This is a genomic window from Duganella vulcania (assembly GCF_009857655.1).
GTDB lineage: Bacteria > Pseudomonadota > Gammaproteobacteria > Burkholderiales > Burkholderiaceae_D > Rugamonas > Rugamonas vulcania.
Genome location: NZ_WWCX01000022.1, coordinates 1 through 80938, shown reverse-complemented (window position 1 = coordinate 80938; position 80938 = coordinate 1). Strand labels below are relative to the sequence as shown.

Here is an 80938-nt window from a genome sequence, read left to right as displayed (position 1 = left end):
AGCTGGCGACCGCGAGCGCCATGCCGATGCGCCAGCACGGCAGCACGCCGATGCGGCGCGCCAGCGCGGTCCACAGCGGCAGGCCGCAGGCGGCGCCGGCGAAATAGCAGCCGAGGAAGGCGCCGGCCAGCGGCGCCGCCTGCAACTGGTCGCGGATGAAGAACAGCGCCAGCGTGGCCGGCAGCGACACCGAGCACGCGTTCAGGAAGTACGGACCGAGCAGGCGCAGGAAGGCGCGGTTCGATGCCATGCGGCGCAACGCGCTGCGCCAGCCGTTGGGCTGCGGTGTGGCATGCGGCCACGCCGGCGCCAGTTTCAGCAGCGCCAGCAGGGCGGCCAGCAGCAGCGCGGCAAACGCCAGGCTGTACAGCGCCATGCCGGCCGGGATGCGGTCGGCGTCGCCGCTGAGGATGGTGGCCGGGATCACGCTGGCGATGAGCATGCCCGCCAGCCCCGCGCCTTCGCGCCAGGCCGAGGCCGACAGCAGGGCGCCCCCGCCGCCGTCCAGGCTCGCGCCCCACGTCAGGTAGGCGATGTTGAGCATGCTGTGGGCGCTGTAGGCCAGCACCAGCATGGCGCCCAGCCACAGGGCCGCCGGGATGGCCGAGGCGGGCGGCTGCCACAGTCCGGCGAAGGCCAGCGCCAGCACCACGCCGCCCAGCAGCATCCAGCGCGCGATGCCGTGGCGCAGGCGGTCGATGAGGTGGCCCTGCAGCGGATCCTGCACGGTGTCGAGCAGGCGCGCGGCGAACAGCACCCAGCCCAGCGTTGCCAGCGCCACGCCGCGCTGCATGGAATAGTACGCGGCCACTTGCACGTAGACGGGCAGCGCGGCCATCGCCAGCGGCAGGCCGAGCAGGCCGTAGGCGGCCAGGCGCCAGCGTGGCGGCGGGGCCGGCGTCATGGCGGGTTTCCCATCAGCTTGCGGCGCAAGCCCTGGTCGCGGGTCTGCTCGTCGAGCCAGATGCCAAAGAAGGCGCGCGCCAGACGCAGGTCGTCGATGTCCGCCAGCAGGCGCTGTTGGTTGTAGAAGCGCATGCCGCGTCCCGGCGCATACACGCCGATCAACTCGTCGCCGGGCGCCACATCGGTGAACGCGCGGTTCAGCACCTTGTCCCATTGCGCCAGCGTGGCGGCGTCGATGGCGGCGCCGTTCAGGCGCTGGATTTCGTCCAGGCTGGTTTGCACCAGCCGCTCGCGGCTGATGCTGCGGTAGTAGTGCAATTGCAGCGCGAAGCCGCGCTCCGGCTGGAACGGCCGCTGCTCGGCCCACAGCGTGGCCTGATAGATGCGGAAGCCCAGCCAGCGCAGTTCGCCATTGCCCAGCGCCTCGGCGCGGGGCAGCTCGTCGCGCCAGCCGCCGGCGCGGCATGGGACGCTCGCCAGCGCGCAGCACAGCAGGGCGCACAGCAGCAGCCAGGGCCGGACGCGATCAGGCCTTTTGCAGCAGGAATTGGACAACATCGGTACGCCCCTCGTCAAAGGCCGCCTCGCAATAGGCGAAGTACATCTCCCAGATCCGCATGAAATGCTCATCGAAGCCCAGCCCGGCAATCTGATGCTGGTGCTGGCGGCATTGCGCGTCCCAGCGGCGCAGCGTTTCCGCGTAGTCGCGGCCGAAGGCGTGGCGCTCGACCGGGCGCAGGCCGCAGCGGCCAGCCAGCCGCTCGAAGCGCTCGACGCTGGGCAGCATGCCGCCGGGGAAGATGTACTGCTGGATGAAATCTGCACTGCTGCGGTAGCGCGGGAAGTACTGTTCGCCGATGGTGATCGACTGCACCAGCGCCTGCGCGCCAGGCTTGAGGCGCGCCTGCACCGTGCGGAAGAACTGCGGCCAGTATTGCTCGCCGACGGCCTCGAACATTTCGATCGACACCACGGCGTCGTACTCGCCGTGCAGATCGCGGTAGTCGCACAGTTCCAGCTGGACCAGCTCGGTCAGCCCCTGCGCCTGCACGCGGCGCTGCCCCACCTCCAGCTGCGACGGCGAGATCGTCACGCCATGCACGTGGATGCCCTGCCGCCCCGCCAGCTCGGCAAAGCCGCCCCAGCCGCAGCCGATCTCCAGCACGCGCTGGCCGGGACGCAGCTGCAGCGTGTCGATGATGCGCTGGTACTTGCGCTGCTGCGCGGTGTGCAGCGGCAGGGTGTAGTCGCCGTCGAACAGCGCGCTGGAGTAGGTCCAGCTGGGATCGAGCCACAGCCGGTAGAAGTCGTTGCCGATGTCGTAGTGGGCGTGGATGTTGCGCTGGCTGCCCTGGCGCGTGTTGGGACGCAACCAGTGCAGCAGCCGGTACCAGCAGCGCGCCAGCGCGCCGCCGAACATCAGCTGCTCCAGCGACGCCTCGTTGCGCAGCGCCAGCCGCAGCAGCGCGGTCAGGTCGGGCGTGTCGGCCCAGCCGGCAGCGTAGGCTTCGGCAAAGCCGATATCGCCCGCGCGCAGGATGCGCTGGCAGGCGCGCCAGTCGTTCAGCTTGAGCGTGGCGCCGCTGGACGCATGGGCGTCGCCGAACACCATGCGGGTATTGCAGGGCGTGATCAGCTCCAGGTGGCCATGGCGGATATGGCCGAGCATCGCCAGGAACAGCCGGGCGCCGGCGGGCGCCGACAGCGCGGCGGTGGATACGGTGGACTTCATCGGGCAGTCTCCTGGTGCACGGTGGTGGGGTGGTCGGGGGCGGGCGGCTTGCTGAACCATGGCACGCGCTTCAGCCACAGCCTCAGCGCCTGCCAGTGGATGCGGAACACAATGCCCAGCCCCAGCAGCGGATAGCGCAGCAGGGCGCCAGCCACGGCGCGACCGGTCATGGGCACGGGGCGGCCGCTGAGCGCGGTCCTGAGCAGCGGGCCGTCGCCATCGTCATAGTCGAGGCCGGTGCAGTGGCTGGCGCCGTCGAGCCGGAAGCGGAAACGGTAGTGTCCGCGCACGGCGCAGAACGGCGACACGTGCAGCTGCTTGTCGGCGGTGGCCGTGGCCGTGCCGCCGGCGCTGTGGGCCACGCGCATCAGGTAGCGGTGGGTCTCGCCAAAGGTGTTGTTGACCTCGGCCAGCACGGCGCACAGCCGGCCCGCCGCATCATGGCAGTGCCAGAAGCTGACCGGATTGAAAACATAACCGGCCACGCGCGGGAAGGTCTGCAGCCAGATCTCGCCGTCGGCCTCGATGCGGTGCTCGCGCAGCAATGCGCGCATCCATTGTTCCAGGCTGCTGCCGTCGCGCGGACCGTAGTCGCGGCGGCGGACCGACAGCGGCCGCCAGCAGTCCACGCCGAACCAGCGCGTGCCGCACTCGTCCAGCCGGGCCAGGTTCAGGCGCACGTAGAACAGCGGGTAGACGAAGCGGTGCGGCGCCGGACGCAGGCGCGCGTGCATCACCTGGCCGTGGACCAGCTCGGCGGCGGGGCGGCTCACGGCAGCGTCGTCCAGGCAGGGGCCGCGTCGAATGCGGCCGCGATGCGCAAGGCCGACTTCAGGCCGTCCTCGTGGAAGCCGTAGCCGGTCCAGGCGCCGGCGTACCAGATGCCGCCGTCGCCCTGGATCTGGGGCAATTGCTGCTGCGCGCGCACGGTGGACTGGTCCATGATCGGGTGGTCATATTCGAATTTGGCCAGCAGCTTGTCCGCGGCCGGCGGCGTGTGCGGGTTGAGCGTGACGATCACCGGCGTGGCGAACGGCAGCGCCTGCAACTGGTTCAGCCAATAGCTCACGCACACGGGCCGCTGCCCGGCCGATGCCGCGCCGGACAGATAGTTCCAGGCCGACCAGACCTTGCGCCGCCGCGGCATCAGCCGCGCATCCGTGTGCAGCCAGGCGGTGTTGGGCTGGTATCGCACGGCGCCGAGGATGGCGCGCTCTGTCTCGCTGGCCTCGGGCAGCAGCGCCAGCGTGTTGGGCGCGTGCGTGGCCATCACCACGGCATCGAAATCTTCGCTGCCGGCGCTGCCGCGCGCGACTTCGAGGCGGCCGCCACGGCGCCGCACCGAGTGCACCGGCGTGCGCAGCCGCACGTCCGGCAGCACGGCGGCGATCCGCTCGACATAGTTGCGTGCGCCTCCCGCGACGGTGCGCCACTGCGGGCGGTCGTTGACCTGCAACAGCGCGTGGTTGAGGCAGAAGCGCAGGAAAGTCGCGGCCGGGAACTGCAGGATATCGTTCGGCGAGCTGGACCAGATCGCCGCCGCCATCGGCAACAGGTAGGCATCGCGGAAGCGCGCGCCGTAGCCCTGCTGCTGCAACAGCTGTCCCAGCGTCAGGCCGGTCTGGTTCGACAGTTCAAGAAAGCGCTCGGCGTTGCGGTTGAAGTGCAGGATGTCCCACAGCATGCGCAGGAAGGAAGGAGAACCCAGGTTGGCGCGCTGCGCGAACACGGTGTCGAGGCTGGTGCCGGCCCATTCCAGCGCGCCGTCCGCCATCGACACGCCGAACGACATGTCGCTGGCGATGCTGGCCACGCCGAGCTCGTCGAACAGCGCCACCAGGTTGGGATAGGTGTGCTCGTTGTAGACCAGGAAGCCGGTGTCGACCCCGTGGCTGCGGCCCTCCAGCATCACGTCGACGGTGTGGGTGTGGCCGCCGAGATAGTCCGCCGCCTCGAACAGCACCACGTCGTGCTTTCGGCTGAGGAAATAGGCGCTGGCCAGGCCGGAGATGCCGGAGCCGATGATGGCAATGCGTTTGCGTGGCGGTGTCATGTCGTTATGATGGTTATATTCTGGCCGTCTCTGTACCGGCGTGCTAATATTACTACCATCACATAACAAAAGCTACTGATTAGTAGCGGAAATTTACCAATGAGTATTCTTCCCAGATTAAGCTTTAAGAATCAAGCATTTAAGCTGCGCGAGAACGCCATCCTCGATGCCGCGACGGCGGTGTTGAGCCAAAAAGGCTACGACTTGATGACCATGGACGACGTCGCCGGCGCGGTGGGCATCTCCAAACCCAGCCTGTACAAGCACTTCAAGTCGAAGGAGGAGCTGGTGGGCGAGGCGCTGATCCGCCTGCTGGACGGCGCGCTGGATTACGTGGCGGCGATTGATCCGGCGCTCAGTCCGGTGCAGAAATTGTCGGCCCTGCTGGAATGGGCGCTGCGGGTGCGCCTGGACGGCGGCCTGCCGTTCCTGCCGTCCACCAGCCCGCACGTGCGGGACATGCTGATCCGGAATGTAAAGTATATGCTGCGGGTGATGAAACTGAACCGGCAGCTGGAGGCCCTGGTAAAGCAGGCGCAGCAGCAGGGACAGCTGAACCGCGAACTGCCCACCGACGTCATCCTGTTCAGCTACTACGCGCGCACCTGCGACCCGGCCGTCGAATATCTGCAAAAATACAGCAAGATGGAAGCCGACGACATCGTGCGCCACATGCTCAAAGTGTCGTTCGAGGGCTTCCGGTGACATAGGAGAGCCGGATGCCGGCAAGCGAACATGAAGTCATCATTATCGGCGGCGGCCCCACGGGGCTGATGCTGGCGGCCGAGCTGGCCCTGGCCGGCGTGGACGTGGCCATCGTCGAGCGCAAGCCAACGCAGGAGCGCGTCGGCGGACGGGCCGGCGGCTTGCATGCGCGCACGCTCGAAGTGCTGGACCAGCGCGGCATCGTGAACCGCTTCCTCGCGCTGGGCAAGACGCACCCCAAGGTCAGCTTTCACGCAGCGCTGGACATCGGCGACTTCCCGACCCGGCATAACTACCTGCTCGCGCTGCCGCAGGAGCGGAGCGAACGTCTGCTCGCGGCGTGGGTCGAGGAATTGAAGGTGCCGGTCTATCGCGACCGGGAGATGCTGGACTTCGCCTGTGACGAGCACGGCGTCGATATCACGACGGCGCAGGGCGCCATGCGCGCAGGCTGGCTGGTGGGCTGCGACGGCGGGCGCAGCCGCGTGCGCAAACTGGCCGGCATCGGTTTTCCCGGCTGGGACGCATCCACCTCCTGGATCATCGCCGAGGTGAAGATGACAGGCAAGCCCGTGCTCGGCTTCCACGAGGACGCATCCGGCCGCCACGCGATGTCGATGATGGAGGATGGCGAAACGGTCGGCGTGGTGCTGGCGGGACGCGATCCGCACGCCAAGGGCGAGCCGTCGCTGGAGGAGCTGGCGTCTGGCCTGCAAGACATTTATGGGACCGATTTCGGCGTCCACTCGCCCACATGGCTGTCCCGCTTCAATGACGCCACGCGCCAGGCCGACACCTACCGCAAGGGCCGCGTGCTGCTGGCCGGTGACGCCACGCATATCCATCCACCGCTGGGCGGACAGGGCCTCAACCTCGGCGTACAGGACGCCGTCAATCTCGGCTGGAAGCTGGCGCAGGTGGTGAAGGGCGTTTCGCCTGCCACCCTGCTCGACACGTACCAGGCCGAGCGCCACCCGGCCGCTGCGCGCGTGCTGCGCAACACCATCGCACAGGGCGTGCTGCGAAGGACGGATGAACGCATTGCCGTCCTCGGCGAATTCGTCGCGGAGATGCTGGCGATGGACGAGCCGCGCAAGCGCTTCGGCGGAATGATCTCGGGTCTCGACATCCGCTACGACCTTGGCGAAGGCCACCCGCTACTGGGCCGCCGCATGCCCGACCTGGACATCGAGACGGCCGCCGGGCCGACTCGCGTCTACGCATTGCTGCATGATGCGCGGCCGGTGCTGCTCAACTTCGGCGCCCCGGTCAGGCTTGGTGGCGATCACGTCAAGCAAATCGACGCAAGCTTCCACGGGGTCTGTGAATTGCCGGTCGCAGGCGAGGTGCAGCTGCCGGCCGCGATACTGATACGGCCGGACGGCCATGTGGCGTGGACCGGCAACGCAGGGGACGCCAGCCTGCCGGAGGCGATAGAGCGCTGGTTTGGCGGAACGCGGTCTCAGGAGGCTGCAGCGTCGACTGGAAAGCCGTAGTCCGGCTGTGCGTTATCCGGCATCCACGGCCAGTTGGAGCGCTTGGGGATAGCCCGCCTGGCCGCGGCGAATTCCTCTTCGGTGAGAAATATGCCAAAGAGATCATTGCCGCCGTTGAGCGCGTAGAAGCGGTGAGAAGAATTTTTCAGCCTGGCATTCACGATCTGGAAGAAGGCGACGGTAGCGCGTTCCCAGCCATCTTCGTTGTGTACCCCATCGTTCACTTCCCAGATGACATATCGCTGGTCACCGGCGTACACCGAGTATCCAATCCCGTCGTCGTCGATAACTTCCCTGACCTCAAGCGGGGAAGGCGAATACGGTTCAAGCCGCGCCGACAACTCCGTGTACGCCGTCAGGATGCCCTGTTCCGCCAATCTTTCAGCATCCAGGTGGACGAGCTGTTCGTAGTCCAGCGGATTGGCAGGTAAGGCAACGTCGCTGCGTCCAAACAATGACTTGATGCGATTGATGAGAGGGGCCATGAGAGCCTTTGGTTGTGGCAGGACGATTTGCACCGTTTCATTGCATCATTTTTGACGCCACCCAAATCGAAGCCGCAACGCAAAAGTAACAATGCCAAGTGTATCCCTTAAATTTATATGGAGGCACACATGGCAACCGATGCATATCTGCAAATCGACGGCATCAAGGGCGAGTCAGCCGACGCGGCTCACCAAGGCTGGATCGAGGTATCCAGCGCTCATTTTGGCGTCATGCAACCCCGAAGCGCGACAGCGTCGACGGGCGGCGGACACACGGCCGAACGCTGCGAACACCGCACGATTTCGCTGACCAAGCTGGTTGATATCGCCTCTCCGATTCTCATGCAGACATGCTCAATGGGCAGGACTATTCCCAGAGCAAAGCTTGAGTTTTTACGAGCCGACGGCGACGGTCAGCGCGTAAAGTACTACGAGGTTGAGCTGGAAAACGTGATCATCTCCAACATCGATCAAGTGCTGGGGGACGGCAATCTTCTGCATGATGAGATTGGATTGAGCTACTCCAGGGTGAAGTGGAAATACACCCAACAGAAGATTGCCGGGGGCGCCGCTGGCAACACCGCTGGCGGCTGGTGCCTGGCAAGTAACAAGTGCGTGTAGGGAGGAATGGCCATGTCGATCGGCGTTCCAATCCAACCGAAAGAGTCACGAGGTTACTACATGCTACCCCAGGCCCCTGAAGACGCGGGCTACTACGTATATGGAACCCTCCACGATGTGCCAGGTACCGGCCATCTGGCGCAGTATGCACATCCTAACTTGCTCACACTGATCTTTCAGATTGAGCGTGAATGGCAGGCCATGTGTGACCGGAAATTCGGCATCGGGAACATCAGCATCGACGCTGGTGTCGCCTACGACAACCATAAATCGCATCAGAAAGGCATCGAGATGGATTGCCGGCCAGTTCGCAACGATTACATGACGGGGCAAGGTGCGCGCTGCACCTACCGGGACAAGGAGTACGATCTTGAGGCCACTATCAATCTGATTCGCCTGTTTGTTGAGCACCCGCGGATCAAGATCGTTTACTTCAACGACGAGCGGGTACAAAAGGCGCTGGGCGGGGCCCGCGTCAGATCGCTCATCGGCCACAACAACCACTTCCACGCCGAGCTTTGGCCGAGGTATGCATCATGAGCGCGCGCAAGATGCTCATCGTTGCGGCACTTGTTCTGTACTCGCCAATCCAGGCGGCGGATAAGCCCGAGCCCCAGAGTTTTGGCCAGAAGCCGCTGAAGGGCGACTACTGGATATACGGCGGCGAACTCGGTGATACGGTGCCCCCAACGAAGAAAGACCGGAAGGTGGCTTTCACTTTCAAGGAACCACTCGCAAAAGATCTATTCGAGCAGATCGGGCCTGACAGGAAGGATGCCTGCGGAGCAGCTCCTGATCACCGGATACGAGAAAGGGGGGACCTCTCATGCACTTGGGACAAGCGCGATGGGTACATTTGCTATTTCGGGTTGGATGTACCGACTGGTAAAAGTACTTATGGGTCAATCTGCTGACAGGAGGGCAAGGCCGCCAGCGCCGAGCTATCGCTGTACCGGATCTGCCATGCTCAACCCCCTGTCGCTAATCGACAGGCGCGCCGGGGGCATGCGCAGTACCACTTCCAGATTGGCCCGCGCGGTGTCGCGGATGTGTGCTGCGACCTCTGGGGGCTGAGGGTTCTGCTGCTCCGACTTGTGCGCCAGCGCCATGAAGGTTCCTATCATCGCGGTCTGCTCATACAGGTTGCGCAGTTGCGCGGCATCGACGCGCCGCAGCGCGGTCTGCATCGATGCCTGCTCGCGCAACTGTTGAGCCACGGTCCGGAAAGCGTCGTCAGACACGTCGACGCCGTTCAGCACCATGTAGTTCCCGACGAGGAAGGCGGCGAGACTGCCGGCCATGTCGCGCTCCGGCAGCCCCAGTTTCTTCTCAAGCTGGGTGTAGACGTCCATGGAGCGCCGATAGGCTTGCTCCATTTGCGGACGCTGCTCGACCGGAAAGCGTGTCGCGAGCTCGTGCGCATTTGCCGCCACGGCCGCACGCGCCGGCGCCTTTATCGGCGAGTCTGCCGGCACCTGCGGCTTTGCGGTCGCCGGTTTGGCGGGACCGTGATAGTTGGGTATTGGCACGCGCAGGTCTGGCTGCGGCCAGACCTGGAAGCAGCACCCAAATCCGGCCAGCTGCGCGTTGGCGTGCGGTGCAACGCCCGTTAACAAGACTAGACTCAACAGCAAGGTTCGCATGTGCATTCCTCGTATGATGGGTGCTGCTTATTTTAGACCGTTGCCACCTCGGTGATCTACTTACTCAACCGTCACCGACTTGGCCAGGTTACGCGGCTTGTCCACATCGGTGCCGCGTGCCAGCGCCGAGTGGTAGGCCAGCAGCTGCAGCGACACCACGTGCAGGATCGGCGACAGCAGGCCGTAGTGTTCCGGCAGACGGATCACATGCACGCCTTCGCCCGAGGTGATGCGCGAGTCGACGTCGGCGAACACGTACAGCTGGCCGCCGCGCGCGCGCACTTCCTGCATGTTGGACTTCAGCTTCTCGATCAGCGCGTCGTTCGGGGCGATGGTCACGACCGGCATTTCTTCCGTCACCAGCGCCAACGGGCCGTGCTTCAGTTCGCCCGCAGGATACGCTTCGGCGTGGATGTAGGAAATTTCTTTCAGCTTCAGCGCGCCTTCCAGCGCGATCGGGTAGTGCATGCCGCGGCCCAGGAACAGCGCGTTTTCCTTGCGGGCGAAATCTTCCGACCAGGCGATGATCTGCGGCTCCAGCGCCAGCACGGCGGAAATCGCAACCGGCAGGTGGCGCATGGCTTTCAGGTGCTGCTCTTCTTCGGCGTCGGTCAGGCGGCCATTGACTTGCGCCAGCGACAGGGTCAGCAGGAACAGCGCGGCCAGCTGCGTGGTGAAGGCCTTGGTCGAGGCCACGCCCACTTCCACACCGGCGCGGGTGATGTAGGCCAGCTTGCACTCGCGCACCATGGCGCTGGTGGAGACGTTGCAGATCGTCAGCGTGTGCTCCATGCCCAGGCTGCGTGCGTGCTTGAGCGCGGCCAGCGTGTCGGCGGTTTCGCCGCTTTGCGAGATCGTCACCACCAGCGTGTTCGGGTGCGGCACGCTGTCGCGGTAGCGGTATTCGCTGGCGATCTCGACGTTGACCGGGATCTTGGCCACCGATTCGATCCAGTACTTGGCGGTCAGGCCGGAGTAGTAGCTGGTGCCGCAGGCCAGGATCAGCACGCGGTCGATCTGCTTGAAGACGTTGTAGGCGCCGTCGCCGAACAGTTCCGGCATGATGCCGGTGACGCCTTCGAGCGTGTCGCCGATGACGCGCGGCTGTTCGAAGATTTCCTTCTGCATGTAGTGGCGGTATGGGCCCAGCTCGGCCGCGCCGGTGTGCGCCTGCACGGTCTTAGCTTCGCGCGTGACCGGCTTGCCGTCGCTGTCGACGATCCAGGTGCGCGCCAGTTGCAGGTCGACCACGTCGCCTTCTTCCAGGTAGATGATCTGGTCGGTGGTGCCGGCCAGCGCCATCGCGTCCGAGGCGACGAAGTTTTCGCCCTGGCCCAAGCCGACGATCAGCGGCGAGCCTTGGCGCGCGGCCACCACGCGGTGCGGTTCTTCACGAGCGAACACGGCGATCGCGTAGGCGCCGTGCAGGCGCTTGACGGCTTGCTGGACGGTGTCGAACAGGTCGCCGTTGTACATGTGGTCGACCAGGTGGGCGATCACTTCGGTGTCGGTCTGGCTCTGGAAGACGTAGCCGAGCGCGGTCAGTTCGGCGCGCAGTTCGTCGTGGTTTTCAATGATGCCGTTGTGGACCAGGGCGATGCGCGCCTGTTCGGTGGTCGGCGAGAAGTGCGGGTGGGCGTTGTGCGACGCCGGCGCGCCGTGCGTGGCCCAGCGGGTGTGGGCGATGCCGGTGAAGCCTTGCATGCCGACTTCGGCGATCTGCTTTTCCAGGTCGGCCACGCGCGAGGTGCTGCGCGAGCGCTGCAACTGGCCATCCACGTGCAGCGCGACGCCGCACGAGTCGTAGCCGCGGTATTCCAGGCGCTTGAGGCCTTCGATCAGGATGGGGGTGATGTTGCGTTGCGCTACCGCGCCGACGATGCCGCACATAGAAAACCTCGCTAAAAATAAGTGTAGCCATGCTAGAGCATGACTTCTGAAATATGCTTTCTAAATCCTGTATATTTTGGAATATTCTTTCACTGCTGTTGATGTGTGAAATATTATTTCATTTTTGAGGAATATTTTTATGGATGAGATAGATCGTCGCATTTTGAATGCGCTGCAAGTTGATTCGTCACAAACAAACAGCGAGCTGGCGCTGGCGGTCCACGTCTCCGCGCCGACGTGTTTGCGGCGAGTCAAGCATCTGACCGAGAGCGGGGTGATCCAGCGCCAGGTGGCCATCGTGGCGCCGGAGAAGGTAGGGCCCAGCCTGACGGCGATTGTGGAGATCTCGCTGGATGTCCAGGCGGCCGAGCGCATGGCCGAGTTCGAGGCCCACGTGGCGGGCGAAGACGCCGTGCTGCAGTGCTACCGCGTGGCGCCGGGACCGGATTTCGTGCTGGTCGTCCAGGTGGCGGACATGCCGGCCTACCACGCGCTGGCGCACCGCCTGTTCGCCACGCAGACCAATGTGCGCAACGTCAAAGCCTACTTTTCCACCTTCCGCAGCAAATTCGAGACGCGAATCGCGGTTTAGCAGGTTATCCCGGGCTTGTTCAACGGCTTCTGCACAGGTTTATCCACACCGGAGTAATGATGGGAAATGTTTTCCCGTCTTTTCCACGGCTTTTCCAAGGGCTATGCACGGGCTTATACCCAACCTTATCCACAGTAAATAGTTATCCTGATTTACTCACATGATTTCCCACAGGCTTATCCACACCACGGGCTGAAGCGTGGCTGCATGCCGTCGCGAAGGGTGGCTTTTCTCCTGCTAGCATAGTTGTGCAACTGTTTTCCCCGGCTTATACGCGGCTTTTTCACCGCTTATCCGATGGCTTCTCCACATCGTTATCCACAAATAAAAAAAGCCGGGACATGTCCCGGCTTCCTGTGGAGCGTGATGCTGTTACTTCGGCTTTTTGACCGGGCGGCTCCAGTTTTCGACCGTGAGCTGGCGTGCGCGGGAAATCGTCAGCTTGCCGGCTGGCGCATCCTTGGTCAGCGTGGTGCCCGCGCCCAGCGTGGCGCCCTTGCCGACCGTTACCGGTGCCACCAGCTGGCTGTCGCTGCCGATGAAGGCGTCGTCTTCGATGACGGTGCGGAACTTGTTGGCGCCGTCGTAGTTGCAGGTGATGGTGCCGGCGCCGATGTTGACGCGCGAGCCGATCGTCGCGTCGCCGATGTAGGCCAGGTGGTTGGCCTTGCTGTGCGCGGCGACCTGGCCATTTTTGATTTCAACGAAGTTACCCACATGCACATCCTCCGCCAGCACGGTGCCGGGGCGCAGGCGCGCGTACGGGCCGATGATGGAAACTTCGCCCACCACCGCCTCTTCGATATGGCAGAACGGCTTGATCTGGGCGCCGGCCAGGATGCGGGAATTGACGATCACGCAATGCGGCCCGACGCGCACGCCATCGGCCAGCTCGACCTTGCCTTCAAACACGCAGCCGACGTCGATGGTGACGTCGCGGCCGCAGACCAGCTCGCCACGCACGTCGATGCGGGCAGGGTCCATCAGCGTCACGCCCTGCTCCAGCAGTTTCAAGGCGATGTTGGCCTGGTGGATGCGTTCCAGCTCGGCCAATTGCACCTTGCTGTTCACGCCAGCCACTTCCCACTGCGCCGACGGCTGGGCGGAAACGACCGGCACGCCATCGGCCACCGCCATGGCGACGATGTCGGTCAGGTAGTACTCGCCCTGGGCGTTGTTGTTCTTCAGCGCGCCCAGCCATTGCTTCAGGCGCGCGGTCGGCACCACCATGATGCCGCTGTTGATCTCCTTGATGGCGCGTTCGGCTTCGTTGGCGTCTTTTTGCTCGACGATGCGGACGATTTCGCCGTTTTCACGGACGATGCGGCCGAGCCCGAAAGGATCGTCCTGCACCACGGTCAGGATGCCCAGCTTGTCCTTGCCGGCCACATCCACCAGCGCCTGCAGCGAGGCGGCGGTGGTCAGCGGCACGTCGCCGTACAGGATCAGGGTGGCGGCGCTGTCGTCCAGCTCGGGCAGGGCCTGCATGACCGCGTGGCCGGTGCCCAGTTGCGGTTCCTGCAGCGCGGTGGCCACTTTTTCCGGCTGAGCAGCCAGCATCTCCAGCACGGCTGCGCCGCCGTGCCCGTAAATCACGCATAATTGGCTGGCAGACAGGCTACGCGCCGTATCCAGAACGTGTGACAGCAGCGGCTTGCCCGCCAATGGATGCAACACTTTCGGCAGCGCGGATTGCATGCGTTTGCCCATGCCGGCTGCGAGGATAACTACGTTCATAGGTGCCAAGTCAAAGAGAGTTAATCAAAGCGAAAGTTTAACATGCCAAATATCCACAGCCGCGCACTGCGCCGCCTTTTGCTGGTGATCCTGCTGGCCGTCCTGGCCGGCTGCAGTTCGCTGCGCCTGGCCTACAACCACGGCGATACGCTGCTGTACTGGTGGCTGGACGCCTACGTCGACCTCAACTCCGATCAAAAGACCTGGGTCAAGCGGGATATCGACGAGCTGTTCCGCTGGCATCGCAAGACCCAGCTGCGCGACTACGCGCAAATCCTGCAAACCGCGCAGCGCCAGCTGGCCGGCACCCCGACAACAGCCGACCTGATCGGCGATTACGACGAGGTCAAAAGCCGCACGCAATTGCTGCTGTTCAAGGCGCTGCCGGAACTGGCCGACCTGGTGCGTTCGCTGCAGCCGGACCAGATCGCCACGCTGGAAAAGAAATTCGCCGCCAACAACGCCGAGTTCCGCAAGAAGAACATGAAGGGCGACCTGGATGCCCAGCTGAAGTTCCGCTATAAAAAATCGATGGAGCAGTTCGAACTGTGGTTCGGCAACTTCAGCCCGGAGCAGGAAGCGCAGATCCGCAAGGCCTCCGACGCGCGGCCGCTGGACAACGACATCTGGCTGGACGAGCGCATGCGCCGCCAGAAAAACATCCTGGCGCTGGTGCAGAAGGTGCAGCGCGAAAAGCTGAACAAGGAAGCGACGATGGCGCTGATCCACACGCTGATCAGGGACACCTTCGAGCGCCTCGAACATTCCGAGCGCAAGCAGTTCTTCGACGCTTACGAAGCCTCCACGGCCCAGCTGGTCCTGACCGTCGTCAAGATCGCCACGCCGGCCCAGAAAGCCCACGCGCAGAAGCGCATGCAGGGCTGGATCGACGACTTCAACAGCCTGGCGGCGGAACCCCGCTAAGGCCCATATGGTATAGTGGCCCCTGTTGAATCAATGACTTAGAACACAGCCACATGCCAAAGAAGCCCGCCAGCAAAACAGCGAAACCCGCCAAAGTCCCGGTCCACGGTCCCCAGCACAGCAACCAGGTGCGCATCATCGGCGGCGCCTGGAAGCGCACGCCGCTGCTAGTGCTGAGCGCCTCCGGCCTGCGCCCGACGCCGGACCGCGTGCGCGAGACCGTGTTCAACTGGATCAATCACCAGCGCGACGGCTATTGGGCCGACGCCCAGGTGCTGGACTTGTTCGCCGGCAGCGGCGCGCTGGGTTTCGAAGCGGCCAGCCGCGGCGCGCAATCGGTGACGATGATCGACACCGTGGTGCCGGTGGTGCGCCAGCTGGAAGACATCAAGGCCAAGCTGAAGGCCGAGAACGTGCAGATCATGCGCGCCGACGCGCTGGCAGTGGCCCAGTCGGCCGCCGCGCGCGGCCAGAAGTACGACCTGATCTTCCTCGATCCGCCGTACCAGCAGGAGTTTCTTGAACGCTGCCTGCCGCTGTGCACGCGCATTCTGAAGGAGGGCGGCCTGATCTACGCCGAATCCGGCCTGGCGCTGGCGTTCGACGAGGGCGAGGTGCCGGAATGGATGGCGCCGTGGGAAGTGATCCGGGCTGACAAGGCCGGGATGGTGTTCTATCATTTGTTGAAGCACAAGGCCCCCTAAACGCCCGTATTTGCCGTCAAATAGAGCCCAAGCAGCCCCAAATTAAGGCAGAAAGGGTTTTTCAGGCATAATGCGCGTTCTATATTGGTGCACTGCAAGGAGCCGCGATGGTAGTAGCCGTTTATCCAGGAACTTTTGATCCGCTGACCCGTGGTCACGAAGATCTGGTGCGTCGCGCATCCGGTCTGTTCGACACGCTGGTGGTGGGCGTGGCCGACAGCAAGAACAAGAAACCGTTCTTCTCGCTGGAAGAGCGCCTGACCATCGCCAACGAAGTCCTGGGCCACTATCCGAACGTCAAGGTCGAGAGTTTCTCCGGCCTGCTGAAAGATTTTGTGCGCGAGCATGACGCCCGCGTCATCGTGCGCGGCCTGCGCGCCGTGTCCGACTTCGAGTACGAGTTCCAGATGGCGGGCATGAACCGCTACCTGCTGCCGGACGTCGAAACCCTGTTCCTGACCCCGTCCGACCAGTACCAGTTCATCTCCGGCACCATCGTGCGCGAGATCGCGGTGCTGGGCGGCGACGTATCGAAGTTTGTTTTCCCATCGGTCGACCGCTGGCTGCAAAAGAAAATTGCCGCCAACAACGCCGCCGAGCAATAAGCGAGTTCCAGCATGGCCTTGATGATCACCGACGACTGTATCAATTGCGACGTTTGCGAGCCGGAGTGCCCGAACGACGCCATCTACATGGGCGCTGAAATTTACGAAATCAATCCGGACAAGTGCACCGAATGCGTCGGCCATTTCAATGAGCCGCAATGCCAGCAGGTGTGCCCGGTCAGCTGCATCCCCTTCAATCCCGCCTGGCGCGAGAGCGAAGACCAACTGCGCGAAAAATTCGAGCGTTTGCAGGCCGCCAAGGCCTGACGAGCCTAAAAAAGCATGACCGTGCGGCCAATTTGCGCCGCAGTGCGTTTTTGCGCTACTCCCGGTGGTATATTCCAGCAACGCCCGCATCGCGGGCGAAGACGCTGGCATTTACCATCCTCGGAGACAATTCATGAATCGCAGAAATATCATCAAGAGCCTGATGGCCGCCGCCTTCCTGGCCGGCAGCTTCAGCCTGCCCGCATTTGCCGCCGTGGAAGTGGCCGGCGTCAAATTCGACGACAGCATCAATGTCGCCGGCAAAGAACTCAAGCTCAACGGCGCGGGCCTGCGGACCAAGGTGATCTTCAAGGTCTACGCCGCCGGCCTCTACCTGACCGAGAAGAAAACCTCCGTGCCGGACGTGCTGGCCACGCCGGGCCCGCGCCGCGTGGCGATCACGATGCTGCGCGAGGTGAGCTCGGAAGACTTCGGCAAGGCCTTCATGGAAGGCCTGAACAACAACACCGACAAGAACGAGCGCAGCAAGATCCTGCCGCAGACGATGAAGTTCGGCGAAGTGTTCGCGCAGATCCAGACGCTGAAAAAGGGCGACCAGCTGACGCTGGACTGGACCCCGGGCGAGGGCACGCAGTGCTATCTGAACGGAAAGAAAATCGGGGAATTGATGCCGGACGTGGCGTTCTACAATGCCGTGCTGCGCATCTGGCTGGGTGATAAGCCGGTCGACAGCTCGCTGAAGCCCGCCCTGCTGGGCGAGAAGTAATGTTGCGGCGCGGTACCGGAGGCCGGTACCGCTGCTGAATATTTAGGCACGCGAGGCCATGGCGCGCAATTCAGCGGCGTGGCTCGGGTCGCCTTCCATGGAATTGAGCATGCGCTTGAGCATCATTGCATCGCGCATCTGGCGGCGCTGCAACTGCTCTTCCTTGCTGCGCTTGGGTTTAACGACCAGCACGGCTGCGCGCACCAGGCCGCGCAGCAGCGGTTTGAACAGGACGGCCAGCGCGCACACGACGCCGCTTGCCAGCGCCAGCTCACCGGCGGCGATCAAGGAAATATTCTGTACGACTGAGATGATGGTAGACATGTTGTTATACTGCATTTAGAATCAAGTGTAACTATAGTGCAGCGCAACATAAGTATCCAATTTACTTCCCCGATAACAATTATTCGTTTGGTGAATGGGATGTCTTATCATTGACGGGAAATCCATATTTCTCGATACTGCACTGACCCCAACCCCACATCCCGAGCCGACATGAGCTTTTTGACGCTGGACTTGAATTTGTTACGCGTCTTCGACGCCGTGATGACCGAGCAGAACCTCACACGCGCCGCCGGCCACCTGGCCATGACCCAACCCGCCGTCTCCAACGCCATCAAGCGCCTGCGCGAGAGCCTGGGCGACGAGTTGCTGATCCGCACCGCCTACGGCGTCAAGCCGACCCCGCGCGCGGAAGCGCTGTGGCCGTCGGTGCGCAGCGCGCTGGCCAGCCTGGAAGCGGCGGTGGCGCCGGAGACCTTCGACGTGTCCGCCGCCCACGCCACCTTCCGCATGGCCATGGCCGACGCCACCGCCGCCTTCTGGCTGCCGTCGCTGATGCGTTCGATCGAGAGGGAGGCGCCGGGCGTCAACGTGCGCATGGTGCCGCTGACCACGCGCGAGCCGCGGCCGATGCTGCTGCGCGGCGATATCGACCTGGCGGTGGGCTTCTTCCCCGGCGTGGCGGCGCAGCTGTCGTACGAGACCGGCTCACCGATCCGCCATGAGCGCCTGTATTCGGGGCATTACGTCTGCGTGATGCGGCGCGACCATCCGCTGTCCAAGGTCGACCTGACCCTGGACAACTATTGCAAGGCCAACCACTTGCTGGTGAGCTTCTCCGGCCGCGCGCACGGCCTGGTCGACGAGGCGCTGGCGCAGATCCAGCGCGAACGCCGCATCCTGCTGACGGTGAACCAGTTCTTCACGGCCGGCCGCGTGGTGGCCAATTCCGACCTGATCACGGTGCTGCCGCGCCACCTGATCGCCTCGACCGGCATGACCGACGCGCTGGTTTCCAAGGAATTGCCGTTCCAGCTGCCGGCCGTGCACCTGGACATGCTGTGGCACGAACGCGATGCGCGCAGCCCCGCCCACAAGTGGCTGCGCATGAACCTGGAAGGCATGAACACCGTGGCCCAGCGCACCGCGCCGGGCACGGCGCCCAAGAACGACACCTACTGATTACTGGTGGCTGGAGCGGTAGCCGATGCGGAAACCGCCCCAGTGCTTGCCGTTCACATAGATCGGCGCCGACAGGTCGTGCATCACCTCGCCGGTGTCGCGCTTGTAGGTTTGCAGCAGGAAAGGCTTGGTGTTCGAGCCGCAGCGCTTGCCGGTGCGGTCGCTGAAGATGCGCTTGGTGCGGTTGTTGACCATGTCGACGTCATAATTGCCCGTCAGCGGCTGCGAGAACTTCTTGTTGTGGGTGGGGAAATATCCATTGTTATCCACAGCACCGGCATAGGCCAGCTGCGGCATCGCCGCCAGCACGGCTTCCTGCAACTGCGGCAAAGCCCGGTCGGTGAAATCGTCGAAGCGGGTCTTGTGCTTGGGCGGATCGGTGTTCGGGATCGGCGTGTAATGGCGGTCGAACAGCGCCTCGCGCGTGATCTTGCCGGAGGCGATGGCGGCCTCGAACAAGCGCCCCACCTGCACGGCCGCCTGCTGCGCGGCGATACGGATGGTGTCGTGCGAAGTTTCGATCGACGACTCGCCCAGCGCGCCGGTGATGACTTCGGCCCGTTCCGCCAGCGCCATCGCCGAACTGGCGGCGCGCGGCAATTCCTTCTCGGTGGATAACAGGCTGTCGCGGATGCTGGCGATGGCGGCAGCGATTTCATCGGTGGTGGCGACATGTTCGCGCGAGGCGCGCGCGATCTCGCCGATCTCTTCCTCCGACACGCCGGAGGAGCGCTCGATATTGCCCAGCAAACCATGCACGGTTTCCACGTTGCCGGCCGCCTCGCTCACCTTGACCGCCAGCGAATTCATGCCGGTGGCGGCCTTCTCGGCCTGCTGATTGATTTCGCGCACCATGGTGCTGATTTCGTCGGTGGCTTCCTTGGTGCGCAGCGCCAGCTGGCGCACCTCGCTGGCGACCACGGCAAAGCCGCGGCCCTGTTCGCCGGCGCGCGCCGCCTCGATGGCGGCATTCAGCGCCAGCAGGTTGGTGCGGGCCGAGATTTCGCTGATGGCCTCGGTGAAACCGTAAATCTTGCGTGAATTCGTTTGCAGGCTGGCCATGACGGCCGCCGCGGTCTGCGCATCTTCACGTGCCGTGTTGATGCGCTGCAAACCATGATCGGCCTCGGCACGGCCGGTCACGGTCTCGCCGCGCACCTGGGCGGCGATCTTGGCGGCGCGCTCGGCGTTGGCGGCGATCGCTGCGGTGGCCTGCGCATTGTGGGCGGAACTGCGGGCGATGCCGCCCGCCGTCCCGACGTCCAGCTCGATTTTCTTTTTGACGGAATCGACGAAATACGAGGTTTCCGCCGCGCCGATCATGATGGCATCGATTTCATCGCCAACCACATGAGCGAAGCGTTGGATGCCGCCCTCGTCGCTGTTCTGCCGGGCGGCCCACCATGCCACCAGGGCGCCGGCCAGCGCCGCCGGCGCGGCGGTGTAGACCAAGGCCGCGCCGTCGCCGGCCGCCAGCTTGAACAGATATGCCAGGCAAGTACCGCCAGCCGTCGCGCCCAATAACCACAATCCACGTTGCACCAGCCTGTGCTGCAAAAGCTTCATTTGTCCCCCGTTTTACCAGGCGCCTTGGGCGTCTCGACTAATTTATTTCTCTGACGCTATTTTATAGGTAACTTGGTGGTATTCTTCACTTCTTCCATCACGGCGTAAGTGTGGGTTTCACGTACGCCCTTCTGGAGCAGGGTTTTACCCAGGAATTCGCGGTAGGCCGCCATGTCCTTGACGCGGGCTTTGACCAGGTAGTCGAAGCCGCCGGCAACCATGTGGCATTCCAGCACTTCGGGGATCACCTGGACGCTGTGTTTGAAGGCGTCGAACACTTCGGGCGTGGTGCGATCGAGCACCACTTCGATGAAGACGAGCAGGGACACGTCGAGCAGCTGCGGATTCAGTTGCGCGGTGTAGCCCATGATGTAGCCGGACTCGTGCAATTTGCGCACGCGCTCCAGGCAAGCGGCCGGTGACAGGTTCACGCGCGCCGCCAGTTCCACATTGCTGATGCGGCCATCGCTCTGCAATTCCATCAAGATTTTCTTGCTGATCTTGTCTAACATTTCCGGGAACTCCCAAATAAATATTATTTGGTTAAATTGTCGCACTAAAAACAATCTATTGCTAGTCCCCTGCAATACCAGAATTAATCCAGAAGAAATCACTTTACAATCGAATCATCAGCAGTTCACACAGATTCACGCTCGCCAGCATCCGCCGGTCGAGCGTTTTTTTGTAATGAACCGCGCCAAAATTTCCTTTCTGAGAGTATTCAATGCAAGCAGCAGCAGCCACCGGTTTCACCCCTTTCGCCGCCTTGCAGGATGAGATCCTGCGTGACCCGATTCCCCTGCGCGCAGCAGTGACGGCAGCCTATCGCCGCGACGAAGTCAGCGCCGTTCAGTGGTTGTTGGAACAGATCAAAAACAACGACGCCGGCACGCTGCAGCAAGCCCAGCAACTGGCCCATAAACTGGTCAGTTCGGTGCGCGAACAGCGCACCCGCGCGTCCGGTGTCGATGCCCTGATGCATGAGTTTTCGTTATCATCGGAAGAAGGCGTGGCGCTGATGTGCCTGGCCGAAGCACTGTTGCGTATTCCCGACAATGCCACCGCCGACCGGTTGATTGCCGACAAAATCAGCAAGGGCGACTGGCGCAAGCACCTGGGCGAATCGCCGTCGCTGTTCGTCAACGCCGCCACCTGGGGCCTGCTGATCACCGGCAAGCTGGTGTCCACCAGCAGCGAGACCGGCCTGGGTTCGGCGCTGACCAAACTCATTTCCAAAGGCGGCGAACCGCTGATCCGCAAGGGCGTGGACCTGGCGATGCGCATGCTGGGCAACCAGTTCGTCACCGGCCAGACCATCGACGAGGCCATCAAGAACGGCCAGTCCAACGAGGCGCGCGGCTACCGTTATTCCTATGACATGCTGGGCGAGGCCGCGCTGACCGAGGCCGACGCCAAAAATTACTACGCCTCCTACGAAACCGCGATCCACGCGATCGGCAAGGCATCGAACGGCCGCGGCATCAAGAACGGCCCCGGCATTTCGGTGAAACTGTCGGCGCTGCATCCGCGCTACAGCCGCGCCCAGCGCGCCCGCGTGATGGAAGAACTGCTGCCGCGCGTGCGCGAGTTGATGTTGCTGGCCAAGCACTACGACATCGGCCTGAACATCGACGCGGAAGAGGCCGATCGCCTGGAACTGTCGCTGGACCTGATCGAGGCGCTGGCGCACGACCCCGCGCTGGCCGGTTTCGAAGGCATCGGCATCGTCGTGCAGGCCTACCAGAAGCGCTGCCCCTTCGTCATCGACTACCTGATCGACCTGGCCAAGCGCAGCGGCCGCAAGTTCATGGTGCGCCTGGTCAAGGGCGCGTACTGGGATGCCGAAATCAAGCGCGCCCAGGTGGACGGCATGAGCGGCTATCCGGTCTACACCCGCAAGGTCTACACCGACGTGTCCTACCTGGTGTGCGCGCAAAAGCTACTGGCTTCGACCGGCGTAATCTATCCGCAGTTCGCCACCCACAACGCGCAAACCCTGTCGACGATTTACACTTGGGCCAAGCGCGACGGCGTGACCGACTACGAATTCCAGTGCCTGCACGGCATGGGCGAATCGCTGTACGACCAGGTGGTCGGCAAGGACAACCTGGACAAGCCTTGCCGCATCTACGCCCCGGTCGGCACCCACGAAACGCTGCTGGCCTACCTGGTGCGCCGCCTGCTGGAAAACGGCGCCAACTCGTCCTTCGTCAACCAGATCGTCGACGAGGCGATCCCGGTCGATTCACTGATCAAGGATCCGGTGGCGCTGGCGCGCGAGCAGGGCGGCCTGCCGCACACCGGCATTGCGCTGCCGCTGGACATGTTCGGCGCCGAGCGCAAGAACTCGGCCGGCTTCGACCTGGCCAACGAGGACGTGCTGCGTAAAATTTCGGCAGAGCTGGCCGCGCCGCGCCGCTGGCACGCCGCGCCTTTGCTGGCGGGCGGCCTGAGCGCAGGCCAGCCGGTGCAGGACGTGACCAACCCGGCACAGCGCAGCGACATCGTCGGCCAGCTGGTCGAAGCCAGCGCCGCCGACGTGGAAACCGCGCTGACCAGCGCCAGCAATTTCGCCATGGATTGGCAGACCACCGAGCCGTCGCAACGCGCGGCCGCACTGAACCGCGCCGCCGGCCTGTTCGAAGCCAACGCCATGGAACTGATGACGCTGGCAATCCGCGAAGCCGGCAAATCGCTGCCGAACGCCATCGCCGAGCTGCGTGAAGCGGTCGACTTCCTGCGCTACTACGCGGCCGAAGTGCACGGTTCGACCAACACGCTGGCCCTGGGTCCGGTGACCTGCATCAGCCCGTGGAACTTCCCGCTGGCGATCTTCACCGGCCAGGTGGCCGCCTCGCTGGCGGCCGGCAACGTGGTGCTGGCCAAGCCGGCCGAGCAGACGCCGCTGATCGCCCACCGCGCCGTCGAGCTGCTGCACGAGGCGGGCGTTCCGCGCGCCGCGCTGCAATTCCTGCCGGGCCGTGGCGAAGTGGTCGGCGCAGCGCTGACCGCCGACGCACGCGTCAAAGGCGTGATCTTCACCGGCTCGACCGAAGTGGCGCAACTGATCAACCGCACGCTGGCCAAGCGCGCCGTCGCGGAGAACGCCGACATCCCGCTGATCGCCGAGACGGGCGGCCAGAACGCCATGATCGTCGATTCGTCGGCGCTGCCGGAGCAGGTGGTGCAGGATGCGATCTCGTCGGCCTTCGACAGCGCCGGCCAGCGTTGCTCCGCGCTGCGCGTGCTGTTTCTGCAGGAAGATATCGCCGACAAAACCATCAAGATGCTCAAGGGTGCGATGCAGGAGCTGAAAGTCGGTTGCCCGGATCGTCTGGCGACCGACATCGGCCCGGTGATCGATGCCGAAGCCCAGCAAAACCTGCTGGCGCACATCAACAAGCTCAAGGCCACCGCGCTGAACTACTTCTCGCTGGACCTGCCGGCCAGCGTGACCACGGCCGGCACCTTCGTGCCGCCGACCGTGCTGGAGATCCGTTCGCTGTCCGAGCTGACGCAGGAAGTGTTTGGTCCGGTCCTGCACGTAATCCGCTACAAGCGCGCCGACCTGCCCAAGCTGATCGAGCAGATCAACGAAAGCGGCTACGGCCTGACATTGGGCGTGCACTCGCGCATCGATGAAACCATCGACTACATCAGCTCGCGCGCGCATGTGGGCAACATCTACATCAACCGCAACATCGTCGGCGCGGTGGTGGGCGTGCAGCCGTTCGGCGGCGAAGGCAAGTCCGGCACCGGCCCGAAAGCCGGCGGCCCGCTGTACCTGAAGCGCCTGCAACGCGGCGCCATCATCGGCACGCAGCACGAACGCCAGGCGACGCCGGGCCTGGATGCGCTGACCGTCTGGTCGAAAATGCACGGCCACGAGCGCATCGCCAACCTGGCGGAGCAATACAGCCGCACCACGATGCTGGGCAGCCTGACGGTATTGCCTGGCCCGACGGGCGAACGTAACACGCTGGCGCTGGTCGCGCGCGGCTGCGTGGTCTGCGCGGCCGGCACGCAAGCCGGCCTGCTGAACCAGATCGCGGCGACGCTGGCGACCGGCAATATCGCGCTGGTGACGGCGGAATCATCGAAATTGCTGCCTGCGGACCTGCCCGCGGTGGTCAAAGACCGCCTTCAGGTTATTGGCAGCCTGGACAGCTTCAACGGCGATTTCCAGATCGCGTTGGTGGAGACGATGCTGGTCGGCGGCCTGCGTGCCTCGCTGGCGGCCCGTAGCGGGGCGCTGGTGGGCCTGATCGACACCAACGAGGATGGCGCCATCCCCCTGTGGCGTTTGCTCGCTGAGCGCGCTCTGTGCGTGAATACGACCGCGGCCGGCGGCAACGCCAGCCTGATGACGCTGGACGCATAAACCTATCACCTGTTGTTGTTTTGGGGCCGGGATAAAACCCGGCCCTTTTTTTTGCCTGATCAGGCCAGCGGCCGGACCACCCGGAAGCCGAGATCGTCGATGGCAAAGGTGGGATGGCTACGGCGGCGATTCGTCGCCAGGCAGCCCCGTTCGGTATCCGACCAGCCGCCGCCCCGGAATACGCGGTACGGCCCATACACCTCGGGATCGTACTGGTCTTCGCACCATTCCCAAACATTGCCCAGCATGTCGTGCAGGCCCCAGCCGTTGGGCTGTTTCTGGCCGACGGTGTGTGTGCGGCCTTCTGAATTTTCCCGGTACCAGGCAATTTCATTAATATCACCATAGCGCGGGCCATTGGTGCCGGCCCGGCAGGCGTATTCCCACTCGGCTTCGGTGGGCAAGCGATATCCGTTGCTGCCGGCAATGCGGGAGGCGCCCATGCCGTCGTCATCCAACGCATAACAGGCGCGCAGACCGGCGGTCTCCGACAATAGATTGCAAAACCGGACAGCATCGAGCCAGGAGACATTCTCCACTGGGCATTGCGCGGAAACGCGGACCGAGGGCCAAAGCCCGGTGACGGCGGCATATTGCGCCTGCGTGACTGGATGGCAGCCGATTGCGAACGACAGCAGCTCGACCACCCAGGCTCGGCCGGTTCTATCGTCCCGCATGGCGATGGTCCCGCCGGGGATAACCATCATTTCAGACGGATCGAACATGTTCTTTGCAAAATCGTTCAATCACGTCAAAAGCATAGCGGGAGGCCACGGTTTTGATGAAATGCATGAAATCAACGGCCGCGTCGTCGTTAGCGTTATCCGAGATCGTGCGGATGACGGCAAACGGAATGCCCAGCTCAAAACACACTTGCGCGACAGCGGCGCCTTCCATTTCCACTGCCAATAAATCAGGCAAAGCAGCCTTCAACGCGTGAATCTGGGCTAATTTGCCTATAAATTGATCACCGCTGGCGATCATTCCACGGTGTACACGCGTGGTTTGCGCGGCTGCGGCCGCCAATTGTTCGGTCAAGGCGGTGTCGGTTGCGAAGCGCGACAAGCCCGTCAAAGGGATTTCAAACTGTGGAAAAAGCGGGCTGGCATCGAAATCATGCTGAACCAGTTCTTCAGCAACAACGATATCCCCGACTTTTACATTTTTATCCCCGCTTCCGGCAACGCCGGTGAAGACGATGTGGGTAACTCCGAACTTTTCCACAAGGATGGAGGCTGTCATGGCCGCTGCAACCTTGCCTATACGCGACAGGACGCACACAGCGTCGATTTCCCAGAGCTTCCCTCCCGTGTACTCACGCATGCCGTGGACGAGCTTGTAGGGGCTCTCAAGGGCTTCTATCAGCCCATGCTGTTCTTCAGCCAACGCGCTGATGATGCCTAAACGCATACTTTTCCTTGGTCTTCAGAGGGGGAGGCTGTGGATTTCAAACGGTTTTTCCACAGAGGTTTACGAAAAACGGTCGATTTTAAGGCGTTTTTTGTGCTCTGGGGTGTTTTCAGAACGCGAGCAGGCCTTCAGATTCGGTTTACTTGTTTACAAAGGATTTATATAAAAATAGTAGTAATAGTAAACGAGCAAAAGCCTGTGGATAAGTCATGTATACGTTTACAAATCATTTGTTTACGCGAAAGATAAGCACATGCATAAGCGCTGTACCAGTTCAGGAGCAATTCTGTATAAAATGTCGGCCTTTGGACAACTTCGTCCTTACTCACAAGTCGTCCTGTGGATATCCAGCGAGTTATTCACAGGTGAAAGCTCGTTTTTGATCTTTTTTTCCAATTCTTCGGCCGAAATCGGCTTGGAAAACAGATATCCCTGCCCTAAATCGCATCCGGCAGCTGTCAAAGCGGCAAGTTGTTGAGGTGTTTCGATGCCCTCGGCGATGACTTTGATGCCCAGCTTGTGCGCCATGGCGATAATCGCCTCGCAAAGTACGACGCCGTCGGTCCCATTCGACAGATTGGACACGAAAGTCGGGTCGATTTTGATGTAATCGATATCGAAGCGCCTTAAAAACGCTACCGAGCAATAGCCGGTGCCGAAATCGTCCAGCGAAATCTGCATGTGGGCATGTTGAAGCGCCAACATTCGCTCCGAAACCGAGTTCGCCGTATCCAGCAACAAGTTTTCCGTCACTTCGATAATGATGCTGTTGGCATCCAGGTGCAGTTCCTGGAGAAAATCCAGCCATTGTTCGTAATTGCTGCCGTTATCGCGGAACTGCCACGCTGATTTGTTCACGCTGATCTGGAAATCGGGCAATCCCAGGGCCTGCAGCTTCTGCACTTCTCGCGCCGCCTGCTTGAAAACCCAGTCGCCGATGCCCACAATCATCCCGCTGCTTTCCGCGACGCTGATAAATTCGGCAGGATTCAGCAGTCCGCGCACCGGATGTTGCCAACGCACCAGCGCTTCCGCCTTGCATATCTTGCCGCTGGCCAGGTCGATAATCGGCTGGAACAAGATCCGCAACTCATCGTGATTGACCGCTTCGCGCAATTCGTTGACCAAAGTCATGCGTACGCGGGTCGCTTCCTGCATGAACGGGGCGAAATAATTGAAGCGATTCCTGCCTTGCTGCTTGGCCGCGTACATCGCCTGGTCGGCGTTTTTGATTAAAATTTCAGCGTCGGCGCCGTCCTCGGGATATAGCGTGATGCCGATGCTGCTGGAAATATGGGCAATGTGCTTGTCCCCGGCATTGCCCAGGTTGAACGGCGTGCTCATCTGCTTGAGGATTTCCTGCGCCGTGCGGACCACGTCGCCGGCGTTGTGCAGCTCGCTCAGGATGACGGTGAACTCGTCACCGCCCAGGCGCGCCACCGTATCGGTCCCCCGAACGGCGCCGGACAAGCGGATTGCCACTTCTTTGAGCAGCAAATCGCCCATGTCGTGACCCAGGGTGTCGTTGATTTCCTTGAAGTGATCCAAATCGATAAACACCAGCGCCATCGGCACGTGGGAGCGGTCGGTTTTTTTCATTTCCTGACGTAGATGCTCATGGAACATGCGCCGGTTTGGCAGTCCGGTCAGCGCATCGAAATTGGCCTGGCGCCAGACCAGTTCTTCCGATGCTTTCTTTTTGGTGATGTCGCTCAACAGCGCGACGTAGCGGAATGGATTACCCCATTCGTCATAAACGGTGTTGAAACGCATCGCCACCAGGTACTCTTCGCCGTTCTTGTGTTGATGCCAGAGTTCGCCTTCCCACTGGCCGGTATGGGCGATCGACTCGAACATGCGCGTATAGAAGTTGATGTCCTGGCGGCTGGTGGTCAATTCGTAGCCGCGGTGGCCGATGACTTCCTTTTCCGTATAGCCGCTCAGCAGGGAAAAGGCCGGATTCACGGTCAGGATCCTGCCATCCGCGTCGGTGACCATCATGCCTTCGCCGCTGTTTTGGAAAAGCAAGGCCGCCAACTTCATGGATTCCTCGTTTTTCTTGCGCTCCTCTTCGTTGGCCAGCAGCTTTTGTTCCATTTCCCGGCTGGCGGAGTAGAGCGCGCGGAAGCGCAGTTCGCGTTCTTCCTGCCTGGTGTACGTGCGCAGCGAAAAATGACCGGCGCCTGCCATCAGGATCAGCAACAAAATCAACCCGGCGCCAGCAATCAACGAGTTTTGCTGAAGCAATCTGGCCGACTCGGAATCGTTGCTGCCGACGACGACAATCAACGGAAGTTCTTCAAAAACGCGATAGCTGAAGATGCGCGCGAGCTTGTCGGCGTTGCCGATGGTTTTGTAGGTGCCGGAACTGGCGCGGCGAACATTGTCGAACAGGTCGGTCGATCCCAGGTCGCGGCCGAAGGATTCTTCAAAATTCGGTACGGCAACGATGACTTTGCCGCGGGCATGGACCAGCGCGATCGAGATGTCCGAATTGAAGCGCGAATTTTCAAATACGGTGAGGTAGCGGCTGACATTGAGCGGCGCGACGACTACTCCCAGAAATTCTCCCTTGGCGCTTTCCACCCGGCGGCTAAGAAAAAACAACCTTTGGCTGTTGCGCAAGCCGACTGCGGGTTCTCCAACGAACAATTTGCCGCGCATTGCGATATCCAGATGGGCTTTGAAGTAATCGCGATCGGCGTAGCGGTAACCGTTGATGTTGTTGCCGGTCGAAGTGGCGATTGCAACGCCCTTGGTGTCGAGAAAAGTGATCCAGTACTCGCCGTTGAACGTGGAGCCGCGTGAGGACAACAGTTCCGACATCATTTCCGGCGAGTTTCTTTGTTGCGCGTTTAGAACTTTGATGGCATTCGCGAAGCCGATCAGCGACAAGTCGACCGATTGAAGCGAGTACAGAACATGCGCTTCCATCGCCTTGACGTGATGTTCGGTCTGGGTCTTGACCGCAAGTTCGCGTTCAACGTAAGTGGTGCGGAATTGGGAAACGACAACGGCAATGGCTAGGGTAGCCATCAGGAAAAGGCCTGTAATCAGACGTCGCCGAAAGCGAAGGTAAGCCGGCGACCGCAGATGTTTGCGCTGTGAGGACAAAATGTCTCCGCCTGAGGCTGGTTGTTTGCGAATTCAGTATAGGGGAAAGCAGATGTTGGCGAAATCTTATTTCTGTTCCAGTGGGGTATCAGGCCGTCCAGGCGCTTGCGCCTGTGGTTTTTGGGTTTATGGTTTACTCTAAAGATGTATATATAAAAATAGTAGTAGTTGTTAACGCAGACACTTTTCTGTGGATAAGTGTTCATTTTGGATTAAAATCAGGCGTTTACGGACTGCATAAGCGGGCGGGAAAGCCGTGTATGAGCAAAGAACTGTTTTGGGATAAGAAAAAGCGTCCCCAGAAATTTTTTGTTTACACACATTTCGTGCCTGTGGATATCCATAGACTTATCCACATGTCGTAAACGCCATTTTTAGTGAGAAATCCGATGAAATTGGCATCAATTTTTCCTCATCCCATCATCCAGGGACCGACCGCCGGCGGTAATAACAATCCCGCGCAGGTGGCTGCGGTCTCCAATGCAGGAGCGCTGGGTTCGCTGGCCTGCTCCTTACTTCCGCCGGACGTCATCCGCAGCCAGACCGAGCAAATCCGTGCCCTGACCGACAAGCCGTTTTGCCTGAATTTCTTCGTCCTGGAGACGCCCAAGCCGGCCGTGGAAGAAGTGGCCCGCGCCAAGGAATGGCTGAAGCCGTTCGCCTCGTCGTTGGGCTGGACCGAGGTGCCGACGCCCGCCAAATGGTGCGAAGACTTCGCCGCCCAGTTTGAAACGTTGATCGAATTGCGCCCCGCAGTCGCCAGTTTTACCTTCGGCATCCTCAGCGCGGACCAGATCCGGCGCCTGCATGACGCCGGTATTTTCGTCATCGGCACGATCACCCATGCCGACGAAGCGCTGGCCTGGCAGAGCAGGGGCGCGGATGCGGTGATCGCTTCCGGCACCGAGTCCGGCGGCCACCGAGGCACCTTCATCGGCGCGCAGGAAGACGCCAGGCTCACCACTTTCGAGCTGCTGCCGACCATTGTCGAGGCAGTGCATATTCCGGTGATCGCGGCCGGCGGCATCATGGACGGCGCCGACATCAAGCGCGCGCTGGACGGCGGCGCACAGGCGGTGCAGATGGGCACGGCGTTCCTGGTGTGCGACGAATCGACCATCAATCCGCATTACAAGCAGCGCTTGCTGACGGCGGGCGATCATCCGACCCGGTTGACGCGCACGTTTTCCGGCCGCTATGCGCGTGGATTGGAGAACCGTTTCATGCTTGAAATGGCCGTTGTGGAAAAACAGATTCCGCCTTACCCGATACAGAACGCATTGACCGGCGCCATCCGCGCCGAAGCGGGCAAGCGCGGCGAGACCGAACTGATGTCGCTGTGGTGCGGAACCGGCGTCGCGCGCGCGCGGCCGATGCCGGCGGCGCAGCTGGTAAAAACCTTGTTGGCGGAGATAGCTGCCGCCTGACCGAAGCACCGCTCTTGGAGGAGACGTTTTTGGAATCAGCAGGCATTTACGATTACATCATCATTGGTGCAGGCTCGGCTGGCTGCGTATTGGCAAACCGGTTGAGCGCGAACAGAAACGCGAATGTCCTGCTGATCGAGGCAGGTGGCAAAGACGATTATGTGTGGATCCATATTCCCGTTGGTTATCTGCATTGCATAGATAATCCGCGGACCGATTGGATGTTCCGCACCGAGGCCGATCCTGGCCTGGGCGGGCGCAGCCTGCTTTACCCGCGCGGCAAAGTGCTGGGTGGCAGTTCCTCGATCAACGGCATGATCTACATGCGCGGCCAGGCTGGAGATTACGACCGCTGGGCCGAGCTGACCGGCGACGACAGCTGGCGCTGGTCGTCGGTGCTGCCGCTGTTTAAAAAGAGCGAGGATTATCACGGCGGCGCTTCCGAATTGCACGGCGCCGGCGGTCCATGGCGCGTGGAAAAGCAGCGCTTGTCGTGGAAAATTCTCGACGCGTTTCGCGACGCGGCGGAGCAAACCGGCATCCAGAAAGTGGATGACTTCAATCGCGGCGACAACGCCGGCTGCGGCTATTTCGACGTCAATCAAAAGCGCGGCATCCGCTGGAATACGGCGAAGGCGTTTTTGAAACCGGTGTCGATGCGGCCCAACCTGACCATCATGACCGGCTGCCACGTGGAACGTTTGCAGATCGAAATGAGCGATCGCGGACCGGTGTGCAAAGGCGTGATTTTCACCGGCGGCGGCACGCACTTCACCGCCACCGCCGACAAAGAAACCCTGCTGGCGGCTGGCGCCGTTGGTTCTCCACAAATTTTGCAGTGCTCTGGCATCGGCGCGGCGGACCGTTTGCGCGAGCACGGCATCGCGCCGCTGGCCGACTTGCCCGGCGTCGGCGAAAACCTGCAAGACCATCTGCAGCTGCGCATGATTTACAAGCTCGGCGGCGGCGCCCGTACGTTGAACACGATGGCGTCCAGCTGGTACGGCAAGATGAAAATCGGCCTTGAATACGCGATGTTCCAGAGCGGGCCGATGTCGATGGCACCTTCGCAGCTGGGTGCTTTTGCGCGTTCCGATTCCACGCAGGCCACGCCGAATCTGCAGTACCACGTGCAGCCGCTGTCGCTGGAAAAGTTCGGCGAACCCTTGCACGCATTCCCCGCATTCACGGCCAGCGTTTGCAATCTGCGGCCGACCTCGCGCGGCCACGTGCGCATTGCCAGCGCCGATTCGTACGCGCCACCGAAGATTTCACCGATGTATTTGAGCACGCCGGAAGACCGCAAAGTCGCCGCCGACGCGTTGACTTTGACGCGCCAGATCGTCGCCGCGCCGGCGTTGAAACCTTATGCGCCGGAAGAATACAAGCCAGGTGTTCACTACCGCACCGAGGAAGAATTGGCGGCGGCCGCAGGCGCGATCGGCACCACGATTTTCCATCCGGTAGGCACCTGCAAAATGGGCCGCGCCGATGACCGGAGCGCCGTCGTGGACAGCGCCTTGCGTGTAATTGGCATACAAGGATTGCGCGTGGTTGATGCTTCCGTCATGCCGTTTATCACCTCGGGAAATACCAATTCACCGACGATTATGATCGCGGAGAAAGCTTCAGAGCTGATTCGTTCAGAGTGGAAATGAAACCCTGTATTCGCTAGGTCTAGATCAAAAGCAGACCGTAGTTATACTGTATTGTTAGCCAATTTGTTACTGTGTATGATTTAAAAAAATTTAGTAGTTTGAAAAGAATAACTAGGAGACAGGATGTCCGGCGTTATCTTGGAAACAAAGCACTTGACCAAGGAATTCAAAGGTTTTACCGCGGTCAATGATGTGAATTTGAAAGTGCAGCGCGGCCACATCCACGCGCTGATCGGCCCCAATGGCGCCGGTAAAACCACATGCTTCAATTTGCTCACCAAGTTTCTGGTACCCACCTCGGGCCAGATTCTTTTCAACGACAAGGACATCACCTTCGCCAAGCCGGCGCAGATCGCCCGCATGGGCGTGATCCGTTCCTTCCAGATTTCCGCAGTCTTTCCGCACCTGACGGTGCTGCAAAATGTCCGCATCGGATTGCAGCGCCAGCTCGGCACCAGCTTCAATTTCTGGCAGAGCGAACGGTCGCTGAACAAGCTCAACGACCGCGCGATGCAACTGCTGGCCGAGGTCGACCTGACCGAGTTCGCGGACACCATCACCGTCGATATGCCTTACGGCCGCAAGCGCGCTTTGGAAATCGCCACCACGCTGGCGATGGAGCCGGAGCTGATGCTGCTGGACGAACCGACCCAGGGCATGGGCCACGAGGACGTGCACCGCGTGACGGAGCTGATCAAAAAAGTGTCGGCAGGCCGCACCATTCTGATGGTCGAACACAATATGAAAGTGGTGTCCGGCATCTGCGACAAGATTTCCGTTTTGCAGCGCGGCGCGATGCTGGCGGAAGGCACCTATGCCGAAGTTTCAAGTAATCCACAAGTGATGGAAGCCTATATGGGTACCGAAGCCGCAGTGCTGGAAGGAGCCCACTGATGGCCGCCGCTCTGGAAATCTCCAACCTGCAAACCTGGTACGGCGAATCGCATATTTTGCACGACGTGAACCTGACGGTGCAGCCGGGCGAAGTGGTGACGCTGCTGGGCCGCAACGGCGCCGGCCGCACCACCACGCTGCGCGCGATCATGGGCCTGACCGGTGCGCGCAAGGGCTCGATCAAGGTCAACGGCGTGGAAGCGATCGGCTTCCCGACGCATAAAATCGCCCACCTCGGCATCGGCTATTGCCCGGAAGAGCGCGGCATTTTCTCGTCGCTGTCGACCGAGGAAAACCTGATGTTGCCGCCGCAACTGGCCACCGGCGAGAAGGGCATGTCGGTCGAGGAAATCTACGCGATGTTCCCCAACCTGGAAGAGCGCAAGCACAGCCAGGGAACCCGGCTGTCCGGCGGCGAGCAGCAGATGCTGGCGGTGGCGCGCATCCTGCGCACCGGCGCGCGCCTGCTGCTGCTCGATGAAATCTCCGAGGGCCTGGCGCCGGTCATTGTGCAGGGACTGGCGCGGATGATCACCACGCTCAAGGCCAAGGGCTACACCATCGTCATGGTGGAACAGAATTTCCGGTTTGCCGCCCCGCTGGCGGACCGGTTTTATGTGATGGAACATGGTCAGATCGTCGAGACCTTTGTTGCATCGGAATTGAGCGCCAAGATGCCGGTCCTGACCGAGCTTCTGGGTGTCTGAGTAAGTGTACAAAAAATAGACCAGCACTACTTCTTGAACGAACGGAGACAAAATGAAACTCAAAGCCATCACCATCGCAGCCACCGCCGTGTGCGCATTCGGCCTGTCCTTTGCTGCCCAAGCCCAGGTTTCCGGCGACACCATCAAGATCGGCATGATCACCGACATGTCCGGCCTCTACACGGACATCGACGGCGCCGGCGGTGCCGAGGCAATCAAGATGGCGATTGCCGACGCCGGCGTGGTCATCGCCGGTAAAAAGGTCGAGTTCATCTCCGCCGACCACCAGAACAAGGCCGACATCGCCGCGTCCAAGGCGCGCGAATGGTTCGACCAGCAGGGCGTCGACATGCTGATCGGCGGCACCAACTCGGGCGCCAACCTGGCCATGGCCAAGGTCGCGGCCGAGAAGAAAAAAATCTTCATCTCGATCGGCGCCGGCTCGGCCCGTTTGACCAACGAGGAATGCTCGCCATACACGGTCCACTACGCCTACGACACCATCGCGCTGGCGCGCGGCACCGGCGGCGCCATCGTCAAGCAGGGCGGCAAGAGCTGGTACTTCCTGACCGCCGACTACGCCTTCGGCCAGTCGCTGGAAAAAGATACGGCGGACGTGGTGAAAGCCAACGGCGGCAAGGTGCTGGGCTCGGTCAAGCATCCGCTGTCGGCGTCGGACTTCTCGTCCTTCCTGCTGCAGGCGCAATCGTCGGGCGCGCAGATCCTCGGCCTGGCCAACGCCGGCGGCGATGCGATCAACTCGATCAAGGCCGCCAACGAGTTCGGCATCACCAAGAAGATGAAACTGGCGGGCTTGCTGATCTTCATTAACGATGTCCACTCGCTGGGCCTGAACCTGACCCAGGGCATGTACCTGACCGACGGTTGGTACTGGGATGCGAATGCCGACACTCGCGCCTGGTCGAAGCGCTACTTCGCCAAAATGAAGAAGGAACCGTCGATGCTGCAGGCGGCCGACTACTCGGCGGCGGCCAACTACCTGAAGGCGGTCAAGGCCGTCGGCACCGACGACACCGACAAGGTCATGGCCTACCTGAAAGCGAACAAGATCAACGACATGTTCGCCAAGAACGGCGTGATCCGTCCGGACGGCCGCATGGTCCACGATATGTACCTGATGGAAGTGAAGAAGCCGTCGGAATCGAAATATCCATGGGACTACTACAAAGTCGTCGCCACCATTCCGGGCGACCAGGCTTACGCCACCAAGGCGGAAACCAAATGCTCCCTGTGGAAATAAGCTGAGTTGCACACAGGCCGGGCGCCCTTGCCCGGCCTTTTTCTGGTGTCGCGCCATCCCGTCCGGGACGGTGACCTTTATATTGTGATCTCATGGAAATATTCGGCTATCCCTTGCCCATGATTATGAGCCAGCTGATGCTGGGCCTGGTCAACGGCTCCTTCTATGCCATGCTGTCGCTCGGCCTGGCGGTGATCTTCGGCCTGCTGAACGTGATTAATTTCTCGCACGGCGCGCTCTACATGATGGGCGCGTTTGTCGCCTGGATGGGCATGGCCTATCTCGGCCTGAACTACTGGGTGATGCTGGTGCTGGCGCCGCTGATCGTCGGCGTGTTCGGCATCGTCATCGAAAAAACCATGCTGCGCTGGCTCTACAAGCTGGACCATCTTTACGGCCTGCTGCTGACCTTCGGCATCACGCTGCTGGTGGAAGGCGTGTTCCGTTCGTTCTACGGCGTGTCCGGCCAGCCTTTCCAGGTGCCGGAGGCGCTGGCGGGCTCGACCGACCTCGGCTTCATGGTGCTGCCGAACTACCGCGCCTGGGTGGTGGTGGCGTCGCTGGCGGTGTGCCTGTCGACCTGGTTCGTCATCGAAAAGACCAAACTGGGCGCCTACTTGCGCGCCGGCACCGAGAATCCCAAGCTGGTGGAGGCGTTCGGTATCAATGTTCCGTTGATGGTCACGCTTACCTACGGCTTCGGCGTCGCTTTGGCGGGCTTTGCAGGGGTGCTGGCGGCCCCCGTGATCCAGGTGCAGCCCCTGATGGGTCAGAACCTGATTATCGTCGTATTCGCCGTTGTAGTGATCGGTGGCATGGGTTCGATCATGGGCTCCATCGTGACCGGTCTCGGCCTGGGCGTGATCGAGGGCCTGACCAAGGTGTTCTACCCCGAGTTTTCGTCGACGGTGGTGTTCCTGGTGATGGTCGTGGTGTTGCTGATCCGTCCAGCCGGCTTGTTCGGTAAAGAAAAATAAGAGGCCGCAGATGAATAAAAACCTAGGTTATCTCGTCGCCTTCGCGATCGCGCTGGCGGCGCCGTTTGTCGGCTATCCGGTGTTCCTGGCCAAGCTGCTGTGCTTTGCGTTGTTCGCCAGCGCCTTCAACCTGCTGATCGGCTTCACCGGTTTGCTGTCGTTCGGCCACGCGGCGTTCTTCGGCGCCGCCGGCTATGTGGCCGGCAACGCGATGAAGGTATGGGGCTGGCCGGTCGAGCTGGGCCTGCTGGCCGGCGTCGCGGCCGGCGCCCTCATCGGTCTGGTGATGGGCGCGCTGGCGATCCGCCGCCAGGGTATCTACTTCTCGATGATCACGCTGGCGCTGGCGCAGATGGTGTACTTCGGCGCGCTGCGCGCAGGGGACTTCACCGGCGGCGAGGACGGCCTGCAGGGCGTTCCACGTGGAAAACTGCTGGGCATGGTCGACCTGACCAACGACACCGCGCTGTACTTCTTCGTGCTGGGCATCGCCGTGCTTGCCTTCATGCTGATCGTTCGCACCGTGCATTCGCCGTTCGGCCAGGTGCTGAAGGCGATCAAGGAAAACGAGCCGCGCGCGATTTCGCTGGGCTACGATGTGGACAAGTACAAGCTGCTGGCCTTCGTGCTGTCGGCCGCGCTGGCCGGCCTGGCGGGCGCGTCCAACATGCTGGTACAGGGTTTTGAAACGCTGACCGATGTCCACTGGAGCATGTCCGGCCTGGTGATCCTGATGACCCTGGTGGGCGGCATGGGCACGCTGGCCGGTCCAGTGCTGGGCGCCATCCTCATCATCGCGCTGGAGAACAAGCTGGGCGATTTCGGCATCTTCATGGTCTCGCATACCGGCATCGAATGGTTCAACACCATCGGCGAAGCGGTCAACATGGTGGTTGGTTTCATCTTCATCGTTTGCGTGCTGTTGTTCCGGCGCGGCATAGTCGGTGAGATCGTCGCCAAGTTCGGCCTCGGCGGCGCCAAAAAAGCAGCTTGATGCAGCACACACGCCGGACGTTCTGTCCGGCGTTTTTATTTCACCGGTAGTACATTTCGTCTGGCCGCAGGCCGGAGTGGGAGTAGTCCGTCCGTAACTTTTTATCGACATAGAGGATGACATGCACATCAAGAAAATCACGCTGGCGCTGGCCGGCATTGCGCTGACCGCCTGCGGTGCCAACGAGCACGACACGGCCGAGGATGTAAACGTGCTGCCGGCGTATCTGGGCACCATCAGCAGCAAGACCTACGACGGCACCACCGACGACCTGCTGACCGCCGGCCTGGGCGCCACCGGCCTGGCAGCCCCCACCGCGCCGGCGTATGCCGACCCGTCCAATCCCACGGCCGCCGAGCTGCGGCGCAACGCCATCTACGCCAACTACCGCGCCGTGCTCGACATCAACATCAACAGCGGCTATGGCACCTTGTATGGCCCGAACGTGGACGCCAGGGGCGTGGCTGGGACGGGGCAGGGCATGATCGCCGGCACCGAGTACATCGCCTACTCCGACGACGGCACCGGCAACCAGAACGTGACCCTGATGGTGCAGATCCCGAACGGCTTCGACGTCAACAACCCCTGCATCGTCACCGGCACGTCGAGCGGATCGCGCGGCGTGTACGGCGCCATCGGCAGCGCCGGCGAATGGGGCCTGAAGAACAACTGCGCGGTGGCGTACGCCGACAAGGGCAGCGGCACCGGCCTCTACACCTTCGACGACGACAGCGTGAACCTGCAAAGCGGCGTGCGCGCCACCCGCGCCGCGGCCGGCAAGAACGCCATGTTCGCGCCGGCCCTGAGCGATGCCGACCGCGCCGCCTTCGCCTCATCATTGCCTGGGCGCATCGCCTTCAAGCACGCGCACTCGCAGCAGAACCCGGAAAAAGACTGGGGCAAGTTCACCCTGCAATCGCTCGAATTCGCCTTCTACGTGCTCAACGAAAAGTATGGCGTGCTGGCCAAGGACAACAAGAGCCACATCGTGCGCCTGACGCCGAAGAACACAGTGACGATCGCCTCCAGCATCTCCAACGGCGCCGGCTCGGCCCTGCTGGCCGCGGAACAGGACACGAAGGGACTGATCGGCGGCGTGGCGGCCACCGAGCCGCAGGTGCAGCCCAAGACCGCCACCGGCTATACGGTGCGCCAGGGCGGCGTCAGCGCGACAGGGCAGGGCAAGGCGCTGTTCGACTATTCGACGTATGCGGCGCTGTACCAGCCCTGCATCGCCTCCACCGCTGCCGCGCCTGGCCGCTGCACGGCGCTGGCCGCCAAAGGCTTGTTGACCGGCACCGACCTGGCGTCGCAACAAGCGGACGCCAAGGCGCGCCTGAAGGCCTACGGCTGGCTGGCCGATTCCGACATCCTGCAAGCGGCGCACGCCGGCACCAACATCCTGGTGGCGGTGACGTATGCGAATGCCTACGGAAAGTTCTCGGTGACGGACAAGCTGTGCGGATTCTCGTTCGCCCCCACTGACGCGACCGGCTCCCCGGTGGCGTTCACGGCCGCGCAAAAGGCCAGCAGCTTCGCGACCCAGAACGGCATCGTCGGCAGCGTGGTCTATGAGGATTCTGTGGGCGGCGCCAAGGCCTACAACTTTGGCGTGTCACCGAGCAGCAGCCTGGCGGACCAGTCGCTGGACGGCTTCCTGTGCCTGCGTTCGCTGGCCACTGGTGTCGATCCCGTCACCGGCGGCGCGCTGAGCGGCACGCTGGCGGCGCAGAGCGCACGCGTGAAGGCCGGCATGGCCGAGGTGGCCGCGACCGGCAATCTGCACGGCAAGCCTGCCATCATCGTGCAGGGCCGCAGCGATACGCTGATTCCGGTGAACTTCGCGTCACGGGCGTACCTGGGCTTGAACGCGGCGGTGGAAGGTTCGGCGAGCAAGCTGCGCTACATCGAGGTGACCAACGCCAACCACTTCGATTCCTTCACCAACGCGCTGCCGGCCAACATCGTGCCGCTGCACGTCTACCTGTTCCGTGCGCTCGATGCGATGCTGGCCAACCTGCGCAGCTCGGCGACGCCGCTGCCCTCGTCGCAGGTGGTGCGCACGGTGCCGCGGGCCGACAACACCACGCCGGTCACCGTGGCCAACGTGCCGCCCATCGCCGCTACGCCCGGCGCCAACGCGATCACGGTCAGCGGCACCACGGTCGATGTGCCCAACTAAGGTCTACAAGGCCGCCGCGTAGATTGCCCTCGCATCGTCGCGCGTGACGGTGCGGGGGTTATTCCCCAACAAGCGGGTCTGGAGCATGGCGTCATCCGCCAGCCGGTCCAGGTCCGTTTCCCTGATTCCCACCTGCTGCAACGTCCGCTCTATCCCGGTGATGATGGCTATTTGCTGCATCGCAACAACCAACGCCTCCGCCCTCGCCTCGACACTGCCGCTGGCCTGGGGCACGACGATCTTCGCCAGTTCCGCATACAGCGCGGCCGCCTCGGGCGCATTGAAGCGCAGCACGTGCGGCAGCACCAGCGAGTTCGACAGCCCATGCGGCACGTGGAAGATGCCGCCTATCGGATACGCCAGCGCATGCACCGCAGCCACCGGCGCGTTCGAGAACGCCTGCCCGGCCAGCATCGCACCCAGCAGCATGGCCTGGCGCGCCGCCAGGTCGCCGCCGTTTTCGCAGGCACGGATCAGGTTGGCTGACAGCAGTCTCAGCGCCTTGCGCGCAAAGATGTCGGACAGCGGGTTCTTTTTATGGCGGCTGGTGTAGGCCTCGATCGCGTGCACCATCGCGTCGATGCCGGTCGCGGCGGTGACCATGGGCGGCAGGCCGAGCGTCAGTTCGGCGTCCAGCAATGCAAGATCGGCATAGAGTTGCGGCGCGACGACGCCCATTTTTGTGGTAGCCCCGGTGGTGACGATGGCGATGTTGGTCACCTCCGAACCGGTGCCGGCGGTGGTCGGAATCTGCACCAGCGGCAGCCGCGTCCCCTTCACATTGCCGATGCCGTAGATCGCGCTGATCGGCTGGTCGCTGCCGGCCAGCACGGCGATCAGCTTGGCGACGTCCATCGAACTGCCGCCGCCGAGCCCGATGACGATGTCGGCCCGGTGCTCGCGGGCGGCTGCGACAGCTTCCAGCACCACTGCCTCCGGCGGGTCCGCCACCACGTTGGAATAGATCGCCACCGCCAGTCCCGCCGCGCGCAGGCTGGCGGCCGGCGCATCGACCAGGCCGGTTTTCAGGAAGCCGGGATCGGTGACGAGGAGGGCGCGCGTGGCCACCGGGAAGCGCTGGGCGATGTGCTCGCCTAGCCGGCCGGCTGCGCCGAGTTCGGAAACGATGTGGGCGACGGTGCTGAAGGCGAACGCTGGGAAGTCGGTCATGGCGGCTCCAGGGTGGTGGATTTCACGTGAAGCTTACCTGATTTGCGCCCGCCCGGGCCATGCAGCATGCGCATAAGCCGCATTGAATTTCTTCCGTACAATGTAACCTTTACATGGTTGAGGATTGCAAGGCGATGGTCGATTATCTGGTGTTGGGTGTGGCAGCGTTCGGTGCGGGTCTGGTGGATGCGGTGGTTGGGGGCGGCGGACTGATACAACTCCCGGCCATGTTCTCGGTGTTTCCCAACATGGCGCCCGCCACGCTGATCGGCACCAACAAGCTGGCCAGCATCTTCGGCACCAGCGTCGCGGCGGTCAGCTATGCGCGCCGGGTCGCCATTGCCTGGTCGGTGGCGACGCCGGCCGCCCTGGCCGCGCTGATCTTCGCCTTCCTCGGCGCCTATACCGTCACCAAGGTCTCGGCCGACTTCATGCGCCTGCTGTTGCCGGTCGTGCTGGTGGCGGTCGCCATCTATACCTTCGCCAAGAAGGATTTCGGCAGCGTCCACGCACCTATGCACTCGGGCGCCAGGGAGCAGGCGCTGGCGCTGGTGATCGGCGCCGGCATCGGCTTCTACGACGGTTTCTTCGGCCCCGGCACGGGCAGCTTCCTGGTATTCCTGTTCGTGCGCATCTTCGGCTTCGACTTCCTCGGCGCGTCGGCCGTGGCCAAGATCGTCAACGTGGCCTGCAACTTTGCCGCGCTGGTCTGGTTCGGCTACAGCGGCCACTTGATCTGGCAACTGGGCGCGACCATGGCGGTGGCGCAGATCGCCGGTTCCATCATCGGCTCGCGCATGGCGATGAAACACGGAAGCGGCTTCGTACGCAAGCTGTTCCTGGTCGTGGTCACCATCCTGATCATAAAAACTGGCTACGATGCATGGTTGCGGTGGTGACACTGTTTCACGTGGAACAAAGGAAGGGCGCTTATTGGGAACGATAAGCGCCCTTTTTTAATGTTTCACGTGGAACAATCCAGCGATATTTTTTTGCTTAAAAAAGTCGCAGCAGCAAAAAGACTCTATAATCTGAGCTTGATCCCTTCGCTTTAACCAATTCCAACATGCTATTTCCTACAAAATTCGACGTCATCGTCGTCGGTGGTGGTCACGCCGGCACCGAGGCCGCCCTCGCTTCGGCCCGCATGGGCCAGAAGACTCTGCTGCTCACGCATAACATTGAGACGCTGGGCCAGATGTCGTGCAATCCCTCCATCGGCGGTATCGGCAAAGGCCATCTGGTCAAGGAAGTCGACGCCATGGGCGGCGCCATGGCCATCGCCACCGATGAGTCGGGCATCCAGTTCCGTATCCTGAATTCGTCCAAAGGCCCTGCCGTGCGCGCCACTCGCGCCCAGGCCGACCGCATGCTGTACAAGCAAGCCATCCGTTCGCGCCTGGAAAACCAGCCCAACCTGTGGCTGTTCCAGCAGGCCGTGGACGACCTGATGGTGGAGGGCGACCGCGTCATCGGCGCCGTCACCCAGATCGGCCTGCAGTTCCTGGCGCCCGCCGTGGTGCTGACCGCCGGCACTTTCCTCGACGGTAAGATCCACGTCGGCTTGCAGAACTACTCGGCCGGCCGCGCCGGCGATCCACCGGCGATCTCGCTGTCGGCCCGCCTGAAGGAACTGAAGCTGCCGCAAGGCCGCCTGAAGACCGGCACGCCGCCGCGCATCGACGGCCGCAGCATCGACTTCTCGCTGATGACCGAACAGCCCGGCGACCTCGATCCGGTGCCGGTGTTCTCGGTGATGGGCAAGGCCTCCATGCATCCGCAGCAGATGCCGTGCTGGGTCACGCACACCAACACCCAGACCCACGACATCATCCGCGCCGGCCTGGACCGCAGCCCGATGTACACCGGCGTCATCGAAGGCATCGGCCCGCGCTACTGCCCGTCGATCGAAGACAAGATCCACCGCTTCTCGGCCAAGGAATCGCACCAGATTTTCCTGGAACCGGAAGGCCTGACCACCAACGAATTCTATCCAAACGGCATCTCCACCAGCCTGCCGTTCGACGTGCAAATCAACCTGGTGCGCTCGATGAAGGGCATGGAAAACGCCCACATTTTGCGTCCCGGCTACGCCATCGAATACGATTATTTCGACCCGCGCGGCCTCAAGGCATCGCTGGAAACCAAGGCCATCAACGGCCTGTACTTCGCCGGCCAGATCAACGGCACCACCGGCTACGAGGAAGCGGCTGCGCAGGGCATGCTGGCCGGCATCAACGCCGCGCTGCAAACCCAAGGCCGCGAAGCCTGGACGCCGGCCCGTTCCGAAGCCTACCTGGGCGTGATGGTCGACGACCTGGTCACGCAGGGCGTGATGGAACCGTACCGCATGTTCACCAGCCGCGCCGAGTACCGCCTCAGCCTGCGTGAAGACAACGCCGACATGCGCCTGACCGAAATCGGCCGCAAGCTGGGCTGCGTCGGCGATGCGCAATGGGAAGCCTTCGAGACCAAACGCGAAGCCGTCGCGCGTGAGCTGGAGCGCCTGCGTTCCACGTGGGTGAATCCGCGCATCCTGGAAGCGGCCGAATCCGAGCGCGTCATCGGCCAGGCGATCGAGCGCGAATACTCGCTGGCCAACCTGCTGGCCCGTCCCGGCGTCGACTACGACAAGCTGATGAGCCTGTCCGGCATTGACGGCCGCGAGCTGGCCGGCCCCGGCGTCAGCGACGAAGCGGTGCGCGAACAGGTGGAAATCCAGCTCAAATATTCGGGCTATATCGACCGCCAGACCAAGGAAGTCGAGCGCCACGAGCACTACGAAAACCTGAAATTGCCGGAAGGTTTCAGCTACCTGGACATCACCGCGCTGTCGGTGGAGGTGCGCCAGAAGCTGCACGCGCAGCGTCCGGAAACGCTGGGCCAGGCATCGCGGATTTCCGGCGTGACGCCGGCCGCGATCTCGCTGCTGCTGGTGCACCTGAAAAAGGCCGGTTTCGGCGGTTTTGTTAGTCAAGATAATGCGCAAAAAGATGAGGCTGTTCAATGAAGGTGTTTGACCGTGCGGTACTCGCGGATGTTTTAAAACAAGGCATCAACAGTCTGAAGCTGGACCTCGGCGACGACCAGGTGGAGAAATTGCTGGACTACCTGGCGCTGCTGAACAAGTGGAATGCGGTGTACAACCTGACCTCGGTGCGCGATCCGATGCAGATGGTCACCTTGCACGTGCTCGATTCGCTGGCCGCGGTGCCCGCTTTCGCTGGCGCGGCCAACGTGCTGGACGTGGGAGCAGGGGGCGGCCTGCCGGGCATGGTGCTGGCGATCAGCCGTCCGGACATGAAAGTGTCGATGATCGACACGGTGCACAAGAAGACCGCCTTCCTGAACCAGGTGAAGGCGGAGCTGGGCCTGGCCAACGTGACGGTGTACACCAAGCGCGTGGAGCAGCTGGAAGTGAAGACCAAGTTCGACGTCATCACCTCGCGGGCGTTCGCCGACCTGTCCGACTTCGTCAACTGGTCCGGGCACCTGCTGCAAGAGGGCGGGCGATTCATTGCCCTGAAAGGGACGGCGCCGGCAGAGGAGCGCGAGCGGCTGCCAGAGCCATGGAAAGTGCAGAAACTGGAACCTTTGGAAGTGCCGGGGCTGGACGCGGAGCGCCACCTGGTATTCATCCAGGCCGAAACCAAGTAAATGATTTATACGATATAAACGGTTTATACAGTTTATTCTGTATAAACAGTATAAATCGTTTATATCGTTTTAATAGTATAAATAATTAAGAAGCACAACACAAAGAAATACATGGCGAAAATTTTTTGCGTAGCGAATCAAAAGGGTGGTGTGGGGAAAACCACCACGACGGTAAACCTGGCCGCCGGATTGGCAAAGCTGGGCCAGCGGGTATTGCTGGTCGACCTGGACCCGCAAGGCAACGCCACGATGGGTGCGGGCATCAACAAGGCGGGCCTGCCTGCGTCGACCTATGAGGTGATGCTGGGCGAGTCCGACGTGGCCACCGCGCGCCAGCGTTCGGAGCCGGGACAGTTCGACGTCCTGCCCTCCAACCGCGAGCTGGCCGGCGCCGAAGTCGAGATGGTCTCGCTGGACAACCGCGAGCGCCGCCTGAAGGACGCGCTGGCCGTGGTCGACAAGGAGTACGACTTCATCCTGATCGACTGCCCGCCCGCGCTGTCGATGCTGACCCTGAACGGCCTGTGCGCCGCGCACGGCGTCATCATCCCGATGCAGTGCGAGTACTACGCGCTGGAAGGGCTGTCCGACCTGGTCAACACCATCAAGAAGGTGCACGCCAACCTGAACCCGGACCTGAAGATCATCGGCCTGCTGCGCGTGATGTTCGATCCGCGCATGACGCTGTCGCAGCAAGTGTCGGCCCAGCTGGAGCAGCACTTCGGCGACAAGGTCTTCAAAACCATCATCCCCCGCAACGTGCGGCTGGCCGAAGCGCCGTCGTACGGCCTGCCGGGCGTCACCTTCGACCCATCCTCCAAGGGAGCGCAGGCGTACATCGCCTTTGGCGCCGAGATGGTCAAGCGCATCAAGAAAATGTAAGGCAATCACATGGCAACCAAAAAACTCAAAGGCCTGGGTCGCGGCCTGGAAGCGCTGCTCGGCGGCGACGGCGACATCACCACCCCGGACGCGAACACGCCGTCCGAACTGCCGGTCACGCAAATGCAGGCCGGTAAATACCAGCCGCGCACCCGCATGGACGAGGGCGGCCTGCAGGAGCTGGCCGCATCGATCAAGACCCAGGGCATCATGCAACCGATCCTGGTCCGTCCGGTCGGCACCGACAAGCTGACCGGCGCCACCAAGTACGAGATCATCGCCGGCGAACGCCGCTTCCGCGCCGCGCAAATCGCCGGCCTGGAAGTGCTCCCTGTTTTGGTGCGCGACGTCGACGACCAGGCCGCCGCCGCGATGGCGCTGATCGAGAACATGCAGCGCGAGGATCTCAATCCGCTGGAGGAGGCGCAGGGCATCCACCGCCTGATCACCGACTTCAGCTTCACGCACGAGCAGGCGGCCACCGCCGTCGGCCGTTCGCGCAGCGCCGTGTCCAACCTGCTGCGCCTGATGAACCTGGCCAATGCGGTCCAGACCATGTTGATGGCAGGCGATATCGACATGGGCCACGCCCGCGCCTTGCTGTCGGTGGACGCCGCGACCCAGATCAACCTTGCCAACATGGTCATCGCCAAGCGGTTATCCGTGCGTGAAACGGAAAAATTGGTGGCAAAAACGCTGGAAGATCAAAAAGCGTCGCCGGTCGAAGCGCGTCAAAAGGAGAAATCCGGCGATATCGTCCGCCTGGAAGAAGAATTGTCGGACAAGCTGGCCACGCCGGTCGTCTTCAAGATGGGCAGCAAGGGCCGCGGCCAGATGATCATCGACTTCGCCGACCTGGACATCCTCGACGGCGTCCTCGCCCGCCTGCGCGCCTGACAAAATTGGGGTCAAGTCTGACATTCGGACACGAACTCGGCCGTAGACCGTCGTTACGGCAGAGGCCGTGTCCGAATGTCAGACTTGACCCCAAAATGCTCTGAAAAAACGAAAACGCTTAACTGGTTCCAACTTGGTGCAACCGGCGCGGAATTGTTTATAAAAGCGTCGCTTTCGTGCACCAATTGCTCTGCTGCGGTGCAGCAATGTTTGACGTGATACAGTAAAGACACATATAATCCCGTGTCTTTGGGTTTTATCGGCTTTTTTTGGAGCTCGCCAGATGAGTGATTCGACGAGTATTTCAAAGCCGATTTTTAAAGTCGTCGCCCTCCAGTTAGCTATCGCCACTGGATTCGCCTTGCTCGCCTGGAACTTGGGCGGAGTACTCAAAGCTTGGTCGGCCGCCTATGGCGGAGCAATCGCAGTCATCGGGAGTCTGATGTACGCGATGATTGTTGCGGGCGGAACAAATGACGCCAAAAAAGCTTTCCGGTCGCATGTACGCGCCGAAGTTGTAAAAATATTTATCACGGTAGTGCTGTTTATTTTGGCACTGGCGCTGTTTCAGTCGGCCTCTTGGTTATGGCTGATCTTGGGTTTCGCGGTGGCAACCTTAGCCTATTGGTTTTCACTGCTCGCAATTTAATCACCAAAATCTAATACTTTTATGACCACAGAAAACGCTGTAGGGGCACACGAAGCGCCCACCTCCATTGAGTACATCCAGCATCACCTGAGCCATCTCAAGAATGCTGACGCCACCTTCAACCTGGATACGTTCTGGGTTTCGGCCGTTCTGGGCATGATTTTCCTCGGCGTGTTCTACATGGCCTCGCGCCGTGCGACCGCCGGCGTGCCGGGCAAGCTGCAAAACTTCGTCGAAGCCATCATGGAGCTGGTGAACGAAGTCGTCAATTCCGCATTCCACGCCAAGAGCAAGGTTATCGCGCCGCTGGCCATCACGATCTTCTGCTGGGTTTGGCTGATGAACGCGATGGACTTCCTGCCGGTCGATCTGCTGCCTAAGATTCTTGGCTACTTTGGCGTCCACAAGCTGCGAGTCGTGCCGACCGCGGACGTCAACCACACTTTCGGCATGTCGTTCGGCGTCATGCTGTGCATTATTGGTTTCTCGATCAAAGCCAAAGGTCTCGGCGGCTGGGGTAAAGAGTTGCTGACCGCGCCGTTCCACGCCCATGGCTTCATGGCTGTCGTGCTGGCCCCGGTCAACTTCATCTTCCAGATGATCGAGTTGCTGGCCAAGCCACTGTCGCTGTCGCTGCGACTCTTCGGCAATATGTATGCCGGCGAGCTGCTGTTCATTCTGATCGCTCTGCTGCCATGGTGGGCGCAGTGGCTGCTGGGTGGTCCTTGGGTTATCTTCCACATCCTGGTGGTGACCCTGCAAGCGTTTGTGTTTATGGCGTTGACTGTCGTGTACCTGAGCCTCGCGGTTGAGAAGCACTAAGCAACAAATCGTTTTTAACTTTTCAGTATCGTAGTCTTTTTTAAAATCTTAGGAGAAATTCAATGCAAGCTCTGATCGCACAAGTACAAAGCATGACCGTTCTGGCCGCAGCAATCATCATCGGCCTGGCCGCTATCGGCACCGCACTCGGTTTCGCAATTCTGGGCGGCAAATTCCTGGAAGCTTCGGCTCGTCAACCAGAACTGATGCCACAACTGCAAACCAAACTGTTCGTTATCGCCGGTCTGCTGGATGCGATCTCGATGATCGGCGTCGGCGTTGCTCTGCTGTACACCTTCAGCAACCCATTCCTGGCAGCTGTTCTGGCAGCACATTAATTCGCTCCCTTCTAGGAGAAACTTTTAGTTAGGAGCAAAGGTATGGACATCAATATGTCTCTCATCGGTCAGATGATCACCTTCGCGGTGTTGGTCTGGGTTTCGATGAAGTTCGTATTTCCATCGCTGAATGCAGCGTTGGATGAGCGTGCCAAGCGTATCGCTGACGGTCTGGCTGCGGCCGACCAAGGCCAGCAAGCGATGGTAGTGGCTGAGAAGCGCGCCAGCGAAGCGCTGGCAGGTGCACGCGAAGAAGCTTCGCAACGCGTTGCCGACGCTGAAAAGCGCGCGCAACTGGTGGCAGAAGAAATCAAAGCTAATGCACAAGCCGAAGCGGACCGCATCATTGCGCAAGCCAAGGCCGACGCCGATCAGCAACTGGCCAAGGCGCGCGAAGCGCTGCGCGCTCAGGTGGCTGACCTGGCTGTGAAGGGCGCCGAGCAAATCCTCAAGCGCGAAGTCAACGCCTCGGCCCACGCCGATCTGTTGTCGCGCCTGTCTGTCGAGCTGTAATCATGGCAGAAAACGCAACCGTCGCCCGTCCCTACGCGGAAGCTTTGTTCCGCGTAGCCCAAGCAGGTAAGGAATCGTTCAACCTCGCGGCGTGGTCCGAACTGGTGGCCGAACTGGCCCAGATCGGTGCCCACCCCGAGGTGCAAGCATTCGCCCGCAACCCGAAAGCTTCGGCTAGCGATGTGAGCGCCGCCATTACGGCACTGGTCAAGTCGCCGCTCAACACGGAAGCGAAAAACTTCCTGGCGATGCTGGTCGAAAACGGCCGCATCAGTCTGCTGCCGGAAATCGGCGCGCAATTCCAGGCGTTGAAAAACGCCGTGGAAGGTGCGGCAGACGCCGACATCACCAGCGCCTTCGACCTGAGCAGCGCTCAAGTGAGCGAGCTGGTCGCTACGCTGGAGAAGAAATTCAGCCGCAAGCTGAACCCGGTCGTGACCGTGGATCCCGCGTTGATCGGTGGCGTGCGCGTCGTCGTTGGCGACCAGGTGCTGGACACGTCGGTCCGCGCCAAGTTGCAGCAAATGCGTGTTGCGCTGGTCGCGTAAGCGCCGCTTAGAACAGATTCTTCATCTCGCGCAAGCTGAGAGAAACACTTTTAGGAGTTAGTATGCAACTCAACCCATCTGAAATCAGCGAGCTGATCAAGAGCCGTATCCAAGGCCTTGATGGCGGCGCTGAAGTACGCAACCAAGGCACGGTTATTTCCGTGGCCGACGGTATCGTCCGCATCCACGGCCTGTCCGACGTGATGCAGGGCGAAATGCTGGAATTCCCTGGTAACACCTTTGGTCTGGCGATGAACCTGGAGCGTGACTCCGTCGGCGCCGTGATTCTGGGTGCTTACGAGCACATCTCCGAAGGCGACACGGTCAAGTGCACCGGCCGCATTCTGGAAGTGCCGGTCGGTCCTGAACTGCGTGGCCGCGTGGTCAACGCCCTGGGCCAGCCGATCGACGGCAAAGGCGCTGTCGATGCCAAGCTGACCGCACCAATCGAAAAGATCGCGCCAGGCGTTATCGCCCGTGAGTCCGTCTCGCAGCCTATGCAGACCGGTCTGAAATCGATCGACGCGATGGTACCAATTGGCCGTGGCCAGCGCGAGCTGATCATTGGCGACCGTCAAACCGGTAAGTCCGCCGTGGCGGTTGATGCGATCATCAACCAAAAAGGCCAGGGCATGACCTGCATCTACGTGGCGATCGGTCAGAAAGCCTCGACGATCAAGAACATCGTGCGTTCGCTGGAACAGCACGGCGCGATGGAGTACACCATCGTTGTGGCCGCATCGGCAGCCGAATCGGCAGCGATGCAGTACATCTCGGCCTACTCGGGCTGCACCATGGGCGAATACTTCCGCGACCGCGGCGAAGACGCGCTGATCGTGTACGATGACCTGTCCAAGCAAGCCGTGGCCTACCGTCAGATCTCCCTGCTGCTGCGCCGCCCACCAGGCCGCGAAGCATACCCAGGCGACGTGTTCTACCTGCACTCCCGTCTGCTGGAACGCGCAGCACGCGTCAACGCCGACTACGTCGAAGCCTTCACCGGCGGCGCAGTCAAAGGCAAGACCGGCTCGCTGACCGCACTGCCGATCATTGAAACCCAGGCTGGCGACGTTTCGGCGTTCGTGCCAACCAACGTGATTTCGATTACCGACGGTCAGATCTTCCTGGAAACCTCGCTGTTCAACTCGGGTATCCGTCCTGCGATTAACGCCGGTATCTCGGTGTCGCGCGTTGGTGGCGCCGCCCAGACCAAGGTCATCAAAAACCTGTCCGGCGGTATCCGTACCGACTTGGCACAGTACCGTGAACTGGCTGCGTTCGCGCAGTTCGCTTCCGACCTGGACGAATCGACCCGCAAGCAGCTGGACCGCGGCGCCCGCGTGACCGAACTGCTGAAGCAGGCTCAGTACTCGCCACTGTCGATCTCCATGATGGCCGCTTCGCTGTTCGCAGTGAACAAGGGCTACCTGGACGACGTGCCAGTCAAGAAAGTTCTGCCGTTCGAAGCTGGCCTGCACGCCTACCTGAAGACCAAGCAAGCTGACCTGATGTCCAAGATTGAATCGTCGAAGCAACTGGACAAAGACGGCGAAGCAACGCTGTCGGCCGCCATTGCTGACTTCAAGAAATCCGGCGCATATTAATCGGCACGGCGGCTCCCCGGAGCCGCCTTCAGCGCAGAAGGAGTAAGGACTCATGGCAGTAGGCAAAGAGATACGTGGCAAGATCAAGAGCGTAGAGAATACGAAGAAGATCACCAAGGCGATGGAAATGGTCGCCGCATCGAAAATGCGCAAAGCGCAGGATCGCATGCGCGCCGCCCGTCCCTACAGTGAAAAGATTCGCAATATCGCCGCTAATCTGGCTACCGCAAATCCGGAATACACCCACCCGTTCCTGGCTGAAGAGCAAAAGGACACGGCGAAGGCAGTTGGCTTCGTGATCGTCACCACCGACAAAGGTCTGTGCGGCGGCATGAACACCAACATCCTGCGCATGGTGACGGCGAAAACCCGTGAGCTGGAAACAGCCGGCAACAAGATTGCCGCGGTAGCTATCGGTAACAAAGGCTTGGGTTTTTTGAATCGCGTAGGCGTCCCTGTCGTTGCGCAAGTAACGCAGATCGGCGACACGCCGCACCTGGAAAAACTGATCGGACCGGTCAAGGTCATGCTGGAAAAGTTCCAGAATGGCGAGATCGACGCAGTCTACCTGTGCTACACCAAGTTCATTAACACGATGAAGCAAGAGCCGGTAGTGGAGCAGTTGCTGCCACTGCCAGCGGCCAAGACGCAGGCTGACGCAGGTAATCACAACTGGGATTACATCTACGAGCCAGACGCGGCGACCGTGATTGATGAGCTGCTGGAGCGCTATGTGGAAGCGCTGGTGTACCAGTCGGTGGCGGAAAACCTGGCGTCCGAGCAATCGGCGCGCATGGTGGCGATGAAATCGGCAAGCGACAACGCCGGTAACGTGATCGGCGAATTGAAGCTGATTTACAACAAGACCCGTCAAGCTGCGATTACCAAAGAACTCTCCGAAATCGTCGCCGGTGCGGCTGCGGTTTAAACGAATTTAACTATATTTGAAGGAACGAACATGGCTGATGGCAAAATCGTTCAGTGTATCGGCGCTGTGGTGGACGTAGAGTTTCCACGCAACGCGATGCCTAAGGTATTTGATGCCTTGAAGATGGCTGGCTCCGAGCTGACCCTGGAAGTACAACAACAGCTGGGCGACGGCGTAGTCCGTACCATTGCTCTGGGTTCTTCCGACGGCCTGCGCCGCGGCATGATGATCCAGAACACCGGCAAGCCAATCATGGTGCCAGTGGGTAAAGCTACCCTGGGTCGCATCATGGACGTGCTGGGCAACCCGATCGACGAATGCGGCCCGGTCGCTCACGACCAGATCGCCTCGATCCACCGCACTCCTCCTGCATACGACGAACTGTCGCCATCGCAGGACCTGCTGGAAACCGGCATTAAAGTTATTGACCTGGTCTGCCCGTTCGCAAAAGGCGGTAAGGTCGGTCTGTTCGGCGGTGCAGGTGTGGGCAAGACCGTGAACATGATGGAACTGATCAACAACATCGCTAAAGCGCACTCGGGTCTGTCCGTGTTCGCCGGCGTTGGTGAGCGTACCCGCGAAGGTAACGACTTCTACCACGAAATGGCTGACGCTAAAGTGGTTGACCTGGAAAACCCGGCCAACTCGAAAGTAGCGATGGTCTACGGTCAGATGAACGAACCACCTGGTAACCGTCTGCGCGTCGCGCTGACCGGCCTGACCATGGCGGAAGCGTTCCGTGACGAAGGCAAGGACGTTCTGTTCTTCGTCGATAACATCTACCGCTTCACGCTGGCCGGTACCGAAGTATCCGCACTGCTGGGCCGTATGCCTTCCGCAGTGGGTTACCAGCCTACCCTGGCCGAAGAAATGGGCCGTCTGCAAGAGCGCATCACCTCGACCAAGACCGGTTCGATCACCTCGATCCAGGCCGTCTACGTTCCAGCGGATGACTTGACCGACCCATCGCCAGCGACCACCTTCGGTCACCTGGATTCGACCGTCGTTCTGTCGCGTGACATCGCCTCGCTGGGTATCTACCCTGCGGTGGACCCACTGGATTCGACCTCGCGTCAGCTGGATCCGCTGGTCGTCGGCCAAGAGCACTACGACACCGCGCGCGCCGTTCAGGGCACCCTGCAGCGCTACAAGGAACTGCGTGACATCATCGCGATTCTGGGTATGGACGAACTGGCGCCGGAAGACAAGCTGCTGGTATCGCGCGCACGTAAGATGCAGCGTTTCCTGTCGCAGCCGTTCCACGTTGCTGAAGTGTTTACCGGTTCGCCAGGTAAATACGTTTCGCTGAAAGACACGATCAAGGGCTTCAAAATGATCGCTTCCGGCGAACTCGATCACCTGCCAGAACAAGCGTTCTACATGGTTGGCACGATCGACGAAGCAATCGAAAAAGCCAAGAAACTCAACTAATCGTTGAGCTTTGAGCGCGGCCCTGTGCAAGCGGGGCCGCATCACACCGACAGGACACACATGGCAAACACTATTCACGTTGACGTGGTTTCCGCCGAGGAGTTGATCTACTCGGGCGAAGCCGAATTCGTCGCGTTGCCGGGCGAGCAGGGCGAGCTGGGGATCTATCCCAAGCACACGCCGCTGATCACCCGCATCCGTCCGGGCGCGGTGCGCATCCAGGTACCAGGTCAAGCCGAGGAAGAATTTGTCTTCGTCGCGGGCGGCCTGCTGGAAGTGCAGCCGGGCGCCGTGACGGTGCTGGCGGATACCGCGATTCGCGGCAAGGATCTGGACGAAGCCAAAGCGGCAGCGGCCAAGAAACGCGCCGAAGAAGCGCTGGCGAACAACACCTCCGGGATCGACTACGCGAAAGCGCAAGCCGAACTGGCAGCGGCCATCGGCCAGCTGGCAGCGATCGCCAAACTGCGCGCCAAGCACTAAGCAACGCATCAGCATCACAGCAAAAAGGCAGCCTCGGCTGCCTTTTTTATTGCGCGGTGTTGGTCAGTTCGCAGCAGGGGACGCGTCAGGGTTGCCGAGATGGCGTATCGGGTGCTCGGAGCTGCTCGGTTCAAATGGACTAACCACGACACGGACCTCATCGTTTGGGAAAAAGTGCATGAAGATGCTGCCGGTCGTTTCGTATTTCTCGACTTCCACAATTTTCGTCTTCACGATATGTTCATGCCCGACAGGCATGTCCCAACGCACCAACACCTTCATGCCGGGATACCACACTCGCGGGATGGAAGCGCAGCAGATCTCGGCGCCACCCACTCCCCAACTATCCATATTTCCTCCTCCGGCACCGTCGACCGAGGCGGAATAGATGTAATTGCCGGTATGGTTAACAATGCCGACCTGGGCTGTAACCCTGTCGCCAGGTGGTACCTGCGATTGATGCAGTGCACATCCCGAGATGCCCATCACCAAGGCAATGGCGAATAAGTGTATAAATCGTTTCATTTCGTGATTTCTTCACTCAGCCTGTGGTCGCTTTGAAGCTGGGCGCGCATCAGGATTGCCAAGATGGCGAATTGGATATTCGGGACTACCTGGGATAACCGGGCTAACCACTACACGGACTTCGTCGTTCGGGAAAAAGTGCATGTAGATGCTGCCTGTTTCTTCATATTTCTCCACTTCGACTATTTTCTCTTTCACGATGTGCTTATGTCCCTCGGGCATATCCCATCGAACCAAAACTTTCATACCTGGATACCATGCACGCGGAATGGAAGTGCAACAGATATTGGCGATGCCCTTTCCCCAACTATCCATATTTCCGCCGCCGGCGCCGTCTAATGTGGCCGAATCAATGTAGTTACCGGTATGGTTGACGATCCCGATCTGAGCAGTGGCCCTGTCGCTCGACTGCTCCCGCGATTGATGCGATGCACATCCCGAGATAGCCATCGTCGAGGCCAGCGCGAATAAGTGTATAAATCGTTTCATTTTTGAATTCCAACCTGTTGCGCTGGCGCGGCGATGGACACCCGCAGACGCCGCTTTACACGTGGCGACATGAGGTGATTATTTTTTAAACAACTTGCATTAGAACCGACAAGTCCAGGCGGACACAAGAATGATTCGATTGATCGTGATTTTTCATAGCGCGACCATGGCCGCCAGCAGTTCGGCGAAGGCGATGGCCGCCGCGCTTTGGTAAGCGCCTTTCCGGCTCAGCAGCGCAACGCCGCGGTGGGCGAAGGTCGGCGTCAGGGCGATGGCCCGCAGCCCCTCGTGTTCGCGCGCAATCGCCTCCGGCAGTATGGTCGCGATGCTTCCTCGTCGGATGATTTCGACTATCCCGCTGATCGTGTTGGCTTCGACGGCTATCCTCGGGCGCACGCCCTGCGCCTGGAAGTACGCGTCCACATGCACGCGGGTGGCGAAGTCGGCGGTGAGCAACGCCAGCGGTACGGCCGCCAGGTCGGCCGGGGCGATGCCGTCCGCTCGCGCGGCGAACGGATGGCCGGCGCCCACCACCACGCTGAGCTGCTCGACAAATAGCGCACGGCAATCGAGCTCCGCCGACCGCACCGCGCTGAAGGCGATGGCGAGGTCGACCTCGTCCTCCGCCAGCGCGGATTCGATGGCGTCCAGCGCCATCTCGCGGATGTTGATGGCGATGCCGGGATAGCGGGCGTTGAAGCGCTCGATCGCCGGCCCCACCAGATAGGCGGTGAAGGTCGGCGTCATGGCCAGCCGCAGCGCGCCGCGCGATAGGTCACGGACGTCGTGGATGGCGCGCTTTCCTGCTTGAAGTTCCCTCAATGCCCTGCGCGCGTATTCAATATAAGCCGTTCCTGCATCGGTCGGCCTCACCGTCCGACCGCTCCGGTCCAGCAGCTGGGCGCCCAGCGTGTCCTCCAGCTGGCGGATCTGCTGCGACAGCGTCGGCTGCGACACATGCAGCACCTCGGCGGCGCGGGTGAAATTCTTGTGCTCCACGACGGCGAGCAGATAGCGGATATGGCGCAGTTGCATGGTCTTCTAACTATAGGCATTGCTTATGGACTTGATTGTATATGAGTCTTGGACGCAATAGCTCCGCCGCCTCATCATGACGTCACTGCCTCATCACACAAGGAGAAACGCCATGAAGTCCATCGTCGACGGAGTGATCAAATTTCAGCAGCATGCCTTCCCGGCGCTGTCGTCGCTGTTCAAGGAGCTGGCCACCACCCAAAGCCCGACCGCGTTGTTCATCACCTGTTCGGACAGCCGCGTCGTGCCCGAACTGCTGACCCAGCAGGATCCCGGCGACATCTTCGTCATCCGCAACGCCGGCAATATCGTGCCTTCCTACAGCTCCGAACCCGGCGGCGTGACCGCCACGGTCGAGTACGCAGTCGCGGTGCTGGGCGTGACCGATATCGTGGTCTGCGGCCACTCGGACTGCGGCGCGATGACCGCCATCTCCAGCTGCAAGTGCCTGGATCATTTGCCGGCCGTGGCCAGCTGGCTGCGCCACGCGGATTCGGCCAAGGTCGTCAACGCCGCCCGCACCCATGTGTCGCCGGCCGCGCGGCTTAACGCCATGGTGCGTGAAAACGTCATCGCGCAGCTGGTCAATCTCCGTACCCATCCGTCGGTGGCGCTGGCGCTGGAGCAGGGCCGCCTGAACCTGCACGGCTGGGTCTACGACATCGAAACAGGTTCCATCGTGGCGCTGGACGGCGAGACCAGCAGTTTCGTCCCGCTGGCCGACTATCCACAAACCCGCGCGACGCAAGCCAAGCATAGCGCCCTGGTCGCTTGACCATCATTCCCCCGTTGATAAAGGAAAACACCATGCAACAATCGAACGTATTTCAAGATCCCCGCCTCGAAGTCACCTATCGCGTGCTGGCCGCCAAGGCGCTCAAGGACCTGTCCTGGAAAGAGATCGCCGCCGGCAGCGGCCTGAGCGTCCCGTACGTGACCGCCGCGCTGCTGGGCCAGCACACGCTGAACAAGGAAGCGGCCGAGCTGGTGTGCCAGCGCCTGGGCCTGGACCAGGCCGACGCCGCGCAACTGCAAGCCATTCCTCTGCGTGGCAGCATCCCCGGCGGCATTCCCACTGATCCGACGATTTATCGTTTCTACGAAATGGTGCAGATCTATGGCACGACCCTGAAGGCGCTGGTGCACGAGGAACTCGGCGACGGCATCATCAGCGCGATCAACTTCAAGCTGGATTTCAAAACGGAAGACGATCCGGAAGGCGGCAAGCGCGCCGTGATCACGCTGAACGGCAAGTTCCTGCCGAACAAGCCGTACTGAGGCAGCGCCGGGAAGAAATATTGACAAATGTGATAACGGGCACATCAGCGCAGTCCTGATCATCCTATGATCGGCGGCTACTTTGTGAAAAGAGCCTGATGAACCGAGCACTGCTGACCATCCTTGCCACCGTTGTCCTGAGCGCCATCGGCATCGGGCTGACCATGCCCATCATTCCGCAGCTGATGCGCGATGTCGGCCATACGTCCGAGCTGGGCTGGCGCTTCGGCGCCTTCACCGGACTGTATGCGTTGATGCAGTTCATTTTCTCCCCCATCCTCGGCGTGCTGAGCGACCGCATCGGCCGCCGGCCGGTGCTGCTGCTGTCGCTGGCCGGCGCCGTGGCCGACTACCTGTTCATGGCGATGGCGCCGTCGCTGGCCTTGCTGTTCATGGGCCGCGCGATCGCCGGCATCACCGGCGCCAGCATGGCCGTGACGTCGGCCTACATCGCCGACGTCACGCCGGAAGACCAGCGCTCGCGCCGCTACGGCCAGCTGGGCGCCTGCTTCGGCATCGGCTTCATCATCGGCCCGGTGATCGGCGGCCTGTTGGGCGAGTGGTGGGTGAGGGCGCCTTTCTTGGCGGCCGCGGCGATGAACGCCGTCAACCTGGTGCTGACCTTGCTGGTGGTGCGCGAATCGCACACGGCGCGCGATAGCGACGTTGGGGCCAAGGGGCGCATGTCCTTCAATCCGCTGACCAACCTGCGCTGGGCGGCCAGCTTCAAATCGTTGTTGCCGCTGATCGGCGCGTCCGGCCTGCTGGTGGTGATCGGTGAAATCGGCGGCACCGTGTGGGTGCTGTACGGTGAGGACAAGTTCGCCTGGGACTCGCTGACCATCGGCATCTCGCTGGCCTGCTTCGGCGCGTTTCACGCGCTGGCGCAAGCGTTCATCGTGGGGCCGATCGCGGAGCGCTGGGGCGAACGCCGCGCGCTGATGCTGGGCATCGCGGCCGACAGCTGCGCCTATGTCCTGATCGCATTGGCCAACCAAGGCTGGATGGCGTTCGCGCTGATGCCCTTGTTCTGCCTGGGCGGCATCGGCGCGCCGGCCTTGCAGTCGCTGGTGTCGGCCAGCGTCGGCCCGGACCAGCAGGGCAAGCTGCAAGGCGTGCTGGCCAGCACCGCCAGCCTGGCGACCGTGATCGGCCCGGTGGCGATCAGCACGATCTACTTCATGTCGCGCGGCAGCTTCCCCGGACTGGTGTGGCTGATCGGCGCCGGCCTGTATGTGTTCTGCCTGCCGGTGTTGATGCGCAAGTCCGGCATGCCGCCGGCGGCATCGTAACCGGCGGCTACGCTTCAGCAGCGCTGCCGGTATTCCGTGGGGCTCATCCCTTCGGTGCGACGGAACGCGGCGGCGAAGGCGGACGGGGTCTGGTAGCCGACCGCCAGCGCGACCTGGGTCAGCGGTATCGAAGGATCGGCCATCAGTGCGCGGGCGCGCGCCATGCGCTGGGTCAGCAGCCACTGGTGCGGCGTCAGGCCGGTGCTGCGGCGGAAGGCGGCGCAGAAGTAGAAGCGGGACAAGCCGGCCAGCTTCGCCAGGTCGTCCAGCCGGACTTCTTCATCGAGCCGCTCGTGCAGATATTCCGTCACGCGGCGGACCTGCCAGTTCGCCAGGCAGCCGCTGGCGCGCTTGCCCTCGTCGCGGCAAGTGCTCGAGTGGGCACGCACCAGTTGCATGCACAGCAGGTCGACCGCCTGTTCGACAAACAGGCCGTTGCCGGCATCGTCGCGGCAGGCTTCGGAAGCGAGGATTTCCAGCAAGGCGCTGGCGGTGGGATCGGGCAGCGCCACCCGGTCCAGCAGCTGTACCGCCGGGCCGCGATGGCCGGTCGCCTCGGCGCAGGTCTGCAGGCGCGCGTCCGAAAAATAAACATGCGAAACCTCGATCGCGCCGGCGATCATCCAGGCTGCCTCATGGCCGCTGGGGATCACCGTGATCGCCTTCTGCCGCGTGACGCCTTGCTGGTAGCGGCTGCCGTCGCGCCATTCCAGTCTTTGCGGCGCGCCGTAGTAGGTCATGACCACGTGGTCCGCCATCGGCTCGACATGGGAAGTGAAGCCGCTGTGGGCCCACCGCTCGGTGATACAGGCGCCACGGCCGCATACGTCGGGACGCAGGCGCGGCGCGACATCGAGTACGCGATTCATTTCCTGCATGGCGCTGCGGTCCAGCATGGCTTGGTATCTCCATTGGTGACAACCTTGTAAGGATATCACTGCTTCACCCCGATCCAGCGTAAGCGCGACGCGGCACATGGTTCCAGCAACAGCAGTTCGGCATGGGTATCGAGCGCCGCCTCGGTCGCGCGCAGGGCAGGGTGCAGGGCGGCCAGCGCCTGCATGTCTTGCACGATGGCGATCCAGACCACGCAGTCGGTATCGAGCGCTTCCAGCAGGCCCGCCTCCACCACGCCGGCGCCGCGGTAGCGGCCCACGAGCTCGTCGACGCGTTCGAAGCAGGCGCCGTGGAACAGGTGGACCAGCACCACGCCGCGCCTGCGGCGAGGTTCTCGCAGCGGATCGCCGGGGGGCAGAAGCGGCAGGGCATGCATGGGATCGGGGGCCTGCAGCAGCATCGTGTGTTCTGTTAGCGGCGTTGCCGCCTGCGCAGCGCACGCGCTTTCCGTGCTTGGATAAGCCCGCAGCGAAAGATGATTGCCGCGCCGGCCGGCCTCCGTGAAGCAGCCGTACGCGGCGCCGTCGCGACAGGGCTGCAACCGTGGCGGGCCACGGTGCAGCAGGATGATGGCGGAGGGCTTGTGTTCCATGCTGGCTCCTGACGTGGTGGAAGTTTGGGTTGCGCGAAGATTTTCACGTTAGCCGGGCTTCCCTGCTGTTCAGGAGTTGTGGGAACTATTCCGAAATTGCTGCCTCGGAAAGTGGGCGTTATCGCTTGCCGAACTTGTCCTTCGAGCGGGCCACGGCGGCGCGCTGCATCACCTTCCACTTGGCGACTTCGGCGATGCGGTCCAGCGGCGTCTGCTGGCTGCGGCGGGCTTCGCGCAGCAGCTTGTGGTAGTTCAGCAGACGGTCCTCGTCCACCGCGCCGCGCACCGCGCAGCCGGGTTCGCCGGCATGGCGGCAGTCGCGGAACTGGCATTGCGCCGCCAGCGCGTCGATGTCGTCGAAGGCGGCCGTCAGGCTGGCCTCGTCGGCGTCGGGCTGCCAGCTGCGCAGGCCCGGCGTGTCGATGATGCAGGCGCCGCCGGCGCAGCGGTGCAGCGAGCGCGACGTGGTCGTGTGCCGGCCGCGTCCATCTCCCTTGCGCACGCCGCCGGTCTGCTGGCCGGCCTGCGTCAGCGTGTTGGTCAGCGTGGACTTGCCGGCGCCCGAGGAGCCCAGCAACACCAGCGTCTGGCCCACGCACAGCCACGGCGCCAGCTGCGTCGCGGCGTCGTCGCTGAGCGTGTTTACGGCCAGCAGCGGAATGCTGGCGGGCAGGCGTTGGCGCAGCAGCTCCATGCGCTGGTCCACCTCGTCGCCGATGTCGGCCTTGCTCATCACCACCACCGGCTCCACGCCGGCGGTCTTGACGATGGCGAGGTAGCGCTCCAGCCGGCGCGGATTGAAGTCGTGGTCCAGCCCCATCACCAGCAGCGCCGTGTCGACGTTGCTGACCAGGCTGTGATGCCGGCCGTCGTTGCCGCGCCGGGCGATGTGGGTGGTGGGCGGCAGCAGCGCGCTGAGCCAGCGCTCGTCGTGGGCCAGCGTGGTGCTGAGCACCCAGTCGCCGACGGCCAGCGCGGCGTCGTGCAGCGCCGGCAGCACGCGCGCGCGGAACTCGTCGTGGCCGTCGTGGACGGTGAGCCAGTCGCGCTGGATTTCGGTGATGCGCACCAGCCGGGCGTTGGCCGGTGCGTCGTGCAAGAGGTAAAGCTGGCTGGCGATGGTTTGCGTTAAGCCGATAAGGCGCAGCGATTCAAAATCGATGTCGATCATGGTGTGTGTGTTTCCTGATTCCGGTAAGACGAGCAATACCCTTCGCGGCTGGGCGAATGGGTGGCGAATACGGGAAGTCAGCTGCGCGAGAACGCGCGGATCAACACACTACGGAGGGGAGTCCCGACGTAATCAGGCAGCCGACAGGAGGGCAGTATCTACTTGGCGCATTTTATGGTCTCCTGTGGATGAGTAAGGCGCACAGTGTCTCATCGGACGATGGCGCCGTCAATTGTCTTCACACTTCCAGAGGCTGGTTGGCGATTGCGACTAGCGCTTCGGGGTGGCGGAGCGCGATGGCAATCAGGGTCCGTATGGCACCGGTCGGCGGATTGCGGTCTTGCTCCCAGCTTTCCAGGGTGTCGACGGAAATGCCGAACAAGGAGGCGAACTGCTCTGAGGTCAGGCCGGTATTTTTCCGCGCGGCGATCAAAGGGGAATAGACCACGCGCCCAAGCCCCGCGCGCATTTGCTCGCCGGCTTGCAGTAACTCGGCAGCCAGGTCGCGGGTCGCTTCAAATGCTTCAAGCTCGGCATCGCTGAGAGGCAATTTACTATTCGTAGACACGGCGAATTTCCCTCAATGCTGCGCTGGACAGATTTGCGGTATCTGCCTTTGCGTATAGCGTCAACAAAACAATCTCATTTGCGGAGTTACGGGTGAAGTAAATTACCCGCACTCCGGCTGATTTTCCCGATCCTGCGCGGCGCCAACGGACCTTGCGAACGCCTCCCGTACCCGGTATCACGTCACCTGCCGACGGATGCATGGAGATGTATGCTGCAAAAGCTCCCCGTTCGTCCTCGCTCCAATAGAGAGGCCAGCGGCTTTGGAACAACGGCGTTTCAATGACGGTGTACATGAAACGACTGTACCCTCAGGAAGTATAGTCGATTTGGCGTAGCGTCAAAGGCCGTAGCTCTCCTAGGTGGCGGTGCTGCCCTCCACGATGGTTTTAGGTTCCAGGAACGCTTCCAGTCCGAACACTCCGAACTCCCGGCCGATCCCCGATTGCTTGACGCCGCCGAATGGCGCCAGCAGCTCGGGCACGATGCGGTTGATTAGTACGGTGCCTGCCTCCAGCTGTCCGGCGATCCGCTGCGCGCGCTGCGGCTGCGATGTGAACACGTAGGCTTGCAAGCCGTACTCGGAGTCGTTGGCGATGCGGATCGCCTCGTCCTCGTCGCCGTAGCCGATCATCGACAGCACCGGGCCGAAAATTTCTTCCCGCGCGATGTCCATGTCGTTGCGCACGTTGGCGAACACGGTTGGCCTGACGAAGAAGCCCGCGTCCAGGCCAGCCGGCTTGCCCTCGCCGCCGGCGATCAGCGTGGCGCCCTGCGCCAGGCCGCGCCCGATGTAGTGCTGTATGCGCTCGTACTGGGCGCGGCTGGCCAGCGGCCCGATGTGCGTGTCCGGGTCGCGCGGATCGCCGACGCGCATGCCGGCCACGATGGCGCCCACGCGCCCGGCGATTTCGTCCATGCGCTCGCGCGGCACCAGCAGCCGGCTGCCCGCCACGCAGGCCTGGCCGTTGTTCATGAATGCCGCGTTGACCGCCAGCGGCAACGCGTGCGCCAGGTCGGCGTCGTCCAGCAGGATGGAGGCGGACTTGCCGGTCAGCGCCAGGCTGACCCGCTTCATGGTGTCGATGCCGGCACGCGCGATCAGCTTGCCGGTCGCGGTCGAGCCAGTGAAGGAAATCTTGGCGATGTCGGGGTGCTTGCTGAGTTCATCACCCACGTCGCTGCCCGAGCCGAGCAGGATGTTGAAGACGCCGGGCGGCAAGTCCGCAGCGTGCAACGCCTCGGCCACCACCTGCGCCTGGATCGGGCCCAGTTCGCTGGGCTTGATCACCGAGGCGCACCCGGCCGCGAGGGCGGAGGCGAGTTTGCTGCAGATCGAGCCGGCCGCGCTGTTCCAGGGCGCGATCAGCGCGGCCACGCCGACCGGCTGCATCAGCACGGTCGCCTCGCCTGCCCGGTGGCCGGGTTTACGCTTTCCACCACGCGCTCGCCGTGCACCGGCACGAAGGCGCCGTCGATATAGGCGTGCCGGATGTTCCACGCCGCAGTTGGCTGATTGTTCATGGGAGGCCTCGTCAAGGTGGATTACAGGTGGTCGACTTCGATCACGGCATCGGCAAAGGCGCGCGGCGCTTCCTGCGGCAGGTTGTGGCCGATGCCGCCGGAGATCGTTTCATGCTTGTACTTGCCGGTGAAGCGCTTGGCATACGCGGCCGGCTCGGGGTGCGGCGCGCCGTTGGCGTCGCCCTCCAGCGTGATGGTGGGCACCGTGATGGCGGGGAATTGCGCCAGGCGCGCCTCCAGGCCGGCATACTGCGCTTCGCCGGACACCAGGCCGAGCCGCCAGCGGTAGTTGTGCACCGTGATGGCCACGTGGTCCGGATTCTCCAGCGAGGCGGCGCTGCGGTCGAAGGTGGCGTTGTCGAAGCGCCATTGCGGCGAGGCGGTTTGCCAGATCAGCTTGGCGAAATCGTGGCGGTTCTTTTCATAGCCGGCCTGGCCGCGCTCGGTGGCGAAGTAGAACTGGTACCACCATTGCAGTTCGGCGCTTGGCGGCAGCGGCTGCTTGCCGGCCTCCTGGCTGCCGATCAGGTAGCCGCTCACCGACACCAGTCCCTTGACCCGCTGCGGCCACAGCGCCGCCACGATGTCGGCGGTGCGCGCGCCCCAGTCGTAGCCGGCCAGCACGGCCTTGTCGATCTTCAATGCATCCATCAGCGCCACCACGTCGGCGGCCAGCGCGGCCGGCTCGCCGTTGCGGACCGCCTTGGCATCCAGGAAGCGTGTGCTGCCGTAGCCGCGCAGGTGCGGCACGATCACGCGGTAGCCGGCCTTGGTCAGCAGGGGCACGACGTCGACGTAGCTGTGGATGTCGTACGGCCAGCCGTGCAGCAGGATCACCACCGGGCCGTTGGCCGGGCCCTCATCCACGTAGCCCACGTTGAGCACGCCGGCGTCGACCTGCTTGATCGCTGGGAAGGGCTGCTGCTCCTGTGCCACGGCTGGCAGGGCAAATTGCGTGGCGATGGCGGCGGCTACTGCGAGGATGCGGATGGTCTTCATGGTTCACTCCTGGGTTGGCGGATCGGCTGAAATTAGTTATCGCAATAATTATTATGAACGTAAATATATACAAGGATTTCGCATTTTTCAAGTACGATAATGATTATCTCGATAAATAAATTTTGGAGTCCGTATGAGCAACGACCACAATGCCCGCAAGAACGTCGCGAAACTGGGTGATTTCATGTGCTTTGCGATCTATTCGACCAACCTGGCCTACTCGCGCGTCTACAAGCCCGTGCTCGAGCAGCTTGGCCTCACTTACACGCAGTACGTCACTATCATTTGCCTGTGGGAGGAGGACCGGCAGACAGTCAAGGGGCTCAGTGAAAAGTTGTTCCTGGAGCCCAGCACGCTCACGCCGATGCTCAAGCGCCTGGAAGCCATGGGCTATGTGCGCCGCGAGCGCGACACCGAAGACGAGCGCAGCGTGCGCGTGTCGCTGACCGACGCCGGGCGCGCGCTGCGCGAAAAAGCGTTCGATTACCGGGAGATCACGGCCAAGGCGGCGGGCCTGGCGCCCGAGGAGTTCCGGGCTTTGCAGAAGGCGGTGGTCAATTTGCGCACCAACCTGATGGATGCGGCCGACCCGGCGTCGTGATCCACCCTCAGGCCTGCTCCCTGCAACTGCGGCGGTAGTCGGCCGGCGGCCTGCCGACCAGTTTTTCGAAATCGGTGGTGAAGTGGGCCTGGTCGTAGTAGCCCAGCGCCTGCGCCAGCGCGGCCAGGTCGACCTCGCTGCCGTGCGCCAGCTGGTCGGCCGCGTCCAGCAGGCGGTTGCGGCGTATCACCCATTTCGGCGTGGCGCCCACGTATTCCTTGAACAGGATCTGCAGGCTGCGCACGCCGATGCCGATGTGATCGGCCAGTTGCCGCACCTGGGTGATATGGGGATGCCGCTGCACCGCCTCGAGTATCTGCGCGATGCGCGCGGTCTGCGGATCGGGCGCGGGCAGGGCGCGGCGCAGGATGGTGCTGGCCGCCTCCACCATGCCGGCGTCGTCGGACGCGGCCAGCACGCTGCGCTCGGCCTCGGCGTCGTCGCAATCGAACAGCGCCGACAGCGGCAATTCGCGGTTGGTTGCGGACTGCACCGGCTGCTTGAGGAAACTGCGGAACGCCCCCGGCAGGAAGCGCACGCCGAGGATGCGGCCGCTGCCCTTGAGCGTGTATTCGAACGCCCCCGTCATCACGCCGAACACCGCCGTGCGGCCGGCGTCGAACACCAGGTGGATGCAGGGCGAGGGCAGGGTGCGCTGCACATGGACCACGCCGTCCGGCAAGGAGTACGCGATCAGCCAGAAGTATTCGACAAACGGCGCCAGGTCCGGCGGCGGCAGGTAGCGTTCAAGGCGGAAGGCTTTCTCGGCCGCGGCAGGATTGATCACGCCTTTGGGCCGGCTCGTCACGGTTTGCATGATCGGGTTCGCGTTTTTACAAGACCGTCATCATAGCAAGAGATAACGTGGCGTTTCTTCACCATCGACAGGAGAAACACCATGGCACCCGAACTGACCTTGTACCATTGCCCGTATTCGCGCTCCAGCGGCGTGATGACCTTGCTGGAAGAGCTGCACGCACCGTACGAGCTGCATGTGATGAATATAAAAAAGGGCGAGAACCGCGAAGCCGCCTACCTGGCCGTCAACCCGATGGGCAAGGTGCCGGCGATCCGCCACGGCGACGCCATCGTCACCGAGCAGGTGGCGATCTACCTGTACCTGGCCGACCTGTTCCCGGAGGCAAAGCTGGCGCCGCCGCCGGGCGATCCGCTGCGCGGGCCTTACCTGCGCTGGATGGCCTTCTACGGCAGCTGCTTCGAGCCGGCCATCGTCGACAAGTGGATGAAGAACACGCCGGCCGACAGGTCGTCCTGCCACTACGGCGATTTCGACACCATGTTCAACACCTTCATCGAGCAATTGTCGAAGGGGCCGTACCTGCTGGGCGAACAGTTCAGCGCGGTCGATGTGTTGTGGGCCACGTCGCTGGGCTGGATGGGCGCCTTCGACCTGCTGCCCAAGCTGCCCGTGATCGAGCAGTACGTGGCGCGCGTCACCAGCCGGCCCGCGTTTGCCGCGGCCAACGCCAGGGATGGGGAACTGGCCGCCGCCCAAGCCGCCTGAGGATACGGCGCAACAAACATGCCGCGCACAATAGCAGTTGCATATTGTCATCGTCTATTTCCTGAGTGATAATTTGGTTGGCACTTAGTCCACCCAGGGGGAAATACATGAAGACAATGCTCGTGCTGTTGGCCGTCGTGGCGATGACCGGTTGCGCGTCGGTGGTGGCGGACAAGGCGCAACCGCTGGCAGCGACGACGCAGCCGCTGGCCGCGCCTGCCACGGGCGTCAATGAACCGGTCGTCGATGTGCCGCTCAAGCTGATGTCGCCCAGCCAGAGCGCCGCCAGGGTCAACTGATCGCGGGAGGCGCGCGCCGCACCGTGCTGACCTGGCTGGAGGCCGGTCGCATGGCCGCTTCGATGATGGCGAGCGCCACATCAGGCTGCGCGCTGCCGCACATGAAGATGTCGGCGGCGGCAAAGCCGCATTCGGGCCAGGTGTGGATCGAGATGTGCGATTCCGCCAGCAGCACCACGCCGGTCACGCCCAGGCCTTCCCCGAAGCCGTGGAAATGGCTGAACAGCACACGCGCATGCGCCGCCTCGGCGGCCGCGCGCAGCAGCGCCTCCAGCTTTGCGCAATTGCTCAATTTCTCGGCGGCGATGCCGCTCAGGTCCGCCAGCAGATGCGTGCCGGCCGGCTGATGCACAGCCGTCCGGTCCGGGAGCGCTTCGCGTTTCACTTGTGGCCCCCGCCGCCGGAGCCGCCGCCGTAACTGCCGCCGCCACCGCCGGTGTTCGAGCTCCAGGTGCTGCCCCGGTAGCCGCTGCTGTAGTTGCTGCTGCCGCTCATGGCACGCATCCAGCTGCTGCCCGAGGTGACCACGGAAACGATGACCGCGTAGATGAAGAATTTGCTCATGATTTGTCTTCGTTATCCATAAACCAGGCGGGCAGGTAGATCGCCGCCGCGCCGAGCAGGCTGAGGAACCAGGTGCCGGAGAAATTCATCAGCAGCGGTATCGCATTAATCGCCAGCATGAACCAGATGATGTACTTGGCGGTGTCGCGGTAGCGGCGCTTGCCGCCCTTGGCCGCCGCCGGCCCGACGCGGCCCTTGAATTTGTCGCCGAACCAGGCCTTGAGCTGGTCGGCCGGCACCGGCGTGGAGCGCGACCACGTCATCTCCTGCTCCGTGGTTTCGGCCGCCAGGCGGATCTGGCCGGCGGCAAACTCCTGCACCCGCGTGCGGTCGCCCGCCGCCACGCGCCAGTTGAAGGCGCCGGCGGCGAAGGTCACCACCGAGCCGTAGTCGTACAGGCGGGAGAACTGCGACCGGTCCACCGTCACCGTTGGCGCCCCGGGCGAGTACTCCACCGGCCAGTCGGCCATCACGTTCGCGCCGGACCAGCCTTCGTCCGTCTCCACCAGCCACGAGAAGCCGGCGCGGGTACCGTACATCAGGTACTCGTTCCACTGCGTGCCCTCGTCGTCGGCGCGGCGCATCATGCCGATGATGGTGAAGTCCTGGTTGTTGATTTTGGCGGTCGCGCCCAGTTCTATCGTCATCGGCACTGCTGCCACGCGCTCGCCGGCGGCCAGCACGGCGGCCTTCGGGCTGGCGGCGTCGATCTGCGCGTGGCAGGCCGGGCACACCAGCGTGGCCGTCACGCCGGGGATGTACTTGATGCCGCTGCCGCAGGACGGGCAGTCCAGCGCATCGAGCTTGCCGCGATAGCGTCCGGCCGCGCGCTGGATGGTGTCGTCGTCGCGCAGCAGCTGGCACTTCATGCTCTCCAGCGTGACGGCCAGGCCGGTGTAGACCACCGGGCGCGGCGAATCCGAATAATCGAGCGTGATGAACTCCGTGCCTCGTCTGAAGTCCGCCACCTTGGCCTGGTAGCCTTCGCCCACCTTGAACGGCAGCTCGCCCTGGCCGCCGATGCAATCGGCGGTGCGGATCTCGGCGGCGGTGTACAGCGCGCCGTTGATCGGGAAATTCTGGCCGGGCTGCAGATGCTCGAACACCGGCAGCTCCGTCGCGGCCCGGGGATCGATCTTGAATTCGGCGGTGATGGTGTACATGCCGGACGAATCGCCCAGCCACGAGGTCACGCCGTCGTCGAACAGCAGGTACCACTCGTTCCACATGCCGGCCGGGTAGCGCAGCTGGATACGGCCGACCACCGTGAACTGGCGCTTGCCCAGCACACCGGAGGTGCCGATCTGGATCGGCGAGTAGTCCTCCAGCACGGAGGACATCTTGCCCAGGTCCTTGACCGAGTCGGCGTCTTTGAGCACGCTGGTGCTGCAATACTCGCAGACAGCCATAACCGAGGCATGCGAGCGGAATTTGACTTCCGCGCCGCAGCTGGGACAGGAAACGATTTGCATCAGCCGAGCAGTTTCTTCAGCAGTTCGGCCTTGGTGCTGTCGTAGTCGGTAGCCGAGATCAAGCCCTTGTCGAGCAGACCCTTAAGTTTTTCCAGCCGTGCCTCGATCGAGTCCTCGGCCGGTGCCGCGGGCGCCGCCGGTGCGGCCTGCGGCGCCAGCGACGCGCCCAGCGCCTGGCCCATCACCTGGCCCAGTTGCACGCCCGCGCCCAGGCCGACGCCGATGCCGGCCATGCCGCCCTCGTTCTGCGCCGCCAGCGGGATCGCGGTGGCCGCCTGGTACTTGGTGAAGCCGGCCATCTTGTCGGCGCTCATGCCGCCCTTCATGCCGGCGGAGATGCGCTCGTCCAGCGCGGCCTGCAGTTCCTCCGGCAGGCTGACGCTGGCGACGTTGAATTCATCGAGGCCGATGCCATAGCGGCCGAACGCGGTGGCCAGGTCGCCCTTGACCTGCTGCGCCATCAGCGCCTGGTTGGCCGCCATGTCCAGGAACGGCACTTGCGCGCTGCCCAGCGAGCTGGCCATGGTGGCCATCAGGATGCCGCGCAGCTGTTCTTCCACCTCGTCGCGGGTGTAGGCCTCGCGGGTGCCGCTGATCTCCTTGAAGAACAGGCGCGGATCGGCCACGCGGTACGAGTACATGCCGAAGGCGCGCACGCGCACCATGTCGAAGTCCTTGTCGCGGATGGTGATCGGTTGCGGCGTGCCCCATTTGCGGCCGGTCTGCACGCGGGTGCTGAAATAATAGACATCCGACTTGAACGGCGAATCGAACAGCTTGTCCCAGTTTTTCAGGTTGGTCAGCACCGGCAGGGTTTGCGTGGTCAGCTTGTGGGTGCCGGGGCCGAACACGTCGGCGATCTGGCCCTCGTTGACGAACACCGCCATCTGCGATTCGCGCACCACCAGCACGCCGCCGTTCTGGATCTCCTGGTCCTGCATCGGATAACGCCACGCGAGGACGCCGTCGACTTCCTCGTTCCACTGCAGTACGTCGATAAACTGCTTCTTGATAAAGCTGCCTAAGCCCATGATGGTCCTCGCTTGATTAGGAAATGCAGGCGCCGTTGATGGCGCCGATGGAAATGGAGATCGCGCCCAGCAAGCCGCCGAAGGCCGCGTTGTTACCCTCGATCTGGTCCTTCGCCATGTTCAGCGCGCGCGTGGTGATGGCATAGGCCAGCATCTGCACCACCATCGCGCCGAGCGCCCAGCCGGAGAACTCGCGGTAATCGGCAGTATGCACCAGCGCCGAAGCGATGGTGATGGAAAAACCTATCAAGGCCCCGCCCAGCGATAGCGCCGCGGCGAAATTCCCCTGCCGTATCAGCAGCACCTCGTCGAAAGGCGTCATCCACGTGTAGGCTTTGAAAAAGACCGCCAGCAGCACTGCAGCCAGTAAAAGATGAATAAGGTAGTTTTGAATGGCGGGCACGGCGCACCTTGGGTTAAAGTGGTTAACTTGCTAACGCTCAAACATATTAGTGCAAAAATAGCTAAATGACCAAAAAGATTCTCATCCTGTCCGTCTTCGTTGTCGCCTCCTGCGGCCTTGCCTACGAACTGATCGCCGGCGCCTTGTCCAGCTACCTGCTGGGCGACTCGATCCTGCAATTTTCCACCATTATCGGCTGCTACCTGTTCGCCATGGGCGTTGGCGCGCACTTTTCCAAGTATGTCAGGGATGAGGATGTGCTGGCGCGCTTTGTGGACATCGAGCTGGCGGTCGGCCTGGTGGGCGGCCTGTCGGCGGCCGTGCTGTTCCTGACCTTCTCGTGGATGGCGGCGCCGTTCCGCACGCTGCTGTACGTGATGGTGTTCCTGATCGGCGCCTTCGTCGGCATGGAGGTGCCGCTGGTGATGCGCGCGCTGAACGAGCGCAAGACCGAATTCAATGAGCTGGTCAGCCGCGTGCTGACCTTCGACTACCTGGGCGCGCTGGCCGTGTCGCTGCTGTTCCCGCTGGTGCTGGCGCCGTACCTGGGGCTGGTGCGCACCGGCTTCCTGTTCGGCATGCTGAACGTGGGCGTCGCCCTGTGGACAATTACCGCGTTTCGCACAGAGCTGAAGAACGTCACCGGCCGCATGCTGCGCGCCGCCAGCGTGATGTGCGTGCTGGTGTTCGGCTTCGCCTTCGCCGACAAGATGACCTACTGGGGCGAGCATGGCCTGTTCGGCGACGAGATCGTGTACGCCACCACCACTCCGTACCAGCGGCTGGTGATCACGCGCTGGAAGGACGACCTGCGCCTGTACATCAATGGCAACCTGCAATTCTCCTCGCGCGACGAGTACCGCTACCACGAGGCGCTGGTGCATCCGGTGCTGCAACCGCTGCCCTGGGCGCGGCGCGTGCTGGTGCTGGGCGGCGGCGACGGCCTGGCGCTGCGCGAGATCCTGCGCTATCCGAACATCGAGCAGGTCACGCTGGTCGATCTCGATCCGGCCATGACCGGCGCCTTCACCAAGCGCGAGGAACTGGTCAAGCTCAATCACGGCTCGTTCAGCGACAAGCGGGTGCGCGTCATCAACGCCGACGCGGCGATCTGGTTGCAGCACAACGATGACATGTTCGACGCCGTCATCGTCGATTTCCCCGATCCGTCCAGTTTCGCGCTGGGCAAGCTGTATTCGGTGCCGTTCTACGGCATGGTGAAGAAGCATTTGGCCGCCAACGGCTTGATGGTGGTGCAATCGACGTCGCCGTTCTTCGCGCCGCACGCCTACTGGACCATCGACGCGACGCTGCGCGAGGTCGGCCTGAAGACCTATCCATATCACGCCTACGTGCCGTCGTTCGGCGAATGGGGCTTCATTCTCGCCACGCCCCAGGCGGACTACAAGCCGCCCACCGAATACCGCCTGCCGATGCGCTACCTGAACGCCGATACCACGCGCGAGATGTTCGTCTTCCCGCCGGACATGAAGGCCTTGCCGATGGAGCCGAACCGTCTCAACACGCAATCGCTGGTGCACGAGTTCGAGCAGGACTGGCGCCGGGTGATACGCTGATGCTGCGCCGTTCCTTCCTGGTATGGGCCGGCGCCAGCGGCGTGGTGGCGGCGGGCAGCGTGGCGGGATTTCACCGCTGGCAGGAGATCACGCCAACGGTGCATTATCCGGGCCGCGCGGAGGGGCACTTCCTGCGCGAGCGCCGCCCCTTGCCGCCGCCATCGAAAGTTATCCACACCGATGTCGCCATCCTCGGCTCCGGCGTGGCCGGCCTGACCGCCGCGTGGAAGCTGAAAAAACTCGGCAAGACCGGCGTGCTGATGATCGACGGCCCGCAGCCGCACGGCAACGCCGCCGGCGGCGCCTTCGGCGACCTCGAATATCCGACCGGCGCGCACTACCTGCCGCTGCCGTCGCCGGAATCGGTGCATGTGCGCGAGATCCTGGCCGACCTGGGCATCATTCAAAAAGATCCGATGGCGGAGAAGCCCTACTACGACGAGCGCTACATCCTGCACGGGCCGGAGGAGCGGCTGCTGTTCAACGGCCACTGGCAGGACGGCTTCATCCCCACCGACGGCGTGCCGCAGTGGGAGCGCGAGGAACACACGCGTTTCTTCGCCGAGGTAACCCGGCTGCGCCAGACGCATGGCGCGGACGGCCGCCGCGTGTTCGTGTTCCCCACCGTGCTGTCGTCGGAAGACCCGCAGTGGCAGGCGCTGGACCGCATCACGCTCAAACAATGGCTGGAGCAGAACGGCTACAAATCGCCGACGCTGCACTGGTACCTGAACTACTGCTGCCGCGACGACTACGGCACGCGCTACGACCAGGTTTCGGCCTGGGCCGGGCTGCATTATTACTGCAGCCGCTGGGGCCAGGCCGCCAACGCCGGCAATGGCGCCTGGCTCACCTGGCCGGGAGGCCTGCAGCCGCTGGCTTCCGGCATCGAGCGCGCGTCCGGCGTGCAGCGCATGGCCGGCACCGCGGTGTCGCTGAAGAAGACGGCGGACGGCGTCGAAGCGTTGTGCTTCAAGCTGGAAAACGGCCAGCCGTCGAGCTACATCGTCCGCGCCCGCAAGGCCATCTGCGCGATGCCGACCTACTTGGCGGCGCGGGTGGTGGAGAACATCGCCGCCTACGGCTTCGATCCTGCCCAACACGTGCCGCAGTACGCGCCGTGGATGGTGGCGAACTTCCTGCTCAAGCGCTTTCCGGACGAGCGTCCCAGCCAGCCGCTGTCCTGGGATAATGTGGTGTACAGCGAGCCGGGACTGGGCTTCGTCGTCTCCACCCACCAGGACATACGCGTGCAGCCGCCGGAAAAGACCGTGTTCAGTGCCTACGTCGCGCTGTCGGACCGCAAGCCCGGCGCCGCGCGCCGCTGGATGGAGGCCGCCAAGCCGGAGGAGCTGCTGGCGCTGGCCAGCGCCGATTTGAAGGAAGCCTACGGATCGCAGTTCGCCTCCTGCGTCGAGCGGGTCGACATCACGCTGCGCGGGCACGCGATGGCCTCGCCGGGACCCAACTTCCGCAGCAACGCCGGCATGAAGGCGCTGCGCGAGGCCGATGGCCCCATCCTGTTCGCGCACGCCGACCTGTCGGGCTTCTCGGTATTCGAGGAAGCCGCGTGGTGGGGCTGCCGTGCCGCCACACTTGCCGCAAAGTGATAAGCTAATCCCATGACACATAACGCCTGCCAGCGCTTCGGCGCCTCCGCCAAACTGAAACTGCGTGAAAGCGACGCAGACGACGCGGCATTTTCCAGCCTCTCCGCCAACCCGGAACTGAGCAAGTCCAAAGCCAAGGCCCTGGACCTGAAGCGCACCGCCGCGCTGATCGCCCGCATCGACGCCTTGCAGGACAAGCTGTACGCCGAACATGATCGGAAGGTGCTGCTGATCCTGCAGGGCATGGACACCGCCGGCAAGGACGGCACGATACGCGCCATGTTCAGCGGCATCAGCCCGATGGGCGTGCGCGCCGCCGCCTTCAAGAAGCCGACCGACAACGAACTGGCCCACGATTACCTGTGGCGCGTGCACCAGCAAGTGCCGGTCAAGGGCGAGATCGCGATCTTCAACCGCAGCCACTACGAAGACGTGTTGATCACCAAGGTGCAGGGCATGATCGACGGCGCCGAGTGCAAGCGCCGCTACGCGCAGATCCGCGATTTCGAACGCATGCTGGCGGAGACCGGCACCGTGATCGTCAAGGTATTCCTGCACATCTCGAAGGAAGAACAGCGCGAGCGCCTGCAGGAGCGGCTGGACGATCCCGACAAGCAGTGGAAATTCAACCCGTCCGACATCGACCAGCGCAGCAAGTGGGACGACTACCAGCGCGCCTACGAACGCGCCATCCGCGAGACCAACGCGCCGCACGCGCCGTGGTACGTGGTGCCGGCCAATTCCAAGACTCATCGCAACCTGGTGGTGGCCAGCCTGCTGCTGGAGACCCTGGAAGCGATGGACCTGGCCTATCCCGAACCGCATCCCGATTTATCCTCGTTCACCGTGGAGTAAAGGAGCTTACCCATGTTGCAGCTTAAAGATCCCAACCTGCTGCGCCAGCAGGCCTACATCGACGGCGCCTGGAGCGACGCCGACAACGGCGCCACGCTGGCCGTGACCAATCCCGCCACCGGCGAGCAGCTGGGCGCCGTGCCGCTGATGGGCGCCGCCGAAACGCGCCGCGCCATCGCTGCCGCCAACGCGGCCTGGCCGGCCTGGCGCAAGAAGAGCGCCAAGGAGCGCGCCGCCATCCTGCGCAAGTGGAATGACCTGATCCTGGCGAACACCGAAGACCTGGCGCAGTTGATGACGGCCGAACAGGGCAAGCCGCTGGCCGAGTCGCGCGGCGAGGTGGCGTATGGCGCTTCCTTCATCGAATGGTTTGGCGAGGAAGCCAAGCGCGTGGCCGGCGAGACGCTGGCCTCACCATGGGCGGACCGCCGCCTGCTGGTGACCAAGGAGCCGATCGGCGTGTGCGCCGCCATCACGCCGTGGAACTTCCCGATCGCGATGATCACCCGCAAAGTCGGCCCGGCGCTGGCGGCAGGCTGCCCGATGGTGCTCAAGCCGGCCGAGTCGACGCCTTACTGCGCGCTGGCGCTGGCCGTGCTGGCCGAGCGCGCGGGCGTGCCGGCCGGCGTGTTCAGCGTGGTGACGGGCACGCCGAAGGAGATCGGTGGCGAGATGACGTCCAACCCCACCGTGCGCAAGCTGACCTTCACCGGCTCGACGGCGGTGGGCCGCCTGCTGATGGAGCAGTGCGCGCCGACCATCAAGAAGCTGTCGCTGGAATTGGGCGGCAACGCGCCGTTCATCGTGTTCGACGACGCCGACCTCGATGCGGCGGTGGAGGGCGCGCTGGCCTCCAAGTACCGCAACGCCGGCCAGACCTGCGTCTGCGCCAACCGCATCTACGTGCAGGACGGCGTGTACGAGCAGTTCGCCGAGAAGCTGGTGGCGGCCGTGGCCAAGCTCAAGGTCGGCAACGGCGCGGAGGAGGGCGTCACGCAAGGCCCGCTGATCGACGACAAGGCGGTGCAGAAGGTCGAGCAGCACGTGGCCGACGCGCTGGCCAAGGGCGGCCGCCTGCTGGCCGGCGGCAAGCGCCATGCGCTGGGCCACAGCTTCTTCCAGCCGACCGTGATCGCCGACGTCACCAGCGACATGATCGTCGCCAGCGAGGAAACCTTCGGCCCGCTGGCGCCGCTGTTCCGCTTCACCACCGACGAGCAGGCGGTGGAGCTGGCCAACAGCACGGAGTTCGGGCTGGCCAGCTACTTCTATTCGCGCGACATCGGCCGCATCTGGCGCGTGGCGGAAGGGCTGGAGAGCGGCATGGTCGGCGTCAACACCGGCCTGATCTCCAACGAGATCGCGCCGTTCGGCGGCGTCAAGCAGTCGGGCCTGGGACGCGAGGGATCGCACTACGGGCTGGACGATTTCCTGGTCATCAAATACATCTGCATGGGCGGGATTTAACGCCGCACCAGCACGGTGGCCGGCGCCACGCCGGTCAGCCGGTCCACCATGCGCTTGACCGCCGCCATCTGGTTGCCGGACTTTTGCGCATAGCGCGGGTCGTCGTAGGCGAACCAGTCCCAGCATGCCTTGGGATTGGTGTAGGGGTAGATCGCCGACGCCTGCGGATACAGCACCACGATCTTGTTGCTGTCGGCCCAGGCGTTGTAGCCGGCGCGCTCGACGAAGGTGGTGCCGATGTCGTCCAGGTCCTGCTGGCAGCCGTGGAAGGCCACATGCAGGCGGCAACCCGCGCCGTTGTTGGCGTCGCACGCCTTGGGCACGTACAGGTAGCCGGTTTCCGCCATGCCGTGCCAGCCCGGCAGCGGCAGGAATTCCGACTGGTCGAAGGCGATGAGGCGGCCGCTTAGCGCGCCGTTGTTGCGCGGCGTGAGCGGTCCGTAGATCCAGCGCAGCAGTTCGCCGGCCGCGTCGTAGCCGCAGTTGTTGATGTAGGGCGTGCCCAGCGTGGCGCAGCTGTTGCCGAACTGGTCGGTCGGCATCGCGTGCTCGGCCGGCAGGTTGCGGGTGTAGGAGATGTGGTCGGCGTCGATGTAGTGGCGATAGTAGAAGTACAGGTCGTTCATCACCGGTTGCGGCACGACGGTATCGGCGCTGCCGGAGAACATCCAGATGTGGTGGCCGGCCAGGGCGGCGGGCGGGTCGATGCCGCCCGCGCCGGCGAACCAGTCGGTGAAGGCGATCAGTTCATTGATGCGGGTGCCGCCGGGGTGCACGCGGCACGGGAACAGCTCGCTGGTGCAGCTGCAGCTGATGGTGGCGATAAGCGCGCTGCCCTGCGAGCAGAAGTATGGCCCGCCGGCGACGATGCCGGCGCCCTGCACCGTCTGCGAGAAGGCCACCTCGAACTGCACCGCCATGTAGGCGCCAGAGGACAGGCCGGACACGGTGACCTGGGTGGCCGTCATGTTGGGCAGCGCGACTGTTTGCACCGGGGCGGCGCCGGCCGGTCCCACGCACAGCAGGCACATCAGGCACAGCAGGCAAAGCGGCTTCATCATGGCATCCTCACGTGGCGTCAGGTCTGGCATGCAGTGTGGAGCAGCAGGGCGGATTTCGCTTAATTTCGCTCAATCGTGCGCGGGGCTGGGAAAGGTTATCCACAGCCTCGGCAAGCAGGCCGCCCGAGTTTGTCATAAAATGGTTTTTTCCCTTTCCCCGCCGACCATCATGTCCAAGACCCTTGCCCAGTTATGCCTGGTATCCGCGCTGACCGTGATGGCCAGCGCCTCCGCCTTCGCCCAAACCCCTGCCGCCGCGCCAGCCGCCACTGCGGCCGCCGCGCCCGCCAGCTGCCCGGCCATCCTCAAGCAGACCTTCAAGCGCCTGCAGGACGAATCGCCGCAGGACCTGTGCCAGTATTCCGGCAAGGTGATTTTGGTGGTCAACACGGCCAGCTACTGCGGCTTCACCAACCAGTACGAAGGACTGGAGGCAATGTACGCCAAGTACGGCAGCAAGGGCCTGGTGATCCTGGGCTTCCCGTCGAACGACTTCGGCCAGCAGGAGCCGGGCAGCAGCAAGGAAATCGCCGACTTCTGCTACAACACCTACGGCGTGAAGTTCCCGATGTTCGCCAAGTCGGTAGTGTCGGGCAAGGAACCGAATCCGCTGTTCGCCAACTTGATCAAGATCACCGGCAAGGCGCCGGCCTGGAACTTCCACAAATACCTGATCGACCGCAACGGCAAGGTGGTGGAGAATTTCGGCAGCAAGGTCACGCCTTCGGACAAGCAGCTGGTGGGCGCGGTGGAAAAAGCGCTGGCGATGTAAGCCAGCCGGACTAGTTCAGCTTGTAGCGCTTTTGCAGGGCCTTGAGCTCGCCGGAAGCGTCCATCTTGTGCACGCCGTCGGCCAGCGCGCGGACCCAGGTGTCGGCGCGGATGTCCTGCGCCGCAAAGCCGATGGTCAGCGGCAGCTCGTTGTCGAGGCAGCCCGCCTGGCGGATGCGGCCCGCCACGTCGAGCCGCTTGCTCAGTTGCGCCATGACGGCGGCATGTTCCAGGATCACGCGGTAGCGTCCGCCCAATAGCTTCTGCACATTGGTGGTGCCGGCCGACGCGCCGAAGGCCAGCGCGATGCGGTCGTGCTGGTCCCGGTTTTCCGCGATATAGGCATCCACCGGGCCGTCGTCGTAGCCGTAGTCGTCGATCACGCCCACCACCTGCGTCTTGAGCGAAGCGATGGAATGAAAAGTCCAGTCGTCGCCGGCCCGCGTGTAGAAGCAGGCCCGCGACTGCGCCAGGGGCGCGCTCAGGCGCAGGCGGCGGTCGATCGGCGGGGCGTAGACGCCTTCGATATCGCCATGCACCGTCTGCGTGATGGCGCGGTTGAGCGGCATGAGCACCGGCTCCACCCGATAGCCTTCCGCAGCCATCGCCATCGTCGCCAGTTCCACCAGATAGCCGCTGGGCGGCTTGCCGCCGAGCGCGCACACGTAGGGACACCAGTCGTCCGAGCCCAGCCGGATCAACTGGCCGGCCTGCGCAGAGCCCGCCGAGGCCAGCAGGCAAGCGAGCAGCGCAGCGGCAAGCGGCCGGCTGGCGTTGAGGGTCATCGAGTACTCCCGGATATCCTGCGGATGGAGACCCCAGTATAGCGAAATGCGTTGGCCGGGTAAGCAACGCTGAACTTCGGCGTACGGCCGAGGTCTATCAGTGATGGCTGCTTCGGCGGCTCAACCACTGGAGCAGGGGGAACTTTATGGCGCGTATCGCGAAAAGGGCGGCAGCCGTGGCCAGCGGGCCGATCGATATCGCGCGTGGCGGCATCGTCATCCGGTCGAGCATGCCGACCGCCCGGCAACTGGTGCGGGCACGCGGCGAGGGCAGGCGGACCGCCATCATGCTGGTCGAGGCCGCAGGCGATATCGATGTGGAACCCGGCACGCCAATTTTCAGCCTCGATTCGCTCGACCCCGAGCTGGTGGTCCGTGAGCTCGACGGCAGGGCGGCCAGTGGCTATTTCAAAGCCGGGAGGTTTATCGAAGTCTTGTAAGCTCAGGCGGTTGCGAGCGCAAAGCCCTCGTCCAGCCAGCCGGTGATCCCGCCCGGCATCAGCTTGACCGGACGGCCCAGCCGCGCCAGGCGCACGGCGGCGCGGGCGGCGCCGTTGCAGTGCGGGCCGGCGCAGTACACGACGAACAGCGTGTCGGCCGGGAACTCGGCCAGCCTGGAGCCGATGATCTTGCGGTGCGCCAGGTCCAGCGCGCCCGGCACGTGGCCGGCCTTATACTTCTCCGTGCCGCGCACGTCCAGCAGGACGAAATCCCGCGGGCCGTTGGTCAGCGTGTCGTGCACGTCCCAGCAGTCGGTTTCATGGCTGAAGCTCGCTTCAAAGCGGGCCAGCGCGTCGCTACTGGCGGCGGCGGGAATGGCGGCGACGAGGGACTTGGCGGACATCGTGATCTCCTTCATTGAGTGGACAGTGACGCCATTGTGCGGCGCCGCCCGCATCGCCGGCAGTGGCGCACAAGCCATTCTGCGTTAAGATCACGCCATGAAAAAACACCTGGTTGTCGCACTGGCCTACGACCGCCTGTGCACCTTCGAGTTCGGCTGCACGGTCGAGCTGTTCGCGCTGGAGCGTCCCGAGCTGGACGTGGACTGGTACGACTTCGCGGTCTGCGCCATCGAGCCCGGCCCGATCCGCGCGGCCGGCGGCATCACCGTGCAGGCGCCGTACGCGCCCGAGCTGCTGGAGCGCGCCGACACCATCGTCATCCCCGGCTGGCGCGACGCCGACGAGCCGCCGCCGCCGGCCATGCTGGAGGCGATCCGCGCCGCCCACCGGCGCGGGGCGCGCCTGTGCTCGATCTGCTCGGGCGTGTTCGTGCTGGCCGCCGCCGGCGTGCTGGACGGCCAGCGCGCCACCACCCACTGGCGCTACGCCGACCGCCTGGCGCAACGTTATCCACAAATCCAGGTCCAGCCCGACGACCTGTACGTGGACAACGGCCAGGTCATCACCGCCGCCGGATCGGCCGCCGGCCTCGACATGCTGCTGCATCTGGTGCGGCGGGATTATGGCGCCAAGGTCGGCAACCTGGTGGCGCGGCGGCTGGTGGTGGCGCCGCACCGCGAAGGCGGCCAGGCGCAGTTCCTGCCGCGGCCGATGGCGCGCGGCGAGCAGGGCCGCCTGTCGCGCCTGATGGACTGGCTGCGCAGCCATCCGGCGCAGCCGCACACGGTCGACAGCATGGCCGCACGCGCCGCGATGAGCCCGCGCACCCTGCAGCGCCAGTTCCAGCAGGCCACCGGTTTCGGCCCGGTCGAATGGCTAATCCGCGAGCGCATCGCCCTGGTCAAGGACATGCTGGAAGAGCCCGACCTGCCGCTGGCGCGGATCGCCGAGCGCGCCGGCTTCGGTTCCGAGGAATCGCTGCGCCATCACTTCCGCCGCCTGGCCGCGACCACGCCGGCCGCCTACCGCCGCCGCTTCACCCGCCCCGCCTGAGCGCCAAACAGTCCAAATGGACTGTTTTCTCACGGCAACTCGCCCTGTATAATCGACAAGATTGACTTATCAAATGAGTCACGCTGCGTTTTTATTAACCAGGCCGTGGCAGCCGCTGCGCGCCCTTCACATCTCCTTACTAGGAACCCGATATGGACCCCTACCTGGGCGAAATCAGGATCATGGCCTTCAATTATGCGCCGCGCGGCTGGGCGAGGTGCGATGGACAGATACTCGCCATCCAGCAGAATACGGCACTGTTTTCCCTGCTGGGGACGACTTACGGCGGTGACGGCATACGCACCTTTGCGCTGCCCGACTTGCGCGGCCGCATCCCCTTGCACGTCAGCGGCGCGGCCTATTGGCTGGGCCAGAGCGGCGGCGAGGACGTGCATATGCTGACCAACGCTGAAATGCCGGCCCACACCCACACACTGCTGGGCAGCGGCGCACCGGCCGTCACCGGCGCACCGGCCAACGCGGTGCTGGGCACCAAGGGCCGCCTTGGCCGCGACCTGATGGGACCGGCCAATTCCGCGCTGGCGCCAGCCGCGCTGAGCGTCGCCGGCAGCAATCTGCCGCACGAGAACATGCAGCCCTATCTGCCGCTGACCTTCGCCATTGCGTTGACCGGCATTTTCCCACCTCGAAACTGAGCGACTCCATGAGTGAACCATTTATCGGCGAAATCCGCCTGTTTGCCGGACAGTTTGCCCCTCAGGGCTGGGCATTCTGCGACGGCAGCGAGCTGCCAATCGCACAGAACGACGCCTTGTTCACCCTGCTCCAGACGCAGTACGGCGGCGATGGCCAGCAGACCTTCGCGCTGCCGGACCTGCGCGGGCGCGTGCCCCTGCACACCAACCAGGGCGCGGGCCCGCGCCCCTTTTTGCTGGGCCAGCCGGGCGGCAGTGAAACGGTGGCGGTGACCGCGCAGACCATGGGCGCCCACAGCCACGCGCTGCCGGCCAGCCAGGACCGCGCCACGCCGGCCTACGCCCAGGGCGGCGCCGGCGCCTTCGCCAACACCGGCGGCGCCCCGGTCTACGGACTGAGCGGCAGCGGCGGCACCACCGCCCTGCGGGCCGACACCATCGCGCGGGTGGGCGGCGGCCAGCCCCACAACAATATGGCGCCGTATCTGGGCCTTAATTTCATCATTGCGCTGACGGGCATCTACCCGTCCTACGGGTGACAGGACAATTCCATGAGCGATCAATATATCGGCGAAATCCGCATGTTCACGTATGGCTTCGAGCCTGTGGGCTGGCTGCGGTGCGAGGGACAGCGGCTGGCGATACGCCAATATACGGCCCTGTTCGCCGTGCTGGGCACGGTCTATGGCGGCGACGGCACCAGCACGTTTTGCCTGCCCAACCTGGGCGGGCGCATGCCCCTCCATGTGGGCGGCTCCCCCTCGCCGTACCTGAGCGAACATCAGCTGGGCGAGCAGGGCGGCGAGGCCAATGTCACCCTGCAGCCCGGCCATCTGCCGCCGCATACCCACACCGTCACCGCGCTGACCGGCGCCGCCACGCAGAGCGCGCCGGGGCCGTCGACGCTGCTGGCCGATGGCGGCGCGGTGCCGGTGTACACGGGCGCCGCC

The 80938-nt window shown here is 62.9% G+C and carries 86 protein-coding genes and 1 pseudogene; 51 read left to right on the top strand and 36 right to left on the bottom strand.

Features of this window, described 5'->3' with window-relative positions; genetic code table 11:
• The 5 genes from GTP90_RS15035 to GTP90_RS15015 all read right to left on the bottom strand — a co-directional run.
• Window positions 1–904 (bottom strand): MFS transporter (locus GTP90_RS15035; RefSeq protein WP_161084311.1); only part of this gene is annotated, 904 nt, incomplete at its 3' end.
• A complete protein-coding gene (locus GTP90_RS15030; RefSeq protein WP_161084310.1) occupies window positions 901–1464 on the bottom strand; it encodes a chalcone isomerase family protein in 564 nt (187 codons plus the stop codon). The genes GTP90_RS15030 and GTP90_RS15035, both read right to left, overlap by 4 nt.
• Window positions 1433–2638, bottom strand: coding sequence for an SAM-dependent methyltransferase (locus tag GTP90_RS15025; RefSeq protein WP_161084309.1), 1206 nt, complete (start codon window positions 2636–2638; stop codon window positions 1433–1435). The genes GTP90_RS15030 and GTP90_RS15025 overlap by 32 nt, the downstream gene beginning before the upstream one ends.
• Window positions 2635–3411, bottom strand: a complete 777-nt coding sequence (locus GTP90_RS15020) for a DUF1365 domain-containing protein (RefSeq protein ID WP_161084308.1) — start codon at window positions 3409–3411, stop codon at window positions 2635–2637. Before GTP90_RS15020 ends, GTP90_RS15025 begins: the two co-directional genes overlap by 4 nt.
• Window positions 3408–4691: an NAD(P)/FAD-dependent oxidoreductase gene (locus GTP90_RS15015; RefSeq protein ID WP_161084307.1), complete on the bottom strand. Its 1284-nt coding sequence runs from the start codon at window positions 4689–4691 to the stop codon at window positions 3408–3410. The genes GTP90_RS15020 and GTP90_RS15015 overlap by 4 nt, the downstream gene beginning before the upstream one ends.
• Before the next feature lie 99 nt (window positions 4692–4790).
• On the opposite strand from GTP90_RS15015, the gene GTP90_RS15010 reads away from it, so the two are divergent.
• Both GTP90_RS15010 and GTP90_RS15005 read left to right on the top strand, forming a co-directional pair.
• Complete coding sequence (locus tag GTP90_RS15010) at window positions 4791–5396, top strand: TetR/AcrR family transcriptional regulator (protein WP_161084306.1); 606 nt, start codon at window positions 4791–4793, stop codon at window positions 5394–5396.
• 14 nt (window positions 5397–5410) lie between these two features.
• Entirely contained in the window at window positions 5411–6892 is a 1482-nt protein-coding gene (locus GTP90_RS15005; protein WP_161084305.1) for an FAD-dependent oxidoreductase, read from the top strand.
• On the opposite strand, the gene GTP90_RS15000 is transcribed toward GTP90_RS15005, so the two are convergent.
• Window positions 6859–7377 (bottom strand): hypothetical protein, encoded by a 519-nt coding sequence (locus GTP90_RS15000; RefSeq protein WP_161084304.1) that lies wholly within the window; start codon window positions 7375–7377, stop codon window positions 6859–6861. The genes GTP90_RS15005 and GTP90_RS15000 overlap by 34 nt on opposite strands.
• A 129-nt stretch (window positions 7378–7506) precedes the next feature.
• Between GTP90_RS15000 and GTP90_RS14995 the strand changes: the two genes are divergently transcribed.
• Genes GTP90_RS14995 through GTP90_RS14985 form a run of 3 tightly spaced genes read left to right on the top strand, consistent with a single transcriptional unit; the run spans window position 7507 to window position 8912 of the window.
• On the top strand, window positions 7507–7998 hold the full coding sequence (locus tag GTP90_RS14995) for an Hcp family type VI secretion system effector (protein ID WP_161084303.1): 492 nt from the start codon (window positions 7507–7509) through the stop codon (window positions 7996–7998).
• 12 nt (window positions 7999–8010) lie between these two features.
• Entirely contained in the window at window positions 8011–8538 is a 528-nt protein-coding gene (locus tag GTP90_RS14990; protein ID WP_161084302.1) for a penicillin-insensitive murein endopeptidase, read from the top strand.
• Window positions 8535–8912, top strand: a complete 378-nt coding sequence (locus tag GTP90_RS14985; protein WP_161084301.1) for a hypothetical protein — start codon at window positions 8535–8537, stop codon at window positions 8910–8912. Before GTP90_RS14990 ends, GTP90_RS14985 begins: the two co-directional genes overlap by 4 nt.
• A gap of 27 nt (window positions 8913–8939) precedes the next feature.
• Here GTP90_RS14985 and GTP90_RS14980 read toward each other — a convergent pair whose 3' ends face one another.
• Entirely contained in the window at window positions 8940–9641 is a 702-nt protein-coding gene (locus GTP90_RS14980; protein ID WP_161084300.1) for a DUF6683 family protein, read from the bottom strand.
• A gap of 60 nt (window positions 9642–9701) precedes the next feature.
• Window positions 9702–11531, bottom strand: coding sequence for a glutamine--fructose-6-phosphate transaminase (isomerizing) (glmS, locus tag GTP90_RS14975; RefSeq protein WP_161084299.1), 1830 nt, complete (start codon window positions 11529–11531; stop codon window positions 9702–9704).
• 139 nt (window positions 11532–11670) lie between these two features.
• Here glmS and GTP90_RS14970 point away from each other — a divergent pair, with 139 nt between their 5' ends.
• A complete protein-coding gene (locus tag GTP90_RS14970; protein ID WP_161084298.1) occupies window positions 11671–12123 on the top strand; it encodes an Lrp/AsnC family transcriptional regulator in 453 nt (150 codons plus the stop codon).
• 372 nt (window positions 12124–12495) lie between these two features.
• Here GTP90_RS14970 and glmU read toward each other — a convergent pair whose 3' ends face one another.
• Window positions 12496–13860 carry a bifunctional UDP-N-acetylglucosamine diphosphorylase/glucosamine-1-phosphate N-acetyltransferase GlmU gene (gene glmU / locus GTP90_RS14965; RefSeq protein ID WP_161084297.1) on the bottom strand — a complete coding sequence of 455 codons (1365 nt, stop codon included), beginning with the start codon at window positions 13858–13860 and terminating at the stop codon, window positions 12496–12498.
• Between the two features lie 42 nt (window positions 13861–13902).
• Here glmU and GTP90_RS14960 point away from each other — a divergent pair, with 42 nt between their 5' ends.
• The 5 genes from GTP90_RS14960 to GTP90_RS14940 all read left to right on the top strand — a co-directional run bounded on the left by GTP90_RS14960 (window position 13903) and on the right by GTP90_RS14940 (window position 17087).
• Complete coding sequence (locus GTP90_RS14960; RefSeq protein WP_161084296.1) at window positions 13903–14784, top strand: DUF6279 family lipoprotein; 882 nt, start codon at window positions 13903–13905, stop codon at window positions 14782–14784.
• A 53-nt stretch (window positions 14785–14837) separates the two neighbouring features.
• Window positions 14838–15488 carry a 16S rRNA (guanine(966)-N(2))-methyltransferase RsmD gene (gene rsmD / locus GTP90_RS14955; protein ID WP_161084295.1) on the top strand — a complete coding sequence of 217 codons (651 nt, stop codon included), beginning with the start codon at window positions 14838–14840 and terminating at the stop codon, window positions 15486–15488.
• 107 nt (window positions 15489–15595) lie between these two features.
• Window positions 15596–16093 (top strand): pantetheine-phosphate adenylyltransferase, encoded by a 498-nt coding sequence (gene coaD / locus GTP90_RS14950; RefSeq protein WP_161084294.1) that lies wholly within the window; start codon window positions 15596–15598, stop codon window positions 16091–16093.
• 12 nt (window positions 16094–16105) lie between these two features.
• Window positions 16106–16360, top strand: a complete 255-nt coding sequence (locus tag GTP90_RS14945; RefSeq protein ID WP_117012334.1) for a YfhL family 4Fe-4S dicluster ferredoxin — start codon at window positions 16106–16108, stop codon at window positions 16358–16360.
• 133 nt (window positions 16361–16493) lie between these two features.
• The gene (locus GTP90_RS14940) at window positions 16494–17087 is read left to right on the top strand and encodes a chalcone isomerase family protein (protein WP_161084293.1); all 594 of its coding nucleotides are present in this window, start codon (window positions 16494–16496) and stop codon (window positions 17085–17087) included.
• Between the two features lie 42 nt (window positions 17088–17129).
• Here GTP90_RS14940 and GTP90_RS14935 read toward each other — a convergent pair whose 3' ends face one another.
• Entirely contained in the window at window positions 17130–17411 is a 282-nt protein-coding gene (locus tag GTP90_RS14935; protein ID WP_254451869.1) for a hypothetical protein, read from the bottom strand.
• Window positions 17412–17582: 171 nt separating this feature from the next.
• Between GTP90_RS14935 and GTP90_RS14930 the strand changes: the two genes are divergently transcribed.
• Window positions 17583–18551, top strand: coding sequence for a LysR family transcriptional regulator (locus GTP90_RS14930; protein ID WP_161084291.1), 969 nt, complete (start codon window positions 17583–17585; stop codon window positions 18549–18551).
• On the opposite strand, the gene GTP90_RS14925 is transcribed toward GTP90_RS14930, so the two are convergent.
• Together GTP90_RS14925 and GTP90_RS14920 are read right to left on the bottom strand one after the other, a co-directional pair.
• The gene (locus GTP90_RS14925) at window positions 18552–20117 is read right to left on the bottom strand and encodes a methyl-accepting chemotaxis protein (RefSeq protein ID WP_161084290.1); all 1566 of its coding nucleotides are present in this window, start codon (window positions 20115–20117) and stop codon (window positions 18552–18554) included.
• A 56-nt stretch (window positions 20118–20173) separates the two neighbouring features.
• Window positions 20174–20629 carry an Lrp/AsnC ligand binding domain-containing protein gene (locus GTP90_RS14920; RefSeq protein ID WP_008443393.1) on the bottom strand — a complete coding sequence of 152 codons (456 nt, stop codon included), beginning with the start codon at window positions 20627–20629 and terminating at the stop codon, window positions 20174–20176.
• 212 nt (window positions 20630–20841) lie between these two features.
• Between GTP90_RS14920 and putA the strand changes: the two genes are divergently transcribed.
• Window positions 20842–24498, top strand: a complete 3657-nt coding sequence (gene putA / locus GTP90_RS14915) for a trifunctional transcriptional regulator/proline dehydrogenase/L-glutamate gamma-semialdehyde dehydrogenase (protein WP_161084289.1) — start codon at window positions 20842–20844, stop codon at window positions 24496–24498.
• 59 nt (window positions 24499–24557) lie between these two features.
• On the opposite strand, the gene GTP90_RS14910 is transcribed toward putA, so the two are convergent.
• The 3 genes from GTP90_RS14910 to GTP90_RS14900 all read right to left on the bottom strand — a co-directional run bounded on the left by GTP90_RS14910 (window position 24558) and on the right by GTP90_RS14900 (window position 28944).
• Window positions 24558–25223, bottom strand: a complete 666-nt coding sequence (locus tag GTP90_RS14910) for a formylglycine-generating enzyme family protein (RefSeq protein ID WP_217431975.1) — start codon at window positions 25221–25223, stop codon at window positions 24558–24560.
• Window positions 25207–25908, bottom strand: a complete 702-nt coding sequence (locus tag GTP90_RS14905; RefSeq protein WP_161084288.1) for a 5'-methylthioadenosine/adenosylhomocysteine nucleosidase — start codon at window positions 25906–25908, stop codon at window positions 25207–25209. Before GTP90_RS14905 ends, GTP90_RS14910 begins: the two co-directional genes overlap by 17 nt.
• 321 nt (window positions 25909–26229) lie before the next feature.
• On the bottom strand, window positions 26230–28944 hold the full coding sequence (locus tag GTP90_RS14900; RefSeq protein WP_161084287.1) for a bifunctional diguanylate cyclase/phosphodiesterase: 2715 nt from the start codon (window positions 28942–28944) through the stop codon (window positions 26230–26232).
• A gap of 467 nt (window positions 28945–29411) precedes the next feature.
• Between GTP90_RS14900 and GTP90_RS14895 the strand changes: the two genes are divergently transcribed.
• From GTP90_RS14895 to GTP90_RS14860, 8 genes are all read left to right on the top strand, one after another.
• Window positions 29412–30449, top strand: coding sequence for an NAD(P)H-dependent flavin oxidoreductase (locus GTP90_RS14895; RefSeq protein ID WP_161084286.1), 1038 nt, complete (start codon window positions 29412–29414; stop codon window positions 30447–30449).
• A 29-nt stretch (window positions 30450–30478) separates the two neighbouring features.
• Window positions 30479–32107, top strand: a complete 1629-nt coding sequence (locus GTP90_RS14890) for a GMC family oxidoreductase (RefSeq protein WP_161084285.1) — start codon at window positions 30479–30481, stop codon at window positions 32105–32107.
• A 123-nt stretch (window positions 32108–32230) separates the two neighbouring features.
• Window positions 32231–33001, top strand: a complete 771-nt coding sequence (locus tag GTP90_RS14885) for an ABC transporter ATP-binding protein (protein WP_117012344.1) — start codon at window positions 32231–32233, stop codon at window positions 32999–33001.
• Window positions 33001–33708: an ABC transporter ATP-binding protein gene (locus tag GTP90_RS14880; RefSeq protein ID WP_117012345.1), complete on the top strand. Its 708-nt coding sequence runs from the start codon at window positions 33001–33003 to the stop codon at window positions 33706–33708. Before GTP90_RS14885 ends, GTP90_RS14880 begins: the two co-directional genes overlap by 1 nt.
• Before the next feature lie 52 nt (window positions 33709–33760).
• Entirely contained in the window at window positions 33761–34969 is a 1209-nt protein-coding gene (locus tag GTP90_RS14875; protein ID WP_161084284.1) for an ABC transporter substrate-binding protein, read from the top strand.
• Between the two features lie 92 nt (window positions 34970–35061).
• On the top strand, window positions 35062–35946 hold the full coding sequence (locus GTP90_RS14870) for a branched-chain amino acid ABC transporter permease (protein WP_161084283.1): 885 nt from the start codon (window positions 35062–35064) through the stop codon (window positions 35944–35946).
• Between the two features lie 10 nt (window positions 35947–35956).
• Window positions 35957–36940, top strand: a complete 984-nt coding sequence (locus GTP90_RS14865) for a branched-chain amino acid ABC transporter permease (RefSeq protein ID WP_161084282.1) — start codon at window positions 35957–35959, stop codon at window positions 36938–36940.
• Window positions 36941–37061: 121 nt separating this feature from the next.
• The gene (locus tag GTP90_RS14860; protein WP_161084281.1) at window positions 37062–39122 is read left to right on the top strand and encodes a 3-hydroxybutyrate oligomer hydrolase family protein; all 2061 of its coding nucleotides are present in this window, start codon (window positions 37062–37064) and stop codon (window positions 39120–39122) included.
• 3 nt (window positions 39123–39125) lie between these two features.
• On the opposite strand, the gene GTP90_RS14855 is transcribed toward GTP90_RS14860, so the two are convergent.
• Complete coding sequence (locus tag GTP90_RS14855; RefSeq protein ID WP_161084280.1) at window positions 39126–40292, bottom strand: iron-containing alcohol dehydrogenase; 1167 nt, start codon at window positions 40290–40292, stop codon at window positions 39126–39128.
• A gap of 134 nt (window positions 40293–40426) precedes the next feature.
• On the opposite strand from GTP90_RS14855, the gene GTP90_RS14850 reads away from it, so the two are divergent.
• The 14 genes from GTP90_RS14850 (at window position 40427) to GTP90_RS14785 (ending at window position 53044) form a co-directional block, all read left to right on the top strand.
• Window positions 40427–41191: a sulfite exporter TauE/SafE family protein gene (locus tag GTP90_RS14850; protein ID WP_161084314.1), complete on the top strand. Its 765-nt coding sequence runs from the start codon at window positions 40427–40429 to the stop codon at window positions 41189–41191.
• A 167-nt stretch (window positions 41192–41358) separates the two neighbouring features.
• A complete protein-coding gene (gene mnmG, locus GTP90_RS14845) occupies window positions 41359–43302 on the top strand; it encodes a tRNA uridine-5-carboxymethylaminomethyl(34) synthesis enzyme MnmG (RefSeq protein WP_161084279.1) in 1944 nt (647 codons plus the stop codon).
• Window positions 43299–43949, top strand: a complete 651-nt coding sequence (gene rsmG / locus GTP90_RS14840) for a 16S rRNA (guanine(527)-N(7))-methyltransferase RsmG (RefSeq protein ID WP_161084278.1) — start codon at window positions 43299–43301, stop codon at window positions 43947–43949. The genes mnmG and rsmG overlap by 4 nt, the downstream gene beginning before the upstream one ends.
• A 111-nt stretch (window positions 43950–44060) precedes the next feature.
• The gene (locus GTP90_RS14835) at window positions 44061–44831 is read left to right on the top strand and encodes a ParA family protein (protein WP_117012353.1); all 771 of its coding nucleotides are present in this window, start codon (window positions 44061–44063) and stop codon (window positions 44829–44831) included.
• Between the two features lie 9 nt (window positions 44832–44840).
• On the top strand, window positions 44841–45728 hold the full coding sequence (locus tag GTP90_RS14830) for a ParB/RepB/Spo0J family partition protein (RefSeq protein ID WP_161084277.1): 888 nt from the start codon (window positions 44841–44843) through the stop codon (window positions 45726–45728).
• Between the two features lie 283 nt (window positions 45729–46011).
• Window positions 46012–46377, top strand: a complete 366-nt coding sequence (locus tag GTP90_RS14825; protein ID WP_161084276.1) for an ATP synthase subunit I — start codon at window positions 46012–46014, stop codon at window positions 46375–46377.
• Between the two features lie 21 nt (window positions 46378–46398).
• Entirely contained in the window at window positions 46399–47199 is an 801-nt protein-coding gene (atpB, locus tag GTP90_RS14820) for a F0F1 ATP synthase subunit A (RefSeq protein ID WP_161084275.1), read from the top strand.
• 62 nt (window positions 47200–47261) lie between these two features.
• Complete coding sequence (gene atpE, locus GTP90_RS14815; protein WP_008443432.1) at window positions 47262–47537, top strand: F0F1 ATP synthase subunit C; 276 nt, start codon at window positions 47262–47264, stop codon at window positions 47535–47537.
• A 42-nt stretch (window positions 47538–47579) separates the two neighbouring features.
• Window positions 47580–48050 (top strand): F0F1 ATP synthase subunit B, encoded by a 471-nt coding sequence (locus GTP90_RS14810; protein ID WP_117012356.1) that lies wholly within the window; start codon window positions 47580–47582, stop codon window positions 48048–48050.
• A gap of 2 nt (window positions 48051–48052) precedes the next feature.
• Window positions 48053–48598: a F0F1 ATP synthase subunit delta gene (locus GTP90_RS14805; RefSeq protein ID WP_161084274.1), complete on the top strand. Its 546-nt coding sequence runs from the start codon at window positions 48053–48055 to the stop codon at window positions 48596–48598.
• 62 nt (window positions 48599–48660) lie between these two features.
• A complete protein-coding gene (atpA, locus tag GTP90_RS14800) occupies window positions 48661–50202 on the top strand; it encodes a F0F1 ATP synthase subunit alpha (RefSeq protein WP_117012358.1) in 1542 nt (513 codons plus the stop codon).
• A 52-nt stretch (window positions 50203–50254) separates the two neighbouring features.
• Complete coding sequence (gene atpG / locus GTP90_RS14795) at window positions 50255–51130, top strand: F0F1 ATP synthase subunit gamma (protein ID WP_161084273.1); 876 nt, start codon at window positions 50255–50257, stop codon at window positions 51128–51130.
• A gap of 30 nt (window positions 51131–51160) precedes the next feature.
• Window positions 51161–52561: a F0F1 ATP synthase subunit beta gene (gene atpD, locus GTP90_RS14790; RefSeq protein ID WP_117012360.1), complete on the top strand. Its 1401-nt coding sequence runs from the start codon at window positions 51161–51163 to the stop codon at window positions 52559–52561.
• A 60-nt stretch (window positions 52562–52621) separates the two neighbouring features.
• The gene (locus tag GTP90_RS14785) at window positions 52622–53044 is read left to right on the top strand and encodes a F0F1 ATP synthase subunit epsilon (protein WP_008443442.1); all 423 of its coding nucleotides are present in this window, start codon (window positions 52622–52624) and stop codon (window positions 53042–53044) included.
• Window positions 53045–53107: 63 nt separating this feature from the next.
• Here the strand turns inward: GTP90_RS14785 and GTP90_RS14780 are convergent, their stop codons facing one another.
• The 3 genes from GTP90_RS14780 to cynR all read right to left on the bottom strand — a co-directional run bounded on the left by GTP90_RS14780 (window position 53108) and on the right by cynR (window position 55093).
• Window positions 53108–53569, bottom strand: coding sequence for a DUF3304 domain-containing protein (locus GTP90_RS14780; RefSeq protein ID WP_161084272.1), 462 nt, complete (start codon window positions 53567–53569; stop codon window positions 53108–53110).
• A gap of 12 nt (window positions 53570–53581) precedes the next feature.
• On the bottom strand, window positions 53582–54058 hold the full coding sequence (locus tag GTP90_RS14775) for a DUF3304 domain-containing protein (protein WP_161084271.1): 477 nt from the start codon (window positions 54056–54058) through the stop codon (window positions 53582–53584).
• Window positions 54059–54211: 153 nt separating this feature from the next.
• Window positions 54212–55093 (bottom strand): transcriptional regulator CynR, encoded by an 882-nt coding sequence (gene cynR, locus GTP90_RS14770; RefSeq protein WP_161084270.1) that lies wholly within the window; start codon window positions 55091–55093, stop codon window positions 54212–54214.
• 112 nt (window positions 55094–55205) lie between these two features.
• Between cynR and GTP90_RS14765 the strand changes: the two genes are divergently transcribed.
• The 3 genes from GTP90_RS14765 (at window position 55206) to tet (ending at window position 57663) form a co-directional block, all read left to right on the top strand.
• A complete protein-coding gene (locus GTP90_RS14765) occupies window positions 55206–55868 on the top strand; it encodes a carbonic anhydrase (RefSeq protein ID WP_161084269.1) in 663 nt (220 codons plus the stop codon).
• A gap of 32 nt (window positions 55869–55900) precedes the next feature.
• Window positions 55901–56371 carry a cyanase gene (gene cynS, locus GTP90_RS14760; protein ID WP_161084268.1) on the top strand — a complete coding sequence of 157 codons (471 nt, stop codon included), beginning with the start codon at window positions 55901–55903 and terminating at the stop codon, window positions 56369–56371.
• Between the two features lie 98 nt (window positions 56372–56469).
• Window positions 56470–57663, top strand: coding sequence for a Tet(A)/Tet(B)/Tet(C) family tetracycline efflux MFS transporter (gene tet / locus GTP90_RS14755; RefSeq protein ID WP_161084267.1), 1194 nt, complete (start codon window positions 56470–56472; stop codon window positions 57661–57663).
• A gap of 14 nt (window positions 57664–57677) precedes the next feature.
• Here the strand turns inward: tet and GTP90_RS14750 are convergent, their stop codons facing one another.
• The 8 genes and pseudogenes from GTP90_RS14750 to GTP90_RS14720 all read right to left on the bottom strand — a co-directional run bounded on the left by GTP90_RS14750 (window position 57678) and on the right by GTP90_RS14720 (window position 63413).
• Window positions 57678–58559, bottom strand: a complete 882-nt coding sequence (locus GTP90_RS14750) for a helix-turn-helix transcriptional regulator (RefSeq protein WP_161084266.1) — start codon at window positions 58557–58559, stop codon at window positions 57678–57680.
• Window positions 58560–58597: 38 nt separating this feature from the next.
• Entirely contained in the window at window positions 58598–59152 is a 555-nt protein-coding gene (locus GTP90_RS14745; protein WP_161084265.1) for a hypothetical protein, read from the bottom strand.
• A gap of 118 nt (window positions 59153–59270) precedes the next feature.
• Window positions 59271–60323 carry a ribosome small subunit-dependent GTPase A gene (rsgA, locus tag GTP90_RS14740; RefSeq protein ID WP_161084264.1) on the bottom strand — a complete coding sequence of 351 codons (1053 nt, stop codon included), beginning with the start codon at window positions 60321–60323 and terminating at the stop codon, window positions 59271–59273.
• 238 nt (window positions 60324–60561) lie between these two features.
• Window positions 60562–60891, bottom strand: a complete 330-nt coding sequence (locus GTP90_RS14735) for a helix-turn-helix domain-containing protein (RefSeq protein WP_161084263.1) — start codon at window positions 60889–60891, stop codon at window positions 60562–60564.
• Window positions 60878–61093 carry a type II toxin-antitoxin system RelE/ParE family toxin gene (locus GTP90_RS14730; protein WP_308937306.1) on the bottom strand — a complete coding sequence of 72 codons (216 nt, stop codon included), beginning with the start codon at window positions 61091–61093 and terminating at the stop codon, window positions 60878–60880. Before GTP90_RS14730 ends, GTP90_RS14735 begins: the two co-directional genes overlap by 14 nt.
• A 155-nt stretch (window positions 61094–61248) precedes the next feature.
• Window positions 61249–62307, bottom strand: a pseudogene (locus GTP90_RS14725) (aldehyde dehydrogenase family protein); the annotation flags it as partial.
• A complete protein-coding gene (locus GTP90_RS37315) occupies window positions 62283–62414 on the bottom strand; it encodes a hypothetical protein (protein ID WP_256369106.1) in 132 nt (43 codons plus the stop codon). The gene GTP90_RS37315 and the pseudogene GTP90_RS14725, both read right to left, overlap by 25 nt.
• A gap of 21 nt (window positions 62415–62435) precedes the next feature.
• Window positions 62436–63413, bottom strand: a complete 978-nt coding sequence (locus tag GTP90_RS14720; protein ID WP_161084261.1) for an alpha/beta fold hydrolase — start codon at window positions 63411–63413, stop codon at window positions 62436–62438.
• Between the two features lie 133 nt (window positions 63414–63546).
• Between GTP90_RS14720 and GTP90_RS14715 the strand changes: the two genes are divergently transcribed.
• Entirely contained in the window at window positions 63547–64014 is a 468-nt protein-coding gene (locus GTP90_RS14715) for a MarR family winged helix-turn-helix transcriptional regulator (protein WP_161084260.1), read from the top strand.
• Window positions 64015–64021: 7 nt separating this feature from the next.
• Here the strand turns inward: GTP90_RS14715 and GTP90_RS14710 are convergent, their stop codons facing one another.
• A complete protein-coding gene (locus tag GTP90_RS14710) occupies window positions 64022–64831 on the bottom strand; it encodes an AraC family transcriptional regulator (protein WP_161084259.1) in 810 nt (269 codons plus the stop codon).
• Between the two features lie 81 nt (window positions 64832–64912).
• Between GTP90_RS14710 and GTP90_RS14705 the strand changes: the two genes are divergently transcribed.
• Together GTP90_RS14705 and GTP90_RS14700 are read left to right on the top strand one after the other, a co-directional pair.
• A complete protein-coding gene (locus GTP90_RS14705; protein WP_161084258.1) occupies window positions 64913–65539 on the top strand; it encodes a glutathione S-transferase family protein in 627 nt (208 codons plus the stop codon).
• Between the two features lie 107 nt (window positions 65540–65646).
• Complete coding sequence (locus GTP90_RS14700; protein WP_161084257.1) at window positions 65647–65838, top strand: hypothetical protein; 192 nt, start codon at window positions 65647–65649, stop codon at window positions 65836–65838.
• Here GTP90_RS14700 and speD read toward each other — a convergent pair.
• The 5 genes from speD to GTP90_RS14675 all read right to left on the bottom strand — a co-directional run bounded on the left by speD (window position 65831) and on the right by GTP90_RS14675 (window position 69308).
• Window positions 65831–66223, bottom strand: coding sequence for an adenosylmethionine decarboxylase (gene speD, locus GTP90_RS14695; RefSeq protein ID WP_161084256.1), 393 nt, complete (start codon window positions 66221–66223; stop codon window positions 65831–65833). The two genes, GTP90_RS14700 and speD, sit on opposite strands and share 8 nt — an antisense overlap.
• On the bottom strand, window positions 66220–66402 hold the full coding sequence (locus GTP90_RS14690; protein ID WP_161084255.1) for a hypothetical protein: 183 nt from the start codon (window positions 66400–66402) through the stop codon (window positions 66220–66222). Before GTP90_RS14690 ends, speD begins: the two co-directional genes overlap by 4 nt.
• Complete coding sequence (locus GTP90_RS14685; protein ID WP_371875055.1) at window positions 66399–67781, bottom strand: DUF4178 domain-containing protein; 1383 nt, start codon at window positions 67779–67781, stop codon at window positions 66399–66401. Before GTP90_RS14685 ends, GTP90_RS14690 begins: the two co-directional genes overlap by 4 nt.
• Before the next feature lie 92 nt (window positions 67782–67873).
• Entirely contained in the window at window positions 67874–68905 is a 1032-nt protein-coding gene (locus GTP90_RS14680) for an SPFH domain-containing protein (protein ID WP_161084253.1), read from the bottom strand.
• A 16-nt stretch (window positions 68906–68921) separates the two neighbouring features.
• Window positions 68922–69308, bottom strand: coding sequence for a DUF350 domain-containing protein (locus tag GTP90_RS14675; protein WP_161084252.1), 387 nt, complete (start codon window positions 69306–69308; stop codon window positions 68922–68924).
• Window positions 69309–69373: 65 nt separating this feature from the next.
• Between GTP90_RS14675 and GTP90_RS14670 the strand changes: the two genes are divergently transcribed.
• The 4 genes from GTP90_RS14670 to GTP90_RS14655 are packed head-to-tail and all read left to right on the top strand — an operon-like array spanning window position 69374 to window position 74817.
• Window positions 69374–70885 (top strand): polyamine aminopropyltransferase, encoded by a 1512-nt coding sequence (locus GTP90_RS14670; RefSeq protein WP_161084251.1) that lies wholly within the window; start codon window positions 69374–69376, stop codon window positions 70883–70885.
• Window positions 70885–72495, top strand: a complete 1611-nt coding sequence (locus GTP90_RS14665) for an NAD(P)-binding protein (protein WP_161084250.1) — start codon at window positions 70885–70887, stop codon at window positions 72493–72495. The genes GTP90_RS14670 and GTP90_RS14665 overlap by 1 nt, the downstream gene beginning before the upstream one ends.
• 12 nt (window positions 72496–72507) lie before the next feature.
• Window positions 72508–73350, top strand: coding sequence for a polyphosphate kinase 2 family protein (locus GTP90_RS14660; protein ID WP_161084249.1), 843 nt, complete (start codon window positions 72508–72510; stop codon window positions 73348–73350).
• 12 nt (window positions 73351–73362) lie between these two features.
• Window positions 73363–74817 (top strand): NAD-dependent succinate-semialdehyde dehydrogenase, encoded by a 1455-nt coding sequence (locus GTP90_RS14655; RefSeq protein ID WP_161084248.1) that lies wholly within the window; start codon window positions 73363–73365, stop codon window positions 74815–74817.
• Here GTP90_RS14655 and GTP90_RS14650 read toward each other — a convergent pair.
• Entirely contained in the window at window positions 74814–75878 is a 1065-nt protein-coding gene (locus GTP90_RS14650) for an extracellular catalytic domain type 2 short-chain-length polyhydroxyalkanoate depolymerase (RefSeq protein WP_254451868.1), read from the bottom strand. The two genes, GTP90_RS14655 and GTP90_RS14650, sit on opposite strands and share 4 nt — an antisense overlap.
• Before the next feature lie 169 nt (window positions 75879–76047).
• On the opposite strand from GTP90_RS14650, the gene GTP90_RS14645 reads away from it, so the two are divergent.
• Window positions 76048–76650: a glutathione peroxidase gene (locus GTP90_RS14645; protein ID WP_161084247.1), complete on the top strand. Its 603-nt coding sequence runs from the start codon at window positions 76048–76050 to the stop codon at window positions 76648–76650.
• A gap of 10 nt (window positions 76651–76660) precedes the next feature.
• Here GTP90_RS14645 and GTP90_RS14640 read toward each other — a convergent pair whose 3' ends face one another.
• Window positions 76661–77434, bottom strand: coding sequence for a substrate-binding periplasmic protein (locus tag GTP90_RS14640; RefSeq protein ID WP_161084246.1), 774 nt, complete (start codon window positions 77432–77434; stop codon window positions 76661–76663).
• Window positions 77435–77580: 146 nt separating this feature from the next.
• On the opposite strand from GTP90_RS14640, the gene GTP90_RS14635 reads away from it, so the two are divergent.
• On the top strand, window positions 77581–77874 hold the full coding sequence (locus tag GTP90_RS14635; protein WP_161084245.1) for a hypothetical protein: 294 nt from the start codon (window positions 77581–77583) through the stop codon (window positions 77872–77874).
• Window positions 77875–77876: 2 nt separating this feature from the next.
• Here the strand turns inward: GTP90_RS14635 and GTP90_RS14630 are convergent, their stop codons facing one another.
• Window positions 77877–78278, bottom strand: coding sequence for a rhodanese-like domain-containing protein (locus GTP90_RS14630; protein ID WP_161084244.1), 402 nt, complete (start codon window positions 78276–78278; stop codon window positions 77877–77879).
• A 97-nt stretch (window positions 78279–78375) separates the two neighbouring features.
• Between GTP90_RS14630 and ftrA the strand changes: the two genes are divergently transcribed.
• From ftrA to GTP90_RS14610, 4 genes are all read left to right on the top strand, one after another.
• Window positions 78376–79332, top strand: coding sequence for a transcriptional regulator FtrA (gene ftrA / locus GTP90_RS14625; RefSeq protein ID WP_161084243.1), 957 nt, complete (start codon window positions 78376–78378; stop codon window positions 79330–79332).
• Window positions 79333–79484: 152 nt separating this feature from the next.
• Window positions 79485–79988, top strand: a complete 504-nt coding sequence (locus GTP90_RS14620; protein WP_161084242.1) for a phage tail protein — start codon at window positions 79485–79487, stop codon at window positions 79986–79988.
• Window positions 79989–79996: 8 nt separating this feature from the next.
• Window positions 79997–80527, top strand: coding sequence for a phage tail protein (locus GTP90_RS14615; RefSeq protein ID WP_161084241.1), 531 nt, complete (start codon window positions 79997–79999; stop codon window positions 80525–80527).
• Window positions 80528–80539: 12 nt separating this feature from the next.
• Window positions 80540–80938: phage tail protein (locus tag GTP90_RS14610; RefSeq protein WP_161084240.1), on the top strand; the 399-nt coding region annotated here is incomplete at its 3' end.

Bases quoted from the DNA above. Each gene is read 5' to 3' on its own strand.
- GTP90_RS15030 (WP_161084310.1), bottom strand. From the start codon at position 1,464: ATGTTGTCCAATTCCTGCTGCAAAAGGCCTGATCGCGTCCGGCCCTGG.
- GTP90_RS15025 (WP_161084309.1), bottom strand. From the start codon at position 2,638: ATGAAGTCCACCGTATCCACCGCCGCGCTGTCGGCGCCCGCCGGCGCC.
- GTP90_RS15015 (WP_161084307.1), bottom strand. From the start codon at position 4,691: ATGACACCGCCACGCAAACGCATTGCCATCATCGGCTCCGGCATCTCC.
- GTP90_RS15010 (WP_161084306.1), top strand. From the start codon at position 4,791: ATGAGTATTCTTCCCAGATTAAGCTTTAAGAATCAAGCATTTAAGCTG.
- GTP90_RS15005 (WP_161084305.1), top strand. From the start codon at position 5,411: ATGCCGGCAAGCGAACATGAAGTCATCATTATCGGCGGCGGCCCCACG.
- GTP90_RS15000 (WP_161084304.1), bottom strand. From the start codon at position 7,377: ATGGCCCCTCTCATCAATCGCATCAAGTCATTGTTTGGACGCAGCGAC.
- GTP90_RS14995 (WP_161084303.1), top strand. From the start codon at position 7,507: ATGGCAACCGATGCATATCTGCAAATCGACGGCATCAAGGGCGAGTCA.
- GTP90_RS14990 (WP_161084302.1), top strand. From the start codon at position 8,011: ATGTCGATCGGCGTTCCAATCCAACCGAAAGAGTCACGAGGTTACTAC.
- GTP90_RS14985 (WP_161084301.1), top strand. From the start codon at position 8,535: ATGAGCGCGCGCAAGATGCTCATCGTTGCGGCACTTGTTCTGTACTCG.
- GTP90_RS14980 (WP_161084300.1), bottom strand. From the start codon at position 9,641: ATGCGAACCTTGCTGTTGAGTCTAGTCTTGTTAACGGGCGTTGCACCG.
- glmS (WP_161084299.1), bottom strand. From the start codon at position 11,531: ATGTGCGGCATCGTCGGCGCGGTAGCGCAACGCAACATCACCCCCATC.
- GTP90_RS14970 (WP_161084298.1), top strand. From the start codon at position 11,671: ATGGATGAGATAGATCGTCGCATTTTGAATGCGCTGCAAGTTGATTCG.
- glmU (WP_161084297.1), bottom strand. From the start codon at position 13,860: ATGAACGTAGTTATCCTCGCAGCCGGCATGGGCAAACGCATGCAATCC.
- GTP90_RS14960 (WP_161084296.1), top strand. From the start codon at position 13,903: ATGCCAAATATCCACAGCCGCGCACTGCGCCGCCTTTTGCTGGTGATC.
- rsmD (WP_161084295.1), top strand. From the start codon at position 14,838: ATGCCAAAGAAGCCCGCCAGCAAAACAGCGAAACCCGCCAAAGTCCCG.
- coaD (WP_161084294.1), top strand. From the start codon at position 15,596: ATGGTAGTAGCCGTTTATCCAGGAACTTTTGATCCGCTGACCCGTGGT.
- GTP90_RS14945 (WP_117012334.1), top strand. From the start codon at position 16,106: ATGGCCTTGATGATCACCGACGACTGTATCAATTGCGACGTTTGCGAG.
- GTP90_RS14940 (WP_161084293.1), top strand. From the start codon at position 16,494: ATGAATCGCAGAAATATCATCAAGAGCCTGATGGCCGCCGCCTTCCTG.
- GTP90_RS14935 (WP_254451869.1), bottom strand. From the start codon at position 17,411: ATGTCTACCATCATCTCAGTCGTACAGAATATTTCCTTGATCGCCGCC.
- GTP90_RS14930 (WP_161084291.1), top strand. From the start codon at position 17,583: ATGAGCTTTTTGACGCTGGACTTGAATTTGTTACGCGTCTTCGACGCC.
- GTP90_RS14925 (WP_161084290.1), bottom strand. From the start codon at position 20,117: ATGAAGCTTTTGCAGCACAGGCTGGTGCAACGTGGATTGTGGTTATTG.
- GTP90_RS14920 (WP_008443393.1), bottom strand. From the start codon at position 20,629: ATGTTAGACAAGATCAGCAAGAAAATCTTGATGGAATTGCAGAGCGAT.
- putA (WP_161084289.1), top strand. From the start codon at position 20,842: ATGCAAGCAGCAGCAGCCACCGGTTTCACCCCTTTCGCCGCCTTGCAG.
- GTP90_RS14910 (WP_217431975.1), bottom strand. From the start codon at position 25,223: ATGTTCGATCCGTCTGAAATGATGGTTATCCCCGGCGGGACCATCGCC.
- GTP90_RS14905 (WP_161084288.1), bottom strand. From the start codon at position 25,908: ATGCGTTTAGGCATCATCAGCGCGTTGGCTGAAGAACAGCATGGGCTG.
- GTP90_RS14900 (WP_161084287.1), bottom strand. From the start codon at position 28,944: ATGGCTACCCTAGCCATTGCCGTTGTCGTTTCCCAATTCCGCACCACT.
- GTP90_RS14895 (WP_161084286.1), top strand. From the start codon at position 29,412: ATGAAATTGGCATCAATTTTTCCTCATCCCATCATCCAGGGACCGACC.
- GTP90_RS14885 (WP_117012344.1), top strand. From the start codon at position 32,231: ATGTCCGGCGTTATCTTGGAAACAAAGCACTTGACCAAGGAATTCAAA.
- GTP90_RS14880 (WP_117012345.1), top strand. From the start codon at position 33,001: ATGGCCGCCGCTCTGGAAATCTCCAACCTGCAAACCTGGTACGGCGAA.
- GTP90_RS14875 (WP_161084284.1), top strand. From the start codon at position 33,761: ATGAAACTCAAAGCCATCACCATCGCAGCCACCGCCGTGTGCGCATTC.
- GTP90_RS14870 (WP_161084283.1), top strand. From the start codon at position 35,062: ATGGAAATATTCGGCTATCCCTTGCCCATGATTATGAGCCAGCTGATG.
- GTP90_RS14865 (WP_161084282.1), top strand. From the start codon at position 35,957: ATGAATAAAAACCTAGGTTATCTCGTCGCCTTCGCGATCGCGCTGGCG.
- GTP90_RS14860 (WP_161084281.1), top strand. From the start codon at position 37,062: ATGCACATCAAGAAAATCACGCTGGCGCTGGCCGGCATTGCGCTGACC.
- GTP90_RS14855 (WP_161084280.1), bottom strand. From the start codon at position 40,292: ATGACCGACTTCCCAGCGTTCGCCTTCAGCACCGTCGCCCACATCGTT.
- GTP90_RS14850 (WP_161084314.1), top strand. From the start codon at position 40,427: ATGGTCGATTATCTGGTGTTGGGTGTGGCAGCGTTCGGTGCGGGTCTG.
- mnmG (WP_161084279.1), top strand. From the start codon at position 41,359: ATGCTATTTCCTACAAAATTCGACGTCATCGTCGTCGGTGGTGGTCAC.
- rsmG (WP_161084278.1), top strand. From the start codon at position 43,299: ATGAAGGTGTTTGACCGTGCGGTACTCGCGGATGTTTTAAAACAAGGC.
- GTP90_RS14835 (WP_117012353.1), top strand. From the start codon at position 44,061: ATGGCGAAAATTTTTTGCGTAGCGAATCAAAAGGGTGGTGTGGGGAAA.
- GTP90_RS14830 (WP_161084277.1), top strand. From the start codon at position 44,841: ATGGCAACCAAAAAACTCAAAGGCCTGGGTCGCGGCCTGGAAGCGCTG.
- GTP90_RS14825 (WP_161084276.1), top strand. From the start codon at position 46,012: ATGAGTGATTCGACGAGTATTTCAAAGCCGATTTTTAAAGTCGTCGCC.
- atpB (WP_161084275.1), top strand. From the start codon at position 46,399: ATGACCACAGAAAACGCTGTAGGGGCACACGAAGCGCCCACCTCCATT.
- atpE (WP_008443432.1), top strand. From the start codon at position 47,262: ATGCAAGCTCTGATCGCACAAGTACAAAGCATGACCGTTCTGGCCGCA.
- GTP90_RS14810 (WP_117012356.1), top strand. From the start codon at position 47,580: ATGGACATCAATATGTCTCTCATCGGTCAGATGATCACCTTCGCGGTG.
- GTP90_RS14805 (WP_161084274.1), top strand. From the start codon at position 48,053: ATGGCAGAAAACGCAACCGTCGCCCGTCCCTACGCGGAAGCTTTGTTC.
- atpA (WP_117012358.1), top strand. From the start codon at position 48,661: ATGCAACTCAACCCATCTGAAATCAGCGAGCTGATCAAGAGCCGTATC.
- atpG (WP_161084273.1), top strand. From the start codon at position 50,255: ATGGCAGTAGGCAAAGAGATACGTGGCAAGATCAAGAGCGTAGAGAAT.
- atpD (WP_117012360.1), top strand. From the start codon at position 51,161: ATGGCTGATGGCAAAATCGTTCAGTGTATCGGCGCTGTGGTGGACGTA.
- GTP90_RS14785 (WP_008443442.1), top strand. From the start codon at position 52,622: ATGGCAAACACTATTCACGTTGACGTGGTTTCCGCCGAGGAGTTGATC.
- GTP90_RS14780 (WP_161084272.1), bottom strand. From the start codon at position 53,569: ATGAAACGATTTATACACTTATTCGCCATTGCCTTGGTGATGGGCATC.
- GTP90_RS14775 (WP_161084271.1), bottom strand. From the start codon at position 54,058: ATGAAACGATTTATACACTTATTCGCGCTGGCCTCGACGATGGCTATC.
- cynR (WP_161084270.1), bottom strand. From the start codon at position 55,093: ATGCAACTGCGCCATATCCGCTATCTGCTCGCCGTCGTGGAGCACAAG.
- GTP90_RS14765 (WP_161084269.1), top strand. From the start codon at position 55,206: ATGAAGTCCATCGTCGACGGAGTGATCAAATTTCAGCAGCATGCCTTC.
- cynS (WP_161084268.1), top strand. From the start codon at position 55,901: ATGCAACAATCGAACGTATTTCAAGATCCCCGCCTCGAAGTCACCTAT.
- tet (WP_161084267.1), top strand. From the start codon at position 56,470: ATGAACCGAGCACTGCTGACCATCCTTGCCACCGTTGTCCTGAGCGCC.
- GTP90_RS14750 (WP_161084266.1), bottom strand. From the start codon at position 58,559: ATGCTGGACCGCAGCGCCATGCAGGAAATGAATCGCGTACTCGATGTC.
- GTP90_RS14745 (WP_161084265.1), bottom strand. From the start codon at position 59,152: ATGGAACACAAGCCCTCCGCCATCATCCTGCTGCACCGTGGCCCGCCA.
- rsgA (WP_161084264.1), bottom strand. From the start codon at position 60,323: ATGATCGACATCGATTTTGAATCGCTGCGCCTTATCGGCTTAACGCAA.
- GTP90_RS14730 (WP_308937306.1), bottom strand. From the start codon at position 61,093: ATGCATCCGTCGGCAGGTGACGTGATACCGGGTACGGGAGGCGTTCGC.
- GTP90_RS37315 (WP_256369106.1), bottom strand. From the start codon at position 62,414: ATGAACAATCAGCCAACTGCGGCGTGGAACATCCGGCACGCCTATATC.
- GTP90_RS14720 (WP_161084261.1), bottom strand. From the start codon at position 63,413: ATGAAGACCATCCGCATCCTCGCAGTAGCCGCCGCCATCGCCACGCAA.
- GTP90_RS14715 (WP_161084260.1), top strand. From the start codon at position 63,547: ATGAGCAACGACCACAATGCCCGCAAGAACGTCGCGAAACTGGGTGAT.
- GTP90_RS14710 (WP_161084259.1), bottom strand. From the start codon at position 64,831: ATGCAAACCGTGACGAGCCGGCCCAAAGGCGTGATCAATCCTGCCGCG.
- GTP90_RS14705 (WP_161084258.1), top strand. From the start codon at position 64,913: ATGGCACCCGAACTGACCTTGTACCATTGCCCGTATTCGCGCTCCAGC.
- GTP90_RS14700 (WP_161084257.1), top strand. From the start codon at position 65,647: ATGAAGACAATGCTCGTGCTGTTGGCCGTCGTGGCGATGACCGGTTGC.
- GTP90_RS14690 (WP_161084255.1), bottom strand. From the start codon at position 66,402: ATGAGCAAATTCTTCATCTACGCGGTCATCGTTTCCGTGGTCACCTCG.
- GTP90_RS14680 (WP_161084253.1), bottom strand. From the start codon at position 68,905: ATGGGCTTAGGCAGCTTTATCAAGAAGCAGTTTATCGACGTACTGCAG.
- GTP90_RS14670 (WP_161084251.1), top strand. From the start codon at position 69,374: ATGACCAAAAAGATTCTCATCCTGTCCGTCTTCGTTGTCGCCTCCTGC.
- GTP90_RS14665 (WP_161084250.1), top strand. From the start codon at position 70,885: ATGCTGCGCCGTTCCTTCCTGGTATGGGCCGGCGCCAGCGGCGTGGTG.
- GTP90_RS14660 (WP_161084249.1), top strand. From the start codon at position 72,508: ATGACACATAACGCCTGCCAGCGCTTCGGCGCCTCCGCCAAACTGAAA.
- GTP90_RS14655 (WP_161084248.1), top strand. From the start codon at position 73,363: ATGTTGCAGCTTAAAGATCCCAACCTGCTGCGCCAGCAGGCCTACATC.
- GTP90_RS14650 (WP_254451868.1), bottom strand. From the start codon at position 75,878: ATGATGAAGCCGCTTTGCCTGCTGTGCCTGATGTGCCTGCTGTGCGTG.
- GTP90_RS14645 (WP_161084247.1), top strand. From the start codon at position 76,048: ATGTCCAAGACCCTTGCCCAGTTATGCCTGGTATCCGCGCTGACCGTG.
- GTP90_RS14640 (WP_161084246.1), bottom strand. From the start codon at position 77,434: ATGACCCTCAACGCCAGCCGGCCGCTTGCCGCTGCGCTGCTCGCTTGC.
- GTP90_RS14635 (WP_161084245.1), top strand. From the start codon at position 77,581: ATGGCGCGTATCGCGAAAAGGGCGGCAGCCGTGGCCAGCGGGCCGATC.
- GTP90_RS14630 (WP_161084244.1), bottom strand. From the start codon at position 78,278: ATGTCCGCCAAGTCCCTCGTCGCCGCCATTCCCGCCGCCGCCAGTAGC.
- ftrA (WP_161084243.1), top strand. From the start codon at position 78,376: ATGAAAAAACACCTGGTTGTCGCACTGGCCTACGACCGCCTGTGCACC.
- GTP90_RS14620 (WP_161084242.1), top strand. From the start codon at position 79,485: ATGGACCCCTACCTGGGCGAAATCAGGATCATGGCCTTCAATTATGCG.
- GTP90_RS14615 (WP_161084241.1), top strand. From the start codon at position 79,997: ATGAGTGAACCATTTATCGGCGAAATCCGCCTGTTTGCCGGACAGTTT.